Origin of the sequence: Sphingopyxis sp. H053 (genome assembly GCF_001468225.1) — a bacterium.
Classification (GTDB): domain Bacteria; phylum Pseudomonadota; class Alphaproteobacteria; order Sphingomonadales; family Sphingomonadaceae; genus Sphingopyxis.
The window spans coordinates 1-109,008 of sequence record NZ_LNRU01000014.1 but is presented as its reverse complement, the minus strand read 5'-3'; the positions used below and the strand labels follow the sequence as shown (position 1 = coordinate 109,008).

The following is a 109,008-nucleotide window of genomic DNA, read 5'->3' as shown; positions in this document are numbered from 1 at the left end:
CTTCGCGAACATCGACAAGGCGCCCGAAGAGCGCGAGCGCGGCATCACCATTTCGACCGCACACGTCGAATATGAAACTGCTGACCGCCACTATGCGCACGTCGATTGCCCGGGCCACGCCGACTATGTGAAGAACATGATCACCGGTGCCGCCCAGATGGACGGCGCGATCCTCGTTGTGTCGGCCGCTGACGGCCCGATGCCGCAGACGAAGGAGCACATCCTGCTCGCGAAGCAGGTTGGCGTTCCGACCATGGTCGTCTTCCTCAACAAGGTCGACCAGCTGGACGATCCCGAGCTGCTCGAACTCGTTGAGCTCGAAATCCGCGAAGAACTGTCGAAGCGCGACTTCGACGGCGACAATATCCCGATCATCCCGGGTTCGGCTCTCGCCGCCCTCGAAGGTCGCGACGACGCCATCGGCAAGGACGCGATCCTGAAGCTGATGGCTGCCGTCGACGCGTGGATCCCGCAGCCGGAACGTCCGCTCGACAAGCCCTTCCTGATGCCGATCGAAGACGTGTTCTCGATCTCGGGTCGCGGTACCGTCGTTACCGGCCGTATCGAAACGGGCATCGTCAAGGTTGGTGAAGAAGTCGAAATCGTCGGCATCAAGGACACCAAGAAGACCGTCGTGACCGGCGTCGAAATGTTCCGCAAGCTGCTCGATCAGGGCCAGGCTGGCGATAACGTCGGTGCGCTGATCCGCGGCGTCGGCCGTGAAGAAGTCGAGCGCGGCCAGGTTCTGGCGAAGCCCGGCTCGATCACGCCGCACACCGAGTTCACCTCGGAAGTGTACGTCCTGTCGAAGGACGAAGGCGGCCGTCACACGCCGTTCTTTGCGAACTATCGTCCGCAGTTCTACTTCCGCACCACCGACGTCACCGGCGAAGTCATTCTGCCCGCCGGCACCGAAATGGTCATGCCGGGCGACAACGTCCAGCTGTCGGTCAAGCTGATCGCTCCGATCGCCATGGACCCGGGTCTGCGCTTCGCAATTCGCGAAGGTGGCCGCACGGTCGGCGCAGGGGTTGTGGCAACCGTCACAAAGTAATATAGGGCCGCGAGCCGCGCGATTCGGAAGCGATTCGCGCGGCTCGTAGCTTAAAGAATTTTGATGGCCGATCCGGTTTCCCTGCGGGAATCGGAGCAGGCCATTTCGGCTCTTTCGCATCGTTAGACGGGATTCGACTGGAACAGTCATGGAAACGCAGAATATTCGCATTCGCCTGAAGGCCTTTGATCACCGCGTGCTCGATCAGGCCACCACCGACATTGCCGATACGGCACGTCGTACCGGAGCGCTTATTCGCGGCCCGATCCCGCTTCCGACGCGTATTGAAAAATTCACCGTGAACCGCGGCCCGCATGTCGACAAGAAGTCGCGCGAGCAGTTCGAGGTGCGCACCCACAAGCGGCTGCTCGACATCGTGCAGCCCACCCCGCAGACGGTCGACGCGCTGATGAAGCTCGACCTCGCCGCGGGCGTGAACGTAGAAATCAAGCTGGCCTGAGGCCAGCGCAGCCCCGGTGAAAACCGGGGTCTCTATCGGCAGGACACTTCGGTGACTGCATTGTCCGGCGCGATCCGGACCGACGATAGGGTGGATACCGCCGGATCTCTTCCTTGCGAAGAAATATGGTCCGGGCTGCGTCCCCCGTCTCGCCGCTTCTCCTTCGGGATGGCGGCATCTCAGCCCGGACGGGGCGATGCATCGAAATTTTGGGCTGGGAGGGTTCTCGTCGGGGTTCGCCTTGATGAGGTCCCACACGCCGTGCGGAATGGTCCGCCCGGCCTCTGTTGAGGAGTATGATCATGCGGACTGGCGTGATCGCGAAGAAAATGGGGATGACCCGCCTGTTTCAGGACGACGGCCGCCATGTGCCCGTCACCGTCCTGAGCCTCGAAGGCTGTCAGGTCATTTCTGTGCGCGAACAAGAACGTGACGGCTATGTGGCCGTTCAGCTCGGTGCCGGCTCGGCGAAGGCGAAGAATGTTGCGAAGCCGCAGCGTGGCGCTTTCGGCAAGGCCGAAGTCGAACCCAAGGCGAAGATTGTCGAATTCCGCGTCGCCGACGACGCGACGCTCGACGTCGGCGCCGAACTGTCGGCCGACCATTTCGTCGCCGGCCAGATTGTCGACATCCAGGGCGTGACCCAGGGTAAGGGCTTTGCCGGTGCGATGAAGCGCTGGGGTTTCGGCGGTATGCGCGCGTCCCACGGTGTTTCGATCAGCCACCGTGCGCATGGTTCGACCGGTAACCGCCAGGATCCGGGCCGCGTCTTCAAGAACAAGAAGATGGCCGGCCACATGGGCGCCCGCAACCGCACCCAGCAGAATCTCGAAATCGTCCGCACCGACGTCGAGCGCGGCCTTCTCTTCGTCAAGGGTTCGGTCCCTGGCTCGAAGGGCGGCTGGCTGATGGTCCGCGATGCGGTCAAGCTGCCGCGCCACCCCGAGGCCCCCTATCCGGCGGGCATCAAGAGCGCAGCGAACGCCAATCAAGAAGCCCCGGCTGATGCGCCTGTGGAAACCCCGGTTGAAGAAACCGTGGTCGACACTGCCACCACCGACGGCGCACAGGAGTCCTGATCATGAAGGTCAAGGTTCACACCATCGACGGCAAGGCCGGCGCAGACATCGATCTTAACGACGATGTTTTCGGCGTCGACCCGCGTGCCGACATCCTCCACCGTGTCGTCAGCTGGCAGCTCGAAAAGCGCCGTGGTCCGGCTCGCGCCGCCCGCGAACGTAGCGACGTTTCGCGCACCGGCAAGAAGTTCGGTCGCCAGAAGGGCGGCGGTACGGCTCGTCACGGCGATCGCGCAGCTCCGATCTTCATCGGCGGCGGCAAGGCGCATGGCCCGCGTGCCCGCACCTTCGGCCACTCGCTGAACAAGAAGATCCGCACGCTCGGCCTGAAAATGGCGCTGAGCGACAAGGCGAAGGGCGGCAAGATCCTCGTTCTCGACACGCTCGAGCTCAAGGACGCCAAGACCAAGGCGCTCGCCGGCCAGCTCGGCAAGCTCGAACTCGGCAATCGCGCACTCTTCATCGACGGTGATGCAGTGCACGAAAGCTTCGCCATGGCGTCGGCCAACCTGATCGGCATCAACGCGATGCCGGCCGCGGGTGCCAACGTCTATGACATTTTGCGCGCCGATACGCTGGTCCTGACCCGCGCCGGCCTCGAAAAGCTGGAGGCACGCTTCAATGGCTAAGGCAAAAACAGTCGACGCGCGTCACTATGACGTGATCCTCGCTCCGGTGATCACCGAAAAGTCGACGCTGCTCAGCGAAAATGACGCAGTGGTGTTCAAGGTTGCGAACGACGCAACCAAGCCCGCGATCAAGGCCGCCGTCGAGGCGCTGTTCGATGTCAAGGTTCTCAGCGTCAACACGCTGATCACCAAGGGCAAGACCAAGCGCTGGAAGGGCAAGCCCTACACCCGCAGCGACGTGAAGAAGGCGATCGTTCGCCTGGCCGAAGGCCAGACGATCGACGTCACGACCGGCGTCTGATTGTAGGAAGAGGCAGAGAAAATGGCACTTAAATCCTATAATCCGACCAGCCCCGCGCAACGCGGCCTGATCCTCGTCGACAAGTCGTCGCTGTGGAAGGGCAAGCCCGTCAAGGCGCTGACCGAAGGCAAGAACAAGACCGGCGGCCGCAACAACAAGGGTCATGTGACCTCGCGCGGTATCGCCGGTGGCCACAAGCAGAAGTACCGCTTCATCGACTTCAAGCGTCGCAAGTGGGACATGCCGGCTACCGTCGAGCGTCTGGAATATGACCCCAACCGCACGGCGTTCATCGCACTCGTCAAGTATGAAGACGGTGAGCAGACCTATATCCTGGCGCCGCAGCGTCTGGCCGTTGGCGACACCGTCGTTGCCGGCAAGAAGACCGACGTGAAGCCGGGCAATGCGATGGAATTGTCGCAGATGCCTGTCGGCACGATCGTCCACAATATCGAGATGAAGCCGGGCAAGGGTGGCCAGATCGCCCGTTCGGCTGGCACTTATGCACAGGTCGTCGGTCGTGACCGCGGTCTCGTCATCGTGCGTCTCGGTTCGGGCGAGCAGCGTTACATTCGCGGCGAGTGCATGGGCACGGTCGGTGCGGTGTCGAACCCCGACAACCAGAACACCAACCTGGGCAAGGCCGGCCGCAATCGCTGGCTCGGCAAGCGCCCGCTGACGCGCGGTGTTGCAAAGAACCCGGTCGATCACCCGCATGGCGGCGGCGAAGGCCGTACCTCGGGCGGCCGTCACCCGGTTACCCCGTGGGGCAAGCCGACGAAGGGTGCGCGTACGCGCCACAACAAGTCGACCGACAAGATGATCATCCGGTCGCGTCACGCGAAGAAGAAGAGGTAAGCCATGGCTCGCTCGGTCTGGAAGGGTCCTTTCGTGGACCTCCATCTGCTCAAGAAAGCCGAAACGGCCCAGGACGGCGGCAGCAATGCCCCGATCAAGACCTGGTCGCGTCGGTCCACCATCCTGCCGCAGTTCGTGGGGCTGACCTTCAACGTCTACAACGGCCGCAAGTTCGTGCCGGTGTCGGTGAACGAAGACATGGTCGGCATGAAGCTGGGTGAATTTGCGCCGACGCGCTTCTTCCCCGGTCACGCTGCCGACAAGAAGGGCAAACGCTAATGGGCAAGGAAAAGTCCCCCCGCCGCGTTGCGGATAACGAGGCTCTCTCGGTCGGCACGCAGATTCGCGGTTCGGCGCAGAAGCTGAACCTCGTTGCCGCGCTGATCCGCGGCCGCAAGGTCGAAGACGCGATGAACATCCTCACCTTCTCGAAGAAGGCGATGGCTGTCGACGTGCGCAAGGTTCTCGCCAGCGCCGTCGCCAACGCGGAAAACAACCATAACCTCGACGTTGATGCGCTCGTCATCAAGGAAGCGAGCGTTGGCAAGTCGATCTCGATGAAGCGCTGGCACGCACGTGGCCGCGGCAAGTCGACCCGGATCGTCAAGCCGTTCAGCCGCATCCGCATTGTCGTGCGCGAACAGGAAGAAGAGGCGTAAGATGGGCCAGAAGAGCAATCCGATCGGCCTGCGCCTGCAGGTCAACCGCACCTGGGACAGCCGCTGGTTCGCCGAAGGCCAGGACTATGGCCGCATGCTGGTCGAGGATCTGAAGATCCGTCAGTATGTGTTCAAGAACCTGCCGCAGGCCGCGATCTCGAAGGTCGTGATCGAACGTCCGGCGAAGCTGTGCCGCGTCTCGATCTATGCCGCCCGTCCGGGCGTCATCATCGGCAAGAAGGGCGCGGACATCGAAAAGCTGCGCAAGAAGCTCGGTGAACTGACGGGCAGCGACGTGTCGCTGAACATCGTCGAAATCCGCAAGCCCGAAGTCGACGCCAAGCTCGTCGGCCAGGGCATTGCCGATCAGCTCGAACGCCGCGTCGCGTTCCGTCGCGCCATGAAGCGTGCGGTTCAGTCGGCGATGCGTCTGGGCGCCGAAGGCATCCGCATCAACTGCGCCGGCCGTCTCGGCGGCGCGGAAATCGCACGTACCGAATGGTACCGCGAAGGCCGGGTGCCGCTTCACACGCTGCGCGCCAACGTCGACTATGCCGAATCGACCGCTCACACCGCCTATGGCGTGTGCGGGATCAAGGTGTGGATCTTCAAGGGCGAGATTCTCGGCCACGACCCGATGGCGACCGACCGTCTGATGCTCGACGCACAGACGACCGGCGTCCGTCCGGCTCGTGAAGATCGCCGCTAAGGACTGCTGACATGCTGCAACCGAAAAAAACCAAGTTCCGCAAGGCTTTCAAGGGCCGCATCCATGGCAATGCCAAGGGTGGGACCAGCCTGAACTTCGGCTCCTACGGGCTGAAGGCGATGGAACCCGAGCGGATTACCGCGCGTCAGATCGAAGCGGCTCGCCGTGCGATCAGCCGCGCGATCAAGCGTCAGGGCCGTTTGTGGATCCGCATCTTCCCCGACGTCCCCGTGTCGTCGAAGCCTGCCGAAGTCCGTATGGGTAAGGGCAAGGGTTCGCCGGAATTCTGGGCCGCTCGCGTGAAGCCGGGTCGCATCCTGTTCGAACTCGACGGCGTCCCCGGCCCCGTGGCCGCGCTGGCGTTCGAACGCGCCGCGATGAAGCTGCCGATCAAGACGAAGGTGATTGCCCGTCTCGGCGACACCTCGCATCTGGAGGGTTAAGGGCCATGTCCAAGACCGAAGATTTCAAGGCCAAGACCGACGACCAGCTCGCCGAACAGCTTGGCGAACTGAAGCGCGAGGCGTTCAACCTCCGCTTCCAGGCGGCCACCGGCCAGCTTGAAAAAGCATCGCGCGTCAAGGAAGTGCGGCGCTCGATCGCCCGCATCAAGACGCAGCAGACCGAGCGCACGCGCTCGGCCGCGAAGTAAGGAGACTATCGATGCCGAAGCGCATTCTGACCGGTACGGTGGTGTCCGACAAGGGCGACAAGACCGTCGTGGTGAAGGTCGAACGGAAGGTGAAGCACCCTCTGTACGGCAAGATCATCCGCCGCTCGAAAAAGTATCACGCCCACGATGAGGACAACGCCATCAAGGCCGGCGAAACCGTCCGCATCGAGGAAACGAAGCCGATTTCGAAGCTGAAGACGTGGAAGGTGCTCGACAAGGTCGACACCCACAGCAAGCCCAAGACGGCTGCTGACGCCTGAAGCTGAGTTTCACGGAACCGCCGGGGCATCCCGGTAGGCCAAAAAAGAAGGAAATGCATCGATGATCCAGATGCAGTCACAATTGGAAGTCGCTGACAACAGCGGTGCCAAGCGCGTCCAGTGCATCAAGGTGCTGGGCGGGTCGAAGCGTCGTACCGCCGGCGTGGGCGACGTGATCGTCGTGTCGATCAAGGAAGCGCAGCCCCGCGGCAAGGTGAAGAAGGGTGACGTGCATCGCGCCGTTATCGTTCGCACCGCCAAGGACGTGCGCCGCGCCGATGGCTCGGTCATCCGTTTCGACAGCAACGCCGCGGTGCTCGTCAACAAGAATGAGGAGCCGATCGGCACCCGTATCTTCGGCCCCGTCGTCCGCGAACTGCGCGGCCGCGGCTATATGAAGATCATCAGCCTGGCACCGGAGGTTCTCTGACCATGAGCATGGCAAAGATCAAGAAGGGCGACACGGTTGTCATCCTGTCCGGCAAGGACAAGGGCAAGACCGGCGAAGTGACGCAGAGCCTGCCGAAAGACGGCAAGGTCGTCGTCGCTGGCGTCAATGTCATCACGCGCCACCGCAAGCCGAGCCAGACCAACCCGCAGGGTGGCCTGGAGCGCAAGGAAGCGCCGCTGTACGCGAGCAAGGTCGCGATTGCCGATCCCAAGACCGGCAAGCCGACCCGCGTTCGTTTTGAAACCAAGGACGGCAAGAAGGTCCGCGTGGCCGTGAAGTCCGGGGAGACGCTCAATGGCTGACAACTACACCCCGCGCATGCGCACTCGCTATGACGATGTGATCGTCAAGGCGATGACCGAGAAGTTCGGTTACAAGAATGCGATGGAAGTGCCGAAGATCGAAAAGATCACGCTCAACATGGGCGTCGGCGAAGCCACGCAGGACAAGAAGAAGGTCGAATCGGCGGCTGCCGAGATGGAACTCATCGCCGGCCAGAAGCCTGTCGTGACCAAGGCGAAGAAGTCGATCGCACAGTTCAAGCTGCGCGAAGGCATGCCGATCGGCTGCAAGGTGACCCTGCGCCGCGAACGCATGTACGAATTCCTCGATCGCCTGATCACGATCGCAATGCCGCGCATCCGCGACTTCCGCGGCGTGTCGGCGACGAGCTTCGACGGCCGTGGCAACTATGCCATGGGCCTGAAAGAGCAGATCATCTTCCCCGAGATCAACTATGACCGCATCGACCAGGTGCGCGGCATGGACGTGATCGTCACCACCACCGCCCGTACGGACGATGAAGCCCGCGAACTGCTCAAGCTGTTCGGCTTCCCCTTCCCGATCGAAGCGCAGGAAAAGGAAGCCGCCTGATCCCCGCGGGATCTGGCAGGCTCTTTCAAGAAGGAAAGAGAACTTAAGTCATGGCGAAACTGAGTTCGGTAAACAAGAACGAGCGTCGCAAGCAGCTGGTGAAGAAATACGCCGGCCGTTACGCGAAGCTGAAGGCGATTGCAGCGGACAACTCGCTCGACGATGGCGAGCGTCTGATCGCGCGCCTCAAGATGGCGGAAATCCCGCGCAATGGTAACCCGACCCGCATCCGTAACCGGTGCGAGCTGACGGGGCGCCCGCGCGCTTATTATCGCAAATTCCGGCTGTGCCGTATCCAGCTCCGCGATCTGGCCAACAAGGGCCTGATCCCCGGTGTTGTGAAGTCGAGCTGGTAAGGGACTGACAAGATGGCAATGACCGATCCCCTGGGTGATATGCTCACCCGCATCCGCAACGGCCAGACGGCGAAGAAGGACAGCGTCCTGACGCCGGCTTCGACCCTGCGTGTCCGCGTTCTCGATGTTCTCCAGCGCGAAGGCTATATCCGCGGCTACAGCGAAGAAGCGCTGGGTGCCAAGGGTCAGCACAAGGGCATCCGCATCGAACTGAAATATTTCGAAGGGCAGCCGGCGATCCGCCATGTGGCGCGCGTTTCGAAGCCGGGCCGCCGCGTCTATTCGGGTTCGAAAGAACTTCCGATCATTCGCAACGGCCTTGGTATCACCATCGTGTCGACCCCGCGCGGCGTTCTCTCGGACGCCGAAGCACGCGAACATAATGTCGGCGGCGAAGTGCTGGCGGAGGTGTTCTGATGTCGCGCATTGGTAAAAAGGCAGTGGCAATCCCCGGCGGCGTTACCGCCGCGATCGACGGCGGCCAGCTTTCGGTCAAGGGCCCGAAGGGCACGCTCGCGATGCCGCTTTCCGACCTCATCAACTATGAAGTCGCCGAAGGCAGCATCTCGGTCCAGCCCGCGAACGGTACCCGCGAAGCTCGCGCGTTCTGGGGCATGCAGCGCACGCTGGTGCAGAACCTGATCACGGGTGTGACCGAAGGCTTCACCAAGGTCCTCGAAATCACCGGTGTCGGCTATCGCGCCAACTCGCAGGGCAAGAATCTGAAGCTGCAGCTCGGCTACAGCCACGATGTCGATTTCGCGGTGCCCGAAGGTATCGAGATCAAGACGCCGGACAACACGACGATCGAGATCAGCGGCATCGACAAGCAGCAGGTCGGCCAGGTCGCGGCGGAAATCCGCCGTTGGCGTAAGCCCGAACCCTATAAGGGCAAGGGCATCAAATATCGCGGCGAGTACATCTTCCGCAAAGAAGGCAAGAAGAAGTAAGCCATGGCACATCTTACCCCTTTCCAAAAACGCCGTCAGCGCGTCCGTACCGCCCTCCGTCAGCGCGCGGGTGGCCGCGCTCGCCTGTCGGTGCACCGTTCGGGCCGCCACATCTACGCTCAGCTCATCGATGACGCTGCCGGGCAGACGCTCGCTGCGGCCTCGACGCTGGACAAGGATGTCCGCGGCAAGACCGGCGCGACCACTGCGGCGGCTGCCGACGTTGGCAAGCGCCTCGCCGCTGCTGCGAAAAAGGCGGGCGTGACGCAGGTCGTGTTCGACCGCGGCGGTTTCCTGTTCCACGGGCGCATCAAGGCGCTGGCCGACGCGGCTCGCGAAGGCGGATTGGAGTTCTAATCATGGCAGACGAAGTACAGAACGTCGAAGGCGCTCCCGAAGCAGCCCCCACCGATGGCCAGGCTCCGCGCCGCGGCCGTGGCGGCGGCCGCGACGGTGGTCGTGGCGGTCGTGACGGTGGCCGTGGCCGCCGCGACGATCGTCGCCCGCGCGACGAAGACGGTGGCGAAGAGCTGATTGAAAAGCTCGTTCACATCAACCGCGTCTCGAAGACCGTGAAGGGCGGCAAGCGCTTCGGTTTCGCCGCGCTCGTCGTCGTCGGCGACGGCAAGGGCCGCGCCGGTTTCGGTCATGGCAAGGCGCGCGAAGTGCCCGAAGCCATTTCGAAGGCAACCGCTGCCGCGAAGAAGGCGATGATTCGCGTTCCGCTGCGCGATGGCCGCACGCTGCACCATGATGGCCGCGGTCATTTCGGTGCCGGCAATGTGACGCTGCGTTCGGCACCCGCCGGTACCGGCATCATCGCCGGTGGCCCGATGCGCGCCGTGTTCGAGTCGCTGGGCGTCGCCGATGTGGTGACCAAGTCGGTCGGCACCTCGAACCCCTACAACATGATCCGTGCGACCTTCGAAGCGCTCGGCGAGCAGACCAGCCCGAAGTCGGTCGCGCAGCGCCGCGGCAAGAAGGTTTCGGACCTGATCAAGCGTGGCGGTGCATCCGACCGCGCAGCCGAGGCGGAAGCCGCGGCGGTGACGGAGTAAGACGATGGCTGACAAGAAGATCAAGATCCGCCAGATCGGTTCGCCGATCCGTCGTCCCAAGAGCCAGCGTGCGATCCTGACCGGCCTCGGCCTGGGCAAGATGCACCGCGAGGTCGAACTGGTCGACACCCCGGAAGTGCGCGGCATGATCCGCAAGCTGCCGCACATGGTCGAAGTCGTCGAGGGCTGAACCCCTCGCGACCCGACCCCTATCTATCAGCGCGATAAAAGCGAAAGCGAGTGCAATGACGATCAAGCTTAATGAACTTCGTGACAATGATGGCGCCCGCAAGGGCCGTATGCGCGTGGGACGCGGCATCGGCTCGGGCAAGGGCAAGACCGCCGGCCGCGGCCAGAAGGGCCAGAAGGCCCGCAGCGGCGTCGCGATCAACGGCTTCGAAGGCGGCCAGATGCCGCTCCACATGCGTATCCCGAAGCGCGGCTTCAACAATATCTTTGGCAAGGATTTCGCGATCGTGAATCTGGGCATGATCCAGAAGCTGGTCGACGAGAAGAAGCTCGACGCCAAGGCTGTCATCGATCACGCCGCGCTCAAGGCCGCTGGCGTTGCCCGCGGCGGCAAGGACGGCGTCCGCCTCCTCGCCAAGGGTGAAATCACCGCGAAGCTGAACTTCGCCGTTGCCGGCGCGTCGAAGGGCGCGATCGAAGCGGTCGAAAAGGCTGGCGGCAAGGTCGAACTGCCCGAGCCGAAGGCCGAAGGCGAAGGCAAGAAAGCCAAGCGCAAGGCCGAAGCGGCCGCCAAGAACTAATTATGGCGCGGGGCGGTTCGAAATACGAACCGCCCCGCTCTGCATGAAGACTGTTGTTTCCCGTTCGTGTCGAGCGAAGTCGAGACGCCCATCGGAGTAGCACTAGGTCGAGGGGCATCTCGACTTCGCTCGATGCGAACGGATTATGAGCTGACCGCTGTTCGGACGCAGCTGAATTCGGGCCTTTGCCCTTGCGCTTCGTGACTGGCGAACGCACATAGGCGCCGGGTCGCGGGGGCGCGGTCCGCCACTCGAGGAAAGATCACCATGGCCTCTCGCGCCGACCAGCTTGCTTCCAACCTGAACTTTTCGAAGTTCGGTCAGGCGACCGAACTCAAGAACCGTATCTGGTTCACGATCGGCGCGCTGATCGTCTTCCGTTTCCTGTCGTTCGTGCCGCTGCCGGGGGTCGACCCCGTTGCGCTGGCGTCGCTCTACAGCCAGGCGGCGTCGGGCGGCGTGCTCGACATCTTCAACACCTTCTCGGGCGGCAGCCTGGAGCGCATGAGCATCATCGCGCTCGGCGTCATGCCCTATATCACGGCGTCGATCGTCGTGCAGCTGGCGGCGGCTTTGTCGCCCAGCCTCGCCGCGCTCAAGAAAGAGGGCGAAAGCGGGCGCAAGAAGCTCAACCAATATACGCGCTACGGCACGGTTTTCCTGACCGCGATCCAGGGCTATTTCATCGCCGTCGGGCTTGAATCGCTCGGCGCGACGCAGGGCATCGCCGCGGTCGTCGATCCCGGCATGATGTTCCGCATCGGCGCGGTCATCAGCATCGTCGGCGGTACGCTCTTCCTGATGTGGCTCGGCGAACAGATCACCAGCCGCGGTATCGGCAACGGCGTGTCGCTGATCATCATGGCGGGCATTCTCGCGCAGCTGCCGCGCAGCTTTGCTCAGATGTTCACGCAGGTGCGCGAAGGCTCGATGGGCGGCGGCACGATCCTCGCGGTCGTCGGCGGCGCGATCGTCATCATCGCGTTCATCAGCTTCATGGAACGCGCGCAGCGCCGCGTCCTCGTTCAGTACCCGAAGCGCGCGACGCAGCGCGGCGGGATGCAGGCCGACCGCAGCCATCTGCCGCTCAAGGTCAACACCGCCGGCGTGATCCCGCCGATCTTCGCCTCGTCGCTGCTGCTGATGCCGCTGACGGTCACGCAGATGATGGGCCAGAACGTTCAGGGCGACACCGCGACCGGCGATTTCCTGATCACGCTCAACCAGTATCTCGCGCACGGGCAGCCGCTGTATATGGCGCTCTATGCCGCGGGCATCATCTTCTTCTGCTTCTTCTACGTCGCGGTCGTCTTCAATCCTGAAGAAACCGCCGACAATCTGAAGCGCCAGAACGGGTTCATCCCCGGCATCCGCCCGGGCAAGAACACCGCCGCCTATCTCGACCATGTGCTGACGCGCATCACCGTGCTCGGTGCGGCCTATCTGGCGGCGATCTGTCTGATCCCCGAATATTTCATCGCCGGATCGGGTCTGCCGTTCCAGCTCGGCGGTACCAGCCTGCTGATCATCGTGAACGTCACGATCGATACGATCAGCCAGATCCAGAGCCACATGCTCGCGCATCAATATGGCGACCTCATCAAGAAGGCCAAATTGAAGGGGGGCGTTGCGCGGCGCTAAAGCGCCCGCTACGCCAACCGCGACACGGTAGGGCAAACAGGGGTCCCCATGACGCTGAATATCATTTTGCTGGGTCCGCCGGGTGCGGGCAAGGGAACGCAGGCGGTGCGCCTGGAAGACGAGCATGGCATGGTCCAGCTCTCGACCGGCGACATGCTCCGCGCCGCGGTCAAGGCGGGAACGCCGATCGGCGTGCAGGCGAAAGCCGTGATGGATGCGGGCGAACTCGTCTCGGACGAAATCGTCTCGGGCCTGATCGGCGAGCGGCTCGACCAGCTCGGCAGCGACGTTTCGGTGATCTTCGACGGCTATCCGCGCACCGCGGCACAGGCCGAAGCGCTCGACACCATCCTGTCGGCGCGCGGCCGCAAGCTCGACCATGTGATCGAGCTGCAGGTCGAGGAAGACGCGCTCGTCGATCGCATCACCGGCCGCTTCAGCTGCGCCAAGTGCGGCGCGGGCTATCATGATCGCTACAAACTGCCGAAGGTCGAAGACACGTGCGACGTTTGCGGCAGCCATGAATTCAAGCGCCGTCCCGACGATAACGAGGAAACGGTGCGCACGCGCATGGCCGAATATCGCGCCAAGACCGCGCCGATCCTGCCGATCTATGAAGCGCGCGGGATCGTCACCCATGTCGACGGGATGGCGCCGATCGACGAGGTCAACGACGCGATCGAAACCATCCTGGCGACTGCTGGCTAGCCAGTCCCCCCGGCGCCGGTTATTGAGGCGCCAAGGGGGACAGGCTGATGGCAATTTCCAGATATTTCGCAGGTGCGGCGCTGATCGCGGCGCTTGCCTTTGCGCCGGCTGCAAACGCCAAGGTTGTCGACCAGAGCGAGATCGGTTTCGCCGTGGCGCATACGGCGCAGGTCGCCGCGACCCCCGCCGACGTGTGGAAAATGCTCCGCATGCCGCAAAGCTGGTGGTCGAAGGATCATAGCTGGTCGGGCGACGCCGCGAACTTCTGGCTCGATCAGCAGGCGGGCGGCTGTTTCTGCGAGAAATTGCCCGACACCGGGGCGGGCGTCGGCAGCGTGCAGCACGCGCGCATCCTCTTTTCGAAACCGAACCAGATGCTGCGCCTCTCGGGTGCGTTCGGGCCGCTTCAGGGTGAGGCGCTCACCGCCACGCTGACGATCCAGATCAAGGAAACCCCGACGGGCAGCGCGCTGCGCTTCGACTATGTCGTCGGCGGCTATATGCGCTTCAAGATCGCAGACATCGCGCCCGCGGTCGACAAGGTGATCGGCGAGCAGTTGCTCGGCCTCGCCAACGCGCTCGGCGGCGCGCTGCCGCCGACCCGCGACGAAAAGGCCGCGGGCGAGGCGGCGGAAAAGCCGAAGGCCGAAACGCCGCCCGCGAAGGAAGAGCCGGGGCTGGGCGCCGCGGTCGCCGATCTGGTCGAGGAAGAGGCAAAGCCCGCCCCCGACGAAGGCCGCTAGGCGTCGGGCTTTCCGCGCAGCTTCGCGAGCGCGGCAAATGGCCCCGCGGCCTCTTCGCTGAGCACGCCCTTTTCGGCGAGGATGCGGTCGGCGTCGGGATGGCGCGGGAAGGGGTTGAGCGCGAGCGAGAGCGTTTGTACCGCCGCTTCGCCGAGGTCGGCGCGGTCGCCTTCGAGCGGCAACAGATCGAGATCGTCGCTGCCGATCTCGATCTCTTCGTCCTCGCCAACGGGCGCATCGACATCGCGCAGGAACCGCAGGTCGAACGGCTCGACGATCGTCGCCGGAACGGGCAGGTCGGTCGCGGCGCACGCCTGTACCACCTTGGCCTGCACCTCGCCCTTCGCGCCGATGCCGCCGGCGATCGCGCGGACTTCGCCAGTGACGACGAAGCGGTCGAGCGCGACGAGCGCCAGCCGCTTGGCGATCCGCGCGCGCGCCTCCGCATCGACCTCGACCGAAAGCGTGCGGCCATGCGCGGCGTCGGCCAGCGTCACGATCAGAGAGAATTCGGGCGGGGTGCTCAACGTGCCGCTCCGCCCAGATGATCCGCGATAATAAGATCGACGACCGGGGTGGCCGCGAGTGCGGCCCGTAGAACAGCGACTTCCGCCATCACATGCGCGAGCCCCGCTGCGGCGGGTTCGTTGCCGCGCCACAGGTTACGGACCAGCGCGCCGCGCAATTCGTCCGATCCATCGGCGGCGCGATAGGCGCCGAGCCGCCCGCCGAGCGCGCTCATCATCCGCCCGACCTGCTTGCCGACGACCATGTCGCCAAAGCCGATCTGGCGCATCTGCCCATCCATGTCGTTCACGAACAATTCGGTGAGCTGGACGCCCGCGAGCCCGTGTGCCGGTTCGTCGTCGATCCGGTGCAGCACGAGCGCCATCACCAGGCTGATCATATCGAAGCGGCCGTCGAGCGTGTCGGGAACGCTGCCTTGCGCGTACCAGTGCGGCGCGCGCGCGGCGGCGACGACGGCGTTCCATAGCGGGCGGCGGGCCTCGCGCGGGTCGGGATCGGATTTGAAGAGTTTGCGAAGTGAGAACATGGCAGCTGCTTAGGCGCATTCGGGCCGCCCGAAAAGAGCCGCCGGTCAGCTTGTGGCAAGCTTTGCCGCGGCACAAGCGGCTTGTGCGCGCTGTCCGCTTGCGGTTAAGAGGCGCGAGAGCCAGCGCCGACCGCCCGGACAAGCGGCGGACAGGCGCAACGGAGATATTTATGCCGAATTCGATCCTTTCGCTTCCTGCCCCGCGCGCGCGCCTCGTCGTGCTCGGCCTCGCCGTCGCGCTCGCCACCAGCGGTTGCGCGCAGCTCAAGGGACGGCAGGGCTATGTCGTCGATCCTTTGCTGACCGAGGCGATCACGCCGGGCGTCGATAACCGCGAATCGGTCGAAAAGACGCTCGGCCGTCCAACCTTCGTCGGCCAGTTCAGCAACAATGAATATTATTATGTGTCGCGCGAAACGCGTCAGCTCGCCTTCGCTAAGCCGCGCCCGGTCGATCAGCAGGTGCTGCGCGTCCGTTTCGACGCCGCGGGCAATGTCGCCGCGGTTGATCGCACCGGTCTCGAACTGGTGAGCAAGATCAGCCCCGAAGGCGACAAGACGCCGACGCTCGGTCGTCATCGCAGCTTCTTCGAAGATATCTTCGGTAACATCGGCGCCGTCGGTGCGCCGGGTGCGGGTGCGCCGGGGCAATAAGCCCGCAGATACCGGCAACGGACAGAAAAGCGGCGGTGCCCCGGGCACCGCCGCTTTTTCTTATTGCGCTATCCCGCCGGCCGCGAGCACCGCCAGCGTGACGAGGTCCGACGCGGTCGACGCCATCGTCGCGACCTGCACCGGCTTTTCCATGCCGACGAGCATCGGGCCGATGACGGCGCCGCCGCCGAGTTCGCGGAGCAGCTTCGCCGAGAGATTGGCCGATTGCAGCCCCGGCATGATCAGGACATTCGCGGGTCCCGACAGGCGGCAGAAGGGATAATTCTTCATCACCTTCTCATTGAGCGCGACGTCGGGTGCCATTTCGCCTTCATATTCGAAGGCGGGCCCCCGCTGGTCGAGGATCGATACCGCCTCGCGGATGCTTTCGAGCCAGCTTCCCTCGGGATTGCCGAAGGTCGAGTAGGACAGGAAAGCGACGCGCGGTTCGTGACCCATGCGCCGCGCGACCTGCGCGGTACGCTCGGCGATATCGGCGAGCATCTCGGCGGTCGGCCGCTCGTTCACCGTCGTATCGGACATGAAGATGGTGTGGTGCTGATCGACCAGAATGTGGATGCCGAACGGCGTCTTGCCCTCGGCATGGTCGATCACGCGCCGGATTTCGCGCATCGACTGCGAGTAGGTGCGCGTCGTGCCCGTGATCATCGCATCGCCGAGCCCCATTTTGAGCAAGAGCGAACCGAAGATGTTGCGGTCGCGATTGACCATGCGCTCGACGTCGCGGCGGAGGTATCCGCGGCGCTGCAGCCGTTCGTAAAGCATGTCGACCATCTGCGGGACGTGCGGCGAATTGACGCTGTTATGGACCTCGAAGCTTTCGGCGTCGGCGACACCCATCGCGCGGAGCTTGTCGTGCAGCCCCTCGCGCCCGACGAGCACGGGGATTCCGTACCCGCCATCGCGGAACTGGATCGCGGCGCGAAGCACGACTTCCTCTTCGCCCTCGGCAAAGACGACGCGCTTCGGATTGTTGCGCGCGGCTTCATAGGCGAGCGTCAGCACCGAGGTGGTCGGATTGAGCCGCGCGCGGAGCTGGGTGCGATATTCGTCGAGATTCGCGATCGGCCGCTGCGCGACGCCGCTCTTCATCGCCGCTTCGGCGACCGCCGCCGGCACGATTTCCATCAGCCGCGGATCGAAGGGCGAGGGGATGATATATTCGGGGCCGAAGCTCGATGCGCGCCCGCCATAGGCCGCGGCGACCTCCTCGGGCACCTGCTGGCGCGCAAGGTCGGCAATCGCATACGCAGCCGCGATCTTCATCTCCTCGTTGATCGCGGTCGCATGGACGTCGAGCGCGCCGCGGAAGATGAAGGGGAAGCAGAGCACATTGTTGACCTGGTTCGGATAGTCCGACCGTCCCGTCGCGATGATCGCGTCAGGTCTTGCTGCACGGGCGTCCGGCGGCGAGATTTCGGGATCGGGGTTCGCCATCGCAAAGATGATCGGCGCGGGCGCCATATCCTTCACCATCTCGGGCTTCAGCGCCCCCGCGGCCGACAGGCCGAGGAACACGTCGGCGCCGACGAGCGCTTCGGTCAGGTTCCGCGCTTCGGTCGGCACCGCATGCGCCGACTTCCACTGGTCCATGCTTTCGGTGCGGCCCTGATAGATCGTGCCCTTGCGGTCGCACATGATGACATTTTCGTGCCGCACGCCCATCGCCTTGATCAGCGCGGTGCACGCGATCGCCGCCGCGCCGGCGCCGTTGACGACGACCTTCACCGTCGCGAGATCGCGTCCTGTCAGGTAACAGGCGTTGATCAGGCCCGCCGCGGTGATGATCGCGGTGCCGTGCTGGTCGTCATGGAACACCGGGATGTTCATGCGTTCTTTCAGCGCCGCCTCGATGATGAAGCAGTTGGGCGCCGCAATATCCTCGAGGTTGATGCCGCCAAAGCTCGGCGCGAGCAGTTCGACCGCCTCGATAAAGCGCTGCGGATCTTCGGTGTCGACCTCGAGGTCGATCGAATCGACGTCGGCGAAGCGCTTGAACAGCACCGCCTTGCCTTCCATCACGGGTTTCGATGCGAGCGCGCCGAGGTTGCCGAGCCCCAGGATCGCGGTACCGTTCGAGATCACCGCGACCAGATTGCCCTTGATCGTATAATCATAGGCCTTGGCCGGATCCTCGGCGATCGCGAGCACCGGAACCGCCACACCGGGCGAATAGGCAAGGCTGAGGTCGCGCTGCGTCGCCATCGGTTTCGACGCGACGATCTCGATTTTCCCGGGCCGGCCATAGGCGTGGTACAGCAGCGCCTCGCGGTCCGAAAATTGCACCTTGCTGCCACTATCCATCGTTTATCCTCTCAAATGAATTCACAAGATGCGCGCCCGAGCCCATTCCCTAGCGTCGCCAAGCGGAAATGGAACCCGCGAATCGCGCGCGCGTCTTGCCACGGCCCCATATCCGTCCCTAAGCATGTCGCATGCCTGTCACCGCCCGCTCCGCTGCCAATATGAACAATCCCGCGCCCGCCGCGACGCCGATGATGGCGCAATATTGGGCGTTGAAGGACAAGGCGGGCGATTGCTTGCTCTTCTATCGCATGGGCGATTTCTTCGAGCTGTTCTTCGACGACGCGAAGGCGGCGGCGTCGACGCTCGACATCGCGCTCACCTCGCGCGGCGAACATGATGGGCAGCCGGTGGCGATGTGTGGCGTTCCCGTCCACGCCGCCGAATCCTATCTCGCGCGGCTGATCCGCGCCGGGCACCGCGTCGCGATCGCCGAACAGATCGAGACGCCCGCCGAGGCGAAGGCGCGCGGCGGATCGAAGGCACTCGTCGCGCGCGACATCGTGCGCTTCGTCACCGCGGGGACGCTGACCGAGGAAAGCCTGCTCGAAGGGCGCAGCGCGAACCGGCTCGCCGCGCTTGCGCAGATCGGCAGCGACGGCGAGGTGGCGATTGCCGCCGCCGATATTTCGACGGGGCGCTTCGAAGTCGTCGCGGTTCCTGCGCAAGCGGTCGACGCCGAACTCGCGCGGCTCGCGCCTTCGGAGCTTCTGATCAGCGAGAGCGCCGAAGACCTGCCGATCTCGTCGGCGCGGCAGATCGTGCGGCGGCCGCCCGCGGACTTTTCGAGCACGAGCGCGCAGAAGCGGCTCGAAAGCTTCTTCGGCGTCCAGACGCTCGACGGCTTCGGCCAGTTCGGGCGCGGCGAAATCGCCGCGATGGGCGCGCTCGTCGCCTATCTCGACCATGTCGGTACCGGCGGGCCGACCTTCCTCCAGCCGCCGCTGCGCCATCTCGCGTCGGGGCGGATGGCGATCGACGCCGCGACGCGCGAGAGCCTCGAACTCGTCCGCACGATGGCGGGTGCGCGCGACGGCAGCCTGCTCGGCACGATCGACCGCACCGTCACCGCGGCGGGCGCACGCCTGCTCGCCGACGATCTCGCGAGCCCGCTCACCGACAAGGATGCGATCCTCGACCGGCTCGACCTTGTAGACGGTCTCGCGCGCGACGCCTTGTGGCGCGGCGAACTGCGCGCGGCGCTCCGCGCTTTGCCCGACGCCGGGCGCGCGCTCGGCCGCCTCGTCGCGGGGCGCGGCGGGCCGCGCGACCTGGCGCAGCTCCGCGATGCGCTCGGCGGCGCACGGCTCTTGCGCGAACGGCTTGCCCGCCGGCCCGACCTGCCGCCGCTGCTCACGCGGCTGCTTCCGGGGCTCGACGGCCATGGCACGCTCGTCGACGAACTCAGCCGCGCGCTGATCGAAACCCCGCCGGTCGACGCCGCGCAGGGCGGTTATGTCGCCGAGGGTTACGACCATGCGCTCGACGCGCTGCGCGAAACCGCGCGCGATGGGCGCAAGGCGATCGCCGCGCTCGAAGCCGACTATCGCGACCGCACCGGCATCGCCTCGCTCAAGATCCGTCACAATGGCGTGCTCGGCTATCATGTCGAGGTGCCCGCAAAGCACGCCGACGCACTGATGGCCCCCGAATCGGGCTTCACCCACCGCCAGACGCTCGCGGGGGTCGTACGCTTCAATTCGTCCGACCTGCACGAAGCCGCGAGCCGCGTGACGCAGGCGGGTGTCCACGCGATCGCCGCCGAAATGGCGCACCTCGAATCGCTGACCGACGCCGCGATCGCGCGGCGCGAGGCGATTGCCGCGAGCTGCGACGTGCTCGCGCGCATCGACGTCGCAGCGGCGCTCGCCGATCATGCGATGAGCCACAATTGGTGCCGCCCCGATCTTTCCGACGATCCGTGCCTCGACGTCAGCGGTGGCCGCCATCCGGTGGTCGAGGCGGCGCTCGCGAAGTCGGGCGAACGGTTCGTTCCCAACGACGTCTCACTGTCGCAGCGCGACCGGCTGTGGCTCGTCACTGGCCCGAATATGGGTGGTAAATCGACCTTCCTCCGCCAGAATGCGCTGATCGTTGTGCTCGCACAGGCGGGCGGGTTCGTCCCTGCTGCTGCCGCAAAGCTCGGGCTCGTCGACCGGCTGTTCAGCCGCGTCGGTGCGAGCGACAACCTCGCGCGCGGGCGCTCGACCTTCATGGTCGAAATGGTCGAGACCGCGGCGATCCTCGCGCAGGCGACCCCGCAAAGCTTCGTCATCCTCGACGAGGTCGGGCGCGGCACCTCGACCTACGACGGGCTCGCGCTCGCCTGGTCGGTGGTCGAGGCGGTGCATGAGGTCAACAAGTGCCGCTGCCTGTTCGCGACGCATTATCACGAGCTGACGCGGCTCGCCGAAACGCTGAACGCGCTGTCGCTCCACCATGTTCGCGCGCGCGAATGGCAAGGCGATCTGGTGCTGCTCCACGAACTCGCCGAGGGTCCCGCCGACCGCAGCTACGGCCTCGCGGTCGCACGCCTCGCGGGCGTGCCCGCGGGGGTGGTGAAGCGCGCCGAAGCGGTGCTCGCCAAGCTCGAGGCGGGGCGCGAGAAGACCGGCGGGCTCGCCGCGGGGCTCGACGACCTGCCGCTGTTCGCCGCGACGCTCGCCGAGGCGCCCGCGGCGGTGAAGGATGCGTTGCGCGAGGCGCTGGCAGGTATCGATCCCGATGCGCTCGCCCCGCGCGAGGCGCTCGACGCGCTCTATGCGCTCAAGCGGCTGATGGCGGACGAGCGATGAGCGACCTGTTCGACAATCTCGACCAGCGCCGCGCGATCATCGATCGCCGCGCGCTGGCGGGACGGCTCGACGAGATCGCCGGTGAAACGAGCGACACCGGAAAACGCCGCCGCGCGCTGGTCGACCTGCTCAAGGGCGCGCTCGAGGATGGCCGCGCCGAGATCGAGCGCCGGCTGCTCGAACGCCCCTCGTCGGGGCGCGTCGTCGCCAATGCGACGGCGTTCCTGATCGACCAGATCATCCGCCTCAGCCATGATTTCACCACCGGCCATCTCTATCCGTCGGCCAACCGCTCGGCGGGCGAGCGCATCACTTTGATCGCGGTCGGCGGCTACGGGCGCGGCGAAATGGCGCCGCACAGCGATATCGACATCGGCTTCTTGACGCCGTTCAAGCAGACGAGCTGGACCGAACAGGTGATCGAGGCGCAGCTCTATACCTTGTGGGATCTCGGGCTGAAGGTCGGCCATTCGAGCCGCTCGCTCGACGAGATGGTGCGCGCGGCGAAGGAGGATCTCACCATCCGCACCGCGCTGCTCGAAGGGCGCTTCATCTGGGGCGACCGCGCGCTTTACGATCAGGCGTCGGCGCGCTTCGATGCCGAAGTTGTCGCGGGCAATGCGCGCGCATTCGTCGCCGAAAAGCTCGCCGAGCGCGACGAGCGGCACAAGCGGATGGGCGATTCGCGCTATGTCGTCGAACCCAATGTGAAGGAGGGGAAGGGCGGTCTGCGCGACCTCCATACGCTCTTCTGGATCGGCAAGTTCATCCACCGCGTGCGCACCGTGCCCGAGCTGGTCGATGCGGGGCTGATGTCGGGGCGCGAGCTTCGCCAGTTCGCGCGCGCCGAAAATTTCCTGCTCGCGGTGCGCTGTCACCTCCATATTCTCGCCGGCCGCGCCGAGGACCGGCTGACCTTCGATTTCCAGCCCGAAATCGCGCGCCGGATGCATTTTGCCGACCGGCCGGGCAAGAGCGCGGTCGAGCGCTTCATGCAGCTCTATTTCCTCCACGCCAAAAGCGTCGGCGACGTCACCGGCACCTTCCTCGCGCATCTCGACGACCAGATGGCGGCGCGCGGGCGGCGTTTCCTGCCGACGATCCGGCGCCGCCCGGGCAAGCTTCACGGCTTCGTGCTCGACCGCGGCCGGCTCGCGTTGCCGAGCGACGACTTTTTCCAGCAGGAGCCGGTGCGGCTGGTCGAGATTTTTGCGCTCGCCGACAAGCATGGCCTCGAAATCCATCCGCAGGCGATGCGGCAAGCGCGCCACGATGCGAAGCTGATCGACGCGCGCGGGGTGCGCCGCATCGCACGCGCCAACGAGCTGTTCCTCGACGTGCTGACGAGCCCGCGCGACCCTGAAACGGTGCTGCGCTGGATGAACGAGGCGGGGGTGTTCGGCCGCTTCGTTCCCGATTTCGGCCGCGTTGTCGCGCAGATGCAGTTCGACATGTACCATCATTATACGGTCGACGAGCATACGATCCGCGCGATCGGGCTGCTCGCTGACATCGAGCAGAACCGGCTCAAGGACGATCATCCGCTGTCGACCGCGATCATGGACCAAATCCATTCGCGGCGCGTGATCTATGTCGCGGTGCTGCTCCACGACATCGCCAAGGGGCGCGGCGGCGACCATAGCGTGCTCGGCGCCGAACTGGCGCTGCGCGTCTGCCCGCGGCTCGGGTTGAACGAGGCGGAGACCGAGACCGTCTCGTGGCTCGTGCGCTATCACCTCCTGATGTCGGCGACCGCGTTCAAGCGCGACCTTGCCGATTTCAAGACGATCCTCGATTTCGCGCAGGTGGTGCAAAGCCCCGAGCGCCTCCGCCTGCTGCTCGTGCTCACCGTCGTCGACATCCGCGCGGTCGGTCCCGGGGTGTGGAACGGCTGGAAACGCCAGCTGCTCACCGAGCTTTATGACGCGGCCGAGGAAGTGCTGCGCCTCGGCCACAAGCAGCGCGGCCGTGAAGCGCGGATCGAAAGCAAGAAGGAAGCGGTCGCGGCGCAGTTCGGCTTCGACCAAAAAACCTTCGACAAGGTCGCGAAACGCCTTCCCGAAAGCTATTGGATCGCCGAACCCGTCGAGGTCATCGCCGCCAATCTGGTCCATATCCGGCAGGCGGGCGATGCGCCGCTGCATATCGCCGCGGTCCCCGACGACGATCGCGGCGCGACCTTGGTGATGGTGCTCGCCGCCGACCATCCAGGGCTATTCTATCGCATGGCGGGGGGCATCCACCTTGCCGGCGGCAACATCATCGATGCGCGCATTCACACGACGCGCGACGGGCTCGCGCTCGACAATTTTCTCGTCCAGGATCCGCTCGGACGGCCGTTCGCCGAAGCGGGGCAGATCGGCCGGCTGACCCGCGCGATCGAGGATGCGCTCGCCAACCGCCACAAATTGCTGCCCAAACTCGAAGCGCGGGCATTGCCGCGCACGCGCGCCGAGGCATTCCGCGTCGCGCCGAACGTCTTTGTCGACAATAAGGCTTCCAATCGGTTTACGGTGATCGAGGTCAATGCGCAGGACCGCCCCGCGCTGCTCAATCAGCTCGCCTATGCGCTGTTCCAGTCGAAGGTGACGGTGCACAGCGCGCATGTCGCGACCTACGGTGAGCGCGCGGTCGACACCTTCTATGTGACCGACCTGATCGGCGACAAGATCGACAGCCCGGCGCGCGTGAAGAGCCTCGAGAAACGCCTGCTCGAAGCGGCGACGAGCCATAGCGAGGATGCCGTCGCGGCCTAGAAGTCGAACCCTTGCTGCACCGGGGGAAGGGGCACGCCTTCGAGTTCGAGCATCCGCGCCTTGGATTGCGAGCCGCCCGGCGCGGAGAACCCGCCGATTCCGCCACCCGCAGCCATGACGCGGTGACAGGGGATGATCAGCGGCACGGGATTCGTCGCCATCGCCTGCCCGACGGCGCGGGCATGTTCTGGCCCCACGTCCAGCGCCCGTGCGACGGCACCATAGGTGGTTGTTTCGCCCCAGCCGAGCTTGCGTACCAAAGCATAGACTTGTGCGAAGAAGGGCGGCTGTTCGCCCAGATCGATCGGTATGTCGAAAAACTCGATCCGTTCGCCTTCAAAATAACGGATCGCCGCGTCGATGACAGCCCCAATTTCGGCCGGGGGCTCGCTACGCACCGCGTCGGGCAGGCGGCGTAAAATGGCGCGCTCGGCTTCGGCCGCGGTCGACGCAGGCAGGCGAAAACTCATAATGCCGGTGCGCGTCCAGCCGATGGCCGCAACGCCGGCCGCGGTTTCGAAAAGCTGATAATGGCTATGGCCGGGCATATCCGTCCCTCATCTTGGGTTCGATATAGGGCGTTGTTTCGCCAAAACCATATCGCAAGATGCTTGCCCTTCAGCCGCCTGAGGGTCCCGCCATGATCGCCGCCGCCGCGAGCAGCCCGCCGTTGAAGCGCTGCGACAGTGCGGCGTCGGGGATCGCATTGAAGGCGTGAATCGCACCGGCATAGCTGTGCAGGTCGACGGGCACCCCCGCCGCGACGAGCCGGCGCGCATAGTCGAGATTTTCGTCGAAGAAGAGGTCGAGGCTTCCGGTCGCGATATAGGCGGGCGGCAGGTTCGACAGATCGTCGGCAAGGCTCGGCGAAAACCAGCCGCGCCGGGTGTCGTCGATCTTATAGTCGCCCTGCAGCGCGCGCCAGCCGAAGCGATTGCTTGCGCGCGTCCAGATGAACTCGCCCGTCGTCGGATTGTTGTACGGACAGGCATCGCCGCCGGTGCGGTGATCGAGCATCGGATAGGTCAGGAGCTGACCCGCGATCGCGGGCCCGCCGAGATCGCGCGCCATGATCGCGAGTGCGGCGGCCAGTCCGCCGCCCGCGCTCTCGCCCGCGACGACGATCCGGCCCGCGTCGAAGCCGAGCGCATCGGCTTCCCCCGCGAGCCACGCCAGCGCCGAATGGCAATCTTCCTGCGGCGCGGGGAAGGGGTGCTCGGGGGCGAGCCGATATTCGACCGACGCGACGGGAACGCCCGCGGCCGCCGCCAGCGCGGCGGGTCCGGCCTGCATCTGTTCGACCGATCCCATCACCATGCCACCGCCATGGATGTGGAGGATCGCGCCGCCGCCCGGGCGTGTTTCCGCCGGGCGGTAGAGAAAGACCATTATGTCGGGCCCGCCATGGATCGATGGCACGAGCAGCTTCTCGGGCGCGATGACCGGTGGCGGCAGGATCGAATAGGTCTCCGCCGCCTTGGCCCGAATCTGGGCGATCGGCGCCGCGTCGAGATCGACGCGGGGAAACAGGTCGATGATCGGCGCGATCTCGCGGTCGACGAGGTGGCGGGTGTCCATATCAAACTCTCCCTTTCATCCCTCGCCGACGCGAAGCTCAGCCGCGCAGCGCCGCCCCGACCTTCGCCGCCGCGGCGACCACCTTGTCGGCGATCGCCTTCAGTTCGGCGTCGGTGAAGCTCTTCTCCAGCGGCTGCAGCTCGACCTCGACCGCGAGGCTGACCTGACCCTCGGGCACGCCTTGCCCCGCGAAGCGGTCGAAGAGGCGCGCATCGACGATCGCCGCCTTGTCGGCGCCGCGGACAGCGCGCACCAGATCGGCGGCGGTCAGGCTGGTCGGCGCGAGGAAGGCGAAGTCGCGGCGCACCGATTGCAACGCGGGCGGGGTGAACGCCGCGCGCGCGGGCCCGCTCGCGCGCTTCGCTGGGATCGCGTCGAGGAAGATCTGTACCGCCATCACCGGGCCGTCGACGTCGAAGGCGCGCGTCAGCAGCGGGTGGAGCGCGCCGAACTCGGCGAGCACCGCCTTGGGACCGAGCCGTAGCGTCGCCGACTGGCCGGGGTGCCAGATGCTGCCGGTCGTGACCGCCTCCATCACCTGCAACCGGTCGGCGGGCGCGCCCGCGGCCTCGAGCAGCGACAGCGCCGCCGCCTTGGCGTCGAACGCATCGAACGGCGCGGCCTTGCCCGCCTGCCAGCCGCGCGCTTTTTTGTCGCCCGCCATCAGCACGGCGAGCGTCGGATGCTCGGCGTCGGACAGATAGCGCCGCCCGATCTCGAACAGGCGGATGCTGTTCGCGCCGCGATTCTGGTTGCGCTGCGCCGCGGCGAGCAGGCCGGGGAGAAGCGACGGGCGCATGACCTTCAGGTCTTCGCTGATCGGATTCGCGAGGCTCCACGTGCCACCGCCGAACGGCGCGGCATCGGCTTCGCTGATGAACGACCAGGTGACCGCTTCGTCGAACCCGGCGGCGGCCGCGGCGCGGCGCACGCGGCGTTCGGTGAGTTGTTCGGCGGTCGCGGTCGGCTTCGCGACGCCGTCGGTGCGCGGCAGCGGCACCGATGCCACGGCGTCGAAGCCGGTGATGCGCGTGACTTCCTCGACGATATCGGGGGCGCCGTCGACGTCGCGGCGCCAGCTCGGCACCGCGACCTGCCAGCGGCCGCCCTGTTCGATCACCGAAAAACCGAGCGCGGCAAGAATTTCCTTCTGCCGCTCGGGAGCGATCGCGATGCCGCCGAGCGTCGCCGACAGCGCCGGGTCGTAATCGACCGTCTTCACCTCGGCGGGCGGGGCGCCCGCGCGCGTGACAGTCGACGGCGTGCCGCCGCAGATCGCGAGCACATGCGCGGTCACGATCGCGGTCGCGTCGTCGAGGAACGCCGGATCGACCCCGCGCTCGAAGCGGCTGCGCGCATCGCTGGTCAGCGCGAGCGCCTGGCCGGTCAGCGCGATGCGTTCGGGGGTGAAATAAGCGACCTCGATCAGCACGTCGGTCGTCGTCTCGCTGCACCCGCTATGCTCGCCGCCCATGATGCCGGCGATATCGTGGACGCCTCTGTCGTCGGCGATCACCGTCATCGTGCCGGTGAGGATATAGTCCTTGCCGTTCAATGCGGTGACCGTCTCGCCGTCTTTCGCGCGGCGCGCGGCGAGTGCGCCGGTCAGCTGGGCGCGGTCATAAATGTGGCTCGGGCGGCCGAGGTCGAACATCACATAATTGCTGATGTCGACGAGCGCCGAGATCGAGCGCTGCCCGACGGCTTCGAGGCGGCGGCGCATCCATTCGGGGGCGGTGCCGTTGGTGACGCCGCTGATCGTGCGGCCGAAGAAAGCGGGACAGCCCTCGGGATCGAGGGTAGCGATTTCGGTCGCGGGCGCGCCTTCCCCGACGATCGTTGGGATATCGAGCGGCTTCAGCGTGCCGAGTCCCGCGGCGGCGAGGTCGCGCGCGATGCCGCGCACGCCCATGCAGTCCTGCCGGTTCGGGGTGATCGAAATGTCGATCACCGGATCGCCCGCGCCGCTGTAGTCGGCGAAGGGGGTGCCGATCGGGGCGTCGGCGGGAAGCTCGATGATCCCGTCATGATCGTCACCAAGCTCGAGCTCGCGCGTCGAACACATCATGCCGTTCGATTCGACACCGCGCACCGCGGCGACCTTCAGCTCCATGCCGTTCGCGGGCACGACCGCGCCCGGCAGGCCAAGCACGCCGATCAGGCCGGCGCGCGCGTTGGGGGCGCCGCAGACGACGGTCAGCGGAGCGCCGCCATCGCCGGTGTCGACGGTCAGCACTTGCAGCTTGTCGGCTTGCGGATGACGTTCGGCGGTCAGCACCTTAGCGACGCGGAAGCCCGCGAGCTTTTCGGCGGGGTTCTCGACGCCTTCGACCTCGTGGCCGATACGGTTTAGCGTCGCGACGACGTCATCGACGGTCGCGATAGTGTCGAGATGCTCTTTCAGCCAGTCGAGGGTGATCTTCATGCTGAAATCCCCGCGCTGAGCGTAGGGACCGACAGCGCGCCGAACCCGTAATGCGACAGCCAGCGCAGGTCGCCGTCGAAGAAGGCGCGCAGATCATCCATGCCATATTTCAGCATCGCGAGCCGGTCGACGCCGACCCCGAAGGCGAAACCCTGCCACTCATCGGGGTCGAGCCCGCAGTTCGCGATCACGCGGCGGTTGACCATGCCGCTGCCGAGCAGCTCCATCCACGCATGGCCATCGTCGTCGCCATTGCCGCCGACGATACGGCGGCCCTTTTCCTGTCTATAGCCGACATCGACCTCGGCCGAGGGTTCGGTGAAGGGGAAATAGGAGGGGCGCAGGCGCAGCACGATGTCGTCGCGTTCGAAATAGGCCTTGAGGAAGGTTTCGAGCGTCCATTTCAGATGCCCCATATGGATGCCGCGGTCGATGACGAGGCCCTCGACCTGATGGAACATCGGCGTGTGCGTCGCGTCGCTGTCGCTGCGATAGACGCGGCCAGGCGCGATGATGCGGATCGGCGGCTCCTGCGACATCATCGTGCGGATCTGCACCGGCGAGGTGTGCGTGCGCAGCAGCATGCGGCCGCCTTCACCCGGACCGGCGTCGGCGCCCCCGCGCATCTGGTCGGGGAAATAGAAGGTGTCGTGCATCGCGCGCGCCGGATGCGTTTCGGGAATGTTGAGCGCGGTGAAGTTGCGCCAGTCGTCCTCGATCTCGGGGCCCGTCGCGACGGCAAAGCCCATGTCGGCGAAGATTTCGGCGAGCTCGTCCATCACCTGGCTGACCGGATGCACGCTGCCGCGTGGGCCTGCGTCGGCGGGCAGCGACATGTCGATCGCTTCGGCGGCAAGCTTGATGTCGAGCGCCGCGGCATCGAGCGCCGCCTTGCGCGCGCCGAGCGCCGCGGTGACCGTTTCGCGCAGCGCGTGGATTTCGGGGCCTTTCGCCTGCCGCTCATCGGGGGTCATCCCGCCCAGCGTCTTGAGCAGCGCGGTGATCGCCCCCGCCTTGCCGAGCGCCGACACGCGCAGTGCCTCGATCGTATCGAGGTCGGCCGCCGCCGCTATCTCGTCCACCAGCCGGGTCTGAATGGCCTGAATGTCGCTCATTGTCGTTCGTCCTGTTCCGGCGGCGCTGGCGCTGCCGGCCTGCATTTCTCTGGTTCTATGGATAGGGCGGCTAGCCGCGCGTCCGTCGCCTGCCGCTTGCACCGAACGCGCCGCGCGGGTCAAGTCACTTGGCGGAAAACGGGGCTATCCGGCCGGCTTGTGCAGACCCTGCACCGCGGCGCCGGCAGCGGCAGCCCGCGCAAACGCCGCAGCGCCCAAGATCGGCTTGGCGCGCGCGGCATAGTCGCGCGGGCTCATGCCCATAAAGCGCTGGAAGTCGCGCGTGAACTGCGCCTGGTCGTAATAATGGTGATCCATCGTATCGATCCACGCCATCGACGGGTCGAGCATGAAGCGACCGAGCGAGCGCAGGAAGCGCTGGCGCCGCAACAGCAATTTGGGCGAAAAGCCGAAGGCACGGTGGCACAGCCGCTCGATCGAACGTTCGGAGAGCGACAATTTGGCCGACAGATCGGCGACACTCGTCACCTCGTCGTCGACCAGCGCCCGATGCGCGGCAAGGATCGCCGGGTCGTCGGGCGGCGCATCGGCGAGGAGGGCGCAGGCATGGCCGTCGATTAGCGCCGCCGCGGCGTCGACATCCTTCACTTGCCGCAAGGCGCCCAGCAACGGCGCAAAGGGAGCAAAGGCCGGATGGGTGCCGCCGTCGGTCATGCGGTCGGCCAGGTCTTCGGCGGACAAGGGAATGAATTTGGCCCAGCCCATCGGCAGGATGCCGATACCCCAGGCACGCATGTTGCCCGCCGCGAAATAGGTCGCGGTGCTTGTCGGACCCGTGGCGACGAAGCGGGGCGCCTTGATCACCGGGCTGTCACCGATCGCCGCGAGCGGCCGGTCGCCCTCGATGAATCGCAGGTTCGCCCATTCGGGGTGCAGATAATCCTCGACCCGGCTGCCGTCGGTTCCGGCGACTTCGCTCAGATAGATGGTGCTGACATAGGGGCGTAAGGCGGGCGACAGCGGAAAAAAGCGCGTGGCGACGCGCGCGCCGGCCGGAAGAAGAGGAGATGCGTCGCTGTGCGGCATGCTGTCCCATTCCTAGAGGGCGAAGTGCATGAAAAACAATGCCCCCGCGCCAATATTTGTCGGGTTCTTACAATTTTATACGCGGCTGCTGCTGCATAGTTGCGCGGTCCGCTCCGAAGGGGGCGTGTGAGGAGAATCGCCGCGTGACGCCAAGGGATGGGGCTTGGCGGGGACCTGAAATAAACGACTGATTTTCCGAGCTTCGTTCCGGCCGTCAGCTTTCTGCGACCCACGGCTATTCGGATCGGGCGGGGGGGCGATGGTTTCCACTGGAACCATTGTCGAGGCGGCGCGGGGCGAGAGCCCGGCGCCGCCTCTTCGTTTGGGCGGGTGACGGTAGATTTCCGCTTCGGGTGGGAAGCGGACGGCGCTTCATTTTCCTTCGTCATCCCGGACTTGATCCGGGATCCCGCTTTTTGACGCACAGGCTGGCTTCGACCTCAAGCGGGACCCCGGATCAAGTCCGGGGTGACGATGATGGATAGGACATCGTTAGCCGCCATTGCGATCCCAAAGAAAAAGGGCGGCCCCACCGGGACCGCCCTTGTTTCGTTTGCCTTGGCTGAAAAGCGTCAGGCTGCCTTGGGCAGCGCCGCTTTCGCCTGGGCGATGATCGCCCCGAAGACATTGCCTTCGTTCATCGCGAGGTCGGCCATGACCTTGCGGTCGAGTTCGATCCCGGCCAGCTTCACGCCGTGCATGAACTGCGAATAGGTCAGGCCTTCGGCGCGGACCGCGGCATTGATGCGCTGGATCCACAGACCGCGGAAATTCCGCTTCTTAACCTTGCGGTCGCGATAAGCGTACTGGCCGGCCTTTTCGACCGCCTGCTTGGCGACGCGGATGGTGTTCTTGCGACGGCCGTAATAGCCCTTCGCCTGTTCCAATACGCGTTTATGCTTGGCGCGCGTGGTGACGCCGCGTTTGATGCGTGACATGCCTTAGCGCTCCTTACTTCAGGCCGTAGGGCGCCCAGAGGCGCACATGGGCCACATCCGAATCGCTCAGCACGCTGGTGCCGCGGTTGGTGCGGATATATTTTGCATTGTGGCTGCTCAGGCGGTGACGCTTGCCGACGACGCCGTGCTTCACCTTGCCCGAAGCGGTGAATTTGAAGCGTTTCTTCACACCGCTCTTGGTCTTCATTTTGGGCATTTTGGTCTCCTTTGGAAGTCCGTTTGCGTATCGGCCTGGCAGCCCTTTCAGCCAGCCGACACAATCGGAAGCGGGGCGCTTAGGGGGATTCGCCCGGAAATGCAAGCGATTCGGGGATCAAAAACTCGCGCCGTCGACCTTCTGGATATTGAGCGCACCAAGGTCGGCGTCGGGGACGCAGCGTAGGTTGACCGCGGCCATCTTTGAGCCGTCTGGACCGGTGCCGACAGAGAAACCCTGGCACCCGCAATCGGTGCAGAATTGATGGTCGATATTATGCTTGTTGAACGTGTAGCTCCCGAGCTTGTCGGCGCCGCTCTCCAGCCGGAACTGGTCGATGGGCACGAAGGCGAGCAGGAAGCCTTTGCGCCGACAGTGCGAGCAATTGCAGCTCATCGCCGTGCCGGGAATGTCGCCCTCGACCGTATAGGTCACCGCGCCGCAATGGCAGCTTCCTTGAAAAGCCATGTCCGTTCCTCTCCTTGTCAGTGGTGACAGGCGAGTCCCTCTATCACATCCTCGAGCCGTGCGGGGTCGCCGATTGCGATGACATGCCCCGAACTGTCGGCGCTCAGCGGATCGCCGTTCCAGTCGCACATCGTCCCCCCCGCGCCTTCGACGATCGGCGCGAGCGCGGCGAAATCATGGAGCTTCAACCCCGCCTCGACGACGAGGTCGATATGCCCGCTCGCGAGCAGGCCATAATTATAGCAGTCGCCGCCGAAGACCATGCGCTTGTGCGACGTCTTCGCCGCGAGCGCCATGAAATGCTCGGCGTCATGGTCGGCGAAATATTGCGGGCCGGTCGTCGCGAGCACCGCATCGGCAAGGGTGCGGCAGGGGCGCGTGCGCGCCGGCGCACCATTGAACAAGGTCGGCTGTCCGAGTGCGCCGACCCAGCGTTCGCCATTGATCGGCTGGTCGATGATGCCGAGGATCGGCCAGCCATCCTGGAGCAGCGCGATCAGCGTGCCGAAGATCGGGCGACCCGCCATGAAGCTGACGGTGCCGTCGATCGGGTCGAGCACCCATTGGCGCGACGCGTCGGGGCGCTCGGCGCCATATTCCTCGCCGATGATCCCGTCGCGCGGCGCCTCGGCATCGAGCAGGCGGCGCATCGCGGCCTCGGCGGCGCGGTCGGCTTCGGTCACGGGCGAGGCATCGGCCTTGGCCTCGTGCGTCCAGTTGGAGCGGAAGAGCGGACGGATCGCTTCGCCGGCGGCGTCGGCAAGGCGATTGGCGAGGGTAAGGTCTGATGTGATCGACATGGCCCTGCGCTAGCTCAGCCGGCCTCCGGCCGCCAGTCCATGCAAACCTATTGCACCGATCGAAGCCTGATTTTATCAATTTTACAATATTGGTATAAGTTGTAAAATCACTCATATGCCGGGTGACTTTCCCCTCGATCCGATTGTCGCGACCTTCGCGCGCTATGGCCTGCGCAAGACGTCGATGGAGGATGTCGCGCGCGCACTCGGTGTGTCGCGACAGGCGCTCTATAACCGGCACGGATCGAAGGGGGCACTGGTCGATTGGGCGACCAAATGCCTGATCGACAGCTCGCTGGCCGCCGCGCTCGCCAGCATCGACCAGCCCGCAAAGACGCTCGTCGAACGTCTGACCGACGCGCTCGACGCATGGGCAGGCCGGCACATGGACGCCCTTCACGCCTCGCCACAAGGCACCGAGATCGTGGCGACGCTCCGGCGCGATCCGCCCGAGGCGGTCCGCGTGGCCGAGCGCAGGCTGGTCGCCGCGATGGCCGAAGCGATCCGGTTCAGCGGGCCGGGCTCGGCGGTGTCGCGCGCGGGCAGTATGGCGCAGGCTCTATGCTGGACCGCGCGCGGGCTGGTGCATGCCGTGCCCGATCATACGACCTTCCGGCGGCAGCTCGAACATATCATTGGCGCGCTCGTCGCGCGCTGATGCGATCAGTCGAACAGCGAGGAGACGCTCGATTCGTCGGCGATGCGCTTGATCGCTTCGCCGAGCAAAGGCGCGACGGTGAGCGCGCGAACCTTGCTGCTGTCGTTCACCGCGTCGGTCGGCTGGATCGAATCGGTGATGACGAGTTCGGTAAGCTCGCTCGCATCGACGCGCGCGACTGCGCCGCCCGACAAAACGCCGTGCGTACAATAGGCGACGACGCCCTCGGCGCCCGCGGCCTTCAGCGCGGCGGCGGCGTTGCAGAGCGTGCCCGCCGAATCGACGATATCGTCGATCAGGATGCAGAAGCGGCCCTTCACGTCGCCGATGATGTTCATCACTTCCGATTCGCCGGCGCGCTCGCGGCGCTTGTCGACGATCGCCAGCGGCGCGTTGTCGAGCCGCTTAGCGAGCGCGCGCGCACGGACCACGCCGCCGACGTCGGGCGACACGACCATCAGATTCTTGCCCGCAAAGCGCGCCTGGATGTCGGCGCTCATCACCGGCGCGGCATAGAGGTTGTCGGTCGGGATATCGAAGAAGCCCTGGATCTGCCCGGCGTGCAGGTCGATCGCGAGGACGCGGTCGGCGCCCGAAGTGGTGATGAGGTTCGCGACGAGCTTTGCCGAGATGGGGGTGCGCGGGCCGGGCTTCCGGTCCTGGCGGGCATAGCCGAAATAGGGGACGACCGCGGTGATGCGTTTCGCCGAGGCGCGGCGCAGCGCGTCGTTGATGATGAGCAGCTCCATCAGATTGTCGTTCGCGGGGAAATTCGTCGGCTGAACGACGAAGACATCCTGACCGCGGACATTCTCATGGATTTCGACGAAGACCTCTTCGTCGGCGAAGCGGCGTACGCTGGTGTCGGTCAGCGGCAGTTCCAGATAGTCCGCGATCGCGCGGGCGAGGGGGAGGTTGCTGTTGCCGGAGATGAGTTTCATGCGCTGCGAAGCCCTTTCGCGCGGAGTGGGATTGCGCGCCCCCTTAGCCAGCGCGGGCCGATAGGGGAAGGGGTTAAAGCCCGATCCGCTGCGCGCGCCGCAGTTGAAATCGGCGCGCGTCGGCCTAAACCACGGGCATGACACAAAAGCTCACCATCGTTCTTTCGCAAATGACGCAGGTCGTGGGCGACCTCGCCGCCAACGCCGCCGCGATGCGCAACGTCCGCGCGCGGCACAGCGGGGCCGACCTGATCCTTTATCCCGAACTCCAGTTGATCGGTTATCCGCCCGAGGATCTGGTGTTGAAGCCCGCGCTCGCGGAGCGCGCCGCGACGATGCTCGCCGAACTCGCCGCCGATACCGCCGACGGCGGCCCGGCGATTCTCGTCGGCTCGGTCGAGTGGGAGGAGGGCAGCCTCTATAATATCGTCGCGTTGCTCGACGGCGGCCGGATCGTCGCGACGCGGCGCAAGCACGAGCTCCCCAATTATGGCACCTTCGACGAAAAGCGCGTGTTCGTTCCCGGGCCGCTCCCCGATATCGTCGAATGGCGCGGCGTGAAGCTGGGCCTGCCGATCTGCGAGGATGGCTGGTTGCCCAAGGTTTGCCAGCACCTGGTGGGGCAGGGCGCCGAGCTGCTGATCTCGGTCAACGGCAGCCCCTATGAGATCGACAAGGACGAGCGGCGTCTGACGCAGGTGTTCGCCAGCCGGGTCGCCGAAACCTCGCTGCCGGTTATTTTCCTCAACCGCGTCGGCGGGCAGGACGAGATCGTGTTCGACGGCTGCTCGTTCGTGCTGAACCGCGACGGGACGACCGCGCACCGGCTGACCGACTGGGAGCCCGAGGAGCGCGTGACGCAGTGGACGAAGGGCGCGAACGGCTGGACGTGCGAAGCCGGTGCGATCGCCGAGTGGGAGGCGCATCCCGCCGACATCTATAGCGCGATGATCATATCCTTACGCGATTATGTCGAACGCAACCGCTTCCCAGGCGTCGTGCTCGGCCTGTCGGGCGGGATCGATTCGGCGATCTGCGCGGCGATCGCCGCCGATGCGCTCGGTCCCGACAAGGTGTGGTGCGTGATGATGCCCAGCCGCTTCACGAGCCAGACCAGCCTCGACGATGCCGCGGGCTGCGCGGCGATGATCGGGTGCAAGCTCGACACCATCTCGATCGTGCCCGCGGTCGAGGCGTTCGACGCGATGCTCGCGGGCAGCTTCGCCGACAAGGACGTCGACATCACCGAGGAAAATGTCCAGTCGCGCATCCGCGGCGTGACGCTGATGGCGCTCAGCAACAAATTTGGCCCGATGCTGCTCACGACGGGCAACAAGAGCGAGATGAGCGTCGGCTATGCGACGATCTATGGCGACATGGCGGGCGGCTATAATCCGCTGAAGGACGCGTATAAAATGACGGTGTTCGCGGTGGCGAAATGGCGCAACGAAAATGTCCCGCGCCTGTCGCGCAACCCGGTGACCCCGGTGATGCCCGATACCATCATCACCAAGCCGCCGAGCGCCGAGCTGCGTCCCGACCAGAAGGACGAGGACAGCCTGCCGCCGTACGTCGATCTCGACCGCATGCTCCATATGCTCGTCGAGGAGGAGGCGAGCGTCGACGATGTCGTGGCGAAATATGGCTTTGATCGCGACGCGGTGGCGCGGATCGAACGGCTGCTGATGCTCGCCGAGTATAAGCGCCGCCAGGCGCCGCCGGGGGTGAAGCTGTCGACGCGCAATTTCGGGCGCGACCGGCGCTATCCGATTACGCACGGCTTCCGGACGGCGTAGCGCAGCGTGGCGAACTGGCTCACCGGGATTGGGTATGCGCTGTCGATCGTCAGTGTGGCGCTGCTCGCGTGGGCCGCATGGCCCGCGCCCGATGAGGATCGCGCGTTGGTCGGCGCCGTGATCGCCGGCGCCGCGCTGTCGGTCGTCGGCATGGCGCTGCGTTGGGCCGCGCACATCGTCCAGAATCGCAAGATCGCGGAAGACGACTGACGGCGGCCCGATATGCGGTTATAGGCGCGCGCTATGACTGTCGTGACCCGTTTCGCCCCTTCGCCGACCGGCACCCTGCATGTCGGCAATGTCCGCACCGCGCTGCACAATTGGCTGTGGGCGCGCAAGCATGGCGGGCGTTTCCTGCTGCGGATCGACGACACCGACCTTGAGCGCTCGAAAGAAGAGTATGTCGACGCGATTCGCGCCGACCTCGCGTGGCTCGGCTTCGATATCGACGGCGAGGAACGGCAGTCGGCGCGCTTTGCGCTTTATGAGGCCGAGTTCGAAAAGCTGAAGGCGGCCGGGCGCGTCTATGCCTGTTACGAGACGCCCGAAGAGCTCGATATCCGCCGCAAGATATTGCTCTCGCGCGGGCTGCCGCCGGTTTACGAGCGCAAGCCCGCCGATGCGCCGGTCCCCGAGGGCATCGCGCCGCACTGGCGTTTCCGGCTCGACCAGGACGCGGCGATCGAGTGGACCGACATGGTCCGCGGACCGCAGCATTTCGAACCCAAGACAATGTCCGACCCGGTGGTGCGCCGCGCCGACGGCAGCTGGCTCTACCTGTTGCCGAGCGTGATCGACGATATCGCGATGGGGATCACGCATGTCGTGCGCGGCGAGGACCATGTGTCGAACACCGCTTCGCAGGTCCAGATGTTCGCCGCGCTCGGCGCGACGCCGCCCGCCTTTGCGCACGAGGCTTTGCTCGTCGGGACCGAGGGCAAATTGTCGAAGCGGCTGGGCTCGCTCGGCATGGAAAGCCTGCGCGAGGCCGGGATCGAGCCGATCGCGCTCGTCGCCCTGCTCGCCCGTTTGGGGACGAGCGATCCGGTCGAGCCGGTGACGGATGTTGCGCCGCTGGTCGAAAGCATCGATTTCGCACGCTTCGGCCGCGCCCCCGCGCGCTTCGACGAGGCCGAGCTGGCGCTGCTCAACCAGAAGATATTGCACCACACCGATCATGCGGCGGTTGCGAACCGCCTGCCCGCCGCGATCACCGCGGCGCGCTGGAATGCGATTCGCCCGAACCTGACGACGGTGGCCGAGGCCGCCGAGTGGGTGCCCGTGTTCGATGGCCCTTTCGCGCCGCCACCCGTCGAAGCGGCCGACCGGGCGGTGCTGGGCGCCGCGGCGCAGGCCGCACCCGCGATCGATTGGGGCGCCGACCCCTGGCATGCGCTGACCGCCGCGGTGAAGGAGGCGACGGGGGCAAAGGGCCGCGCGCTCTTCCTGCCGCTCCGCCGCGCGCTCACCGGGCGCGACCATGGCCCCGACATGGCCGAACTGCTCCCGCTGATCGACAAGGATCAGGCGGTGGCGCGGCTTTCCGCCGCCTAGGTCTCCCACAGCATCGCGTGAAAGCTTGTTTACCGATCCACTTGACATGTGACGTGATGTTATAATATCACGTCATTCTGACCTGGCCGACAGCAACGGTCGGAACGCGGCGGGGCCGGGTCATACAGGCAAGGAGAGAGGCCATGACCCTGATACCCCTGATTTCGGCGATTATGACGGCGCCCGAGGCGACCACCGCGCCCGCCGGCGCGGCGGTGCCGCTGCCCCGCAACAGCTATGGCAGCGACGCCCGCCACCACCCCGTCGCGGCGCTGTTCGCCGTCGGGCTGCCCGCCGCGCTGGTCCTCGCGGTCGCGCTGTCGCCGATGATCGTCGAAATGGTGCCAAAGAGCGAGCCGATGACCGGGACGCTGATCGAACTCGAAAAGCCGCTCGATCCGCCGCCGCCCAAACAGGCCGACGATGTCGAGCCGATGCCGAGAGCCGCATCGACGCCCGACGTTATCGATCCGGTCGTTCCGACAACGTCGCTGACGGAACCTTGGGCCGATACGGGACCCTCAATACCCGACGTCGGCCCCGTCGATCCAGGCCCGCCAGCACGCGCAGCCGATCCGCCGACGATACCCAAGCTGGTGCTTGCACAGCTCGACCAGCGTTATGCGGATCTTTTCCAGCCCGATTATCCCGCGCGCGCGCAGCGCGAGGGGATCGAGGGCGTCGCGGTCGTCCGCGTGCTGATCGGCACCGACGGACGGGTGAAGGCGGTCGAGCTGGTCAGCGCCGACGATGCGGCGTTTTTCGAGGCGACGAAACGGCGTGCGCTGGCCAAGTGGCGCTTCAAGCCCGCGACGCGCGGCGGGGTGGCCGAGGAAAGCTGGAAGGAAATGCGCGTCCGTTTCGAGATCAAGAACGCCTAAGGCCATAAACCTGACCCCTCCGGACGGGCGGCCGATGTGCCGCCCGTCCTTCCTTTCGCTTGACAGAAAGGCCGAATCCCGCCAAAGGCGCCCGGATATTGAGGGGCGGCGCGGCGTCGCGCGGCCCTTTCATGTTTTTCACACCAACGTCGGGGCCCTAGTCCCGCCGCATCCCTCGGACCTCCGGTGGATGTGCAGTTAATTCGAGGAACAGGGCCATGGCCAAGCCGACGACCGTCAAGATCAAGCTGGTGAGCACCGCCGACACGGGCTTTTTCTATGTCACGAAAAAGAACCCGCGCACGATGACCGAAAAAATGTCGGTGCGTAAGTACGACCCGCGTGTCCGCAAGCACGTCGAGTTCAAGGAAGCCAAGATCAAGTGATGCATTTCCTCGTGCGCTGAAGCGCGCGGGGTAGAAATGCGTCATCCCGGCGAAAGCCGGGATCCCGAAGGGCGGCCGCGTGCCGCCCTTTTTCGTGCGCGGAGAATCGCGGCTTTGGGTGGGAAGCGGCCACCCCAACATTCGTCATTCCCGCGAAAGCGGGAACCCAGTAGCAACGGCAGCTCGCGGGGTCCCCGCTTTCGCGGGGATGACGAAGTAGAGGTGGAGCGGCAACTAACGGTCGCTAACGGCCGTTCGCCCGGCGCCGCCACGCCCCCGCCCGCCCGCGGTCGGCGTCAGAAATCGCGCAGCGGCCGGCGCGCGACGTCATTCTCGATGATGTGCCGGATCGTGATCAGCGTCTTGAACGAATGCACGCCCTTGTCCTCGCCCAGCGCGCGGCGCGTGAAGGCGTCATATTCCTCCATCGAGCCGATCTGCACCTTCAGCAGGAAATCATCGTCGCCGGTCACGTCCCACGCCCCCGTGATTTCGGGGTGGCGGGCGATCTCGCGCGCGAATGCGTCCATAGTCTGCGGCCCGGCCTGTTGCATCCGGACGAGGATATGCATGGTGAGCGCCGATCCGGTCAGCGCCGGATCGACCACCGCGATATCGGCGACGATCACTTTTTCCTCGCGCATCCGGCGCAGGCGGCGGAGCACCGCCGACAGCGACAGCCCGACCTTGTCGGCGAGGATTCGCGCGGGCTGGAGATTGTCGTGCCGCACCAGCGCGAGCAGCCGGCGGTCGAAATCGTCGAGGTCGATCATTTTTCGCATGAACTAAACAATAGCGCGAAAATTGGTCGCCCGCACGATCAATTTCGGCGCCGATCGCCGCATTTGCCGGGGTAGATGGGATTCATCCGGGCCGCCCCCTCCCCATCTTCCGCGGACCCGGATGAAGGAGACATAAGATGACCCATAACACCCCCGAAACGCGCTGGATCACCCGCATCTGGACCGCTGCCGTCACGGCCTCGGAGGCCGCCGTCGCCATCCACTATTCGGCGCCGTGGCTGCGCACCGCCGCACCGCGGCGTTCGGAACGGACCGCCCGCGACGCTTGCGCCGCCTGACGGTCCTTTCCTTCCCCCGCGGCGGTCAGCAGCGACGCTTGCGGTCGATCTCGCGGCCGAGCAGCGCGCCGCCGGCGGCACCGAGGATCGTGCCCGTCGCGCGATCGCCCCGGCTATCGATTTCGCGGCCCAGCAAGGCGCCGGCCGCGCCGCCGACGATCAGCCCCGTCGTGCCGCTGGTGCGGCAGTTCCGATAATATCGGCCTTCGCGGTGACGCCGATATTCGCGGCGATCCTGCCAGCGATCATGGTCGCGGTCGTAATGCCCGTGCCGATGGTGGCGGCTGCGCGCCTCGGCTTCGGTCGGCATGGCGGCCAGCGTCGTCGCGCCGATCAACGCCGTCAAGGCCAGCCTTTTCATCAAAAACATCTTATGTCCTTCCATCCTGAACCCCCGCGATCAGGATTAGGAAAAGAAAGCTGGCCGGTGGCTGAACCGGCCGTGCGCTCACCGCCCGCGCCAGCGACTCGCCGATGATTTTGGGCGGCCCGTCGCAATCGACGTCGGGCGATCGAAAAAAGGCTAGGCGAAGGCCCCGACGCTTTCGATGAATTTGATCACCGAAATCGGTTTGGACACATAGGCTTCGGCGCCCGCCGCCTTGATCTGTTCCTCGTCGCCCTTCCCCGCATAGGCGGTGACCGCCATGATCGGCACCGCACGCAAGGTCAGGTCGGCCTTCATCTGGCCGATCAGGTCGAGCCCGCTGACATGCGGCAACTGGATGTCCATGATGATCAGGTCGGGCGACACTTCGCGCGCCTTGGCCAGCGCGTCGCGTCCGTCGCGCACCGGATGCGCGCTATAGCCATGGGCGTTGAGCAGGTCGCAGAAGAGGCGAAGGTTGAGCTCATTATCTTCGACGACCAGGATGGTCTTGCCCATGTTACTTATGTTCCCCACCTTGCGTACGCGGCCCGTTTAGGCGAATCGGCGGCATGACACAATTAGGGACACACGACTTGCACGATGGCGATGCCGCGCTGGCGCTTCAGGCGCTCGGCTGGATTTTGAACGACGAACCGCGCGCCGAACGGCTGCTTGGCCTGACCGGGCTCGCCCCCGACGAACTGCGCGCCTCGCTCGGTGAGCAGGCGACGCTCGCGGCGATCCTGTCGTTCCTCACGGGCCACGAAAACGACCTTGTCGCCTGCGCCGATGCATTGCAGGTGCCGCCTGCCAGCATCGCTGCCGCCGCCCAGAGACTCGAAGGAACCACCGCATGAACCGCCCGCTCGTCATCACCGATTGCGACGAGGTGCTGATGCACATGGTCGTCCCCTTCGCCGAATGGGTCGACGCCGAACATGGCGTGATCTTCCGCATCGAGGACGCGAGCTTCGCGAACGCGCTGAAACGCAAGGAATGCGGCACGCCGCTCGAGGCCGCCGAAGTGTGGCCCTTGCTCGACGGCTTTTTCCGCCGGGAAATGACGCGGCAATATCCGATCGCCGGTGCGCTCGCGGCGATGGCGGCGATCGGCGCCGAGGCCGATATCGTTGTGCTCACCAACGTCGGCCCCGAACATCAGCAGGCGCGCATCGAACAGCTCGCGCTCCACGATTTCCACGCGCCGGTGATCGGCAGCCGCGGCGGCAAGGGCGAACCGGTGCGCCGCCTGATCGAGCAATATCAGCCTTCGGTCGCTGTCTTCATCGATGACCTTGCGGGCCACCATATGTCAGTCGCGCACGAGGCGCCCGACGTGTGGCGGCTCCATCTCGTCGGCGAGCCCGCGATCGCGGGTAAGATCGCGCCCGCGAAGCACGCGCATGCGCGCATCGACGACTGGACGGCGGCGCGCGACTGGATCTTGGCGCGCCTCGCCGAAAACATCCCCGCCCCGGCTGTCGAACCGGTCTAACAAGGAAGTTCTCTCATGGATATCGCCGCCAAAATCGCCGAACTCGGCCTCGAACTCCCCAAGCCCGCCGCGCCGGTCGCCGCCTATGTGCCCGTCGTCGAGCATAATGGCCTGCTCTATGTCAGCGGCCAGCTGCCGTTCCGCGACGGGCAGGTCGTGACCGGCCGCCTTGGCGAAGATGTCGACGTCGCGGGCGGGCAGGATGCCGCGCAGCGCGTCGCGCTGATGCTCGTCGCCCAGATCGGGCAAGCGCTCGGCGGTGACTGGTCGCGTGTCGAGCGCGTCGTCAAGCTCGGCGTGTTCGTCAACAGCACCCCCGGCTTCACCGATCAGGCAAAGGTCGCCAATGGCGCGTCGGAGCTGTTCGAAACCCTCTTCGGCGAAGCGGGCCGTCATGCGCGCGCCGCGGTCGGCGTCGCCGTGCTGCCGCTCGGTGCCGCCGTCGAGGCCGACGCGATCGTCGCGGTGAAGCCCGCCTAGGAATTCCGGTGGCAGAGGCCGACCCACCCGCGCGCACGATATCGCTCGGAACCGGCGTCGCCGCCATCGACGCCGCCGCATGGGACGCGTTGCACGATGGCGGCAATCCGTTCGTCGGCCATGCGTTCCTGTCGCTGCTCGAGCAATCGGGCAGCGTCGGGGCGGGTACCGGCTGGCAAGCGGCACCCTTGCTCGTCGAGGATGCCGGCGGGACGCTCGTCGCCGCCGCGCCCGCGTACCTCAAGTCGCACAGCCAGGGCGAATATGTGTTCGACCATGCCTGGGCCGACGCCTGGGCGCGCGCGGGCGGCGATTATTATCCGAAACTGCAGATCGCGGCGCCCTTCACCCCCGTGCCGGGACCGCGCCTGCTGGCAACGGATCGGGGCGACGCCTTGCTGCTGCTCCGCGCCGCCGAGGCGGTGGTGCGGCAGAACCAGCTATCGTCGGCGCACGCGACCTTTGTGGCGCCCGACCAGATGGCCCTGTTCGAGGAGGCGGGCTGGCTCGTCCGCCGTGATATCCAGTTTCATTTCGCGAACGCGGGTTATCGCAGCTTCGACGATTTCCTTGGCACGCTGAATTCGGCGAAGCGCAAGCAGCTCCGCAAGGAACGGCTGCGCGCGGTCGACGGTCTGCGGATCGAGGAGCTGACGGGCGACGCGATCGGTCCCGAACATTGGGACGCGATGTGGCTTTTCTATCAGGACACCGGTGCGCGCAAATGGGGGCATCCGTATCTGACGCGCGAAGCGTTCGACCTGATGGGCGAGCGGATGGCGGAGCAGATCATCCTGCTGATCGCCTATGACGGCGAGCAAAGACCGGTCGCGGGCGCGCTGCACTTCGTCGGCGCCGATACGCTCTACGGCCGCTATTGGGGCTGTCTCACCGAGATCCCATATCTGCATTTCGAACTATGCTATTATCGCGCGATCGACATTGCGATCGCGCGCGGCCTGCGGCGCGTCGAGGCGGGCGCGCAGGGCGGGCACAAGCTCGCGCGCGGCTATGGCCCCGTCGCGACATGGTCGGCGCATTTCATCGCCGATCCGGGATTTCGCCGCGCGGTCGCCGATTATCTCGAACAGGAACGCCGCGCCGAAGAAAGTGAAATGGAGTGGCTGGAAGGGCAGACGCCCTTCAAGCGAAAGGATTAGGCCGCGAAACGGCGCGCGGCAGGACGGCGGGCGGTCTCGTCGAGCCAGGCGCGCGCCTGGCGCTGCGCCTCGGCGATTTCGCCCGGCGACATCTCGTCCGACAAGTCGGCGCGGCACTGCTGGCCTTCGATATTGCCGCCGAGCGCGGCGAGGTTGAACCATTTATGCGCCTGGATCAGGTCGACATCGACCCCGCCGGTGCCGGTCGAAAAAGCGATGCCGAGATCGAAATAGGCATTGGCGTCGCCGCGCGCGGCGTCGAGCAGACGGCTCTCGATCAGATATTGGGCAGACTTCAGACTATTCGCCATGATAACCCCCTTTGCCTCCACCCCACATGGAGACCTCGGGGTCCAAAGTTGCGGTTTATGGTCAACAAAGCGTTAACGGCGATCCGATTTTTTTGTGGATATCGTCCGAAGCTCCCGGAACTCCGTGAGTTTTGGCGTTAATCGCCGACCGGAAGATTGTCGATCAGCCGCGTTTTTCCGATCCGTGCCGCCGCCAGAAGCCGCGCGGGCTTCCGAAAAGCGTCCAGTCTCTCGAGGCTGTCGGCATCGGCGAGCGCGACATAGTCGACGCTGTCGAAGCCCCCCCCGACGATCACCGTCTCGGCCCTGGCGAGCGCTTCGTCGACATCGGCGCCGCCCGCGATCGCTTGCGCCGCGGTGTTCAGCGCACGCGGAAAGATGGTTGCCGCCGTGCGCTGTTCGGGGGAGAGATAGGCGTTGCGCGATGACAGCGCGAGGCCGTCGGTGTCGCGCGCGATCGGCGCCCCCAAAATGTCGATGCCGAAGTCGAGGTCGCGCGCCATGCGGCGGATGATCGCGAGCTGCTGCCAGTCCTTTTCGCCGAAGATCGCCACGTCGGGCCGCACCTGGTTGAACAATTTGGCAACGACGGTCGCGACGCCGTCGAAATGGCCGGGGCGCGCCGCGCCGCAATAATCGGCGCCGAGTTCGGCGACCTCGATATGCGTGCTGTGTCCGCCGGGATACATGACGCTGACATCGGGCGCCCAAAGCAGGCTGGTGCCTTCCTCGACCAGCATCGCCGCATCGCGCGCCTCGTCGCGCGGATAAGCGGCGAAATCCTCGTTGGGGCCGAATTGCGTCGGATTGACGAAAATCGAGACGACCGCGTGGTCGGCGACGCGCTTTGCCATGCGCACGAGCGAGAGGTGGCCATCGTGCAGCGACCCCATCGTCGGGACCAGAGCGACGCTCTTTCCTCCCTGCTTCAGTGCCGTAACGGCACGGTGCAGCATCGCGATGTCACGGATGATTTGCACGGCTGGTCGCCCTCCGATATTGGCGCGACTATATCACTTCGCGCGCCGGCCGCCATGCCGCGCAAACAGGAAAATCGCAACGCCCCATGACGACCTCAGCGACGAAGCCCGCACCGCACCGCATCATCTTTGCCAATGAAAAGGGCGGGACGGGGAAATCGACTTGCGCCGTGCATTTCGCGGTCGCGCTGGCGAGCCAGGGCTGGCGCGTCGCAGGCATCGATCTCGACCCGCGCCAGCGCACCTTCCACCGCTATCTCGAAAATCGCGAGAATACCGCGAAGCGCCGCGAGATCGCGCTGCCGACCCCGCGCTTCGAGGTGTTCACCGGCTCGACCATCGAAGAACTCGACGACCAGGTCACGGCGCTGAGCGAAGACGTCGATTATCTGATCGCCGACACCCCGGGCCGCGACGACGTTTTTGCGCGCCACCTCGCGACGAGCGCCGACACGCTCGTCACCCCGATCAACGACAGCTTCATCGATTTCGACCTGATCGGACAGGTCGATCCCGAAACCTTTCAGGTTACCCGCCCCAGCTTCTATTCCGAACTGATCTGGGACGCGCGCAAGACGCGCGCGAAGACCGACGGGCGGACGATGGACTGGATCATCCTGCGCAACCGTCTCCAGCATGTCGACGCGCACAATATGCGCCGCGTCGGCGAGGCATTGACCCAGTTGTCGCGGCGCGTCGGGTTCCGCGTCATCCCCGGGCTCGGCGAGCGCGTCATCTATCGCGAGCTTTTCCCGGCTGGCCTCACCCTGCTCGACAAGGCGCACCTTGGCGGCATGGGGATTGGCCACGTCGTCGCGCGGCAGGAACTCCGTGAGGCGATGGGCGGACTGAACCTCCCGGTGCGCGAAAGATTGCATCCGGACGGGGATTTGTTCGCCGCCGCCTAGGGTCCGTACTCCACTACAGCGCCGTCGAGGTTTGAAGCAAAATGGCTCAGTGCGAGGAGAGAAGGCGGAGGAATATGTCGATATTTCCAGACTTCTCGACGAAGCAATGGGCCATTTTGATCAAATCCCTTCGGGACGCCCAAATGGCTTCCATCTCGATCCGAGAGCCGCTTGGAAAGGCAACCAGCCTTCCCGGCGCGTCTCTCGGCCCGATCTGTTCGCCATTTGGGCGCCTCGACGGCGCTGTAGTGGAGTACGGACCCTTACCTTCTCTCCCCCAAGAGGATCAAAGATGACGCACAATTTCCACCCGACGATGCTGCGCGAATATGACATCCGCGGGGTCGTTGGCGACACGCTGTCCGACAAGGACGCCTATGCCATCGGCCGCAGCTTCGCGACGCTGGTCCGCCGCGCGGGCGGCAAGCGCATTGCCGTCGGCTATGACGGCCGCCTCTCGTCGCCGATGCTCGCCGACGCGCTGATTGCCGGGATCAACGACGCGGGCGCCGACGCGCTCAATGTCGGGCTCGGGCCGACGCCGATGCTCTATTATGCCGCGTCAACCGAGGATGTGGAGGGCGGCATACAGATAACCGGCAGCCACAATCCCCCCGACTATAATGGCTTCAAATTTGTGATGCAGGGGCGTCCCTTCTACGGCGCCGATATCCTGGGCATCGGTGAAATGGCCGCCGCGGGCGACTGGGAGTCCGTCGATGTTGGGGGCGAAGGCACGTCGCAGAGCATCGATATCGTCGACGCCTATGTCGACCGGCTGGTCGAGGGCTTCGCCGGCGGCGCCTTCCGCATCGGCTGGGACGCCGGAAACGGCGCCGCGGGCACCGTCATCGAGAAACTCACCGCGCGCCTTCCGGGCGAGCATCATCTGCTGTTTACCGACATCGACGGCCATTTTCCGAACCACCATCCCGATCCCACCGAAGAGAAGAATCTCGCCGATCTGCGCAAGCTCGTCGCGGAGAAGAGCCTCGATTTCGGCGTCGCTTTCGATGGAGACGGCGACCGCATCGGTGCGATCGACGGTGAGGGCCGGGTGATCTGGGGCGATCAGCTGCTGCAAATCTATGCCGCGGCGGTGCTGAAGGACCTGCCCGGCGCGACGGTCATCGCCGACGTGAAGGCGAGCCAGGCGCTGTTCGACCGCGTCGCCGAGCTCGGCGGCAAGCCGCTGATGTGGAAGACCGGCCACAGCCTGATCAAGGCGAAGATGAAGGAAACCGGCAGTCCGCTCGCGGGCGAGATGAGCGGGCATATCTTCTTCGCCGACCGCTATTATGGTTATGACGATGCACCCTATGCCGCGGTGCGGTTGATCGAGGCGGCGACGAAGCTCGGGCAGAGCGTCACCGAATTGCGCGGCAATATGGCGCCGATGGTCAACACCCCCGAAATGCGCTTCCAGGTCGACGAGAGCCGCAAATTCGCCATTGTGGATGAAGTCCTCGACCGGCTCACGGCATCGGGCGCGCAGGTCGACCGCACCGACGGCGCGCGCGTGCTCACCGACGACGGCTGGTGGCTGCTCCGCGCCTCGAACACGCAGGATGTGCTCGTCGCGCGCGCCGAGGCAAAGGACGAGGCGGCACTGGCGCGGCTGCTCGCGGCGATCGACGAACAGCTTGCGCTGTCGGGGATCGTGCGCGGGCCGCAGGCGGCGCACTAGGCTCCTGCTCCCCTCCCTTTCAGGGAGGGGTCGGGGGTGGGTATGCGGATGGAAAGAACGCCTGCGGCGACCCACCCCTAACCCCTCCCTGAAAGGGAGGGGAACGGCCCTGCAAAAATCTTGCCAGATTGACGTTCGCTGCGTCGCTGGGGTAACGCCGCCCGGGGGCTAGAAACGGAACCGACCGACCTATGACCGACGACGAATCCAATGCGGGCACACTGACCGAGAGTGATCATGGCGTCACCGAGCACAAGGCGCATGTCCGCGAGGATGCCGCTGCGGGCAACGGTCTGGCGGTCATTTCGATCGCCAAAAGCTATGACAAGCGCACCGTCCTCTCCGACGTGTCGCTGTCGGTCGGCAAGGGCGAGGTCGTCGGCCTGCTCGGCCCGAACGGCGCGGGCAAGACGACCTGCTTCTATTCGATCATGGGGCTGGTGAAGCCCGACGCCGGGCGCATCATGCTCGACGGCGCCGACATCACCGCGCTGCCGATGTATCGCCGCGCGATCCTCGGCCTCGGCTATCTGCCGCAGGAAACCTCGATCTTTCGCGGCATGACGGTCGAGCAGAATATCGGCGCGGTGCTCGAACTCAGCGAGCCCGACAAGATCGCGCGCGAACGGCGCATGGAAGAATTGCTCGACGAATTCGGCCTCACGCGCCTCCGCGATTCGGCGGCGATGGCGCTGTCGGGCGGCGAACGGCGCCGCGCCGAAATCGCCCGCGCGCTCGCGGCCAACCCGTCGATCATGCTGCTCGACGAACCTTTTGCTGGCATCGACCCCTTGTCGATCAGCGACATTCGCGATCTGGTCGTGGACCTCAAGACGCGCGGCATCGGCGTGCTGATCACTGACCATAATGTGCGCGAGACGCTCGACCTCGTCGACCGCGCCTGCATCATCTACGACGGCAAGGTGCTGCTTGCCGGCTCCCCGGAAGAGCTCGTCGCCGACCCCGAGGTGCGTCGCCTCTATCTCGGCGAGGGCTTCTCTTTGTAATGTTATGACACGCTGATGGCGTTGGGACCGCGCCTCGATCTCCGCCAGTCGCAATCGCTGGTGATGACGCCGCAGCTGCAGCAAGCGATCAAGCTGCTGGCACTGTCGAATCTCGAACTCGAAGCCTATCTGGCCGAGGCGCTCGAAGGCAATCCGCTGCTCGATACGGCGTCGGCCGACAGCGACGGCAGCGCGGGCGATCCCGATGGCGTGCCTGGCGGCGACGCACCGGCGGCCGAGGCCGCGACGCTCGACGCCGATCAGGCGCTGTCTGCCGACGGCGGCACCGCGAACGACCTCGACGTCGATCTTGCCGCCGAAAGCTTCCACCACGACAGCGCCAGCGACAATGTCGGCCTGTCGGGGAGCGGCGAGGATATCGATTTCGACAGCTTCGCCGAGCATGAGGGCACGCTGCACGACCATCTGCTCGCGCAGGTCGGCGAGCGCTTCAGCGGGATCGAGGCGATCGTCGCGGGCCAGCTCGTCGCGCTGATCGACGAGGCGGGCTATCTGCGCGCCGACCTTGCCGAACTCGCCGCGCAGCTCGGCGTCCCGCTCGCCTTGCTCGAAGAGATACTCGCGGGCATCCAATGCTTCGACCCGTCGGGCGTCGGCGGGCGCGACCTCGCCGAATGCATCGCGATCCAGGCGCGCGAGGCCGACCGCTACGACCCGGCGATGGCAACGATGATCGCGCACCTCGATCTCGTCGCGAAGGGCGCCTTTCCGCAACTGAAGCGCATCTGCGGGGTCGACGACGAGGATCTTACCGACATGATTCACGAACTGCGCGGCTACGATCCCAAGCCCGGGCTCAAATTCGGCGGCGATGGCGCCCCGGCGGTCGTCCCCGACCTCTATATCCGCCAGACCGCGAAGGGCTGGGCGGTCGAGATCAACAGCGGCACGCTGCCGCGCCTTCTCGTCAACCGCCGCTATTATACCGAACTCGCGCAGGGCGCGGCGGCGAAGAACAAGGCGTGGCTCTCCGAACAGCTCGCGGGCGCCAACTGGCTCGTCCGCGCGCTCGACCAGCGCCAGCGCACGATCGTCAGGGTCGCGAGCGCGATCGTGAAGCAGCAGGAAGGCTTTTTCCTCCACGGCGTCGCACACATGCGCCCGCTGACCTTGCGGCAGGTCGCCGAGGAGATCGGCATGCACGAATCGACCGTCAGCCGCGTCACGAGCAACAAATATCTGAGCTGCGCGCGCGGGCTGTTCGAGCTCAAATATTTCTTCTCGAGCGGCATTTCCGATACGCAAGGCGACGGCGCGGTGTCGGCCGAGGCGGTGAAGAGCCGGATCAAGGCGATGATCGAGGCCGAGGATGGCAAGGCGATTCTCTCCGACGAGACGATCGCGCAGAAACTCTCGGCCGAGGGCCACGACATCGCACGGCGCACCGTCGTCAAATATCGTGAGGCGATGGGTTATGGCTCGTCGGTGCAGCGGCGGCGGCAAAAGGCGCTGGCGGGGTAGCATATCGTCGCCCCCGCGAAGGCGGGGGCCGCAGGCGGTGTAGCGCGAGGCCGATGGCGGTCCCCGCCTTCGCGGGGACGACGTTTTCTCCTCGCAGCCGGTTGACTTTTTACCCGCTTCCCCATAGTTGCGCCGCTTCGCGTCAATACGCCAAGATTTACGGACAGAGATCATGAAGATTCGCAACAGCCTGAAGTCGCTGAAGGACCGCCACCGGGATAACCGCGTTATCCGCCGTCGTGGCCGCACCTATGTGATCAACAAGACCAACCGCCGCTTCAAGGCGCGCCAGGGCTAATGCCCCTGCGCGGGGTGATTTCGCCCCGTTTGTTTTTGATGAACAGCGTTACGCCGTCGGAGGCTTCCGGCGGCGCTTTCGCGTGTCTGGAGGCCGCATGATTCGGCAGAGTGTGATCTTCGACGTCGGCCGCGTCCTGTTCGACTGGGACCTGCGCTATCTCTTCGCCAAGCTGATCGCCGACAAGGACCAGCTCGAATGGTTCGTGACGAATGTCGTCACGCCGCAGTGGCATTTCCAGCACGACGCCGGCCGCCCTCTCGCCGAGATGGTGCCCGAACGGAAAGCCGAATTTCCCGATCATGCGCTGCTGATCGATGCCTATGCGACGCGCTTCAACGAGACGATCCCTGCGCCGATGCCCGGCAGCCTCGAGCTCGTCGAACGCCTCGACGCCGCGGGCGTGCCGCTGTTTGCGATCACCAACTTCGGCCATGAATTCTGGGAAGCTTTCCGCCCGACCCAGCCGGTCTTCGATCGCTTCGGCGATATCATCGTGTCGGGGACCGAGAAATTGATGAAGCCTGACCCGGCGATCTACCGCCTCGCGATCGAGCGATTCGGTATCGACCCCGCGGGTGCGCTGTTCATCGACGACAATGCGGCAAATGTCGCGGGTGCCGAATCGGTTGGCATTGCCGCCCATCGCTTTGAGGATGCGGTGACGCTGGAGGCCGAATTGATAGCGCGCGGATATTTGCCGGTCTGATGAGCAGGGCGGACCGCCTCGAGCGCCTCGACACCCGTCGTCTCGAGCTGGAGGCCGAATATGAGGCCGTCCTGCTAGACGCGTTGCGCCGGGTTGCTGCCGGCTCATGGGGCTTGTTTGGCCACACCAAGGATCGCGCGGCGCACGCCAAATGGGAACCCGTCGTTATGGACCTGTGCGACCGGGGCGAAGAAATCGATCAAGTGCGCGATCAACTGGGCTTGCAGCCCTTCGCGCTGCACGAAGAATTCGAGGCGTCTCGCGGACCCGTCGCATCGAACGCGCCGGGGGAACCCAAGCAGGCGAAGGCATGGCTCGAGCGACTGGGCAAGGACGCCTAGGCGCTTACGCATCATCCAAAAACATCGTCATTCCCGCGAAAGCGGGAACCCAGCGAGCAACCGTCTGAGCTGGGTTCCCGCTTTCACGGAATGACGACGTTTGTGATTATTTCTCCACCCCCAGCTGCGTCAGCACGAACGCAAACTCCTCGGCATCCTCGCGCAGCGCGCCCCAGCGGCCCGACTTGCCGGCATGGCCGGCGCCCATGTTGGTGCGCAGAAGCAGCGTCGCGTCGTTGGTCCGCGTCGCGCGCAGCTTCGCGACCCATTTGGCGGGTTCCCAATAGGTCACGCGCGGATCATTTAGCCCCGCCGACACGAGCATCGGCGGATAGGCCTTTGCGGTCACATTGTCGTAAGGGCTGTAGCTCAGCATATAGTCGAACGCCGCCTTGTCGGTGATCGGGTTGCCCCATTCGGGCCATTCCCCCGGCGTCAGCGGCAGCGTTTCGTCGACCATCGTGTTGATCACATCGACGAAGGGCACGCCCGCGAGCACCGCGCCCCACAATTCGGGCGCCTGATTATAGACCGCGCCCATCACCTGCCCGCCCGCCGAGCGGCCTTCGATCGAAATCTTGCCCGCGCTCGTATATTTCGCCGCGATCAGGCCCTTGGCGACGTCGATAAAGTCGTTGAACGTATTCTTGCGCTCGGTCGTCTTGCCCGCGAGATACCAGGCGCGGCCGAGGTCGTCGCCGCCGCGGACATGCGCGATCGCATAGATCATCCCGCGATCGACAAGGCTCAAACGCGTCGTCGAAAAGCCCGGCGGGACGCGGTAGCCGTACGAGCCATAGACATAGAGGTGCATCGGCGCGCTGCCGTCGCGCGGCGTGCCCTTCTTGTAGACGAGCGAGACCGGCACCGGCGTGCCGTCGCGCGAAGGCATGTTCACCAATTCGGTTACATAGTCATCATGATTATAACCGGATGGAATTTCCTGCACCTTCAGCGTCTCGAGCTTGCCGCTCGCCAGATCATAGTCGAACACCGTGTCGGGGGTGACCATCGATTCATAATCGAGGCGCAGCTTGTCCTGATGATATTCGGGATTGTCACCGAGCCCCGCCACATAGGTCGACTCGGGGAACTGGATCCGGCCGGGGGTCAGCGGCGCGTCATATTGGCGGATATCGACCTGATCGACGCCCTTCTCGCGCGTTTCGAGTACGAAATAGTCGCGGAAGACCGAAAGCCCGGTGATGTAGCTCGCATCCGATCCGGGGATCAGCGTCTTCCACGTTCCCGGCGCCTTGATGTCGGCGGTCGCGACGCGGAAATTGGGATGCTCGTCGTTGGTGTAGACATAGAGCGTGCCGTTCCGCTCATCGACGCTATATTCGCGGCCCTTCTTGCGCGCCGACACGAGCTGCATCTTCGCTTCGGGATTGTCGGCGGGGAGCAGGTAAACCTCGCTCGTCTCGTTATCGCCCGTCGCGATCACGATATAATTGTCGGCGGCGGTCTTGCCGATGCCGACGCCGAAACCGATGTCGGCTTCCTTATAGAGCAATTTGTCCGCGCTCACCGGGGTACCCAGCTTGTGCAGCCGGACATTGTCGGTGCGCCAATTCTCGTTCGCGAGCCCATAGAGCAAAGCGTCATTCTTTGCGGTCCAAACCAGCGACGACAGGGTGCCGGGGATCACGTCGGGCAGCATTTCGCCGGTATCGAGATTGCGGATACGCACCTCGAACCGTTCGGAGCCATTGTCGTCGAACGAATAGGCCATCAGCTTGCCGTTCGGGCTGACCGACACCTCGGCAAGGCGGAAATATTCCTTGCCCGCGGCCATCGCTACTTCGTCGAGGATCAGGATCGCGTCCCCGCCCGCGGCGGGTTTACGATACCATTTCTTATATTCGGCGCCCTCTTCAAATTCGACCCAATAGACCCAGTCGCCGTCCTTCTGCGGCACGCTCGAATCGGCTTCCTTGATCCGACCCTTCATCTCCTGGAAGATCGTTTCGACGAGCGCCGCATGCGGCTTCATCGCGGCGTCGAAATAGGCATTCTCGGCCTTCACATAGTCGAGCACATCCTTGTCATCGATCACCGGATAGCTCTCGTCCTTCAGCCAGTGATACGGGTCGGAGAGTTTTTTGCCGTGCAGCGTCACTTCGTGCGGGCGCTTTTCCGCGACCGGGGCGGCGGGCAGGGCAGGGGTCGGGCTGGTCAATGCGGCATCTTTCTCTTTGGCGAACAGGGCAGGCGATGCGACAAGCGGGGTGGCAATTGCTGCCAGAAACATCCAAATAGCGCGCATCGAAAAATCCCCCGCGGTGTCGCCCGATTGGGCGGGATCGCCTACGATGTAGGAACAAGGAAGCGACCATGTCCAGCCCCGTCCCCCAATCGGTCTATGCAGAGCGCCTCGCCCGCGTCCGCGCCGAACTTGCCGCGCGCGGTCTCGACGGCTTCGTCGTGCCGATCAGCGACGAGCATATGAGCGAGTACGTCGGCGACTATGCGCAGCGCATGGCGTGGCTGACGGGCTTCGGCGGTTCGGCCGGCACCGCGGCGGTGCTGCCCGCAAAGGCCGCGGTGTTCGTCGACGGGCGCTATACGGTGCAGGTGCGCGATCAGGTCGATGGCGCGCTGTTCGACTATGTCGGCGTGCCGCAGTCGAGCGTCGCCGAATGGCTCGGCGCCAACGTCAGCGCCGGGCAGAAGATCGGTTTCGACCCCTGGCTCCACGGCATCGACTGGGCGCGCGGGCTGGGCAAGGCGCTCGCCGACAAGGGCGCGCAGCTCGTCGCGGTCGACGCCAACCCGCTCGACGCCGCGTGGGACGACCGGCCCGCGCCGAGCGCCGCCGCAGTGACGGTCTATGACACCAAACTCGCCGGGCAGGCGGCGACCGACAAGCGCGCCGTGATCGCCGACTGGCTGAAGGCCAGGGGGCTCGACACGACGGTGATGACCGCGCTCGATTCGGTCGCGTGGACTTTCAACATCCGCGGATCGGACGTCAGCCACACGCCCGTCGGGCTCGCCTTCGCATTGCTCCACGCCGACGCGACCGCCGACCTGTTCATCGCGCCCGAGAAGGTCACCGACGCGGTGCGCGCGCATCTGGGCAACAGCGTGCGCGTCCACGACCGCGACGCGTTCGAAGCCGCGCTCGCCGATCTCAAGGACAAGAAGGTCGCAGTCGATCCCGACCGCGCGGTCGCGGCGATCTTTGCTGCGCTCGAGGCGGCGGGCGCGAAGATCGAACGCCACCGCGATCCCGCGGTGCTGCCCAAGGCGATCAAGAACGACACCGAGCTGAACGGCACGCGCGCCGCGCACGTCCGCGACGGCGTCGCGGTGTCGCGCTTCCTGCAATGGATGGAGGATGTCGCGCCGCAGGGCGGGCTCGACGAACTCGGCGCCGCGGCGAAGCTGCGCGAATTTCGCGACCAGAATGGCGCGCTTGTCGATCTGAGCTTCGACACCATCTCGGCGGCGGGTCCGAACGGCGCGCTGCCGCATTACAAGGTCGACGCGACGACGAACCGCGCGATCGAGACGGGCACGCTCTATCTCGTCGATTCGGGCGGGCAGTACGCCGACGGCACGACCGACATCACGCGCACGATCGCGATCGGCGCGCCGACCGCCGAAATGCGCCGCCGCTTCACGCAGGTGCTGAAGGGGCATATCGCGCTCGCGACCGCGCGCTTCCCCAAGGGGACGCGCGGCAGCCAGCTCGACATTCTTGCGCGCCAATATCTGTGGGCCGACGGGGTCGATTATGCCCACGGCACCGGCCACGGCGTCGGCGCTTATCTGGCGGTCCACGAAGGCCCGCAGCGTATCGCCAAGCCGTCGGGCGGGCAGGCGGGGACCGAGGAGGCGCTCCACGCGGGCATGATCCTCTCGAACGAGCCCGGCTATTACAAGGCGGGCGCGTTCGGCATCCGCATCGAAAATCTGGTGATCGTGGTGCCGCAGAGCATCGACGGCGCCGAAGAGGATATGCTGGGGTTCGAGACGATCACCTTCGCCCCGATCGCGCAGAACCTCATCGACGCCGCGCTGCTGTCGGGCGCCGAGGCCGACTGGCTCGACGCCTATCACGCCGCGGTGTTCGAAAAACTCGCGCCCGGGATGGCCGGCGACGACCGGGGCTGGCTCGAAGCCGCGTGCGCGCCGCTCGACCGCGCCCCCGCCGCGCTCGCGGCTTGATCGCCACATGACCGACCTTCGCAGCGACGTGCCGCTCGCCGATTTCCGTGTGCAGGAGCGTGTCCGCGTCCGTTTCAACGAGATCGACGGCCAGAATATCGTCTTCAACGCCAATTATCTCGTCTACGCCGACATCGGCGTGACCGAATATTTCCGGGCGCTCGGCGAGGGGCAGCCCGGACCCTATTTTCACCAATATGGTACAGATATTCACGAGACGCATTGCGAGATCGACTATCATGCGCCCGCGCGGCTCGACGAACTGATCACGATCGCGGCGCGAATCAATCGCTTCGGGCGGACGAGCTTCACGGTTCATTGCGGGATTTTCCGCGAAAATGAGCGGCTCACCGATATCGAGATCAGCTACGCCCATCTCGACACCGACAGCGGGACGCCGACGCCGCTGCCGGGCAGCTTCATTGCCGAAGTCAGGCGATTCGAAGCAAGGACGCCCGTACAGGACTGATTCGCGATCGCCCGATTCGAACCGGATCGTATTTCTCGACTAAAAAAGTCAGGTTTTTAGCCCGAAAATGGGCAAAAAAAAGGGCCACCCGAAGGTGGCCCGTGAAAGTTTTGGGAGAGGATGCCTAAAAGGCATGCTCATATTGCACTGCACCAAAAATGTTGCAACTGCGAAATGGACATCTGCTATTGCATTTTTTGCAATCGAGAACGCTCCCATTCTTCATCTGACGCAATCCCTCGCGCGCGTCGCTTCCCCTCGCAAATTGCCGCGACATCGCCTAAATTGGGCCAATGGGAATGTTCAACAAAGTGGATGTCGGCGGCGGCCTGTCCGATTTCTGGGCCTATATCCGCGAACCGCGCCCGCATCGCTGGGCGATCTGGGGTGTCGCGCTGGCGCTGACCTGGCTGATTTTCACCGGGGTCGAGAAATATCTGATCCCTTATGAAAAGCCGAAAGAGCAGATCATCTATTTCGAAAACTGGACCGCGAACCGCAGCGCCGCCGAGATCCGCGCCGACTGGGTTGCGCGCGCCAAGGAAACGACGCTGCACAACGCCCAGAAGCGCGCCGAATATCAGCGTTTCGCCGACAGCCTCGGCATCGAATATGATTCGGCCGAGGCGGACAAGGTGACGCGCGAGACGCTGGGCGAAGAGGCGGCGGCCGCGGCGAAGAAAAAGCCCGAGCCGGTGGCGACGCGCTCGACGCTCGCCGAACGCGCGGCGCGCGGCGCGCAGCCCAAAGCCGCCGACTGACCATATGCAGCGCGGCCCCGCCGATGCCGACTGGATGGCGGTCGCCATCGCGCTCTCGCGGCGCGGCCGCCCGGCGTCGGCACCCAACCCCAATGTCGGCTGTCTGATCGTCCGGCAGGGCAAGGTTCTCGCGCGCGGCTGGACCCAGCCCGGCGGACGGCCGCATGCCGAGGCGGCAGCGCTCGCGGCGGCTGGCGACGCGGCGCGGGGCGCGACCGCTTATGTCACGCTCGAGCCGTGCGCCCACGCAAGTCCGCGCGGGCCGGCGTGCAGCGATTCGCTGATCGCCGCGGGCGTTGCGCGCGTCGTGATCGCGGCGCAGGACCCCGATCCGCGCACCAACGGCAAGGGCATCGCGCGGTTGCAGGCGGCGGGGATCGAGGTCGTCTTCAACGTCCTTCCCGCCGCAGCGCGCGCCGCGATGGCGCCCTGGTGGACGCGGCACACCGAAGGGCGCCCGTTCGTGACACTCAAGCTCGCGACCTCGCTCGACGGCTGTATCGCCCGCGCCGACGGGTCGAGTCGCTGGATCACCGGCGAACGTGCCCGCGCGCACGGCCATCTCGAACGCGCGCAGCATCAGGCGATCCTCGTCGGACGCGGGACGCTTGAAGCCGACGCACCGAAACTCGACGTGCGGCTGCCGGGGCTCGAAGGCCGCAGCCCCCGCAAATTCCTGCTCACCCGCGGCAAAGCGCCCGAAGGCTGGACCGCCGTCGCCTCGCCCGAAGCGGTGGGCGACGTCGATTCGTTGCTCGTCGAGGGCGGCGCCGGCGCGGCGTCGGCCTTCCTCGCCGCCGACCGCGTCGACCGGCTTCTGCTCTATCGCGCGCCGATCCTGATCGGCGGCGGCAAGCCCGCGCTCGGCGACATCGGGCTGACCGATCTTGCCGATGCGCACGGCCGCTGGCGCCTTACCGACAGCCGCCTGCTTGGCAGCGACCGGCTCGACGTCTACGAGCGCGTCAGAGAAGGATAACGCACCCCATGTTCACCGGCATCATCACCGACATCGGCACCATCCGCAGCCGTGAGGACCGCGGCGATACGCGGCTCGTAATCGACACCGCCTATGATGTCGGCAGCATCGATATCGGCGCGTCGATCGCCTGCTCGGGCGCGTGCCTCACCGTCGTCGAAAAGGGCGTTGACGACGGCAGCAACGGACCCGGCGGCTGGTTCGCGATCGACGCGAGCGGCGAAACCCTCGCGCGCACCGCGCCGGGGATGTGGGACCAGGGGCGCCGCCTCAACCTCGAACGCGCGCTCAAGATCGGCGACGAGCTTGGCGGGCATATCGTCACCGGGCATGTCGATGATATCGGGCGCATCGTGTCGGTCGAACCCGTCGGCGACAGCGTGACGGTCACCGTCGCCGCGCCCGCATCGCTCGCGCCGCATATCGCGCCCAAGGGTTCGATCACCGTCGACGGCGTGTCGCTGACCGTCAACGAAGTGACCGACCAGCCGGACGGCGAGGCGCATTTCACGCTCAACATCATCCCGCACACGCAGGAGATGACGACGCTGAACGAGGCCGCGGCGGGGCGCCCGGTCAATCTCGAGATCGATATTCTCGCGCGCTATCTCGCGCGGATGCAGGCGCGGGGATAAGGGGCGCCGCAAACGGGGAAGGAAGGTCCGCTATGGTAACGGCGATACGGGGTTCCTGTTTGTGCGGCGAAATCCGTTTCGAAATCGACGGAAAAATTGGCCCCGCCGGCCAATGTCACTGCTCCAAATGCCGCAAGGTATCGGGCACGGACGGCAATGCCGTCTTCTATGCGTCGGCCGCCGGTTTCCGCTGGCTGGCGGGCGAGGATTTGATCGAGCGTTTCGCCGTTCCCGATGGCGGCGGCTGGACGTCGCATTTCTGCCGGCGATGCGGCAGTCCGGCGCCGCTGAGTGACGCGAACGGCAAGTTTTTCTTCGTCCCGGCGGGCCTGCTCGACGACGATCCGGGCTTTCGCGGCTATGCGGCCCATATTTTCGTTGGATCGAAGGCGCCCTGGGTTTGTATCGCCGATTCCGCGCCGCAATATGAAGCGGGCTTTGATTCGGCACCGATCGACCGCAGCTAACCCTCGACCCAGCCCGCCGCCAGCTCGGGATCGGCGGCGATCATCGACCGCCGCATCGCGAGCCGCCCGATGCGCAGCAGCTCGGCCTTGCGCCGCGCGGGCGCAAGGTTGCAACTCGCCGCTTCGCGTACGACCGCCGCGCCATAACGGTCGGCGACGATCAGCCCCGATGTTTCGCGGCGATAGCCCTCGGTCTCGAGGATCGCGGGGTCGAGCCCCGACGCGAGCGCCCAGTAAAAACGGTCGCACCAGTCGCAATAGTCGGGCCATTTGCCGTCGCCGTGCAGGTCGGCGCGGCTTACCTTGATTTCGACGATGGTGATCTGGCCCTTGGCGTCGATCGCGGTGAGGTCGGTGCGCCGCCCGTTGGGCAGCGGCACCTCGGGGATCGCGACCAGCCCCGCCTGCGCGAACAGCCGGCATACGCCGCGCGCGACATCCGCGGCGGTGATCATATCCGTCATCGCTTAAAGTCCGTCCTCAGAACGGAACGTCGTCGTCCAGATCGTCGTCGAACGGCGGGCGTCCGCCGCCGCTCGAACCGCCGCCAAAGCCGCCGCCGGACGATCCGCCCGACGAACCGCCGCCGCCCTGGTTCCAGCCGCCGCCCGAGCCACCGCCCGACGATCCGCCGCTCCATTCGTCACCGCCGCCGCTGCCGCCACGCGAGCCACCGCCGCCCGGCGCACCGTCGAGCATGGTCAGCGTGCCGCCCATGCCGGCGATCACGATCTCGGTCGTATATTTGTCGTTGCCGTCGCGGTCCTGCCATTTGCGGGTGCGCAGCGAGCCTTCGATGTAAACCTTCGAGCCTTTTTTCAGATAACGCTCGACGACGCCGATCAGCCCTTCGCCGTTGATCACGACCTGGTGCCACTCGGTGCGCTCCTTGCGCTCGCCGGTCATCCGGTCCTTCCACTGCTCGGACGTCGCGATGCGGAGATTCGCGACCTTGCCGCCGTTCTGGAACGACTTGATTTCCGGGTCGGCACCGAGGTTGCCGATCAAAATTACCTTGTTGACGCTGCCAGCCATTGCCGCTCCGCTCCGCTAGAAAATGTGGAGGATCAGCCTAGTCCAAAGGCGACGGCTGTCCAGTAAGTGATTCCGGCAGCGGCATAGGCGAGCAGGAACAAATAGCCAACCATGAACATGGGCCATTTCCACCCATTGGTCTCGCGGCGGGTGATCGCGATCGTTGAAATGCACTGCGGCGCAAAGACGAACCAGGCGAGGAAGGCGAGTGCGGTCGCGAGGCTCCACTTGCCCTGCAATCGTTCGCCCAGCGACTGCGCCATCGCCTCTTCGTCGCCGCTGGCGTCGATCGCGTTGGCGGTCGCCATCGCCGACACCGCGACCTCGCGCGCCGCCATTGCGGGGATCAGCGCGAGCGCGATATCATGGTTGAAGCCGATCGGCTTGACGACGACCTCCAGCCCGCTCGCGATGCGCCCGGCGACACTATATTCGACCTGGCTTTCGCCCTCGGGTGCCTGCGGGAAGGTAAGCAACAGCCACAGTATGACGGTGGTCATCGCGATGATCGTGCCCGCGCGGCGGAGGAAGATCCACGCGCGCTGCCACAGGCCGATCGCGATGTCGCGCCAGCGCGGCATCTGGTATCGCGGCATTTCCATCATAAAGCCGGCGCCCGCACCCTTTGCCACCGTGCGGCGCAGGACATAGGCGACGACGAGCGCGCCGACGATCCCCGACAGATAGAGACCGAAGAGCACCAACCCCTGCAGCCCCACCGGCGATCCGCCGACATTGGTGTTGGGGATGAAGGCGGCGATGATCAGCGCATAGACGGGAAGCCGCGCCGAACAGGTCATCAGCGGCGCGATCAATATCGTCGTCAGCCGGTCCTTTTCGTCGGGGATCGCGCGCGTCGCCATGATGCCGGGGACCGCGCAGGCGAAACTCGACAGCAGCGGGATGAAACCGCGCCCCGACAATCCGACCTTGCCCATCAGCCCGTCCATCAGGAAGGCGGCGCGCGTCATATAGCCCGATGCTTCCAAAAGCAGGATGAAGAGGAAGAGGATCAGGATCTGCGGCAGGAAGACGACGACCGCGCCGACGCCGGCGAGCAGGCCTTCGACGACCAGCCCGCGCAGGAAATTGTCGGGGAAGGTCGCGACGACCCATTGCTGAACCACGCCGATCCCGCCTTCGAGGAAGTCCGCAGGGGCCTCGGCGGCGGCATAGACCGCCTGGAACATCACGAACATCAGCGCGAGCAGGATGATCATCCCGGCGACCGGATGCAGCACGACATTGTCGACGCGCTGTGTCCAGCGGCGCACCGGCGTTTCGCTGAGGATCGCGGCGCGCGCGAGCGTGCGGGCGCGCTGGTGGAGCGACGCGTCATTGGCTTTGGCGGGCACGGCGACTTCGCCCGCGCTGTGCGACCGGATCGCGCCATCGACGGCGGCGAGCAGTTCGGCCATCCCGCGCTTGCGCACCGCGACGGTGGGGACGACCGGGACGCCCAGCTCCTTCGACAGGCGTTCGGCGTCGAGCGTCAGCCCGTCGCGGGTCGCGAGGTCGACCATGTTGAGCGCGACGACGGTGGGCAGGTTCAGCGCGAGCAACTCGAGCGCGAAGCTGAGATGATTGTCGAGGTTCGCTGCGTCGAGCACGACGATCAGCGCGTCGGGGCGCTTCTCGCCGTCCTGCCTGCCGAGCACGACGTCGCGGGTGACGGCTTCGTCAAGGCTCGCGGGGGTCAGGCTGTACGTGCCGGGCAGGTCGATCAGCGAGATCGGGCGGCCGTCGGCAAAGCTCGCGTGCCCCGCCTTTCGCTCGACGGTGACGCCGGGGTAGTTGGCGATTTTTTGCCGCGCGCCGGTCAGCGCGTTGAACAGGCTCGACTTGCCGGCGTTGGGATTGCCGACGAGCGCGATCGAGGGAATCGCGCCGGTCATGCGACGGGCTCGATTTCGATCGCCGCAGCCTGCCGCGCGCGGATGATCACCTTCATGCGTCCGACGATGAGCGCGAGCGGATCGCGCGAGAAGATGCTGCCGCGGTGGAGCGGGGTGACTTCGCATCCTTCCATCAGGCCGAATTCGCGCAGGCGGCGCCCCTCGTCCTCGGACATCGCAGTCCAATCGATGCGGGCGATCCGCACCGCAACACCCAGCGGCGCACGATCCAGCACATTTTCGAGCAAAGCAGTCATTTGCGAGCGATTATCAATAACAATCGCCGAGCGCCAGTCCTTTATCGAAACGCGTCACCGCCCCGGGTAACGCAGCCGCCCGACGAAGCGCGCGAGGCTCGGCCGTTCGATGCTGCGCGCGGCGCGGCGGTGCTTCCAGCTTTCGAAACGCATCACCTGGTCGATACGGCGTGCGAGGAAGGCGCGCGTATCGGCCAGATCCTCGCTTTCGTCGCTCAGGAACACCGCCATCGTCGAACCATAGACGGCGCCAAGGATCGCGCGCTTGCTATAGTGATTATAGTCGGTCGCGGTGTCGCCCGCGAGCCGCCACATATGGTCGGCGGCGCGCCAGCCGAGCTTGGCGGCGTGCGGTGCATTGGTCGGCAGCGCGAGCAGCGCCAGTGCGCGGCGCAGCGATTCGCGATGCGGCGCGAGCAGATCGATACGCGTCTCGACGAGAGTGGTGATGCGCTCGCGAATCTTCAGCGTCGCGAGCTTCTCGGCGGGCCAGCGCGCTTCCATCGCCGCGTCGATATCGGCGAACCAGGCGTCGACCATGTCGCGGCCGCCGCCGGGAAAGGCGAGGCGTGCGACATCGGTGTCGATGCCGACGCGCGCCGCGGCATCGGCGAGCGCGGCGTCGCCAAAACCGTCGAACGCCGCCGATGCCGCAATCAGCGGCGCCAGCGCGGCGCGAATCTCGTCGAGGGTCGGGTCGGCGGGAAAGATCGAAGCCATAGCTTCAGATAGGCCGCGCCGCGCGGTTCGGCAACCGGATCAGCACCAGCGCCGCGCCGACCATCATCCCGCCGAAAATGTCGATCGCCGACAGCGTCTCGCCGAACCCGATCCAGCCGGTGAGCGCGGCGAAGGCGGGCTGGATCAGCAGCGTCAGCCCGATCACCAGCGGCGAGAAGCGCGGCAGCGACCAGATCATCAGCCCCTGCCCGATAACCTGGCTTACCAATGCGAGCAGGATCAGCGGGGTCCAGTTATGCGGCATCACCGTTTCGCCGAGCGCAAGCGCGGTGCCGAGCAGGATGGGAACGCAGACCGCCGAGGCGATGGCGAGCGCAGACCACGGTGCGAGCGTATCGCGCACCCGCTGCATCAGGATGACATAGACCGTATAGAGCACCCCCGCGAGCAGGCTGAGCAGGTCACCGACGAGATAGTCGGGTGACAGTTCGTAACTCTGCCCCATCAACAGCGCCGATCCGGCGAAGGCGAGCAGGATTGCCGCCGCCTGCCAGCCGCGCGGCATTTCGCGGGTCAGGAAGATCGTCCAGAGGACGAGCAGCAGGCTGGCGCAATTGCCGAACAGGGTCGCGTTGGCGACTTTCGTCTGCAGGATGCCGAGGTGCCAGGCGGCGAGGTCGAGCGCGAAGAAGATGCCCGCCGCCGCGGCGATCAGCAGCGCGGGGCGCGGCGGCATCCGTCCGCCCGTTTCGCGCCATGCGAAGATCAGCAGCAGCGGCAGCGCGAGCGTCATCCGCCAGAAGGCCGAGGCGGTGGGGCCCACGCCGTCGGCTTCGGCCATCCGCACGAGCATCGCGCCGAGCGACAGCGCGATATTGCCGCCGAGCAGCGCGGCAAAGGCCCAGCGTCCGGCTCCAACGCCGGCGACCGATTCGCTGTCGATGCTGTCCATCTTCGCTGTCATTTAGATTTTCTTTTGATACTTACCATTGTGCCGGCGCCGCGGCGTCCATAGCTTCGCGGGCCATAGCGGCGACCAGTGGGGTCGCCCATGAAAAAAGTGCGACGTGGAGGAAAGATGACTCTATCCCTGTTCGATCCGATCAAATTGGGCGCCATCGAAGCGCCGAACCGCATCATCATGGCGCCGCTGACGCGCGGCCGCGCCGGGCCGGGTTTCGTGCCGAACGAACTTGCGCGCGACTATTATCGCCAGCGCGCGTCGGCGGGGCTGATCATTTCCGAAGCCACCGGCATTTCGCAAGAGGGTCTCGGCTGGCCGAGCGCGCCGGGCCTGTGGACCGACGCGCAGGTCGAAGGCTGGAAGCCGGTGACCGACGCCGTGCATGAAGCGGGCGGGCGCATCGTCGCGCAGCTCTGGCACATGGGCCGCGTCGTCCATTCGGTGTTCAACGACGGCAAGCCGCCGGTTTCGGCGTCGGCGACGCAGGCGCCGGGCAAGGCGCACACCCCCGTCGGCCGGATGGAATATGAGGTTGCGCGCCCGCTCGAACTCGCCGAAATCCCGCGCGTGATCGCCGATTATGTCAAGGCCGCCGAAAATGCGAAGCGCGCCGGCTTCGACGGCGTCCAGCTCCACGGCGCGAACGGCTATCTGATCGACCAGTTCCTGCGCGACGGCAGCAACCTGCGCGACGATGATTATGGCGGCCCGATCGAGAATCGCATCCGTTTGCTCCGCGAAGTCACCGAGGCGCTGATCTCGGTCTGGGGTGCCGACCGCGTGGGCGTGCGCCTGTCGCCCAATGGCGACACACAAGGCGTCGACGACAGCGCCCCCGAACGGCTGTTCCCGATCGCAGCGGCGGCGCTCGACGCACTCGGCATTGCCTTCCTCGAACTGCGCGAACCCGGTCCCGACGGCACCTTCGGGCGCACCGACGTTCCGAAGCAGTCGCCGTCGATCCGCGCCGCGTTCAAGGGACCGCTGATCCTCAACAGCGACTATGACGTCGCGCTGGCCGAGGCCGCGCTGGCGAGCGGCACCGCCGACGCGGTCGCGTTCGGCCGCCCCTTTATCGGCAACCCCGATCTGGTCGAGCGCATCCGGAACGGCGCTGAATGGGCCGCCGACAATCCGCAGACCTGGTATTCGCCGGGGCCGGTCGGCTACACCGACTATCCTGCGCTGCAAACGGCGTAAGATGTCCATGGCCCGGGCGGCTCGGTGCCGTCCGGATCATCCCTTTTCGGCAATCGCCTTGTCGACGATCCCGGCGCCGATCGGCCCGAGAACATTGCCGCCGAAGCGGAACAGCACGAACGCGCCGGCGAAGAGTAGCAATGGCTCGATGAAGCCCACGACGATTGCCGCGATAACGAGCGCGACGAACAGCGTGGCGAAGCCGTTACTCAATGCCTGCTGACCCTTGGGCCCCAGTTCGATCGTGCGCGGTCCTTTGGCGTCCCACCATTTGCCCGTAACAATCGTCTTGCGGGTGCTTCCGGCTTGTGGCGCCGGACGGCTCGCGATCTGCGCGGGCTCGGGGTTGGATTTCAGCGCGGGCCGGTCATTCGGCTGCGGATTCTTCCATGGCCGCTTGTTGCGCTCGGCGACAGCCGCCGCCACGCGGTCCCTGCCGCTGTTCGCCCCTGGCATCGCCTTCTGCTGCGCCGGCGCGGGCCGCGCGCTCAGCCCCGATTCGGTGCGCGCCGCGGCGGACATATCGGGGACGGCGCTTGTCTTCGCCGGCCGAATCGGCTCGACCCCCATCTTGCGGTCGTGAAGATCCATGCGCTCGGCCGCGCTCAGCGGGGTCTGTCCGGTTTCCCTGTCGATCACCACCAGCCGACCGCCGCGCTCGACGACGGAAAAACGGCTGGGAGGCGGGCGATCAACCAATGCCGAATTGTTCCTTCAGCGCGAGCATGGCGAGCGCGGCCTTCGCCGCTTCGCCGCCCTTGTCCTTGCGCGTCTTGTCGGCGCGCGCAAGCGCCTGTTCCTCATTCTCGACGGTGAGGATGCCGTTGCCGATCGCGAGCCCGTCGAGCGTCAACGCCATGATGCCGCGCGCGCTTTCGTTCGACACGACCTCGAAATGATAGGTCTCGCCGCGGATCACGACGCCGAGCGCGACATAGGCGTCGTAGCGCCCGCTATCGGCGGCGAGCGAGATCGCCGCGGGCACTTCCAATGCCCCGGGGACGGTCACCGTGTCATGGCTGTGCCCCTCGGCGTCGAGCGCGCTGCGCACGCCGTCGAGCAGCATGTCGTTGAGGTGAGAATAAAAGCGGGCTTCGACGATCAGAACATGTGCCATGACGGCCTCCTTAGGTGGATGGGGGAAGATGCGAAAGCAGCAAAAGCAATGCCCCTGCGGCAATCAGGATGGCGGCCGTCAGACTGTGCGGCGTGATGCGCTCTTTCATGGCGATCCACGCTATCACTATGCTGACCAGGATACATGTTTCGCGCAGCGCGCTGACGACGGCAACGGGCGCGTATCGCAGAGCGACAAGCGTCGAGCCGAAGCTGACGATAGCGAGCGAGCCCGCCGCCAGGCCCAGCCGCAGATTGTTCCGCATGCGCTTGGCGGCGGCGGGTCCCGCCGACGCCCGGAACTGGATCACCAGCGCTATCCCGGTCGCGAAGAAGAACCAGCAGAGAAAGGGCAGAATACCCTCGCTCGCCCGCATTCCGCCCGCATCGACGATCGTATAGGCGGCGGTCAGGGTTCCTGCCGTCAGTGCGGCGACAAGCCCGGCGGTCCCGATACGACCGCCGGCTGATAGCGATAATATCCCGGCACAGATCGCAGCGACTCCGGCAATCTCCCCGAAACCGGGAATTTCGCTGAACAACAATGCGCCGCCGACCGTTGCGATGAGCGGCGCCGTTCCGCGCGCGATCGGAAAGGCTACCGAAAAATCGTTAAGCGTATAGGAGCGCGTCAACACCAGCGAATAGACGCTGTGCAGGGCGACCGCTCCGCCAAGCCACGGCAGCATAGCCGGAGTGGGCAAGCCGGTGAACATCAGCGGAATGGCGGCGGCGCCAGCCCATGTTGCGCCGCACAGCGCGCGAACCGCTGCTTGATCCTCGCCCGATTTTAACAGGGCGTGAGAGGAAGCGGTGGTCAGTGCGGCGACAAGCGCGAAGCCGATGCCCAGCGACTGGCTCAATGCCCGATCACGCCTCTCCGGGGATGGGGCGTTCGCCGACGACCGACAGGCCATAGCCTTCGAGTCCGACGATATTGCTGTGGGTGGGGGTGAGCAGTTCCATCGCATGGACGCCAAGGTCGGCGAGGATCTGCGCGCCGATCCCGTAAGTGCGCAGGTCCATGCCGCCGGTCGGCGCCGGGAGGGCATCGGCCTCGGCCGACCCGGGAAGCGGACGCATCAGCATCACGATCACACCCGCGCCGGCTTCGCCGATCGCATCCATCGAACGCTGCAGGCGGCGCTTCTTCGGTCCGGGGCGGCCCATGATATCGTCGAAGATCGACACCGGGTGCATACGCACCAGCGTCACCCCCTCGGGGTCGATCGCGCCCTTCTGGAGCACGAGATTGACCGTGCCGTCGATCTTGTTGCGATAGGATTTGAGGCGCCAGTCGCCACCATAGTCCGATTCGAACGGGTCGTCGGACACGCATTCGACCAGCCGGTCGTTGCGGTGGCGATAGGCGATCAGGTCGGCGATCGTCCCGATCTTGAGCCCGTGGCGGCGCGCAAAGGGGATGAGGTCGTCGAGCCGCGCCATCGTGCCGTCGTCGTTCATGATTTCGCAGATCACGCCCGAGGGGTTGAGCCCCGCCAGCCGGCTGATGTCGACCGCCGCCTCGGTGTGGCCGGCGCGCACGAGCACGCCGCCATCGCGTGCGATCAGCGGGAAGATATGGCCCGGGGTGACGATGTCGTCGCGGGTCTTGCCGGCGTCGATCGCGACCGAAACGGTGCGCGCACGGTCGCCCGCCGAAATGCCGGTGGTCACCCCCTCGCGCGCCTCGATCGAGGTGGTGAAGGCGGTTTCGTGCCGCGTGCCGTTGTTGCGGCTCATCAGTTCGAGCCCGAGCTGGTCGACACGCTCGCGGGTCAGCGTCAGGCAGACGAGACCGCGGCCGTGAGTGACCATGAAGTTGATCGCATCGGGGGTTGCCATCTGCGCCGGGATGACAAGGTCGCCTTCATTCTCGCGATCCTCGTCGTCGACGAGGATGAACATGCGGCCGTTGCGCGCCTCGGCGATGATTTCCTCTGGCGTAGCCATCGGCGACAGGTCGCTGCCGTTCGCGAGCCAGTTTTCGAGCTTGCGCAGCGTTTCGGCGGTGGGGTTCCAGCCGGGCGAATCGAGGTCGCGCAAACTGTTGGCGTGGAGGCCCGCGGCACGGGCGAGACCCGAACGGGACATGGTCCCGTCGTCGACGATGGCGCGGATGCGATCGATGAGCTGTGTAGACATGATCGCCATGTCTCACATCATAATGTGATTGTCAATCCAGATATCACATTACATTGATCAATTGGGCCCGAACTTCGGGCCGAGGTCGCGGATCGGGCCATCGGGCTTGGCGTCGAGCAGCGCGACAATCTGTCCCGTGCGGTCGTCGCGCTTGGCATAGGCGCGCGCCGACATGCCGGCGACATGGTCGGCCTTGTCGGGGTTGGCGCCGCGCTTGACGAGCAGGCGCACCATGCCGACATTCTTCGACTGCACCGCCAGGATCAGCGCGGTTTCGCCGCGCCGGTTGGCCTGGTCGACGGGCGCCTTTTCCTTGAGCAGCTCTTCGGCGCCGTCGGTGAAATTGATTAGTGCGGCGTGCATCAGCGGGGTTACGCCCTGGCGATCGCCGATCGAGGGATCGGCGTCCTTGGCGAGCAGGAAGCGCAGCCAGCTGATGTCGCGGCGTTTGGTGACGATGATCAGCGCGGTTTGGCCGGTGTCGGGATTGCGCGTGTTGATGAACGACGGATCGTCCTTCAGTGCCTCGGTCGCCTTGGTCCCGTCGCGGTTTTCGACCGCCTGCAAAAAGGCATAGCCGCCGCGGAACTGCGCCTGCGCGGGGCTGAGCAACAGACCCGTCGCGGCGACCAGCGCGGCGAGGAAAGCGGCGAAGCGGAATTCCGCACGGCGAAACATGATCGGCGACCCCTGGGGCAATTTGTCCGCCGCTGACGCGACGACAAAGGTTGATTTTCCGAGGCTAGCCGATCAAGGCTGGCCAGATGATGAATATCGCAAATATGGGACAAAGGTTCGTCCGCGCAAGCCTGATGATCGCTTTCGGTGCCGCGCTCGCGGGTTGTAGCGGCGGCGGCGATGCGCCGCCCGCGAAACCGCCGCTCGAAGGTGCGCGCATCGGCGGCGCCTTCACGCTCACCGACCAGGATGGCAAGACCGTCCGCGATAGTGATTTTGCGGGCAAATATCGCCTGATCTATTTCGGCTACAGCTTCTGCCCCGACATCTGCCCGGTCGACCTGCAAAAGCTGATGCGCGGCCTGTCGCAGTTCGAAAAGGCCGACGCCGCGCGCGGCGCGAAGGTCCAGCCGCTCTTCATCACCGTCGATCCGGCGCGCGATACGCCCGCGGCATTGAAGCCCTTCGTCGCGCGCTATCATCCGCGCCTGCTCGGCCTCACCGGCACCCCCGAACAGATTGCCGCGGTCGCAAAAGCCTATGTCGTGACGTACAACAAGGTCGAGGGTTCGGCGCCCGACCGCTATCTGATGGCGCACAGCCAGCTCGCCTTTCTGATGGATCCCGATGGCAAACCGGTTGCGCTGCTGCCGCTCGACGATCCATCGTCCGACGTCGACGAAGGCTCCCCCGACAAGGTCGCCGCCGAGCTGGCGAAGTGGGTCAAGTAATGGCCCGCGAGGCGCAACCCTTCTGGGAAGCGCCGCTTGCCACTCTCGACGCGGGGCAATGGGAAGCGCTGTGCGACGGCTGCGGCAAATGCTGCCTCCACAAGCTTGAGGATGAGGATACGGGCCGCATCTATCCGACCAATGTCGCGTGCCGCCTGCTCGACCTCAAAACCGCGCGCTGCGGCGATTACAAGCATCGCCGCCGCCACGTTCCCGATTGCCTGACGCTGACCAAGGGCAAGGTCGCCGACATCGAATGGCTGCCGCAGACCTGCGCCTATCGTCTGCGCGCCGAGGGCGAGCCGCTGCCCGACTGGCATTATCTCGTCTGCGGCGACCGCGATGCGGTGCACCGCGCCGGCGAGTCGATCGTCGGATGGACGGTCGGTGAGGATATGGCCGGGCCGCTCGAGAATCATCTTGTCGAACGCGTCGTTTGACCCCGCGGCCGAGGGGCCGCACATCTGGGTCGGCGACGAAGCCTGGCCGGTACGGGTCGTCCGGCACGCCCAGTCGCGCCGCTACCGGCTCGTTTTCGACGGCGCGCGCGGCGAGCTCAGGCTAACGGTTCCGCGCCGCACCAACGAACGCGCGGCATTGAAATGGGCCGGCGAACAGCAGGCGTGGCTCGTCGAACAGGTCGGCAAGGCGGCGCTGCCGGTGATCGTCGGTCCCGGCGCCTCGGTGCCCGTTTTTGGTGTCGAGCGTCATATCGACTGGACCGCGACCGCGCCGCGCGCGATCCGTCTCGACGGTGAAAATTTGCACGTCGGTGGTCCGGTGGAAACCGTCGGGCGGCGCATCGAACGCTGGCTGAAGGGACAGGCGCTGGGTCTAATGGAGCGCGAAAGCCGCGAAATCGCCGCGGCTGCGGGCCTGTCGGTCGGCCGCGTCGGGGTCGGCGATCCGCGCAGCCGCTGGGGCAGCTGCACGCATGATGGCGACCTCCGCTACAGCTGGCGGCTCGTCATGGCGCCCGATCATGTTCGCCGCGCCACGGTCGCGCACGAGGTCGCGCATCTTCGGCATATGGACCATGGCGCGGCCTTCCACGCGCTCGTCGACGAGCTGCACGATGGCGATGTCGCCGCGGCGCGCGGCTGGCTGCGCCGCGAAGGACGCGCGCTCCACCGCTACCGTTTCGCTGTCTGAGCGCTAGTCGAAATCGTCCGGTTGCGGCTGGGGTTGCGATCGCAGCGTGGGCGTCTTGACGACCGGCGGTGCGGTTTTCGGCACCGTCACGATCTTGGGCTGGCCGCCATTCTTGGGCGTCCCGCCATTTTCGGCCGGCGGCCGCCGCCCGGTCTGCTCCTCGATCCATTGCTGGTCGAGCACCGGTCCATCCTCGGTCGGCGGCGGTGCCGGGTCCGCGCCCTCGGGCGGGCGGCTGTCATAGGGCAGCTCGATCGGCATGCCATTCTCGTCGACGAAGCCCTCCTGACCCGGCTCGCCCATATAGGCTTCACCCTCGTCCTCGAGCTGCCATTCGGGAAGCACGACTTCGGTGTCGAACGCCTCGACCGGGCGCCGCGCGACCGCGACGCGCATATAATCGGCAAAAGCCTTCGCGGGTGCGCGGCCGCCCTGCAGTCCGCCGACGGCCTTCGCATCGTCGCGGCCCATCCACACGCCGGTCGTGATCCCGCTCGAAAAGCCGAGGAACCAGCCGTCCTTGTTGCTCGACGTCGTCCCGGTCTTGCCCGCGACGGGGCGGCCGATCTGCGCCGCCTTGCCGGTGCCGGTGTTGACCGCGGTCTGCAGCAGGTCGGTGATGCCCGCCGCGACCCAATGGTCGACCAGCGTCGTCCCGCGCTCGGCGGGGCGCTGATAGAGCAGCTCGCCGCCGGCGGTCGTCACCTTGGTGATGCCATAGGGCTGCACCGACACGCCGCCGCGCGACACCGCGGCAAAGGCCGCGGTCATGTCGATCACGCGCACCTCGGCGCTGCCGAGCACCATCGAGGGATGCGTATTGACCGGCGTCGTGATGCCAAAGCGGCGCGCCATATTGGCAACCGCCGAAAAGCCGACCTCATCGCCCAGCTTCGCCGCAACCGTATTGACCGAATAGGCAAAGGCGCTGCGCAGGTCCATCGTGCCCGAAAAACGCCCCGATGAGTTGCGTGGGCTCCAGCCGTTGATCGTCACCGGCTCGTCGACGACCGGGTCGTTGACCTTATAGCCCGCCTCGAGCGCCGCCATATAGACGAACAGCTTCCACGCCGACCCGGGCTGGCGCAGCGCCTGCGTCGCGCGGTTATAGTTCGACGACACATAATCCCTGCCGCCGACCATCGCGCGCACCGCGCCGTCGCGGTCGAGCGATACCAGCGCGCCCTGCACATTCTTCGGCGTGTTCGCCTGGATCGACGCGGTCGCCGCGCGCTGCATGCCCAGATCGATGGTGGTATAGACGTCGAGCGCTTCGCTGCCCTCGTCGATCAGCATGTCGAGCTGCGGCAGCGCCCAGTCGCTAAAATAGCGCGCGCTATTCTGTCCGGTTTCCTTGGCGAGCTGCACATTGGCGGGCTCGGCGCTGTCGGCCTGCGCGCGCGTGATGACGCCCGCGTCGACCATGACGTCGAGCACGACCCCGGCGCGGCCCAATGCCGCCTGCGCATCGGCGGTCGGCGAATAGCGCGATGGCGCTTTGACGAGGCCCGCGACGACGGCGGCCTCGGACAGCGACATTTCGGTCGCGCTATGCCCGAAAAAGCTGTTCGACGCGGCGTCGATGCCATAGCTGCCGCCGCCGAAATAGACCTTGTTGAGATAGAGTTCGAGCAGCTCGTCCTTCGAGAATTTCCATTCGAGCGCCAGCGCGAGGATCATTTCGCGCATCTTGCGCGTCCAGGTGTAGCTGTTCGACAGGAAGATATTGCGCGCAAGCTGCTGGGTGATCGTCGAAGCGCCCTGCATGCGGCGGCCGGTGCCGTAATTCTGTACCGCGAACGCGGCGGCGCGCGCCATGCCGACCGGATCGACGCCGGGGTGATAGCGAAAGCGCCGGTCCTCGACCGCGACCATCGCGTCCTGCATCACCTGCGGCGTTTCCCTGAGGGTCAGCCAGCGGCCATAATTGGGGCCGAGCGACAGGAAGACGGTGCCGTCGGCGGCGCGGACGCGGATCGTCTGCCCCGCCGGCGATTTCTTGAGCTCCTCAAAGCTCGGCATGCGCTGCACCGCGATGCCGACCGCAACGCCCAGCGCGACGAGGACCACGACCGCGAGGCCGAGGCCCCAGCGAAAGGCGCGGCGCAGCCACACGCGCCAGCCTGACGGCTCGCCGCCGGGCGTGCCGCTGCGCTTGCTGGACGATGACGATTTATTCGACGAAGCCTGCTGTCTTTCACGGCGCAAAGCCGGTGTTCCTTCCCTCACTGCGCCCCTGATGCGTCAGTCCGGGAAGGAGGTTTCAGCCTTCGCCGGTCTGCGCCTCATCCGGCGAGCGGTCCGCGAAGTCAAGCGCCGCGCTGTTGATGCAATAGCGCAGCCCGGTCGGCCCGGGGCCGTCGGGGAAGACATGGCCGAGATGGCCTTCGCATTTGGCGCAGCGCACTTCGGTGCGGACCATGCCATGGCTGGTGTCGGTCAGCTCCTTGACCGCGCCACCCTCGGCGGGCGCGGTATAGCTGGGCCAGCCCGACCCGCTGTCGAATTTGGTGCGGCTGTCGAACAGGGGTTCGCCGCAACCGGCGCAGCGGTACATGCCGTCGCCCTTGTGGTCGGTATATTTGCCGGTGAACGCCCGCTCGGTGCCGCCTTCGCGCAGCACATGGTGCGCCATCGGGTCGAGCGTCTTTTCGGTTTTCGGGTCGGTCATGGAGGATCTCCTTCGGACGGGCTGTTTGGGGCACCATCGCTGTTGGCTTCAATATCGGCGCGGCGCCTCGCTATCGCAAGGGGGGAGCGGGTGAGCTGTTAGCGGGGCTCGATCCGCGTCGCCTCTGACATCATTCGTACCAACGCCGGAAAAAGTGACGCCATGCTCGTCATGGCTCCCGCTGTGTGCCGATTTTCGCCCATTCGCCAGACGAGATTGGCGAGCGCGAAGGGGCGCGTCATCCTCATCGCGAGGCGCTTCTGATATGCGGGCGCCGCATCGCCGCCGCCGTGACGCCACGCCGCCACCGCCGCCTCGGCGCTCGCGAGCGCGAGTCCCATGCCCTCGCCCGCAAGGCTCGGGATCACCCCGGCCTGGTCGCCGAGCCGGAACAGGCCCGGCGCCGTATCGCGTGCGCGCCAGCCATAAGGGACGTGCCCGATCGCATCGACGGCGCGCGACCAGTCGGCATGCGCCAACCGTTCGCCGAGATGCGGAAGCGTGTCGCCCAGCATGCGCAGCAGTGCCGCCGGATCGCCCCCCGCGTCATCGAGCCGCGACTTGTGCACCGCAAGGCACAGGTTGCCGCTGCCATCCTCCTGCCGCACCAGCCCGGCATAGCCGCGATCGAACAGGTGGAGTTCGACGGCATCGCCAATCAGCCGGTCGAGCGAAGGATGCGCCGGAAGACGCAACCGCATCCCCATTACGGGGTCGGCGCGTTGCCATGCGGCGGGCTCGCGCGGAAAACCGCGAAACCCGTGCTTGCCCGCGGCGAGGAAGATCGACGATGCGGCCAGCATCGCACCGTCGCGCGTCTGCACCGTGCCGCCTTCGAGCGCCGTCGCATGGATGCCGCGTTCGAGGCCGGCGCCCGCCGCCACTGCTGCCGCTTGCAAAGCGCAGTCGAGCCGGCGGCGCGACACCCCCATCGCCTCGCCGGGCAGCGCGGTCTCACTCTGCCGCTGGCCCGCGAACAGGCGCACGCAGCGAACCGCCTGCCCGCCGAGCGCCGCGCGCTCGATCCCGAGCGCATCGAGCCGCTGCAACGTCTGCCAGCTCAGGAAACCGCCGCACAGCGCGTCGCCCGTTTCGCGCGTGCGTTCGAGTAGCAGCGTCCGCGCACCGCTGCGCGCCAGCCCGATCGCCGCGGCCGACCCGGCGGGGCCGGCGCCGACGACGATCGCATCGCTCACCGGATATGCTCGACGCAAAGCCGGTACGGAAAGCTGCGAAAGATCCGGCATTCGCTTGCCGCCTCGGGCAAGGCTTCGGCCAGCATCGCCCGCCATTCGGCGCGGCGAAAGCTGCGCCCGACCGATAGCTGTCCGTCGCGCCGCACGATCGGATCAACGAGAGCGAGAGTCGCGAGCAGTGGAAAGCCCGCAAAGGGCAGGCGCCGGCGATGGAGGTCGTTGACCAGCCAACCGCGCGCCGCCTCGCCTTCCATGAAGCGGAGGAATTCGGTGCGCTGCGCGGGCGTCATATGGTGGGTGACGAGGCTGGAGAGGATGATGTCCCACCCCTGCCCCGCGAGCGCGCGATAATCGCCGGTGATCAACCGCGCCCGCGTACCGAGCCGCATCGCCGCCACCGCCTCGCTCTTGCGATTGAGGTCGACGCCCACCAGGTCGAGCGCAACCCCGCGCCTGTCGCCCCAGCGCGCGATCCGCGCGAGCATGTCGCCCGCGCCGAACCCGACGTCGAGAATGCGCCACGGCCGGTCGCCAACGCCGAGCGCACGCACCCGATCGAGAAAGTTCAGCGTCGGGCGCGGCGCCATCGTCAGACCGTTGATCCGCGACAGGTCGGCAAGCACGCGCGCATAACGTTCGGGCGGCAGCTCGGCGGCGTCCATCTCCTCCTCGCGGACGATCGGGACACGAAGGCTGGCGAAGAGGTTCATGGCGCGGTGAAGCCGATCGCTTCGGCGGCGAGCCCGGGGCCGAATGCGATCGCGACCCCCTCGCCCGCCGCGCCGCGCGCCATCATGTCGGCGAGCACGAACAGGATCGTCGCCGACGACATATTGCCGAAACGCGCGAGCACCGCGCGGCTGTCGGCGAGGGTGTCCGGATCGACGCCGAGCGCATGCTCGACCGCGTCGAGTACCGAGCGCCCCCCGGCATGGACCGCGAGCAGGGGCGGCGGACCGGCCGCGCCGAACAGTGTGCGCTGCACATCGGGTCTCGCCAATGTTTCGCGCAGCCGCCCGGGCACTTCGCCCGATAGCTGCATCTCGAACCCCTTGTCGCCGATGTCCCAGCGGATCAGGTCCGCGCTGTCCGCGAGCGCAAGGCTGCGCCCTTCGCCGAGCTCAAGCCCGTGCGGCGCGGCCGACACGATCCCTGCCGCCGCGCCGTCGCTGAACTGCAGCATCATCAGCAGGGGTTCGGCCTCGTCGGCGGCCGAGAGGTGCAGGCTCGACAGCTCGACGCTGACCACCAGCACGACGGCGCCGGGTTCGGACCGCACGATATGCCGCGCGGTGCGCAGCGCGGTGACCCCGGCGTAGCAGCCCATGAAGCCGATCAGCACGCGCTCGACCGTCGCGGGCAGGCCCAGCCGCTGCGCGATGATCTGATCGATCCCCGGCGCGACGAAGCCGGTGCAACTCGCGACGACGATATGCGTGACGCGCGCCGGGTCGAGCGCGTCGCCGAGCGCCGCGATCGCCTGCATCGCGAGGTCGGGGGCATATTCTGCATAGGCCGCCATCCGCGCCGAAGTCGGCGGCAGGCCGGGGACGTCGTAAAATCCGCCCGCGCCGACGGGCGATCCGCCGTCGGCAGTCGGCGGCAGCACCGACCAGCGGTGGTCGATCCCCGATCGCGCCGCCATCCGCGCAAAGAGCGCCCGCATGCGCGGGTCGGCGAGGCGCGGCGTCGCCCAGTCGATGAACGACTGATGGATGTCGTGCCCCGGCACCGCGGTGGCGAGGGCGTTGAGCCGGACGGGCGGAGGGCTGCTCATGGCGCGGGTTTGACCCAAAAGCGCGGCGCTGGCCAGCGGATAAGGTGCTGCGCCATTTTACCCGGGATTAACCATGCTGTGGCAAGGGGAAGATGTGAAACTGCGTCTTTTCCTTGGCTTGGGCCTGTTGTTCGGCGCTGCACCTGCCGCAGCGGCGCAATGCATGCTCTGCGCGCAGGACAAGGCGGCGGGAATCGCGGCGCGCAAGGCCGAGGTGCCGCTGCGCGTCGATGTCGAAACCCGGCTCGACATGGGCCGCGTCGCGGTCGGCGCGATGGGCGGCGAGGTCGAAATCGATCCCGCCTCGGGCGCCCGCCGCGTGCGCGGCGATGTCGTCGATCTCGGCGGCTTCGCGCTGACCGGCACCGTCACCGTGCGCGGCGAACCGGGGGCCGAGGTGCGCGTCATCCTTCCCGCAAGCGTCGATCTTGAAAGCGGTCATGGCCGCACCGCGCGCGTCACCGGCCTCGTCACCGATCTGTCGGCCGCGCCGCGCCTCGGCGCCGACGGCCGGCTTCAGTTCCGCTTCGGCGGCCGGCTCCAGATCGCCGGGCTCGACGATGGGGACTATCGCGGGCGGATTCCGGTGACTGTCGAATATCAATAGGGCGAGGTGGAAAGCGAACCGTCGCTTCCCACCCCCGGATCAACGCGATTGCCAGCCGCTCCACAACTCGCGCAGGCCGGCGATATCGCTGCTGCATAAGTGCGGCATCGCCTCGCGCAGTCGTTCATCGGGCCAATGCCACCATTGCATGTCCAGCAACGCCGCGATGTCGCCATCGGCGAAGCGCTTGCGAATCGGGGCTGCCGGATTCCCGCCGACGATCGTGTAGGGGGCAACGTCGCGGGTCACGACCGCCCGTGTGCCAATGACGGCGCCGTCGCCGATCCGGATGCCCGGCATGACGATCGCTTCCGAACCGATCCAGACATCGTGACCGATCACGGTATCGCCTGCCGGGAGAAAGCCGTTCCGGGCGCCGCCGAACGCCGGAACCTCGGGCATCCAGAAAAAGGGAAAGGTGCTGATCCAGTCGTTCCGGTGCCCCTGATTGCCCGCCATGATGAAGGCGGCGCCCGACCCGATCGAGCAGAAGCTGCCGATGATCAGCTTGTCCGCATCCTTGTCGGGAAGGATGAAGCGGGCGCAGTCGTCGAAGCTGTGTCCGTGATAATAGCCCGAATAATAGCTGAAGCGGCCGACCCGAATATTCGGCTGCGTAACTTGTTTGTCGAGCGTTATCCCCTTGAAGGGGCTTTCGAAAAAATTGTCCATTGTGAACACCTGCGGTGTCGATGGCCTGTCGGCCAACGAAGGATGAAGATGATATTCATCAACAGGCGCGACCGGGCGGTGCGCCTTCGTCGTTCCTCGCGTCAGTGGCGCGGGAACCCCATGCAGGTGGTACACGGTGCGGACTTCATGGAAGACAAGCTAAAACGTCAGGAGCGCCGTGGCAACATCGCGGCACCGAAATCGGCATTCACTGGTTCAGCTTCGCGACCCGAACAGCGCCGTCCCGACGCGCACATGCGTCGCGCCCAGCATCACCGCGGTTTCGTAATCGCCGCTCATCCCCATCGAACGCCCCGTCAGCCCATTTCGTTCGGCGAGTTCGTCGAGCAGCGCGAAAAAGGGCGCGGGTTCGATATCGGCGGGGGGGATCGCCATCAGGCCGTCGATCGTCAGCCCGGCGTGCTGCGCTTCGGCCAGCAGCGCCGGCACGTCGGCGACCGCGCAGCCGCCCTTCTGCTCCTCGTCGCCGATATTGACCTGGACGAACAGCTCGGGCTGTTTTCCGGCCTTGGTGCATGCCTTCGCGATGGCCTGTACCAGCGAGCTGCGGTCGAGCGAGTGGATCGCATCGAACAGCGCCACCGCTTCCTCGGCCTTGTTCGACTGCAACTGGCCGATCAGGTGGAGCACGACATCGGGGGTTTCGGCGCGCAGTTCGGGCCATTTCGCCGCGGCTTCCTGCACGCGATTCTCGCCGAAGTGGCGCTGGCCCGCGGCGATCAGCGGGCGGATGGCGTCGGCGTCGTGGGTCTTCGACACGGCGATCAGGCAGATATCATCGGTCCGCCGCTGCGCGCGCTTTGCCGCGCCCGTGATATTGGCATTTACCTCGGCCAGCCGGTCTGCTGCTTCGCTCATCGTCTCGCTTCCATCCCGCGCGTTGCGCGCGCTCGCGACGCGCCTATAGAAAGGGCGATGCGCCCGCGCCACCCCCTGTCCCCCAAATCGCCAAACGCATTGCCGAACGCATGGCTGTTCAGCGACGAGCGGACCGCGGTCGGCATCGCCGAACTCGCGGCGCTGCTTCCGCCGGGCAGCGGTATCGTCCTCCGCCACGACAGCCTGGCGCCCGGCGCGCGCTGGCGCCTGCTGCGGCGGTTGATGTGCACCGCGCGTGCGCGGGGATTGACCGTGCTGCTCGCGGGAGACCCCGCGACGGCGCGCCGCTGGGGCGCCGACGGCGTCCACCTTCGCCAGCGCGATGTAAAGCGGGCGGGGCAGGCGCATCGGCTCGGCCTGTTGCTGACGATGCCCGTCCACGATGCGCGCGAGGCGCGCCGCGCGCGCAAGGCCGGCGCCGGCGCCGTCTTCATCTCGCCGCTCCATCCGACGCGGTCGCATCCCGGCGCACCGGTGCTCGGGCGCGCGATGTGGCTGCGGCTCGCGCGGTTATCGGACGCCCATCCGATCGCGCTCGGCGGGATGACGGTGGCGCGCGCGCGCGCGCTAAGCCGCGCAAGCGGAATCAGGCCCGGCTGGGCGGCGATCGATGCGTGGGAAGAAAAGGCGGCGAAGCGCCGGGGACAAGCTGCGTCGATATTTGCGTCAGGGTGAGTCGAAAATGACGGCGTTCCGTGACCCGGAGCGCAGGGCACTTAATGTGCGTGAGCACCGGAAGCGCGGAAGGTCGCCATTTGCAGGCCGCCCTGATCCAAATAGCGATACAGATTTAGAAGCGGAACGCGGTTCCGACATAGACCGCCTGGCTGTCGCGGCGCGTATCGGTCAGCGGTTCGATACGGTCGTCGCTCTTGTACCGAACGCCCGCGGTGACGTCGATGTTCTTGGTCAGGCGATAGCTGCTGACGACATCGACGGCCGACGCTTCGCCAGGAGCGGTGACGCGATCGGTTGCCCCGCTTGGGTCGCTTGGGCGGTTGACCATACGCGTGGCGAAGCGCGACTTTTTCTCGTCCTGTTCCGGAGCCTTCGCGACCGGCAGGTTACGAAGGTCGGTGCCGCGCGGCAGCGCCGGCGTGACGAATTTCTCGAATCCGACCGAGGCGCCGAGATTATAGGCGACCGGAGTAATCGCGATCGGCGCAGTCCGGCCCGCAGCCAGCGCAGAGGTGCGCGCGGCGCTCGACGCGTCGTCGCGGGCGCGAATCACGACGGTGATCGCGCGATTCTTGCGCCCGTCGTCGGGAAGCGCGGGGGTGAAGCTGAAGCTGCCGCGCTGTTCGGCCGACATTTTGTTATAGCGTGCGATCAGCCGCTCATCGCCCGATGCCGGGGTGAACTGGCCAAGCAGGGTTTCCGAAAGATTGGTGTCGCGGATGCGGTCGCTGCTCGACATCGCGGCGAGCGCTGGCGGAAGCGCAAGCGAAACCACCGCCAAAGCGGTGAGGCTTCCTTTCCAAAAATGTCGCGATGTCCGCGCCATTGCCCTGCGACTCCAACCCCAATTGATTCTTCAGATAGGACTCCCGGGGCAACATTGCCAGTGAATCCCGTCAAATTGTTGCAACGATTCCGATTTTTGCCAAAATTGTTGCGGGATCGTCACAGTGCATTTCGAATCTGACCAGAATCTGAACCGCGGCAAAGCCGAAATTGCCGCGCTTGCGGGGCGGCGACAAGGGCGATAGAGACGCTGGCAATATCGTTCCGCGCGGCCGATTTTCCACGTCGGACGGGCTCAAGAGATAAGGTGTACCCGCATGTCCCAGCTTTCCGTCCTTGCCACGCTCGGTCGCCGTCCGGCCGCGCTCGCGCTGCTTGGGCTCGCGGCGCTTGGTCTTTCGGCCTGCGCGAACAAGGAACGGCCGCGCGCCGATCTCGCCGCCAGCCAGGTGACGACGATTGGCGTCAACAGCTATTTGTGGCGCGCCTCGCTCGACGCGCTGTCGTTCATGCCGCTGCTCCAGGCCGATTCGGCCGGCGGCGTCGTGATCACCGACTGGTATGCGAACCCGGCGAACCCGGGCGAGCGGATGAAGGTTACCGTCTCGATCCTCGACCAGGATCTGCGCGCCGACGCGCTGCGCATCGCGGCTTCGCGCCAGGTCGCGCAGGGCGGCAGCTGGGTCGACGCGCCGGTACAGGCGGCGACGGTGCAGAAGCTCGAGGAAATCATCCTCACCCGCGCCCGCGACCTGCGTCGCTCGGCCATCAGGGACTAATCCGGCGGCGCGCTTTCCGCGCCTGCCCACACAGACTAACGGGGTAACCGACGAATGACCCGCGAACCGCGCTTTGGCGCCCTCGCCGCCGACGCCCGCTGGCAAAAGGCGTGGGAGGCGGCGAACAGCTTTGCCACGACCGATAGCGAAGATCGGCCCAAGGCCTATATCCTCGAGATGTTCCCCTATCCGTCGGGGCGCATCCATATGGGTCACGTCCGCAACTATGCGATGGGCGACGTGCTCGCGCGCTTCAAGCGGATGACGGGGCACGACGTGCTCCACCCGATGGGCTGGGACGCGTTCGGCATGCCCGCCGAGAACGCCGCGATGGAAAAGGGCGTCCACCCCGGCGGCTGGACGCGCGACAATATCGCGTCGATGCGCGCGCAGCTGAAGCGCCTTGGCCTCGCGATTGACTGGAGCCGCGAGCTCGCGACGTGCGAGCCCGATTATTACGGCCAGGAACAGGCGCTCTTCCTCGACCTGTTCGCCGCGGGGCTCGTCACGCGCAAGCACAGCTATGTGAACTGGGACCCCGTCGACATGACCGTGCTCGCGAACGAGCAGGTGATCGACGGCCGCGGCTGGCGCTCGGGCGCGCTCGTCGAAAAGAAAAAGCTGTCGCAGTGGTTTTTGAAGATCACCGACTTCGCCGACGAACTGCTCGAAGGGCTGGGCGCACTCGACAGCTGGCCCGACAAGGTGCGGCTGATGCAGGAAAACTGGATCGGCAAGTCGCAGGGGCTGGAGTTCAGCTTCAAGCTCGCTGGCGGCGCGGCCGGCTTCGACGTCTTCACGACGCGCCCCGACACGCTTTACGGCGCAAGCTTCGCGGCGATCTCGCCCGACCATCCGCTCGCCGAGCGGCTCGCGAAGGATTCGCCCGAGCTCGCGGCGTTCATCGAGGACTGCCGCCGCCAGGGCACCGCCGCCGAACAGATCGACACCGCCGAGAAGATGGGATTCGACACCGGCATCGCGGTCGAGCACCCGCTCGATCCCAACTGGCACCTGCCCGTCTGGGTCGTGAACTATGTGCTGATGGACTATGGCACCGGCGCGATCTTCGGTTGCCCGGCGCACGACCAGCGCGACCTCGACTTCGCGCATAAATATGGGCTGCAGGTCCACCGCGTCATCGCCGACGGCGACGCGACCGCGCAGCATTTCACGGGGACCGAGGCCTACACCGGCCCCGGCAAGCTCGTGAACAGCCACTTCCTCGACGGCATGACGATCGACGAGGCGAAGGCCGCCGTCATCACGCGCGCCGAGCATGAGGGCTGGGGCAAGGGCACTACCGTGTGGCGCCTCCGCGACTGGGGCGTCTCGCGCCAGCGCTACTGGGGGACGCCGATCCCCTTCATCCACTGCCATGCGTGCGGCACCGTGCCGGTGCCCAAGGACCAGCTTCCCGTCGTCCTGCCCGAGGATGTCGATTTCTCGGTCCCGGGCAATCCATTGGATCGCCATCCGACGTGGAAACATGTCCATTGCCCCGGCTGCGGCGGTGACGCGGTGCGCGAAACCGACACGCTCGACACCTTCGTCGATTCGTCCTGGTATTTCCTGCGCTTCGCGAGTTCGCCGTCGGACAAGCCGTTCGATCCCGAGGTGATCCGCCGCTGGCTGCCCGTCGACCAATATATCGGCGGCATCGAGCATGCGATCCTTCACCTGCTTTATGCGCGCTTCTGGACGCGCGCGCTCAAGCATATGGGCATGATCGACATCGCCGAGCCCTTCGCGAGTCTTTTCACGCAGGGCATGGTGACGCACGAAACCTACAGCCGCGTGCAGGGCGAAGGTCTGCCGCCGCTCTACTTCACCCCCGAGGAGATCGAGCGTCGTCCCGACGGCGCGACGCTCACCGCCGACGGCTATTCGGTCGACGTCGGCCGCGTGATCAAGATGTCGAAATCGAAAAAGAATGTCGTCGATCCCGACGCCATCCTCGACCAGTACGGCGCCGACGCCGCGCGCTGGTTCATGCTGTCGGACAGCCCGCCCGAACGCGACCTGCCGTGGAGCGAGGCGGGCATCGAGGGCGCATGGCGCTTCGTCCAGCGCTTGTGGCGGATCTTCGGCGACACCGAAAATGTCGGTGACGGTGCCGAAGACCTGGGCCTTGCGCGCAAGCTGCATCAGGCGATCGCCGGCGTTGCCGCCGACATCGAATCGCTTGGCTTCAACAAGGCCGTCGCCAAGGTCCACGCGCTCGCGAACGAAATCGAGAAGGCCAAGCCCTCGGCGACCCGCGCCGAGGCGTGCCGCACCCTCATCCTGCTCGTCGCACCGATGCTGCCGCACCTCGCCGAAGAGGCATGGTCCGCGCTTCCCGCCGGCCAGCGCACGACCGCGATGATCGCCGATGCCGCATGGCCCGCCGCCAATCCGGCACTGCTCGTCGATGACGAGGTGACAATCGCCATCCAGATGGCGGGTAAGCTGCGCGATACGATGACGCTCGCCAAAGGTCTCGACAAGGATGCAGTGGAAGCCGCGGCGCTCGCGCGCCCGCGCATCGTCGAGCTGCTCGCCGGCGCCGCGCCGAAGAAGGTCATTGTGGTCCCCGACCGTTTGGTGAATATCGTTCCCTGATGCGTAATCTCCTGACCTCTTGCCTCGTCGCTGCTTCGCTGCTTGTCGGCGGCTGCGGGCTCCGCCCGCTCTACGCGAACGGCAGCAAGGGGGCGGTGGCGCAGGTGCTCGCCGACGTCGACGTCGCGGCGATCGAGGGACATAACGGCTGGCTCGTCCGCAACGCGCTCCGCGACCGGCTGCAGGCGACGCAGGGCGGCGAGGGTGCGGGCAAGCGCCTCCGCCTCGACGTTCGACTCGAGGATTCGATCACCGGCTTCGGCGTCCGCGCCGACGATACGGTAACGCGCGAGCGGCGGACACTGCGCGCACGCTACCAGCTCGTCGACGCGGCGACCGGCGAAGTGTTGCTCGACGCGACGGCGTTCTCCGACGCGGGGATCGACGTCGTCGGCAGCGAATATGCGACGATCGCCGCCGAATCCTCGGCGCTCGAACGGCTGTCCTCGGCGGTCGCCGACCAGATCGTCGCGCGCCTCGCCGTCTTTGCGAACCGCGGCGGCGGACAACCGGCTGCTGTGCCCGCCGGGCAATGAAGACGGTCAAACCGAACGAACTCGAACGCCTCTCGCGCCTCGACCCCGCGGTTCGTTTCACCCTCCTCACCGGCCCCGACGAAGCGACAATGGAAGCCGTCGCGAGCCATTTGATCGGGCTGGCGGGCAAGGATGCCGAACGGCTCGACCTTTCGGGATCGCAACTCTCGCAGGATCCGTCGCTGCTCGCCGCCGAAGCCGCGTCGATGTCGCTTTTTTCGTCCGCGCGCGTGATCAGGGTCGAATTGTCGGGCAGCGGCGACGACGGCCTTGCGGCGGTCGAGGCGCTGCTCGCCGCCGAAACCGCGATCAACCCGGTAATCGCGACCGGCGCGTCGGTCACCGCCAAGTCGAAACTCGTCAAGCTCGTCGAAGGCTCGGATCATGCCGTTGCGGCGATCTGCTACCAGCCCGACCGCCGCGCGCTCGTCGGCATCGCGATGACGGCGGGGCAGGAACAGGGGCTGCGGCTCGCCAATGCCGAGGCACAACTGCTCGTCGACCTTGTCTCGGGCGACCAGGCGCTGATGCGGCGCGAGATCGAGAAGATCGCGCTCTACCTCGACGCGGGTCCCGATCGGCAGCGGCAGGTGACCGCGGCCGACATCGCCGCGCTCGGCGCCGCGACGCACGAGGAGGATGTCAGCGAGTGCATCAATGTCGCGCTCGGCGGCAAGGTACGCGAAATGCCCGAGATGCTGGCCAAGGCGACGGCGGTCGGCGTCGCCGAAATCCGCATCATCCGCGCGCTCGCGATCCGCGCGATGGCGCTCGCGCGCCTGCGCGCCGAGGTCGACGGCGGCGCGCACCCGGCCACCGTGGTATCGGCGCGCACCAGCGGGATTTTCTGGAAAGAGCGCGACGCGGTGACCGCGCAGCTCCATATCTGGGATTCGGTCCGCATCGCGCGGTTGATGAGCCGCTTGCTCGACTGCGAACGCGCGCTCAAGGCGTCGGGCACCGCGGGCGCCGTACTGTTCCGCAAGCTGATGACCGACATCGCGCACCAGGCCGCGCGGGCGCGGTAGGTTCGGGGCGCTTTCGACCGGAGCCGCCCTTCCTTTCATCGTCATCCCGGACTTGATCCGGAATCCATAGCTGCGCCGTCGTCGTGGATCCCGGATCAAGTCCGGGATGACGACGCGGGGGTAGTTTGCCGTCTGCTCCCACCGTTGGGACATCACCCAAAAGGAAAGGGCCTGACGCGACAGTGCCCGGCCGCGGCAGGCCCTCCCTACGCCCTCCCCAAAGCGGGGAGGGGGAGAGACGGTCAGAACTGGCCGCGCAATGTCACCCCGTAAGTGCGCGGTTCGCCGGGGAAGCCGACGAACAGCTGATTCGCGGTGCCCGCCAGCCCGGAGGAAGCGGGCGCCGCGACGGCGCGGAAGGTGCCGCCGCCTTGCAGCGGCATGTCGGCGCCGATCTGGTAATATGTCTTGTTGAGCAGATTCTGGCCCCACAGCTCGATGCCCCAGCGCCGCTCGGGTCCATAGAGGCCGATGCGGCCGTTGAAGATCGCGAAACCGTCCTGGATCTTTTCGACGTCGAGGTCGGACCCGGTGTTGGTGTCGCTTTGCAGGCGCGTGTCGAGATAGACGAGCGCGCTCATCCCCGAACTGCCGATCGGCGGGGTCCAGCTGATCCCTGCAGTCGCGACATAGCGCGGCGCATTCGACACGCCGCGGCCGGGAAGCTGGAACAGCACCGGCGACAGCGGCCGCCCGCCCGTCCCCACCAGATTGCGGCGATAGAGCGTGTCGACCCAGGTCAGCCCCATATTGACCGACACATAGCGCGCGGGGCGCAGGAAGGCTTCGATTTCGACCCCCTTCGAGCGCACGCCGGGTTTCAGCCGGTCGGACGGGCAGGCGCCGGTCGCCGCGAACCCGTCGGAATCGGCGCGGTTCAGATCGTCCTTGCACGCCTGAATGTTGGTGACCTCGAAATTGACGCCGTTGAAGGTGTTGAGCTGATAATTGCTATATTCCTGATAGAAAGCCGCGACATTGACGTCGATCCCGGGGCCGTCCCATTTGATGCCGAGTTCATAGGCATCGACCTTTTCGCTCGCGAACTGCAGGTCGCTCGCCTCGGGCCGGCCGTTGCCGCTCGTGTTCGCGGGCAGCGCCAGCCGCGCCGCGCAGGCCGGGTCGAAGGCCGTGTTGCATGTCCGGTCGAGCGCCGAGAAATCGAGGTTGAAGCCGCCCGCTTTATATCCCTTCGACGCCGATCCATAGACGAGCCATTCGGGGGCGGGTTTCCAGCTCAGCACCGCGGTTCCGGTCCATTCATTGTCCTTGAACTTCGTCCCCGCGCTGCCGCGCGGCAGGTCGGGCGCGGTGCTGTTGATGACGCAGGGCAAGGTCGCGAGCGACTGGAAGGGCGAATTGACGATCAGCGGGCAGATCGCATTGTTGAAATTCGCGTCGGCATCGAGGGTCTTGCGTTCGCTCGTATAGCGCGCGCCGATCGTGAAGGTCAGCACGTCGGGGACGATGTCGAAGCTGTTGTGGGTAAAGACCGCGAAGTTGCGGCTGCGCTGCGCAAAGGTCGATCCCTGATTGCCAGTGCCGTTGATCGCGAGCGCCGGCTGGCCGAGCGCTGCGGCGAGCGAGCCGAAGCCCGGGCGCGCGGGATTGGCGATCAGCGCCTGCAGCAGCGAGCGCGTCGCACCCGGGGGCAGCACGGCGATCGTCCCCTGCACCACCGGCACGTTCACGCACGAGGGGTTCGAGGGCAGCACCGCACTTGGCAGCGCGCTCGCGAAGAGCAGGCAATTGGCGAATTGCTCGTAATTATTGCCGTAAACAATGTCGTCGTCGACATCGAGTTTCTCGTTCGCATAATAGCCGCCAACCAGCCAGTCGAGCCGCCCGTCGAACGCCTCGCCCTGCAACCGGACCTCCTGCGTGAACAGGCGGAACCGGCGGTCGAGGTCGGTGCGGCGGAGCACGTCGAGCGCGCTGAAATCGGCATCCTGGCCCTGCGCATTCTTGTAATCGCGATAGGCGGTGATCGAGGTCAATGTCGCCGCGCCAAGCTCCCAGTTCAGCTCGCCCGACACACCCCAGTCCTTGGTGTCCGACCGATAGGTGACTCCGGGCGTCGTCGACTGCCGCCGGACAAAGGGCGTTCCCGCCGGCGGGACCTGATGGTTCGCGCCCAGGCCCTGCAGGATCGGCAGCAATGTGTTCGCCGACGCCACCGGGAAACCGTCGGGTCCTCGCGCCAGGTTGCGCACGGGGTTCAGCAGGACACCGCCGCAGCAATTTTCGTTGCGCTTGCTGTAATCGGCGATCAGGCGGAATTTCAGCGTCTCGCTCGGTTCGAACAGCAATTGCCCGCGCGCCAGCCAGCGGTCGCGGTCGTTGATGTCGGGTTCGCCCGCCGTCGCATTGTCGATGAAGCCGTCGCGTTTCTGCCAGACGCCGTCGAGGCGAGCCGCCACCTTGTCGCCCAGCGGCGCATTGATCATCCCGTCGACGCGCCAATAATCGTAATTGCCATAGGATATCGAACCCTTGGCGCCGAAGCGGCCGAGCTCGGGACCTTTGGTGACGATGTTGATCAGCCCCGCGGTCGAGTTGCGCCCGAACAAGGTGCCCTGCGGCCCGCGCAGCACCTCGACGCGTTCGATGTCGCCGAGTTCGGACAGGCCGACCCCGGTGCGGCTGCGATAGACGCCGTCGATGAACAGGCCGACCGACGATTCGAGGCCGGGATTCTCGCCGACCGTACCGATGCCGCGAATACGCGCCGAGAAATTGACCTCGCTCGTCGCGCCCGACACGAGCAGCGACGGGGCGACCTGTCCCAGCGCACGCACGTCGGTCGCGCCGGTCTTTTCCAGCGTCTCGCCGGTGACCGCCGAAACCGCGATCGGGACATCGGACAGCGCCTCGCTGCGCCGCGTCGCGGTGACGATGATCGTTTCGTCATTCGCCTCGGCGCCGGCTTCCTGCGCCGCGGCGGGCGCGGCCCACAGGGCGAGGACAAGCGGCAGGCCCGCGGCGTTGCTACGCAGCAGCCGGGTACGGCGGGAACAGTTTTTCATGGGTCAGGCCCTCCTCCACAGGTGTTTTTTCGCGGGAGAGCGTCATGATATTCTATTTGTGCAGCAGCCTATCATGACCGGGCCGCGCCAAGCCAGCGCAACCCCGTCCGGCAACCTCATTGTCCGGCGTGCCGCGGCATTTATGTCACAGCTGTCAGATGTGACGGGTTGACTTGTCCGGCCAAAAGAAAGGGGGCGGAACAGCATGTGTCCCGCCCCCGATAGTCTGTCATTCGCTGGTGTTTAGAACTTACCGCGCAACGTCACGCCATAGGTCCTCGGTTCGGCAAGGAACTGCGAGAAGATCTGGCGGCCGCCCGGATATTGCGGGTCGGCAAAGGCGGCGGTCGCCGAGGTCGCACCTTCCTGGAAGGGCGAGTTGAACGCGACCTGGGCATATTGCTTGTTGAAGATATTCTGGCCCCAGAATTCGATTCCCCATTTCTCGTCGGGGCCGCGAATGCCGATGCGCGCGTTGAACAGCGCATAGCCATTCTGTTCCTTCTGCGGGAACAGGTCCGAACCGGTGTTGTAATCGCCGGTCATGCGGCCGTCGACATAGACGAGGCCGGTCAGCCCGCTGCTGCCGATGTCGGGCGTCCAGGCGATGCTGCCGGTCGCGACCAGTTCGGGCGCGTTCGACAGATTGTTGCCCGGCAGCAGGCGCAGCGCCTGGTCGAGCGGGGCGCCCGAATTATTGCCGACCAGCTGACCGCGATATTTGGTCTTCGCATAGGTCAGGCCGGCGGTCATGCGGAAGCTGCGCGCCGGAACGAGCGAGGCTTCGAGTTCGAAGCCTTCCGACCGGACGCCATGGCTGACGTCGTCGCTGGGACAGGCGCCGGTGGTCGCCGCCGCGGCGTTGAAGTTCGGCGCACCGGTGAACTTGCTCTGGTCGCGGTCGCCGCCGTTCAGGTCGCTGTCGCAGCCATTGACGTTCTGGACGAGGAAGACGGTGCCGTTGAACGTGTTGAGCTGGAAGCTCGAGAAGTCCGACCGGAAGAAGGTCAGGCCGAGGCCGAACGGACCGGTCGCATATTTGGCGCCGAGTTCATAGCTGTCGACCTTTTCGGGATCGAACTGCAGGTTGCCGACCAGCCCCTGCGCGCCGCCGGGGGTCGCCGCGAACGGCAGGATCGGCGATTTCAGCGCCGAGCGGTCGAGGTTGAAGCCGCCCGCCTTGTAGCCGCGCGAATAGCTCGCATAGACCATCAGGTCGTCGACCGGCTTGTACGACAGGATCGCAGTGCCGGTCCATTCGTCCTCGCTCCGTTTGTCGTTGATCGACACATTGTTGAGCTCGGCGGTCGAATTGCCCTGGCAGCCGAGGCCGATCAGGCCGCCTGCGACGGCGCGGATGGTGGCGTTCGGGCTCGACAGATCGTCGAGCAACCGGCCCTGGATCACCTGACAGGCGGTGTTGTCGTTGGTGAAGGTCGCCGAGAACTTCTTCTTGTCGTTGGTGTAACGGACGCCGAAGGTGAAATCGAGCTTGTCGGTGATGTGGAAGATATTGTGCGTGAACAGCGCCCAGTTCTTGCCATTCTGGCGATAGACGTCGTTGATGCTGCCCTTGTCGCTGATCCCATCGAGCGCCGCGAGGCTCGCGACGATATCGGGGCCGGCGGCGGGACCGAAGGCGCCCAGCAGCGTCGCCTGGCCGACGCCCGGGATGATGCACGACGGGCTGGCCGGCGAATAGAGGCCCGAGAGCGCCGTGCCCGTGATCAGGCGGCACGCCGCGAACCGGCCATAGTCTTCGCCGAAGCGCAGATTGTCGCGCACCCGCAGCTTTTCATCGGCATAGAAGCCGCCGACGAGCCAGTCGAGCTTGCCGTCGAACGCTTCGCCCTGCAGGCGCAGTTCCTGCGTGAAGGTGTGGAACTGGCGATAGGCATCCTTGTCGGGCGCGCGATAGAGGATGTCGACCGTGCCGTAATCGACGTCGCCGGCCTGGCTCGATCGGTACTCGCGGTACGCGGTGATCGAGGTCAGCGTCGCGCCGCCGAAATCATAGTCGATCTGGCCCGAGAAGCCGTAATCCTTCGTCTTGCCGGCGAAGCTGCGGCCCGGGGTGACCGAAATGTCGCGGCTGTAACCCTGGTTGAACGCGCCGACCGACTGGCCGAGGTCGCGCAGCACGTTGATGATATTGTTCGACGTCGGGGTCGCACCCGCGCCGACGGTGCTGGGGGTGTTGAGATTGCCGATATATTGGTTGACGCTCGGCCCGACATAGGTCGCCGCGCAGCATTCCTCGTCGCGCGAGGTATAGTCGGCGATCAGGCGGACCGACAGCGCATCGGTCGGTTCGAACAGCAATTGCCCGCGCAGGAAATAGCGGTCGCGGTTGTTGACGTCGCGATTGTTCGCGGTGTCCTTGTAGAAACCGTCGCGCTTGACCCACACGCCGTCGAGGCGCGCCGCGAGCGTTTCGCCGAGCGGGCCGGTGACGCTGCCGCCGAGACGCCAATAATCATAATTGCCATAGGTGACCTCACCCGTGGCGCCGAAGTTGAAATCGGGCTTTTTCGAATAGATGCTGATCAGGCCCGCCGACGAGTTGCGTCCGCCGAGCGTGCCCTGCGGGCCGCGCTGGACTTCGATTCGGTCGAGTTCGCCGAGCTCGTTGAGCCCGATGCCCGAACGCGAACGGTAGACGCCGTCGATGAAGACGGGGACCGAGCTTTCGAGGCCGGGGTTGTCGCCGACGGTGCCGATGCCGCGGATACGCGCCGAGCCGTTGGCTTCCGAGCCGGTCGACGACACGAGCAGCGACGGCGCGAGCTGGTTCAGCTGGCGAATGTCGTTCGCGCCGCTGTTCTGCAGCGTTTCGGCGCTGACCGCCGAGATTGCGACCGGCACGTCGGAGAGCAGCTGCGAGCGGCCCTGCGCGGTGACGATGATCGGGGTGTTGTCGCTGTCGTCGGTCGCGGTGTCGGCCGGCGCGTCTTGCGCAAAGGCGGGAACCGAGAACGCCGCCATGGCAAGCGATACGCCGAGCGCGCTGGTGCGCATAAATCGGGCAGCACGAAGGGAAGATGATTTCATATCGGGCACTCCTCTCAACATTTATTTATTTTTGTTGCGGTCGGAGCATAACTCAATTGCGCGGCCGATCCAGCGGGGGGCACGTATTTGCGTCGTTTTTGACGGGGTGATGCTTTTTGGCCACAGGCGGAAAAGCGCCTGTTCGGCGGGGCTTAGGGTCTAGCGAGTGGCAAGCGCACGGCTTGCCGTAGCGTCATCGGCCGCCCGGCCGGGGCAAGGAAAGCAGAGCCGGCGGCCGCGAGCGACCAGCATCGCCTCATACGCACCGGAAAAATTCGCGGCGATGACCGCGTCGTCGACCGCGAGCCCGCCCGTCAGCGCACCGAAAGCGGGAAGGATCAGGCGCTGTCCATCGCCCGCGAAACAGGGGCGGGACACCGAACGGCCGCGGATGTTGAGCCGCAATTTGGGATGGAAATGCCCCGAAATTTCCGGCCGCGTTTCGCGGCCTATGCTTTGGTGGCGAAAAACGATGCCGTCGATCACCAGCTCGTCGGCGACCTCGCCTCCCCACGCGCCGCCGGTCAGCCCGTCGTGATTGCCCGCGATCCACAGCAGCTTCGCCGACGCGGCCTGCCCGAACAGGCGATCGGCGACCGCGGGGACGATGCGCTCCGCCGCGCCCTGGTCGTGAAAACTGTCGCCGAGGCACCAGATCGCGCGCGCACCGGTTTCGGCCGCGAGCGCGGCGAGCCGGTCGAGCGTGTCATGGCTGTCATAAGGCGGCAGCGGCTGGCCGAGCGCGGCGTACCAGCTTGCTTTCTCCAGATGCAGGTCGGCGACGATCAGCGCGCCGTGGCGCGGCCAGAACAGCGCCCGGTCGGGCAGCATCTGAAACTGCTGGCCTGCAAAATCGAAGGTCGCGGCGGCGGACATACATCCGCTATGGCTGCGGCGGCACCCCGCCGCAAGCGCCCTAGCCTCCTGCGGCGATCCCATTTGCGGCGAAGCGTTGGCCGGACTCGCGATGCGCCCCGTCGGGCAGGTCGAACACGACGCGCTTGTTCGGGAAATCGATTTCGACCCGGTCGAACATCGACAGGCTGTCCATCCCCAACAGCAGGGCGGGCCGTTCGTGCAGGCCCAGCGCGCGGAACGCCTGGCCGTCGGCGAAACTCACCGGCAGGTCGTTGACGTCCATGCCGTTGATCACGATGCGTTTGATCGCGGTGCGCGTTGCGGGCACCGCCTCGCCCGTGACCGCGTCGAGGATCGTCGCCTCAAAGGGAAAACGGTTGGCGCGCTTGCTCGCGACCAGCCTTTGCAACGCCATATTGCCGACGCTCGTCTGCGCTCCGGTGTCGACGATCACGTCGATGCGTTTGCCGTTCAACCGCGCGTCGGACAGGATCAGGCGCCCCGCCGAATTGCGCGCGGTGACGACGATCGCGTCATCGTCCTTGATGAGCGACGGCGCGCGGCGGCGCGTTTCCAATATCTGCATGCTTTCCTTGCGGAAATCGATCAGCACGCGCCGTTCTTCGAGCATGTCGACCCCGATCAGCCCCGCGGCGCCGATATGCCTCCCGAAAAAGGCGGGCGCTTCGACTGAGGCGAGGTGCAGGTTCGACATCTGCAGCGCGGCGACGCGGTAGCTGGGCACCGTCGCCGCGCCGCCGATCGTGGCGAGCCGTAACTTCGCTCCCTCGGCCAGTCCCAGCCTTTGGGCAAGTTCGCGGGCGATCACCGTTCGCTCGGCGCCGGTGTCGACGAGGAAGGAGAAGGGCCCCTTGCCCCCAACCATGACCTTTACCGACATGCGCCGCGATGCATCAAGGTCGAACGGCTGGATAAAGGGCACCACCGTCACCGGCGGCGCGACGATGTCGCCGGCCGGTGCCGGAACGGGGGGCGGATCGGCGGGAGCCGGGGTCGCGCCAATCAGCGCGGGGGCGGCGAGCAGCAGCGCGAACAGGACGGACCGCTGGATAGCTTGGGTCATCGCTGGCATCCTCATTATGTTTAGGCGTAATCTACGCCTCATCGCGCGTCGCAGCAAGCGAAACGCCGGATGCGCCGCGCCGCCTTATCCGGGGCGCATGGCTTCTTCCGCCAAGCTGTCTGCCAATTCGCCCAGCAGCGCGTCGTCGATATCGGCGGCCGCGACATTTTCGCGCCCGATCAGCACGAGCACCGGGATCGCGAGCGGACTGATCCGGTCGAGCGTCCGGTGCAGCATCGTTCCCGCCGCGCGGTCGAGCAGGTCGCCGAGCCGCGCCACGTCGGTCAGCCGTTCGCGTGCGTCGGCCCACGCGGCCTCCAACAACAGGTGGTCGGGTTCATATTTGCGCAGCACGTCGAAGATCAGGTCGGTCGAAAAGGTCACCTGCTTGCCCGTCTTGCGCTTGCCCGGATGCTGGCGCTCGATCAGCCCGCCGATCACCGCGACCTCGCGGAAGGCGCGCTTCAGGAGGTGCGACCGCTCGACCCATTCGACGAACTCTTCGGACAGGATCTCGGCATCGAACAGATTCTGCGGATACGCGACGGGCCGCAGCGACCAGATCGCGATCGCATAATCCGACGCGACGAAGCCCAGCGGCTGCAACCCCGCGCGCTCCATGCGCTTGGTGATCAGCATGCCCAGCGACTGGTGCGCGTTCCACCCCTCGAACGGATAGCAGACGAGATAATGATTGCCCTCGTGCGGGAAGGTCTCGACGAGCAGCTCGCCGGGGCGCGGCAGCGCCGATCGCAGCGCCTGCATCTCCAGCCAGAAGCGGACATCCTCGGGAAAGCGCTGCCAGCTCGCCGGGTCGGCGAGGAACAGCCGCACCCGGTCGGCGAGGCGCGTCGAGATCGCGAGGCGCGCACCCATATAGCTCGGGATGCGCGCCGGACGCGTTGTCGCGCGTACGATCAGGTCGGTGTCGCGGATCGCCTCGACCTCGAGGCTGAGGCCGGCGAAGGCGAAGGTGTCGCCGGGTGACAGCGTGCTCGCGAAATATTCCTCGACCTTGCCGAGCCGCCGGCCGTTTTTGAACCGCACATCGGCCATCGGCGCCTCGACGATGATCCCGGCGTTGAGCCGGTGCTGCACCGCCAGCCGCGGATGCGCGATGCGCCAGCCGCCCTGCCCGTCGGGCGCGAGGCGGCGGAAGCGATCATAGCTTTTGAGCGCATAGCCCCCATCGCGCACGAAGCCGAGCAACCGCGTGAAGGTCGGCGCATCGATCCATCGATAGGACGCCGCCGAGCGGATTTCGGCGAGCAGCGCATCCTCCTTGAACGGCGCCGCGCACGCGAGCGCCATCACATGCTGCGCGAGCACGTCGAGCGCGCCGGGGCGAAAGCGGTCGGCGTCGCGCTCTCCCGCCTCGACGGCATCCAAGGCCGCGCGCGCCTCGAGATATTCGAAGCGGTTGCCCGGCACGATCAGCGCCTTGCTCGGCTCGTCGAGCCGGTGGTTCGCGCGCCCGATGCGCTGGAGCAGCCGCGACGAGCCCTTCGGCGCCCCCATCTGGATCACGCAATCGACGTCGCCCCAGTCGAGCCCGAGGTCGAGGCTCGACGTCGCGACGAGCGCGCGCAGCCGTCCTTCGGCCATCGCCGCCTCGGCGCGCAGCCGCGCCTCGCGGTCGAGGCTGCCGTGGTGGATCGCGATCGGAAGCGACAGGTCGTTGACCTTCCACAGCTCCTGAAAAATCAGCTCGGCGAGCCCGCGCGTGTTGCAGAAGATGATCGTCGTGCGGTTCTTCGCGACCTCATCCATCACCTGATGCACCGCCCAGCGCCCCGAATGCCCGGCCCAAGGCACCGCACCCTCGGGCAGCAATATGCCGATCTCGGGATCGGCGCCGGCCTCGCCCTCGACGAGCGTCACCGCCTCCGCATCGCCGTTCGGCGCGAGCCAGCTGCGATAGGCGGTGGTGTCGGCGATCGTCGCCGACAGGCCGACGCGGCGCAGCCCCGGCGCGATCGCCTGGAGCCGCGACAGCGCGAGGCTGAGCAGGTCGCCGCGCTTGCCGGGCGCAAAAGCGTGGATTTCGTCGATCACCACGGTCTTCAAATCGGCGAACATCGTGAAACTGTCGGGATAGGACAGCAGCAGCGACAGCGATTCGGGGGTCGTCAGCAGGATGTTCGGTGGCCGGCTGCGCTGGCGCGCCTTCTTGTCCGACGATGTGTCGCCGCTGCGGCTCTCGACGCTGATGTCGAGTTCCATCTCGGCGATCGGGCCGAGGAGGTTGCGCTCGACGTCGGCCGCAAGGGCTTTGAGCGGCGATACGTACAGCGTGTGCAGCCGATCGGTCGGATGCCGCGCCAGATCGACGAGCGTCGGCAGAAACCCCGACAGCGTCTTGCCCGCCCCCGTCGCGGCGACGAGCAACGCGCTTTCGCCGCGTTCGCCTGCGGCGAGCATGTCGGCCTGATGCCGCCTGAGCCGCCACCCGCGCGCGGCGAACCAGTCGATGAAAGGGGCCGGGAGGGGCATATGTGGAACGTGGGGCGCGCGAGAGGCGCGCGCAATCTTTCTCTCGCCGTCAGCTAACGACCGGTTGCGGACGCTTCTTCTCCCCTTCCGCTTGCGGGAGGGGTCGGGGGAGGGCCTGTTTCGGCCGCGACCGCTATTTGACATGCCCTCCCCTAGCCCCTCCCGCAAAGCGGGAGGGGGACTAAAGCCCCGCTTCCATCCCCTTGAGCAACCCTCGCCAAAACTCGCCCAACCTTCGCTGGAACAGCATCAGCTCGAAACCGTGCCGCGCGACATGTTTCTGCGGGATGCTGTCCCAGCCGCGATGCTCGACTGTTACGCGCGTCTCGTCGCCGACCGCCTCGAAGCGCACATCGACCTCGGTCGCCTGATCGGCCTTGAAACTCGGTAGCCGCCAGCCGAACGCCAGCCGCTCGCCCGGCAGCCAGTGATGTACCGCGCCAATCTCCCACTCTTTGCCGTCGTCGAAGCGCGTCACGAGCCGCCCGTCCGGCCCCGCGGGGTCGAAGCGCAAAGCGCCGTCGCCGCGCCGCGACAGCTGGAACAGGGGATGGCTCTTCCACCATAGCCCGATATCGCGCGTGAAGGCGGTAAAGGCGACGTCGGGCGTCACACCGATACGCAAGGCGACGATCACCGCAGCGGTCATGCGTCACTCTCGACGTGGGCCTTGAATGCCGCGAGCTGGTGGGACCACAGCGCCTCGGTCTCGACCAGCCATTGTTTGAGCTCGGCGGTCGCACCGTCCTTGAGCGAATAGATGCGCACGCGCGCGTCGAAGGCCGGATGGCCGTCCTCGACGAGCCCGCCTTCCTTCAGCGCGCGCAAATGGCGGCTCATCGCGGGCGGCGCGAGGCCGAGTTCGCCCGCGAGTTCGCCCGCGCTGCGCGGGCGCTCGCCCAGCAGCTCGATCGCGCGCCGCCGTTTCGGATCGGCGAGCGCGCCCAGCATCCGGTCGAGCGCGGCGCTCAATCGTCGAGCCGCGTCTTCGTAGTGAATCCGCCCTCGGCGTCCCACTGCTCGGCGGTCTTCGCCTCGACCGTCACGCCAAAGGTCCAGATATGGCCCTCGGGATCCTTGGCACGGTAGCTGCGGTCGCCGTAAAATTGCGTTTCGGGCTCGGCGATGATGTCGGCCCCCGCCGCGCGCGCCTTTTCGCAATGCGCGTCGATATCCTCGCCCACTGCCAACTGGATATGCACCGACTGCGTGTTCTTGCCGCCAATCGATTTGGGGCTCTTGTGATCGTCGGACCATTCGCTGCCGACCATCAACGTCGATGTGCCAAAGCCCATTTCCGAATGGGCGAGATTGCCGTCGGCGTCGAGCAGCACGAAAAGCGGTTCGAAACCGAACGCTTCCTCCAGCCAGCGAAACGCCGCCTTGCTGTCTTGGTAACTGACGGCGCTCGAAAGCCCCTTGCCGCGCGGATGATCGACCATGTCTCTTCTCCCGAGTCGCTAGTTAATTGCCATTTCATAGAATATTTCTAGAAAAATGAAAATACATCCTTCGCGCATTGATTATGCTAGGCGAAGCGCCATGACCGACGATCTGCGCAACCATATCGACGAGGCGATGAAGCTCGCTGCGGCGCATCTCGGCCAAGGCTGCGTCGCCGACTATATTCCGGCACTCGCCAAGGTCGATCCGAACAAGCTCGGCTTCGCGCTCGCGCTCCCCGACGGCACCGTCCACACCTCGGGCGACGCCGACGAGCCCTTCTCGATCCAGTCGGTGTCAAAGGTCTTTACGCTCGCGCTCGCGCTGCGCCGTGTCGGCAGTTCGCTGTGGGACAGCGTCGGGCGCGAGCCTTCGGGATCGGCGTTCAACTCGATCGTCCAGCTCGAAAGTGAGCATGGTATCCCGCGCAACCCGCTGATCAACGCGGGCGCGCTCGCGACCACCGACCGGCTGATCGACGGGCGCAGCGGCGACGCGGTCGCCGACGAGATCGTCGATTTCATGCGCGCGCGGGCAAACGACGAAGACGTCGGGATCGATTTCGACGTCGCTTTCTCCGAATCCGAAACCGGCGCGCGCAACCGCAGCCTGTCGCATTTCATGGACGCGTTCGGAAACCTGAAGCACCCCGTGGAAACGGTGGTCGGCGTCTATTTTCGCCAGTGTGCGATCGCCATGTCGTGCCGCCAGCTCGCGCGCGCCGGACTCTTCCTCGCAATGGAGGGCCGCGATCCGCGCACCGGAGATCAGCTGATCGAGCCGCACCGCGCGCGGCGCATCAACGCGATCATGATGCTCTGCGGCCATTACGACAATAGCGGCGAATTCGCCTTTCGCGTCGGCCTGCCGGGCAAGAGCGGCGTCGGCGGCGGCATATTGTGCATCGCGCCGGGGCAGGGATCGATCGCGGTCTGGTCGCCCGCGCTTAACGAGGCGGGCACGTCATTGGCGGGTGCGGTCGCGCTCGAGCATTTCGCCTATGCGGCGGGGTGGTCGGTGTTCGATTAGCGGGGAGCGGGAGCTGGGGGGTGGTGAGCGGACGTTTGCTATCCCAACTTCGTCATCCCGGACTTGATCCGGGATCCACGACGACGGCGCGGCTATGGATCCCGGATCAAGTCCGGGATGACGATGAGAAGAAGGTCCACAATCGGTCGGTAGGAGCCGGTTGCCAGCATGGCTTAATCGTCGTTGAGAAGCGCCAGCTTCACGCGCGCGGTGCCGCTGCGTTGCATGCCGATTTCGCGTGCCGCGGCGTGGCTGACGTCGATCACGCGGCCGCGCGAAAAGGGGCCGCGGTCGTTGATGCGTACCACGACGCTGTCGCCGTTCGAGGTGTTGGTGACGCGCACCATGCTGCCGAAGGGAAGCGAGCGATGCGCTGCGGTGAGCTGGCCGGGGTCGAAGCGTTCACCGCTCGCGGTGCGGTTTCCGGCAAGTTCGTTGCCGTAATAGCTCGCCACGCCGCCGCCGATTTCGGTTTCTGTTTCGTCGACAATGTCGGCGATCGGATTGTCGGTGACTTCGACTTCTTGCGCCGCGGCCGAGACCGTGAGCAGAAGCGGCATCATCATGGCAGAAAAGACCCGCATGACATCATCCCCTTGTCAGAGGAGGCGCCAAAAGCAGCGGCGGCCTGCCAAGGCAAGCCGCCGCGCGTTGGATTGAAGTGATTTTGCGTCCGGATGTGCGATTTGTTCGGTTTTAACCGAATAATAACTGAACTTAGACGTCCAGATTCGCCACCGACAGTGCGTTCGTCTGAATGAAATCGCGCCGCGGTTCGACCTCGTCGCCCATCAATCGTTCGAAGATTTCGTGCGCGACATCGGCTTGTTCGGCCTCGACGCGGAGCAGCGAACGGTTCGACGGGTCGAGCGTCGTTTCCCAGAGCTGCTCGGCATTCATCTCGCCCAACCCCTTGTAGCGGCTGATCGCCAGACCCTTGCGGCTGTGCGCGAAAATCGCCTCGAGCAGTTCGGACGGCCGCGTGATCGGCGTGACCTTGCCGGCGGTCGCGGCGGGCAGGTCGCTGTCGCTCGCTTCGGCGGCGTCTTCGGCCGCCTCGGCGGCCGCCAGCGCGGCGGCGTCGGCGACCATTGCCGCGGCGCTGCTGCCCTTCACCAGACGGCCCGGATGCGCGTAGGTGTCGGCCTGTTCGCCCGCGAGCTTGTGCAGGCGGCGCGCCTCTTGGCTCGCGAGGAAAGCGGCGTCGACCGCATGATGGTCGCTGACCCCGCGCCAGCGCTTTTCGAGCGTATAACCGCCGCCCGCCGCGACGATCGTCCATTTCGCTTCGGCGCCCCCGGTCAGCGCGCGTTCGGCGGCATTGAGCCATTCGGCCGCGCGCACGCCCGCCGCGGTGCGGCCAGCGCTGTCGAGCTCGGGATCGAGCGCGCCGTTCAGCGCCAGGGCTTCGATGAGTTCATAATTATGGCCGCGCGGGACATAACGCATCAGCGCGCGCAGACGCCGGCCATGCTCGATCAGGTCGCGGAGGTCCGCGCCCGACCGCGCACCGCCCGTGGTCTCTAACATCAGTGCATCGATACCGCCGTCGACAAGGTAGTTTTCGAGCGCGGTATCATCCTTCAGATACACTTCGCTGCGCCCCTTCGCGACTTTATAGAGCGGCGGCTGGGCGATGTAGAGGTGGCCGCCCTCGATGATCTCGGGCATCTGGCGATAGAAGAAGGTGAGCAAGAGCGTGCGGATATGCGCGCCGTCGACGTCGGCGTCGGTCATGATGACGATCTTGTGATAGCGCAGTTTCTCGAGGTTGAACTCGTCGCGGATGCCCGTCCCGAGCGCCTGGATCAACGTCCCGACTTCCTTCGACGAGATGATGCGGTCGAAACGCGCGCGCTCGACGTTCAGGATCTTGCCCTTGAGCGGCAGGATTGCCTGAACCTTGCGGTCACGACCCTGCTTCGCCGATCCGCCTGCCGAATCGCCCTCGACGAGGAAGAGTTCGCATTTGGTGGGGTCGCGTTCCTGGCAGTCGGCGAGCTTGCCGGGGAGCGAGGCGATGTCCATCGCGCCCTTGCGCCGCGTCAGTTCGCGCGCCTTTTTCGCGGCTTCGCGCGCCGCGGCGGCGTCGATGACCTTCTGGATTACCGCCTTGGCATAGGCGGGATTTTCCTCGAGCCATTCGGTCATCCGGTCGGCCATCAGGCTTTCGAGCGGCTGGCGCACTTCGCTGCTGACCAGCTTGTCCTTGGTCTGCGACGAGAATTTGGGATCGGGCAGCTTGACCGACACGATCGCGGTGAGCCCTTCGCGCATATCCTCGCCGGTCAGCGAGACCTTCTCTTTCTTGAGGATGCCCGACTTGTCGCCATAGCCGTTGAGCGTGCGCGTCAGCGCGGCGCGGAACGCGGCGAGGTGCGTGCCGCCGTCGCGCTGCGGGATGTTGTTCGTGAAGCAGAGGACATTTTCGTAATAGCTGTCGTTCCACTCGAGCGCGACGTCGATACCGATGCCGTCGCGCTCGCTGCTGATCGCGATCGGGTCGGGGAGCAGCGCGGTCTTGTTGCGGTCGAGATAGCGCACGAACGCGCCGATGCCGCCTTCGTAGAACAGATCATGGCTGACATGCTCGGCATGGCGTGCGTCGACGAGCTTGATGCGGACGCCCGAGTTGAGGAAGGCGAGTTCGCGATAGCGATGCTCAAGCTTCTCGAAATCGAATTCGAGAACATTCTTGAACGTCTCGGTCGACGCCTGAAAGGTGACGCGCGTGCCCTTCTTGCCCGCGGGGGCAGGGCCGTTGACCTTGAGCGGGCCGACCGAATCGCCATGTTCGAAGCGCATCCAATGCTCTTCGCCGTCGCGCCAGATCGTGAGTTCGAGCCATTCGCTGAGCGCGTTGACGACGCTGACGCCGACGCCATGCAGTCCGCCCGACACCTTGTACGCATTGTCGTCGCTGGTGTTCTCGAACTTCCCGCCGGCGTGGAGCTGGGTCATGATGACCTCGGCCGCCGAAATGCCTTCCTCGGCGTGGATACCCGTCGGGATGCCGCGGCCATTATCCTCGACGCTGACCGATCCGTCGCTGTTGAGCGTGATCAGCACAAGGTCGCAATGCCCCGCAAGCGCCTCGTCGATCGCATTGTCCGAAACCTCGAACACCATGTGGTGCAGGCCCGACCCGTCGTCGGTGTCGCCGATATACATGCCCGGGCGTTTGCGCACCGCGTCGAGGCCCTTCAGAACCTTGATCGAATCGGCGCCATAGGCGTTTGTGTTGGGCTGGTTGGCGGGCGCGACCGGCGCCGTATTTTCTGGGGTGTCCGTCATAGCGATTATATAGGGTCGAAGGCAGCAAAACCCAAGCGAAAATGCGGCTCTCGGTCGTGTCGCGACGAGCGTTGCGCGGGGGCGTCGCGGCGGCTAGTTTCAGAGGCATGAAACATCGTCTCGTCTTCCCCGCCGCCGCCCTTCTGACCGCCGCGCTCGCCGCGTGCAGCCAGCCCGCGCCACCCACCGAAAACGCCCCCGCGGTTGCCGGCGAACCCATTGCTACGCGCGCGGTGATGATCGGCACCGAAGGGCCGAGCCTGCCCGCCTGTTCGAGCATCAGCCGCGTCAAGACGGGCGGCACCGACGTCTATTGGGCGCCGGCCGAAACGCGTGCGGTCAAGGCGAAGCTCGCCGGCGGCGCGAATGTGTCGCTGTGCGAAGCGGCCGAGAATGACGCCTGGTTCGGCGTCGTCTTCGCCGCCCCCGGCACCGATCCCGATATGTGCGGCGTCGGCAAGTCGGTGCCCAATGCGCGCGAATATCAGGGGCCGTGCCGCTGGGGCTGGATCAAGGGCGGAACGGTGCAGCTGGGCGGTTAAAGCCACAAAAGCCCCGCATGCGCGGGTTCGATTTGTGCCTTTTGTGGCTTTAAGGCGACAAAGGATACCCATGAACGCGCCGAAACTGTCTCCTTTGTCGTGTTAAGGTCTGTGCGGGATATTGCCCGTGCGCAGGTGATGATCGACGATTCAAAGAGCCAGCGGTCAGGCTGGCACAGCCGGATAATGTAGGAAAGCGTCGTTCTCGAATAGTCCTCCCTGTGGCGCAGCCATGGGGAGGTGGCAGCGCGAAGCGCTGACGGAGGGGCTTTGGCGCTACCGTCGCGGCCCCTCCACCACTTGCTTCGCAAGCGGTCCCCCTCCCCATCGCTGCACGACAGGGAGGATTTTTTTACCGGCAATCCTCGATCACGCGGCCGATTTCGGACTGCACGGGCAGCGTCATCGCGCCGCCGCCGGGCGTTTCGAGCGCGAAGCGGCCGCGGCTGAAGGCGATGCGGTCGAGCCGCGGGTCGCGGTTTGCGAGATTGGCGCTGCCGCCGTCGAAGCGGATCCGGTCGGTCCCCGCGCTGGTGCGCAGGCTGACATCGCCCGCGAGCGCCGATGTCATCCGGATGCCGCCGCCGCTGCACGTCAGGCTGAGCAGCGGGTTCGCGCTGCCCGTCGGGACGAACGCGGCGGTACGGCTGCCCGCATCATAGCGCCACGCGCCGGCGTTGACCGCGCGGTCTTCCCAGCCCGATGTCGGGGTCGGCAGCGGAGCCGGAGTTGGCGCGGGTGCGACGGGTTGCGGGGGCGGCGGTGCGACGGGTTTCGGGATCGCGGTGCAACCCGCGATAACGAGCATCAGCGCGCCCAGGGCGCCATAGCGAAAACCCGGTTGCTTGCTGATCATCTTTAAAATCCTTGCCAATCAATCACTTCGTCGATCGATGCGCGCGGCACCGGCCACTGATTCACCGCCGCTTCGGTATCGGCATAGCCGATCGCGAGCCCGGTGAACAAAATCTGCCCGTCGTCCAGCGCCAGCGTGCGGCGGATCGTTGCGCCGTACATTGCCCAGCATTCCTGCGGGCAACTGGCGAGGCCATGTTCGACGAGCAGCAGCATCACCGATTGCAGCCACATGCCCATGTCCGACCATTGCGGCGGGCCCATGATGCGCGAACAGTGGAGGAAAAGCATCACCGGTGCGCCGAAACCCCGGTAATTGTCCATGAACTGAGCGATCCGCCCGCGCTTGTCCTCGCGCGGGATGCCGAGCGACGCGTAGAGCGCTTCACCGACGCCGAAGCGGCGCGCTTCCCACGGTTCGGTCAGCCCCTTCGGATAGATATCATATTCGGGCTCATAGCCCTCGCGCCCCATCGCGGTTCGCGCGGCGACCGCATCCTTCACCGCCTGCCACGGCGCGCCGGTCACCAATGTTGCCTGCCACGGCTGGAGGTTGCCGCCCGAGGGCGCACGCTGCGCGGCGGCGAAGATGTCCTTGAGCAAAGCCTGATCGACCGCCCGATCGGTAAAGGCGCGCACCGAACGGCGCGCGTGGAGCGCATGGGTCACGCCATTCTCAGTTGCGGGGGTGTCAGTCGCTGGCATATTTATCCTCTCGCCGCTTGCCGAACAGCAATTTGCGTTCGAGCCGGGCTTTCAGCTGGCGGTAGTAGGAAAGCAGGAAGACGTCATCCTCTTCGGCGATCGCGCGCCCGATCTTGGCGCGGATCGCGTCGGCGACCTCGCGCATCGCGCGCGGATCGCGGCCGCGCAGCACGCGCTCGAGTTCCTGCAGCTCGAAAATCCCATAGACGGCGAGTTCGGCCTCGCTGAAGACCATCGCATCGCCCGCGGCCTCGACCCCGATATCGGCGTCGAGCTTCACGCGCTGCGCCATCACGACCCAGGTTCCCGCGATCAGGTCGCCCATCCGCATCCGGTCGCGGTTGAACAGCAGGAACAGGCTGAGCGTCAGCGACCAGAGCACGCCGGCCAGCATGAGCCAGCCCGACACCGCATCCTCGGCGACGCCCACCCCCAGCATCATCAGCGGCAGAAAGATTTCGAGCTCGCGGATCAAATTGCGTGCGACGACCGCATCGGCGGTAAGGCGCCCGCCATCGCGCGCGACGACGCGGATGCCCATCAGCCTTTTGCCCGGGGTCGCCGCGCGCGAACCGAGCTCGAACCCGATGAACCAGAAGGTGCGCAGCAGAAAGGCGCCGAGCATCCAGATGACCTCGGTGACATCCGACTGCGAGGCGACGCCGATCCACAGCACGGCCAGCCAGAAGAGCAGGAGCGCGAGCTGGATCAGGATGAGGTCGACCAGCAGCGCGCCGAAGCGCAGCCCCGAGCCCGCGATCTTCAATTCGAGGTCGACGCCTTCGGGCGTGATGAACTGACGGATTTTTTTGGCGCGCGCGGCGCGCTGCCTGGCATTGGTCTCTGCGGCGGCGCTCATGTCACATCCTCGCGCCGCGGGATGTAATAATAAGCGAGCCAGAACAACAGCATCAGCGCGCCGATCGCATAGCGCAGCAAGGTATCGGTGATCAGCTGGCGGCCGAAGCCTTCGAGCAGGCCCGCGGTGAACAGCATCAGGATGACCCCGACCATCACCTTGCCCGCGGTGCGCCCAGCGTCGGCCGCCGCCTGGAGCCGTCCGCGCGCGCCGGGAAAGACGACCGCGGTGCCGATCCTGAGGCCCGCGGCGCCCGACAGCGCGGCGGCGAACAGCTCGGTGGTGCCGTGGATGAACAGCCAGCCGCCGAAATCATAGCCCAGCCCCTTCGCCGAAAAGACCGCCATCATCGCGCCGAGCCCGATGCCCTGATAATATTCGAGCATCATTGTCGGCACGCCGAATGCGAAGCCCAGCGCGAAGGACAGGATCGACACCTGGCTGTTGTGCGTGAACAAATAGGTCGCGAAGACGTGCAGCCCGCTCTCGCCCTTGCTCGCCGCCGCCTTGCCATGGCCCAGCGTCGATTGCAGGAACTCGGCCGTCGCGCGCGGGTCGCGGCCGCCCGACATCTCTTCGGGGACGAAGTTGAAATACCATTCGGGGTTGCTCGCGACGAGCGAATAGCTGGTCAGCGCGCCGAGAAGGATGATCAGCGAAATGATCAATGTCTCCTTCCACACCGATCGCACCGCGGCAGGCCAGTCGTAGAGGAAGAAACGGCGGAGGCGGTTCCAGCGGCTTTCGCGCACGCCATAGACGAGGAAATAGCCGCGGATCGACAGCGCCTCGAGATGATCGAGCAGCGCCTTGTCGAGACTCGTCGCGCGCGCGATCGACAGCGACGACAGCGTGGCGCGATAGAGCAGGGGCAATTGCAACAGCTCGTCGCTGGTCAGCGCGGCGGCGCCTTTCTTCTCGAGCTTGGTGAGCAGCAGGTCGAAGGCGATCCAGTCGGCCTCGCGCTCGGCGCGAAAGCGGCTGGTCGAAAAGCTCGGCGCGTCGATGAGCCGTGCGGGCGCGGCGGGCGGGATCACAGGCTGCCCGCCCTTTTGATGCCGAGATAGGCTTCGACCGCGCTCGCACCCATCGCGTCGGCGGGCACCTCGATGACGTCGGCGCCGAGCCGCTGGAGCCGTGCGATCACCAGCTGCCGGTCGCGCAGCATCGCCGCGGCGACGTTCGCGCGCGTGACGTCGGCGCCGCTTTCGGGACGGCGGCGCTCCTCGGCCTCGACCTCTTCGTCCTTGATCACGACGAACAGCAGGCGGTGCTTCTTCACCAGCCGGCCGGCGGCGCGGATCATCAGGTCGGCGCTCGTCGCGTCGGTGAATTCGGTGAACAATATGATCAGCGAGCGGCGGTTGAGCTGCGCCGACAAGGTCGTCAGCGCGAGGGTGAAATTGCTTTCGACATGCGCATAGTCGATCAGGCTCGCGGCGCGCTGCAACGCCGGGAAATCCTGCGTGTGCATATAGGCGGGGGTCAGCGTCTGCGGCTTTGCGGCAAAGGAAAAGAAGCTGATCCGGTCGTTGAGTTTCAGCCCGACATAGGCGAGCAGCAGCGCCGCCGACACCGCGCGGTCGACGCGCGGCATGCCGCCGACGGGCTCGGCCATCGTCCGCCCGCTGTCGATCGCGAGCACGACGCGGTTGTCGCGCTCGACGCGATATTCCTTGGCGAGCAGTTTGACGTGGCGTGCCGACGCATTCCAGTCGATCGCGCGCCGGTCCATTCCCGGCTGATATTCGGCGAGCGCCTCATATTCGGTGCCTTCGCCGCGAAAGCGTTGCTGGCGGAGGCCGAACCAGCTGTTGCGCTGGAACAGCCGGCTGCCCTCGTCGGTCACCGCGCGCAGGCTGGGGACGATTTGGATCGCGCCGTCGATCGCGAATTTGCGCTGTTTCCAGACGAGCCCGAGCGGCCCCGCCCAGCGGAGCCATAGCGCCTCGACCCGCGCCTGCCCGCGCCGCGATGCGGTGAGCGTCAAGGTGCGGGCGAGCGCGTCGCCCACGGCCGTACGGCGCATATCGTTCGCGAGCCGCCCGCCCTCGGCAAGCCGTTCGTCGAGTGCGAGCGCGAGTTCGGCGCGCGGCGGCACCGCTCTCCCGGTCGCGGTGAGCGACAGGTCGAACGGGTCGCCAACCCCAACCTGATGCGGAAAACGCGCATCAAGGCTCAGGTGACGCGGGTTGGCGCCCGCGATCGTGTCAAGGATCAGGCAGGCGAGGATCACCCCGATCCAGCCGGGCGCGACAAGCCACAGCTCGGGCCGGATCAGCCCGAGCGCGAGCGCCATCGGGGCGCCCGCTAGCAGCAGATAGATCGCACGCCGGGTGGGGTAGATCATTGCAAAAAATCCTCCCTGCGGCGCAGCCGTGGGGAGGGGGACCGCGCGCTAAGCGCGTGGTGGAGGGGCGGCGACGGCAGCGCCAAAGCCCCTCCGTCAGCGCTTCGCGCTGCCACCTCCCCATGGCTTCGCCACAGGGAGGATCGTGTGTCGTTCCCAATCACCGCGGGGCGTCCTCGCGTTCGAGCAGCGCCGCGACGACCTGCTCGACGTTGCGCCCTTCGATTTCGGCGGCGGCCGACAGGATGACGCGGTGGCGCAGGACGCCGGCGGCGAGGCGCTGGACGTCGTCGGGGATCACATAATCGCGCCCGTCGAGCGCCGCTGCGGCGCAGGCGGCGCGCGCGAGCAAGGTCGCGGCGCGCGGGCTGGCGCCGCATTCAAGGTCGGCGCTCTCGCGCGTCGCGCGGACGATGCGGACGATATAATCGACGATCTCGTCGGCCAGCCGCACCGTGGCGATCGTGTCGATCGCGGCTTCGATCGTCTTCGCGTTCGCCACCTCGGTGACGCCGAAATCGGCGACCGCGGGGCTTTTGAAGCGCCCGCCATGGTCGGCGACGATGCGTCGTTCCTCGTCGGCGGCGGGATAATCGACCACGAGCTTGAACAGGAAGCGGTCGAGCTGCGCCTCGGGCAGCGGATAGACGCCCTGCTGTTCGATCGGGTTCTGCGTCGCGAGCACGGTAAAGCGCGGGCTCATCACATGCGCCTCGCCATTGATCGTCACGCGCCGCTCCTGCATCGCCTCGAGCAGTGCGGCCTGCGTCTTCGGCGGGGTGCGGTTGATTTCGTCGGCGAGCAACAGCTCGGTAAAGATCGGACCTTTGGTGAGGGTGAAGCTCGACGTCTGGAAGTTGAACAGGTTCGACCCGAGGATATCGCCCGGCATCAGGTCGGGGGTGAACTGGATGCGCCCGAAACCGAGCCCCGTCGCGCGCGCGAACGCCTGCGCGAGCAGCGTCTTCGCGGTTCCCGGCGGGCCTTCGAGCAGGACATGCCCGCCCGCGAGCAGCGCGATTGTCACCATGCGGGTGAGCGGTCCCTGGCCGAACACGACTTTGGCGACCTCGCCCTCGATCGCTGCGCCGAGGGCCTGAACGCTCTCGATATTAGCTGTCACGGAGTAGATCCTTCCTGATGTCGTGCAGCGCTTGCGCGCCCTCTAGAAACTCATGCGTATTGCGCGCGAGCGGCAGGCGCCGCGCGAGGCTGGAGAAAGATTCTTTTCCCGTCTCGAGATGCTTGTCGATCCAGCGGTCGGTCGCTTCGGCGTCGAGCCCGCCGGGGGCATGCAGCCGCCGCGCGATCGCGATGCGCTGGCTCTTCACAAAGGCATCGGCGCCGTCGAGTTCGCGCCGCGCCTGCCGGATCAGGTCGGCGCTGTTCGCGATCAATGCCGCCTTCGACACCGGGATCGCGCGGCGGGGATTGAGCGCCGGGCCGAACCGCATCCACGCCTGCCACAGCGCGAGCAGCCCCGCGGCGATCAGGCAGAGGGTGATACCGATGAAGGGCGGGACGAAGGCGAAACGCAGCAGCGAACGCTGCCCGCCGAATCCGTTCAGCGTCAGGTCGAACGCCAGCGCGTCGGTGTCGGCATCCTCGGCAACGGCGTCGATCAGCATGGCGGCGCCAAGCGCGCCGTCGCGCGATGCAAAGGCGAAATTGTCGACAAGGTCGGGGTCGGCGAGGATATAGAGATCGCCCTCGCTGACCCGGGCAAGCACCGCGCCGCCGCTCGGCCCCGCGATCAGCGTTTCTAGAACCTGGCCTTCGACCGTTTGTACATTGGCCGGCAGGTGCGCGGTGAAACTGCGCCCGGCAATATGGGCCGGCACCGCCTGCGCCTTGCTCGGCCGCGCCTCGATACGCACGCTGCCGAAACGACCGGCGGGAAACATCTTGGCCGGCGGTTTGACAGGAAAACCCAGGCTGACCCAGCCCGGTTTCGGCGTATGGCCCGGGATCGCGGCGGTCTGCCATTTGGGCAGCACGACGATCGCGCGGGCGCCCCCCTGCATGTCGAGCAATTCGGCCAGTTCCTCGACACGGGTGCGGTGCGTCGGGGTCAGGATCAGCAGCGGCTGGTTCTCGCCATAGCGCGAGGCGGCGACGCGGCGGCGAAGCTCGACATCGGCACCGGCGCGTTCGAGCAGGTCGACGATGCCGGCATAGCCGGGCGCCGCCTTGGACAAGGCGTGGCCGCCGCCGTCCTTGCCGCTGCTGATTTGCGGACCGAGCGCTATCAACGCCCAAAGTGCGATGAAGGCGACGATGCCGATCGCCACCACCCCCGCGATCAGGCGCGGATTAAAGCCATGATCGCCCGCGGCGTCGTCGGTCATGCCCGCGCCCAATTCTTTGGCACCGTCAGTTCGGCATAAGCATTGCGGCACCGCTCCCACGCCGTCGCGTCGATGGCGCGTCCCCCGAACAGGCTGATCTCGACCGCGCGCGCGATGCGGCTGAACGCGCCCCGTGCGACCGCGGGCAGGTCGTGCGCTTCGGCGAGGTCGCGCGAAGTCATCGCGGGTTTGACGAGCCCGGGGCGGCGGCCCTCGATATCCTCGACGCTGCGATAGAGCAGAAGATGCACCGCTTCGGCAAAGCGTCCCTCGGCAGCGAGCGCATCGGCCTCGGCGAGGAGCGCGCGCGCCGCGCCGGCTTCGGCCAGCCCGGCGGCGTCCTCGGCGTCGTCACCGCCGGCCTTGCGGCGGAACGGCAGATTGTCGACCCAGCGCGCGAAGGCGGGGACGAAATGATAGAGGAGGAAGAGCAGTACCAGCGCCACCGCGATCCACATCAGCGGCTTGGCGGCGGGGGCGCTCCAGTTAAAAAAGCTGCCGATCGCGTCGAGCAACGACTTCAGCCACTCGGGCGTCGGTGGCGCTGGTACTGCTCTTCCTCCTCTAT

General features: G+C 66.0%; 120 protein-coding genes (1 of these 120 only partly in view). 64 read left to right on the top strand and 56 right to left on the bottom strand.

The annotated features are described in order from the left end of the window. From tuf to ATE70_RS21385, 25 genes are all read left to right on the top strand, one after another. Nucleotides 1-1,054, top strand: partial view of an elongation factor Tu gene (tuf, locus tag ATE70_RS21505; RefSeq protein WP_058539580.1) — the 3' portion only. 137 nt of this gene lie to the left of the window's left edge; 1,054 of the gene's 1,191 nt are visible here — the last part of the coding sequence; its start codon lies off the left edge, out of view; it ends in the stop codon at nt 1,052-1,054. A 148-nt stretch (nt 1,055-1,202) separates the two neighbouring features. Next, nucleotides 1,203-1,514 (top strand): 30S ribosomal protein S10, encoded by a 312-nt coding sequence (gene rpsJ, locus ATE70_RS21500; RefSeq protein ID WP_003042199.1) that lies wholly within the window; start codon nt 1,203-1,205, stop codon nt 1,512-1,514. Between the two features lie 302 nt (nt 1,515-1,816). Then, complete coding sequence (gene rplC / locus ATE70_RS21495; RefSeq protein ID WP_058539599.1) at nt 1,817-2,593, top strand: 50S ribosomal protein L3; 777 nt, start codon at nt 1,817-1,819, stop codon at nt 2,591-2,593. 2 nt (nt 2,594-2,595) lie between these two features. Continuing rightward, nucleotides 2,596-3,222: a 50S ribosomal protein L4 gene (gene rplD / locus ATE70_RS21490; protein ID WP_056373120.1), complete on the top strand. Its 627-nt coding sequence runs from the start codon at nt 2,596-2,598 to the stop codon at nt 3,220-3,222. Further along, nucleotides 3,215-3,523: a 50S ribosomal protein L23 gene (locus ATE70_RS21485; RefSeq protein ID WP_037515644.1), complete on the top strand. Its 309-nt coding sequence runs from the start codon at nt 3,215-3,217 to the stop codon at nt 3,521-3,523. The genes rplD and ATE70_RS21485 overlap by 8 nt, the downstream gene beginning before the upstream one ends. Nucleotides 3,524-3,544: 21 nt before the next feature. Beyond that, nucleotides 3,545-4,381, top strand: coding sequence for a 50S ribosomal protein L2 (gene rplB, locus ATE70_RS21480; RefSeq protein WP_039578277.1), 837 nt, complete (start codon nt 3,545-3,547; stop codon nt 4,379-4,381). A gap of 3 nt (nt 4,382-4,384) precedes the next feature. After that, nucleotides 4,385-4,660, top strand: coding sequence for a 30S ribosomal protein S19 (gene rpsS / locus ATE70_RS21475; protein WP_037515648.1), 276 nt, complete (start codon nt 4,385-4,387; stop codon nt 4,658-4,660). Then, the gene (gene rplV / locus ATE70_RS21470) at nt 4,660-5,040 is read left to right on the top strand and encodes a 50S ribosomal protein L22 (RefSeq protein ID WP_037515650.1); all 381 of its coding nucleotides are present in this window, start codon (nt 4,660-4,662) and stop codon (nt 5,038-5,040) included. Before rpsS ends, rplV begins: the two co-directional genes overlap by 1 nt. A gap of 1 nt (nt 5,041) precedes the next feature. After that, nucleotides 5,042-5,749, top strand: a complete 708-nt coding sequence (gene rpsC, locus ATE70_RS21465; protein ID WP_037515652.1) for a 30S ribosomal protein S3 — start codon at nt 5,042-5,044, stop codon at nt 5,747-5,749. Nucleotides 5,750-5,760: 11 nt separating this feature from the next. Then, the gene (rplP, locus tag ATE70_RS21460) at nt 5,761-6,192 is read left to right on the top strand and encodes a 50S ribosomal protein L16 (RefSeq protein WP_037515653.1); all 432 of its coding nucleotides are present in this window, start codon (nt 5,761-5,763) and stop codon (nt 6,190-6,192) included. 5 nt (nt 6,193-6,197) lie between these two features. Then, nucleotides 6,198-6,401: a 50S ribosomal protein L29 gene (rpmC, locus tag ATE70_RS21455; RefSeq protein WP_039578281.1), complete on the top strand. Its 204-nt coding sequence runs from the start codon at nt 6,198-6,200 to the stop codon at nt 6,399-6,401. An 11-nt stretch (nt 6,402-6,412) separates the two neighbouring features. Further along, nucleotides 6,413-6,682 carry a 30S ribosomal protein S17 gene (rpsQ, locus tag ATE70_RS21450; protein ID WP_039578283.1) on the top strand — a complete coding sequence of 90 codons (270 nt, stop codon included), beginning with the start codon at nt 6,413-6,415 and terminating at the stop codon, nt 6,680-6,682. A gap of 61 nt (nt 6,683-6,743) precedes the next feature. Next, nucleotides 6,744-7,112: a 50S ribosomal protein L14 gene (gene rplN / locus ATE70_RS21445; RefSeq protein ID WP_011543078.1), complete on the top strand. Its 369-nt coding sequence runs from the start codon at nt 6,744-6,746 to the stop codon at nt 7,110-7,112. Between the two features lie 2 nt (nt 7,113-7,114). Further along, entirely contained in the window at nt 7,115-7,435 is a 321-nt protein-coding gene (gene rplX, locus ATE70_RS21440; protein ID WP_056373119.1) for a 50S ribosomal protein L24, read from the top strand. Further along, the gene (gene rplE / locus ATE70_RS21435; RefSeq protein ID WP_058539579.1) at nt 7,428-8,006 is read left to right on the top strand and encodes a 50S ribosomal protein L5; all 579 of its coding nucleotides are present in this window, start codon (nt 7,428-7,430) and stop codon (nt 8,004-8,006) included. The genes rplX and rplE overlap by 8 nt, the downstream gene beginning before the upstream one ends. 50 nt (nt 8,007-8,056) lie before the next feature. Then, a complete protein-coding gene (rpsN, locus tag ATE70_RS21430) occupies nt 8,057-8,362 on the top strand; it encodes a 30S ribosomal protein S14 (protein ID WP_058539578.1) in 306 nt (101 codons plus the stop codon). A gap of 12 nt (nt 8,363-8,374) precedes the next feature. Next, complete coding sequence (rpsH, locus tag ATE70_RS21425; protein WP_037515661.1) at nt 8,375-8,779, top strand: 30S ribosomal protein S8; 405 nt, start codon at nt 8,375-8,377, stop codon at nt 8,777-8,779. Then, a complete protein-coding gene (gene rplF, locus ATE70_RS21420) occupies nt 8,779-9,312 on the top strand; it encodes a 50S ribosomal protein L6 (RefSeq protein ID WP_056373116.1) in 534 nt (177 codons plus the stop codon). Before rpsH ends, rplF begins: the two co-directional genes overlap by 1 nt. Nucleotides 9,313-9,315: 3 nt before the next feature. Further along, entirely contained in the window at nt 9,316-9,669 is a 354-nt protein-coding gene (rplR, locus tag ATE70_RS21415) for a 50S ribosomal protein L18 (protein ID WP_058539577.1), read from the top strand. 2 nt (nt 9,670-9,671) lie between these two features. Next, nucleotides 9,672-10,370 carry a 30S ribosomal protein S5 gene (gene rpsE / locus ATE70_RS21410; protein ID WP_082521561.1) on the top strand — a complete coding sequence of 233 codons (699 nt, stop codon included), beginning with the start codon at nt 9,672-9,674 and terminating at the stop codon, nt 10,368-10,370. 4 nt (nt 10,371-10,374) lie between these two features. Further along, nucleotides 10,375-10,560, top strand: coding sequence for a 50S ribosomal protein L30 (gene rpmD / locus ATE70_RS21405; RefSeq protein ID WP_037515666.1), 186 nt, complete (start codon nt 10,375-10,377; stop codon nt 10,558-10,560). A gap of 55 nt (nt 10,561-10,615) precedes the next feature. Beyond that, a complete protein-coding gene (rplO, locus tag ATE70_RS21400) occupies nt 10,616-11,140 on the top strand; it encodes a 50S ribosomal protein L15 (protein ID WP_082521560.1) in 525 nt (174 codons plus the stop codon). A 267-nt stretch (nt 11,141-11,407) separates the two neighbouring features. Beyond that, nucleotides 11,408-12,781, top strand: coding sequence for a preprotein translocase subunit SecY (gene secY / locus ATE70_RS21395; RefSeq protein ID WP_058539576.1), 1,374 nt, complete (start codon nt 11,408-11,410; stop codon nt 12,779-12,781). A 48-nt stretch (nt 12,782-12,829) separates the two neighbouring features. Next, nucleotides 12,830-13,489 (top strand): adenylate kinase, encoded by a 660-nt coding sequence (locus tag ATE70_RS21390; RefSeq protein ID WP_197411535.1) that lies wholly within the window; start codon nt 12,830-12,832, stop codon nt 13,487-13,489. Nucleotides 13,490-13,536: 47 nt separating this feature from the next. Then, complete coding sequence (locus tag ATE70_RS21385) at nt 13,537-14,232, top strand: hypothetical protein (protein WP_058539575.1); 696 nt, start codon at nt 13,537-13,539, stop codon at nt 14,230-14,232. On the opposite strand, the gene ATE70_RS21380 is transcribed toward ATE70_RS21385, so the two are convergent. Next, the gene (locus ATE70_RS21380) at nt 14,229-14,759 is read right to left on the bottom strand and encodes a YceD family protein (protein WP_058539574.1); all 531 of its coding nucleotides are present in this window, start codon (nt 14,757-14,759) and stop codon (nt 14,229-14,231) included. The two genes, ATE70_RS21385 and ATE70_RS21380, sit on opposite strands and share 4 nt — an antisense overlap. After that, a complete protein-coding gene (locus ATE70_RS21375; protein WP_058539573.1) occupies nt 14,756-15,286 on the bottom strand; it encodes a ubiquinol-cytochrome C chaperone family protein in 531 nt (176 codons plus the stop codon). Before ATE70_RS21375 ends, ATE70_RS21380 begins: the two co-directional genes overlap by 4 nt. 170 nt (nt 15,287-15,456) lie before the next feature. Here ATE70_RS21375 and ATE70_RS21370 point away from each other — a divergent pair, with 170 nt between their 5' ends. Then, nucleotides 15,457-15,939: an outer membrane protein assembly factor BamE gene (locus tag ATE70_RS21370; protein ID WP_058539572.1), complete on the top strand. Its 483-nt coding sequence runs from the start codon at nt 15,457-15,459 to the stop codon at nt 15,937-15,939. A 60-nt stretch (nt 15,940-15,999) separates the two neighbouring features. Here ATE70_RS21370 and ATE70_RS21365 read toward each other — a convergent pair whose 3' ends face one another. Beyond that, on the bottom strand, nt 16,000-18,264 hold the full coding sequence (locus ATE70_RS21365) for an NADP-dependent malic enzyme (RefSeq protein WP_058539571.1): 2,265 nt from the start codon (nt 18,262-18,264) through the stop codon (nt 16,000-16,002). Between the two features lie 131 nt (nt 18,265-18,395). Between ATE70_RS21365 and mutS the strand changes: the two genes are divergently transcribed. After that, nucleotides 18,396-21,059, top strand: coding sequence for a DNA mismatch repair protein MutS (mutS, locus tag ATE70_RS21360; RefSeq protein WP_058539570.1), 2,664 nt, complete (start codon nt 18,396-18,398; stop codon nt 21,057-21,059). Next, complete coding sequence (locus ATE70_RS21355) at nt 21,056-23,815, top strand: [protein-PII] uridylyltransferase (RefSeq protein WP_058539569.1); 2,760 nt, start codon at nt 21,056-21,058, stop codon at nt 23,813-23,815. The genes mutS and ATE70_RS21355 overlap by 4 nt, the downstream gene beginning before the upstream one ends. On the opposite strand, the gene ATE70_RS21350 is transcribed toward ATE70_RS21355, so the two are convergent. The 9 genes from ATE70_RS21350 to hisN all read right to left on the bottom strand — a co-directional run bounded on the left by ATE70_RS21350 (nt 23,812) and on the right by hisN (nt 32,403). Next, entirely contained in the window at nt 23,812-24,363 is a 552-nt protein-coding gene (locus tag ATE70_RS21350) for a methylated-DNA--[protein]-cysteine S-methyltransferase (protein ID WP_058539568.1), read from the bottom strand. The genes ATE70_RS21355 and ATE70_RS21350 overlap by 4 nt on opposite strands. A gap of 70 nt (nt 24,364-24,433) precedes the next feature. Further along, on the bottom strand, nt 24,434-25,393 hold the full coding sequence (locus ATE70_RS21345) for an alpha/beta hydrolase (RefSeq protein ID WP_058539567.1): 960 nt from the start codon (nt 25,391-25,393) through the stop codon (nt 24,434-24,436). 37 nt (nt 25,394-25,430) lie between these two features. After that, entirely contained in the window at nt 25,431-27,818 is a 2,388-nt protein-coding gene (pheT, locus tag ATE70_RS21340) for a phenylalanine--tRNA ligase subunit beta (RefSeq protein ID WP_058539566.1), read from the bottom strand. After that, nucleotides 27,815-28,933, bottom strand: coding sequence for a phenylalanine--tRNA ligase subunit alpha (gene pheS, locus ATE70_RS21335; RefSeq protein WP_058539565.1), 1,119 nt, complete (start codon nt 28,931-28,933; stop codon nt 27,815-27,817). The genes pheT and pheS overlap by 4 nt, the downstream gene beginning before the upstream one ends. A gap of 144 nt (nt 28,934-29,077) precedes the next feature. Further along, a complete protein-coding gene (locus tag ATE70_RS21330) occupies nt 29,078-29,980 on the bottom strand; it encodes a helix-turn-helix domain-containing protein (RefSeq protein ID WP_082639963.1) in 903 nt (300 codons plus the stop codon). A 572-nt stretch (nt 29,981-30,552) separates the two neighbouring features. Next, nucleotides 30,553-30,918, bottom strand: coding sequence for a 50S ribosomal protein L20 (gene rplT, locus ATE70_RS21325; RefSeq protein ID WP_037515683.1), 366 nt, complete (start codon nt 30,916-30,918; stop codon nt 30,553-30,555). 13 nt (nt 30,919-30,931) lie between these two features. Beyond that, a complete protein-coding gene (rpmI, locus tag ATE70_RS21320; RefSeq protein ID WP_037515684.1) occupies nt 30,932-31,135 on the bottom strand; it encodes a 50S ribosomal protein L35 in 204 nt (67 codons plus the stop codon). Nucleotides 31,136-31,252: 117 nt separating this feature from the next. Continuing rightward, nucleotides 31,253-31,603 (bottom strand): GFA family protein, encoded by a 351-nt coding sequence (locus ATE70_RS21315; RefSeq protein WP_058539564.1) that lies wholly within the window; start codon nt 31,601-31,603, stop codon nt 31,253-31,255. Nucleotides 31,604-31,620: 17 nt separating this feature from the next. Beyond that, the gene (gene hisN, locus ATE70_RS21310; RefSeq protein ID WP_058539563.1) at nt 31,621-32,403 is read right to left on the bottom strand and encodes a histidinol-phosphatase; all 783 of its coding nucleotides are present in this window, start codon (nt 32,401-32,403) and stop codon (nt 31,621-31,623) included. A gap of 115 nt (nt 32,404-32,518) precedes the next feature. Between hisN and ATE70_RS21305 the strand changes: the two genes are divergently transcribed. Then, nucleotides 32,519-33,061 carry a TetR/AcrR family transcriptional regulator gene (locus ATE70_RS21305; RefSeq protein WP_058539562.1) on the top strand — a complete coding sequence of 181 codons (543 nt, stop codon included), beginning with the start codon at nt 32,519-32,521 and terminating at the stop codon, nt 33,059-33,061. Nucleotides 33,062-33,066: 5 nt separating this feature from the next. On the opposite strand, the gene ATE70_RS21300 is transcribed toward ATE70_RS21305, so the two are convergent. Next, nucleotides 33,067-34,002 (bottom strand): ribose-phosphate pyrophosphokinase, encoded by a 936-nt coding sequence (locus ATE70_RS21300; protein WP_037515690.1) that lies wholly within the window; start codon nt 34,000-34,002, stop codon nt 33,067-33,069. 137 nt (nt 34,003-34,139) lie between these two features. On the opposite strand from ATE70_RS21300, the gene ATE70_RS21295 reads away from it, so the two are divergent. The 5 genes from ATE70_RS21295 to rpmG all read left to right on the top strand — a co-directional run bounded on the left by ATE70_RS21295 (nt 34,140) and on the right by rpmG (nt 38,619). Then, on the top strand, nt 34,140-35,798 hold the full coding sequence (locus tag ATE70_RS21295) for an NAD+ synthase (protein ID WP_058539561.1): 1,659 nt from the start codon (nt 34,140-34,142) through the stop codon (nt 35,796-35,798). 6 nt (nt 35,799-35,804) lie between these two features. After that, entirely contained in the window at nt 35,805-36,008 is a 204-nt protein-coding gene (locus ATE70_RS21290; RefSeq protein WP_058539560.1) for a hypothetical protein, read from the top strand. Nucleotides 36,009-36,041: 33 nt separating this feature from the next. Beyond that, on the top strand, nt 36,042-37,352 hold the full coding sequence (gltX, locus tag ATE70_RS21285) for a glutamate--tRNA ligase (RefSeq protein ID WP_058539559.1): 1,311 nt from the start codon (nt 36,042-36,044) through the stop codon (nt 37,350-37,352). 143 nt (nt 37,353-37,495) lie between these two features. Then, nucleotides 37,496-38,233: an energy transducer TonB gene (locus tag ATE70_RS21280; protein WP_058539558.1), complete on the top strand. Its 738-nt coding sequence runs from the start codon at nt 37,496-37,498 to the stop codon at nt 38,231-38,233. Between the two features lie 218 nt (nt 38,234-38,451). Beyond that, complete coding sequence (rpmG, locus tag ATE70_RS21275; protein ID WP_037515700.1) at nt 38,452-38,619, top strand: 50S ribosomal protein L33; 168 nt, start codon at nt 38,452-38,454, stop codon at nt 38,617-38,619. A 296-nt stretch (nt 38,620-38,915) separates the two neighbouring features. Here rpmG and ATE70_RS21270 read toward each other — a convergent pair whose 3' ends face one another. After that, the gene (locus tag ATE70_RS21270; protein ID WP_058539557.1) at nt 38,916-39,401 is read right to left on the bottom strand and encodes an Lrp/AsnC family transcriptional regulator; all 486 of its coding nucleotides are present in this window, start codon (nt 39,399-39,401) and stop codon (nt 38,916-38,918) included. A gap of 137 nt (nt 39,402-39,538) precedes the next feature. Between ATE70_RS21270 and ATE70_RS24985 the strand changes: the two genes are divergently transcribed. Further along, nucleotides 39,539-39,700: a hypothetical protein gene (locus tag ATE70_RS24985; protein ID WP_156419787.1), complete on the top strand. Its 162-nt coding sequence runs from the start codon at nt 39,539-39,541 to the stop codon at nt 39,698-39,700. Between the two features lie 25 nt (nt 39,701-39,725). Here ATE70_RS24985 and ATE70_RS21265 read toward each other — a convergent pair whose 3' ends face one another. Together ATE70_RS21265 and ATE70_RS21260 are read right to left on the bottom strand one after the other, a co-directional pair. Continuing rightward, a complete protein-coding gene (locus ATE70_RS21265) occupies nt 39,726-40,070 on the bottom strand; it encodes a glycine zipper 2TM domain-containing protein (RefSeq protein ID WP_081940592.1) in 345 nt (114 codons plus the stop codon). Between the two features lie 153 nt (nt 40,071-40,223). Beyond that, on the bottom strand, nt 40,224-40,586 hold the full coding sequence (locus tag ATE70_RS21260) for a response regulator (RefSeq protein WP_037515703.1): 363 nt from the start codon (nt 40,584-40,586) through the stop codon (nt 40,224-40,226). A 77-nt stretch (nt 40,587-40,663) separates the two neighbouring features. On the opposite strand from ATE70_RS21260, the gene ATE70_RS21255 reads away from it, so the two are divergent. Genes ATE70_RS21255 through ATE70_RS21240 form a run of 4 tightly spaced genes read left to right on the top strand, consistent with a single transcriptional unit; the run spans nt 40,664 to nt 43,205 of the window. Further along, nucleotides 40,664-40,927, top strand: coding sequence for a DUF3572 domain-containing protein (locus ATE70_RS21255; RefSeq protein ID WP_231732722.1), 264 nt, complete (start codon nt 40,664-40,666; stop codon nt 40,925-40,927). Then, on the top strand, nt 40,924-41,565 hold the full coding sequence (locus tag ATE70_RS21250) for an HAD family hydrolase (RefSeq protein ID WP_058539555.1): 642 nt from the start codon (nt 40,924-40,926) through the stop codon (nt 41,563-41,565). The genes ATE70_RS21255 and ATE70_RS21250 overlap by 4 nt, the downstream gene beginning before the upstream one ends. 15 nt (nt 41,566-41,580) lie before the next feature. Further along, a complete protein-coding gene (locus ATE70_RS21245; RefSeq protein WP_058539554.1) occupies nt 41,581-42,045 on the top strand; it encodes a RidA family protein in 465 nt (154 codons plus the stop codon). Nucleotides 42,046-42,053: 8 nt separating this feature from the next. Next, entirely contained in the window at nt 42,054-43,205 is a 1,152-nt protein-coding gene (locus ATE70_RS21240; RefSeq protein WP_058539553.1) for a GNAT family N-acetyltransferase, read from the top strand. Here ATE70_RS21240 and ATE70_RS21235 read toward each other — a convergent pair. Both ATE70_RS21235 and panC read right to left on the bottom strand, forming a co-directional pair. Continuing rightward, a complete protein-coding gene (locus tag ATE70_RS21235) occupies nt 43,202-43,516 on the bottom strand; it encodes a sel1 repeat family protein (RefSeq protein ID WP_056373095.1) in 315 nt (104 codons plus the stop codon). The two genes, ATE70_RS21240 and ATE70_RS21235, sit on opposite strands and share 4 nt — an antisense overlap. A 137-nt stretch (nt 43,517-43,653) precedes the next feature. Further along, nucleotides 43,654-44,496, bottom strand: coding sequence for a pantoate--beta-alanine ligase (panC, locus tag ATE70_RS21230; protein ID WP_058539552.1), 843 nt, complete (start codon nt 44,494-44,496; stop codon nt 43,654-43,656). A gap of 86 nt (nt 44,497-44,582) precedes the next feature. Between panC and ATE70_RS21225 the strand changes: the two genes are divergently transcribed. The 7 genes from ATE70_RS21225 to ATE70_RS21195 all read left to right on the top strand — a co-directional run bounded on the left by ATE70_RS21225 (nt 44,583) and on the right by ATE70_RS21195 (nt 50,928). Then, a complete protein-coding gene (locus ATE70_RS21225) occupies nt 44,583-45,404 on the top strand; it encodes a division plane positioning ATPase MipZ (protein WP_058539551.1) in 822 nt (273 codons plus the stop codon). A gap of 292 nt (nt 45,405-45,696) precedes the next feature. Then, entirely contained in the window at nt 45,697-47,091 is a 1,395-nt protein-coding gene (gene pgmG, locus ATE70_RS21220; protein ID WP_058539550.1) for a phosphoglucomutase/phosphomannomutase PgmG, read from the top strand. Nucleotides 47,092-47,282: 191 nt separating this feature from the next. After that, a complete protein-coding gene (gene lptB / locus ATE70_RS21215; protein WP_058539549.1) occupies nt 47,283-48,098 on the top strand; it encodes an LPS export ABC transporter ATP-binding protein in 816 nt (271 codons plus the stop codon). A gap of 15 nt (nt 48,099-48,113) precedes the next feature. Further along, nucleotides 48,114-49,580 carry an RNA polymerase factor sigma-54 gene (gene rpoN / locus ATE70_RS21210; protein WP_058539548.1) on the top strand — a complete coding sequence of 489 codons (1,467 nt, stop codon included), beginning with the start codon at nt 48,114-48,116 and terminating at the stop codon, nt 49,578-49,580. A gap of 172 nt (nt 49,581-49,752) precedes the next feature. Beyond that, nucleotides 49,753-49,878 carry a type B 50S ribosomal protein L36 gene (gene ykgO / locus ATE70_RS21205; RefSeq protein ID WP_003046794.1) on the top strand — a complete coding sequence of 42 codons (126 nt, stop codon included), beginning with the start codon at nt 49,753-49,755 and terminating at the stop codon, nt 49,876-49,878. Nucleotides 49,879-49,975: 97 nt separating this feature from the next. Further along, nucleotides 49,976-50,587 carry an HAD family hydrolase gene (locus tag ATE70_RS21200; protein WP_058539547.1) on the top strand — a complete coding sequence of 204 codons (612 nt, stop codon included), beginning with the start codon at nt 49,976-49,978 and terminating at the stop codon, nt 50,585-50,587. After that, a complete protein-coding gene (locus ATE70_RS21195) occupies nt 50,587-50,928 on the top strand; it encodes a hypothetical protein (RefSeq protein ID WP_058539546.1) in 342 nt (113 codons plus the stop codon). The genes ATE70_RS21200 and ATE70_RS21195 overlap by 1 nt, the downstream gene beginning before the upstream one ends. A 106-nt stretch (nt 50,929-51,034) precedes the next feature. On the opposite strand, the gene ATE70_RS21190 is transcribed toward ATE70_RS21195, so the two are convergent. Beyond that, a complete protein-coding gene (locus ATE70_RS21190; RefSeq protein WP_231732721.1) occupies nt 51,035-53,197 on the bottom strand; it encodes a S9 family peptidase in 2,163 nt (720 codons plus the stop codon). 68 nt (nt 53,198-53,265) lie between these two features. Here ATE70_RS21190 and ATE70_RS21185 point away from each other — a divergent pair, with 68 nt between their 5' ends. The 6 genes from ATE70_RS21185 (at nt 53,266) to ATE70_RS21160 (ending at nt 58,415) form a co-directional block, all read left to right on the top strand. Further along, on the top strand, nt 53,266-55,104 hold the full coding sequence (locus ATE70_RS21185) for an aminopeptidase P family protein (protein WP_058539545.1): 1,839 nt from the start codon (nt 53,266-53,268) through the stop codon (nt 55,102-55,104). A gap of 7 nt (nt 55,105-55,111) precedes the next feature. Further along, nucleotides 55,112-55,573, top strand: a complete 462-nt coding sequence (locus tag ATE70_RS21180) for an acyl-CoA thioesterase (protein ID WP_058539544.1) — start codon at nt 55,112-55,114, stop codon at nt 55,571-55,573. A gap of 299 nt (nt 55,574-55,872) precedes the next feature. Then, complete coding sequence (locus ATE70_RS21175; protein WP_231732720.1) at nt 55,873-56,334, top strand: hypothetical protein; 462 nt, start codon at nt 55,873-55,875, stop codon at nt 56,332-56,334. A 34-nt stretch (nt 56,335-56,368) separates the two neighbouring features. Beyond that, a complete protein-coding gene (gene ribD, locus ATE70_RS21170; protein WP_058539595.1) occupies nt 56,369-57,313 on the top strand; it encodes a bifunctional diaminohydroxyphosphoribosylaminopyrimidine deaminase/5-amino-6-(5-phosphoribosylamino)uracil reductase RibD in 945 nt (314 codons plus the stop codon). A gap of 8 nt (nt 57,314-57,321) precedes the next feature. Next, on the top strand, nt 57,322-57,948 hold the full coding sequence (locus ATE70_RS21165) for a riboflavin synthase (protein WP_058539542.1): 627 nt from the start codon (nt 57,322-57,324) through the stop codon (nt 57,946-57,948). Nucleotides 57,949-57,980: 32 nt separating this feature from the next. Continuing rightward, the gene (locus ATE70_RS21160) at nt 57,981-58,415 is read left to right on the top strand and encodes a GFA family protein (RefSeq protein WP_082639966.1); all 435 of its coding nucleotides are present in this window, start codon (nt 57,981-57,983) and stop codon (nt 58,413-58,415) included. Here the strand turns inward: ATE70_RS21160 and ATE70_RS21155 are convergent. From ATE70_RS21155 to ATE70_RS21130, 6 genes are read right to left on the bottom strand one after another with little or no spacing between them, the layout of a single operon-like run. Further along, a complete protein-coding gene (locus tag ATE70_RS21155) occupies nt 58,412-58,879 on the bottom strand; it encodes an MmcB family DNA repair protein (protein WP_058539540.1) in 468 nt (155 codons plus the stop codon). The two genes, ATE70_RS21160 and ATE70_RS21155, sit on opposite strands and share 4 nt — an antisense overlap. Nucleotides 58,880-58,895: 16 nt before the next feature. After that, on the bottom strand, nt 58,896-59,450 hold the full coding sequence (gene ssb, locus ATE70_RS21150; RefSeq protein WP_058539539.1) for a single-stranded DNA-binding protein: 555 nt from the start codon (nt 59,448-59,450) through the stop codon (nt 58,896-58,898). A 32-nt stretch (nt 59,451-59,482) separates the two neighbouring features. Next, nucleotides 59,483-61,345 carry a ferrous iron transporter B gene (gene feoB / locus ATE70_RS21145; RefSeq protein WP_058539538.1) on the bottom strand — a complete coding sequence of 621 codons (1,863 nt, stop codon included), beginning with the start codon at nt 61,343-61,345 and terminating at the stop codon, nt 59,483-59,485. Continuing rightward, nucleotides 61,342-61,602 (bottom strand): FeoA family protein, encoded by a 261-nt coding sequence (locus ATE70_RS21140; RefSeq protein WP_058539537.1) that lies wholly within the window; start codon nt 61,600-61,602, stop codon nt 61,342-61,344. Before ATE70_RS21140 ends, feoB begins: the two co-directional genes overlap by 4 nt. A 54-nt stretch (nt 61,603-61,656) precedes the next feature. Next, nucleotides 61,657-62,322, bottom strand: coding sequence for a COQ9 family protein (locus ATE70_RS21135; RefSeq protein ID WP_058539536.1), 666 nt, complete (start codon nt 62,320-62,322; stop codon nt 61,657-61,659). A gap of 4 nt (nt 62,323-62,326) precedes the next feature. Beyond that, nucleotides 62,327-63,247 carry a DMT family transporter gene (locus ATE70_RS21130; RefSeq protein WP_231732719.1) on the bottom strand — a complete coding sequence of 307 codons (921 nt, stop codon included), beginning with the start codon at nt 63,245-63,247 and terminating at the stop codon, nt 62,327-62,329. Between the two features lie 114 nt (nt 63,248-63,361). Here ATE70_RS21130 and ATE70_RS21125 point away from each other — a divergent pair, with 114 nt between their 5' ends. Beyond that, complete coding sequence (locus ATE70_RS21125) at nt 63,362-64,447, top strand: alkene reductase (protein ID WP_058539535.1); 1,086 nt, start codon at nt 63,362-63,364, stop codon at nt 64,445-64,447. 36 nt (nt 64,448-64,483) lie between these two features. On the opposite strand, the gene ATE70_RS21120 is transcribed toward ATE70_RS21125, so the two are convergent. From ATE70_RS21120 to ATE70_RS21100, 5 genes are read right to left on the bottom strand one after another with little or no spacing between them, the layout of a single operon-like run. Continuing rightward, nucleotides 64,484-65,146, bottom strand: a complete 663-nt coding sequence (locus tag ATE70_RS21120; RefSeq protein ID WP_058539534.1) for a hypothetical protein — start codon at nt 65,144-65,146, stop codon at nt 64,484-64,486. Then, nucleotides 65,139-65,564, bottom strand: coding sequence for a 6,7-dimethyl-8-ribityllumazine synthase (gene ribH / locus ATE70_RS21115; RefSeq protein ID WP_058539533.1), 426 nt, complete (start codon nt 65,562-65,564; stop codon nt 65,139-65,141). Before ribH ends, ATE70_RS21120 begins: the two co-directional genes overlap by 8 nt. Before the next feature lie 10 nt (nt 65,565-65,574). Further along, a complete protein-coding gene (locus ATE70_RS21110; protein ID WP_058539532.1) occupies nt 65,575-66,426 on the bottom strand; it encodes an EamA family transporter in 852 nt (283 codons plus the stop codon). 7 nt (nt 66,427-66,433) lie between these two features. Next, nucleotides 66,434-67,708 carry a 3,4-dihydroxy-2-butanone-4-phosphate synthase gene (gene ribB / locus ATE70_RS21105; protein ID WP_058539593.1) on the bottom strand — a complete coding sequence of 425 codons (1,275 nt, stop codon included), beginning with the start codon at nt 67,706-67,708 and terminating at the stop codon, nt 66,434-66,436. A gap of 57 nt (nt 67,709-67,765) precedes the next feature. Next, nucleotides 67,766-68,386 carry an ankyrin repeat domain-containing protein gene (locus tag ATE70_RS21100; RefSeq protein ID WP_058539592.1) on the bottom strand — a complete coding sequence of 207 codons (621 nt, stop codon included), beginning with the start codon at nt 68,384-68,386 and terminating at the stop codon, nt 67,766-67,768. 86 nt (nt 68,387-68,472) lie between these two features. Between ATE70_RS21100 and ATE70_RS21095 the strand changes: the two genes are divergently transcribed. From ATE70_RS21095 to ATE70_RS21085, 3 genes are read left to right on the top strand one after another with little or no spacing between them, the layout of a single operon-like run. After that, entirely contained in the window at nt 68,473-69,117 is a 645-nt protein-coding gene (locus tag ATE70_RS21095; protein ID WP_156419788.1) for an SCO family protein, read from the top strand. Further along, nucleotides 69,117-69,557, top strand: coding sequence for a YcgN family cysteine cluster protein (locus ATE70_RS21090; RefSeq protein ID WP_037515752.1), 441 nt, complete (start codon nt 69,117-69,119; stop codon nt 69,555-69,557). The genes ATE70_RS21095 and ATE70_RS21090 overlap by 1 nt, the downstream gene beginning before the upstream one ends. Continuing rightward, complete coding sequence (locus ATE70_RS21085) at nt 69,538-70,269, top strand: M48 family metallopeptidase (protein ID WP_231732718.1); 732 nt, start codon at nt 69,538-69,540, stop codon at nt 70,267-70,269. The genes ATE70_RS21090 and ATE70_RS21085 overlap by 20 nt, the downstream gene beginning before the upstream one ends. 3 nt (nt 70,270-70,272) lie before the next feature. Here the strand turns inward: ATE70_RS21085 and ATE70_RS21080 are convergent, their stop codons facing one another. The 5 genes from ATE70_RS21080 to ATE70_RS21060 all read right to left on the bottom strand — a co-directional run bounded on the left by ATE70_RS21080 (nt 70,273) and on the right by ATE70_RS21060 (nt 75,913). Beyond that, nucleotides 70,273-72,477, bottom strand: coding sequence for a transglycosylase domain-containing protein (locus ATE70_RS21080; protein ID WP_058539531.1), 2,205 nt, complete (start codon nt 72,475-72,477; stop codon nt 70,273-70,275). Between the two features lie 55 nt (nt 72,478-72,532). Continuing rightward, entirely contained in the window at nt 72,533-72,940 is a 408-nt protein-coding gene (gene msrB / locus ATE70_RS21075) for a peptide-methionine (R)-S-oxide reductase MsrB (protein ID WP_058539530.1), read from the bottom strand. 98 nt (nt 72,941-73,038) lie between these two features. Continuing rightward, on the bottom strand, nt 73,039-74,136 hold the full coding sequence (locus ATE70_RS21070; protein WP_231732717.1) for an NAD(P)/FAD-dependent oxidoreductase: 1,098 nt from the start codon (nt 74,134-74,136) through the stop codon (nt 73,039-73,041). Next, nucleotides 74,133-74,846, bottom strand: coding sequence for a methyltransferase domain-containing protein (locus ATE70_RS21065; protein WP_058539528.1), 714 nt, complete (start codon nt 74,844-74,846; stop codon nt 74,133-74,135). The genes ATE70_RS21070 and ATE70_RS21065 overlap by 4 nt, the downstream gene beginning before the upstream one ends. Beyond that, on the bottom strand, nt 74,843-75,913 hold the full coding sequence (locus ATE70_RS21060; RefSeq protein ID WP_058539527.1) for a type III polyketide synthase: 1,071 nt from the start codon (nt 75,911-75,913) through the stop codon (nt 74,843-74,845). The genes ATE70_RS21065 and ATE70_RS21060 overlap by 4 nt, the downstream gene beginning before the upstream one ends. Before the next feature lie 94 nt (nt 75,914-76,007). Between ATE70_RS21060 and ATE70_RS21055 the strand changes: the two genes are divergently transcribed. Beyond that, complete coding sequence (locus tag ATE70_RS21055; protein WP_058539589.1) at nt 76,008-76,520, top strand: DUF4402 domain-containing protein; 513 nt, start codon at nt 76,008-76,010, stop codon at nt 76,518-76,520. A gap of 39 nt (nt 76,521-76,559) precedes the next feature. Here the strand turns inward: ATE70_RS21055 and catB are convergent, their stop codons facing one another. Both catB and ATE70_RS21045 read right to left on the bottom strand, forming a co-directional pair. Beyond that, a complete protein-coding gene (gene catB, locus ATE70_RS21050) occupies nt 76,560-77,192 on the bottom strand; it encodes a type B chloramphenicol O-acetyltransferase (RefSeq protein WP_058539526.1) in 633 nt (210 codons plus the stop codon). A 216-nt stretch (nt 77,193-77,408) separates the two neighbouring features. Next, complete coding sequence (locus ATE70_RS21045) at nt 77,409-78,071, bottom strand: YggS family pyridoxal phosphate-dependent enzyme (RefSeq protein WP_058539525.1); 663 nt, start codon at nt 78,069-78,071, stop codon at nt 77,409-77,411. A gap of 99 nt (nt 78,072-78,170) precedes the next feature. Here ATE70_RS21045 and ATE70_RS21040 point away from each other — a divergent pair, with 99 nt between their 5' ends. Beyond that, a complete protein-coding gene (locus ATE70_RS21040; protein WP_231732925.1) occupies nt 78,171-78,767 on the top strand; it encodes a thiamine phosphate synthase in 597 nt (198 codons plus the stop codon). A gap of 115 nt (nt 78,768-78,882) precedes the next feature. Here the strand turns inward: ATE70_RS21040 and ATE70_RS21035 are convergent, their stop codons facing one another. Beyond that, entirely contained in the window at nt 78,883-79,545 is a 663-nt protein-coding gene (locus ATE70_RS21035; RefSeq protein ID WP_231732727.1) for a hypothetical protein, read from the bottom strand. A 328-nt stretch (nt 79,546-79,873) separates the two neighbouring features. On the opposite strand from ATE70_RS21035, the gene ATE70_RS21030 reads away from it, so the two are divergent. Genes ATE70_RS21030 through holA form a run of 4 tightly spaced genes read left to right on the top strand, consistent with a single transcriptional unit; the run spans nt 79,874 to nt 84,503 of the window. After that, complete coding sequence (locus tag ATE70_RS21030; RefSeq protein WP_056373063.1) at nt 79,874-80,335, top strand: DUF3576 domain-containing protein; 462 nt, start codon at nt 79,874-79,876, stop codon at nt 80,333-80,335. A gap of 54 nt (nt 80,336-80,389) precedes the next feature. Next, nucleotides 80,390-82,939, top strand: a complete 2,550-nt coding sequence (leuS, locus tag ATE70_RS21025; RefSeq protein ID WP_058539522.1) for a leucine--tRNA ligase — start codon at nt 80,390-80,392, stop codon at nt 82,937-82,939. Beyond that, nucleotides 82,939-83,475: an LPS assembly lipoprotein LptE gene (gene lptE, locus ATE70_RS21020; protein WP_058539521.1), complete on the top strand. Its 537-nt coding sequence runs from the start codon at nt 82,939-82,941 to the stop codon at nt 83,473-83,475. Before leuS ends, lptE begins: the two co-directional genes overlap by 1 nt. Beyond that, nucleotides 83,472-84,503 carry a DNA polymerase III subunit delta gene (gene holA, locus ATE70_RS21015; RefSeq protein ID WP_058539520.1) on the top strand — a complete coding sequence of 344 codons (1,032 nt, stop codon included), beginning with the start codon at nt 83,472-83,474 and terminating at the stop codon, nt 84,501-84,503. Before lptE ends, holA begins: the two co-directional genes overlap by 4 nt. Before the next feature lie 242 nt (nt 84,504-84,745). Here the strand turns inward: holA and ATE70_RS21010 are convergent, their stop codons facing one another. The 8 genes from ATE70_RS21010 to ATE70_RS20975 form a co-directional block, all read right to left on the bottom strand. Next, on the bottom strand, nt 84,746-87,529 hold the full coding sequence (locus ATE70_RS21010) for a TonB-dependent receptor (RefSeq protein ID WP_082639969.1): 2,784 nt from the start codon (nt 87,527-87,529) through the stop codon (nt 84,746-84,748). 243 nt (nt 87,530-87,772) lie between these two features. Next, the gene (locus ATE70_RS21005; protein ID WP_197411534.1) at nt 87,773-90,580 is read right to left on the bottom strand and encodes a TonB-dependent receptor; all 2,808 of its coding nucleotides are present in this window, start codon (nt 90,578-90,580) and stop codon (nt 87,773-87,775) included. 159 nt (nt 90,581-90,739) lie between these two features. After that, nucleotides 90,740-91,456, bottom strand: a complete 717-nt coding sequence (gene pdeM / locus ATE70_RS21000) for a ligase-associated DNA damage response endonuclease PdeM (protein WP_058539518.1) — start codon at nt 91,454-91,456, stop codon at nt 90,740-90,742. Between the two features lie 40 nt (nt 91,457-91,496). Continuing rightward, on the bottom strand, nt 91,497-92,522 hold the full coding sequence (locus ATE70_RS20995) for a retroviral-like aspartic protease family protein (RefSeq protein ID WP_058539517.1): 1,026 nt from the start codon (nt 92,520-92,522) through the stop codon (nt 91,497-91,499). A gap of 84 nt (nt 92,523-92,606) precedes the next feature. Then, a complete protein-coding gene (locus ATE70_RS20990; protein WP_058539516.1) occupies nt 92,607-95,015 on the bottom strand; it encodes a ligase-associated DNA damage response DEXH box helicase in 2,409 nt (802 codons plus the stop codon). 181 nt (nt 95,016-95,196) lie between these two features. After that, the gene (locus ATE70_RS20985; RefSeq protein ID WP_058539515.1) at nt 95,197-95,664 is read right to left on the bottom strand and encodes an SRPBCC domain-containing protein; all 468 of its coding nucleotides are present in this window, start codon (nt 95,662-95,664) and stop codon (nt 95,197-95,199) included. Then, the gene (locus ATE70_RS20980; RefSeq protein ID WP_058539514.1) at nt 95,661-95,987 is read right to left on the bottom strand and encodes an ArsR/SmtB family transcription factor; all 327 of its coding nucleotides are present in this window, start codon (nt 95,985-95,987) and stop codon (nt 95,661-95,663) included. The genes ATE70_RS20985 and ATE70_RS20980 overlap by 4 nt, the downstream gene beginning before the upstream one ends. Continuing rightward, a complete protein-coding gene (locus tag ATE70_RS20975; RefSeq protein ID WP_058539513.1) occupies nt 95,984-96,457 on the bottom strand; it encodes a VOC family protein in 474 nt (157 codons plus the stop codon). Before ATE70_RS20975 ends, ATE70_RS20980 begins: the two co-directional genes overlap by 4 nt. 100 nt (nt 96,458-96,557) lie before the next feature. On the opposite strand from ATE70_RS20975, the gene ATE70_RS20970 reads away from it, so the two are divergent. Next, entirely contained in the window at nt 96,558-97,487 is a 930-nt protein-coding gene (locus tag ATE70_RS20970; protein WP_058539512.1) for a glutaminase, read from the top strand. Nucleotides 97,488-97,660: 173 nt separating this feature from the next. On the opposite strand, the gene ATE70_RS20965 is transcribed toward ATE70_RS20970, so the two are convergent. Both ATE70_RS20965 and gyrB read right to left on the bottom strand, forming a co-directional pair. Beyond that, on the bottom strand, nt 97,661-98,053 hold the full coding sequence (locus tag ATE70_RS20965) for a septal ring lytic transglycosylase RlpA family protein (protein WP_331458866.1): 393 nt from the start codon (nt 98,051-98,053) through the stop codon (nt 97,661-97,663). Between the two features lie 151 nt (nt 98,054-98,204). Beyond that, a complete protein-coding gene (gyrB, locus tag ATE70_RS20960; protein WP_058539510.1) occupies nt 98,205-100,781 on the bottom strand; it encodes a DNA topoisomerase (ATP-hydrolyzing) subunit B in 2,577 nt (858 codons plus the stop codon). 107 nt (nt 100,782-100,888) lie between these two features. On the opposite strand from gyrB, the gene ATE70_RS20955 reads away from it, so the two are divergent. Next, on the top strand, nt 100,889-101,323 hold the full coding sequence (locus ATE70_RS20955) for a hypothetical protein (RefSeq protein WP_058539509.1): 435 nt from the start codon (nt 100,889-100,891) through the stop codon (nt 101,321-101,323). A gap of 352 nt (nt 101,324-101,675) precedes the next feature. Here the strand turns inward: ATE70_RS20955 and ATE70_RS20950 are convergent, their stop codons facing one another. The 8 genes from ATE70_RS20950 to ATE70_RS20915 form a co-directional block, all read right to left on the bottom strand. After that, nucleotides 101,676-102,179 carry a hypothetical protein gene (locus ATE70_RS20950; protein WP_058539508.1) on the bottom strand — a complete coding sequence of 168 codons (504 nt, stop codon included), beginning with the start codon at nt 102,177-102,179 and terminating at the stop codon, nt 101,676-101,678. Between the two features lie 2 nt (nt 102,180-102,181). Further along, complete coding sequence (locus ATE70_RS20945) at nt 102,182-102,883, bottom strand: nitroreductase (RefSeq protein ID WP_058539507.1); 702 nt, start codon at nt 102,881-102,883, stop codon at nt 102,182-102,184. Next, nucleotides 102,870-103,742: an RDD family protein gene (locus ATE70_RS20940; RefSeq protein WP_058539506.1), complete on the bottom strand. Its 873-nt coding sequence runs from the start codon at nt 103,740-103,742 to the stop codon at nt 102,870-102,872. Before ATE70_RS20940 ends, ATE70_RS20945 begins: the two co-directional genes overlap by 14 nt. After that, nucleotides 103,739-104,779, bottom strand: coding sequence for a stage II sporulation protein M (locus ATE70_RS20935; RefSeq protein ID WP_082639970.1), 1,041 nt, complete (start codon nt 104,777-104,779; stop codon nt 103,739-103,741). The genes ATE70_RS20940 and ATE70_RS20935 overlap by 4 nt, the downstream gene beginning before the upstream one ends. Then, nucleotides 104,776-106,092, bottom strand: a complete 1,317-nt coding sequence (locus ATE70_RS20930; RefSeq protein WP_058539505.1) for a DUF58 domain-containing protein — start codon at nt 106,090-106,092, stop codon at nt 104,776-104,778. The genes ATE70_RS20935 and ATE70_RS20930 overlap by 4 nt, the downstream gene beginning before the upstream one ends. 160 nt (nt 106,093-106,252) lie before the next feature. Further along, nucleotides 106,253-107,215 carry an AAA family ATPase gene (locus ATE70_RS20925; RefSeq protein WP_082639972.1) on the bottom strand — a complete coding sequence of 321 codons (963 nt, stop codon included), beginning with the start codon at nt 107,213-107,215 and terminating at the stop codon, nt 106,253-106,255. Then, nucleotides 107,205-108,440, bottom strand: a complete 1,236-nt coding sequence (locus tag ATE70_RS20920) for a DUF4350 domain-containing protein (protein WP_058539586.1) — start codon at nt 108,438-108,440, stop codon at nt 107,205-107,207. Before ATE70_RS20920 ends, ATE70_RS20925 begins: the two co-directional genes overlap by 11 nt. After that, a partial coding sequence (locus ATE70_RS20915) for a DUF4129 domain-containing protein (protein WP_058539585.1) occupies nt 108,437-109,008 on the bottom strand: 572 nt, incomplete at its 5' end. The genes ATE70_RS20920 and ATE70_RS20915, both read right to left, overlap by 4 nt.

Excerpts from the sequence above, each read along its gene's own strand:
- lptE (WP_058539521.1), top strand. The coding sequence starts at position 82,939 with ATGCGTAATCTCCTGACCTCTTGCCTCGTCGCTGCTTCGCTGCTTGTC.
- rpmG (WP_037515700.1), top strand. The coding sequence starts at position 38,452 with ATGGCCAAGCCGACGACCGTCAAGATCAAGCTGGTGAGCACCGCCGAC.
- ATE70_RS20990 (WP_058539516.1), bottom strand. The coding sequence starts at position 95,015 with ATGCCCCTCCCGGCCCCTTTCATCGACTGGTTCGCCGCGCGCGGGTGG.
- ATE70_RS21350 (WP_058539568.1), bottom strand. The coding sequence starts at position 24,363 with ATGCCCGGCCATAGCCATTATCAGCTTTTCGAAACCGCGGCCGGCGTT.
- ATE70_RS21200 (WP_058539547.1), top strand. The coding sequence starts at position 49,976 with ATGATTCGGCAGAGTGTGATCTTCGACGTCGGCCGCGTCCTGTTCGAC.
- ATE70_RS21300 (WP_037515690.1), bottom strand. The coding sequence starts at position 34,002 with ATGAAACTCATCTCCGGCAACAGCAACCTCCCCCTCGCCCGCGCGATC.
- ATE70_RS21160 (WP_082639966.1), top strand. The coding sequence starts at position 57,981 with ATGGTAACGGCGATACGGGGTTCCTGTTTGTGCGGCGAAATCCGTTTC.
- pdeM (WP_058539518.1), bottom strand. The coding sequence starts at position 91,456 with ATGTCCGCCGCCGCGACCTTCGATTTTGCAGGCCAGCAGTTTCAGATG.
- ATE70_RS21175 (WP_231732720.1), top strand. The coding sequence starts at position 55,873 with ATGTTCAACAAAGTGGATGTCGGCGGCGGCCTGTCCGATTTCTGGGCC.
- ATE70_RS21330 (WP_082639963.1), bottom strand. The coding sequence starts at position 29,980 with ATGCCGCACAGCGACGCATCTCCTCTTCTTCCGGCCGGCGCGCGCGTC.
- ATE70_RS21140 (WP_058539537.1), bottom strand. The coding sequence starts at position 61,602 with ATGACTGCTTTGCTCGAAAATGTGCTGGATCGTGCGCCGCTGGGTGTT.
- ribH (WP_058539533.1), bottom strand. The coding sequence starts at position 65,564 with ATGGCACATGTTCTGATCGTCGAAGCCCGCTTTTATTCTCACCTCAAC.
- rplD (WP_056373120.1), top strand. The coding sequence starts at position 2,596 with ATGAAGGTCAAGGTTCACACCATCGACGGCAAGGCCGGCGCAGACATC.
- ATE70_RS20995 (WP_058539517.1), bottom strand. The coding sequence starts at position 92,522 with ATGACCCAAGCTATCCAGCGGTCCGTCCTGTTCGCGCTGCTGCTCGCC.
- ATE70_RS21365 (WP_058539571.1), bottom strand. The coding sequence starts at position 18,264 with ATGGATAGTGGCAGCAAGGTGCAATTTTCGGACCGCGAGGCGCTGCTG.
- gyrB (WP_058539510.1), bottom strand. The coding sequence starts at position 100,781 with ATGACGGACACCCCAGAAAATACGGCGCCGGTCGCGCCCGCCAACCAG.
- ATE70_RS21045 (WP_058539525.1), bottom strand. The coding sequence starts at position 78,071 with ATGAGCGAAGCAGCAGACCGGCTGGCCGAGGTAAATGCCAATATCACG.
- ATE70_RS20975 (WP_058539513.1), bottom strand. The coding sequence starts at position 96,457 with ATGGTCGATCATCCGCGCGGCAAGGGGCTTTCGAGCGCCGTCAGTTAC.
- gltX (WP_058539559.1), top strand. The coding sequence starts at position 36,042 with ATGACTGTCGTGACCCGTTTCGCCCCTTCGCCGACCGGCACCCTGCAT.
- ATE70_RS21245 (WP_058539554.1), top strand. The coding sequence starts at position 41,581 with ATGGATATCGCCGCCAAAATCGCCGAACTCGGCCTCGAACTCCCCAAG.
- rpsE (WP_082521561.1), top strand. The coding sequence starts at position 9,672 with ATGGCAGACGAAGTACAGAACGTCGAAGGCGCTCCCGAAGCAGCCCCC.
- ATE70_RS21125 (WP_058539535.1), top strand. The coding sequence starts at position 63,362 with ATGACTCTATCCCTGTTCGATCCGATCAAATTGGGCGCCATCGAAGCG.
- rplB (WP_039578277.1), top strand. The coding sequence starts at position 3,545 with ATGGCACTTAAATCCTATAATCCGACCAGCCCCGCGCAACGCGGCCTG.
- rpsQ (WP_039578283.1), top strand. The coding sequence starts at position 6,413 with ATGCCGAAGCGCATTCTGACCGGTACGGTGGTGTCCGACAAGGGCGAC.
- ATE70_RS21095 (WP_156419788.1), top strand. The coding sequence starts at position 68,473 with ATGATGAATATCGCAAATATGGGACAAAGGTTCGTCCGCGCAAGCCTG.
- leuS (WP_058539522.1), top strand. The coding sequence starts at position 80,390 with ATGACCCGCGAACCGCGCTTTGGCGCCCTCGCCGCCGACGCCCGCTGG.
- rplV (WP_037515650.1), top strand. The coding sequence starts at position 4,660 with ATGGGCAAGGAAAAGTCCCCCCGCCGCGTTGCGGATAACGAGGCTCTC.
- ATE70_RS21090 (WP_037515752.1), top strand. The coding sequence starts at position 69,117 with ATGGCCCGCGAGGCGCAACCCTTCTGGGAAGCGCCGCTTGCCACTCTC.
- rpoN (WP_058539548.1), top strand. The coding sequence starts at position 48,114 with ATGGCGTTGGGACCGCGCCTCGATCTCCGCCAGTCGCAATCGCTGGTG.
- ATE70_RS21135 (WP_058539536.1), bottom strand. The coding sequence starts at position 62,322 with ATGGCTTCGATCTTTCCCGCCGACCCGACCCTCGACGAGATTCGCGCC.
- pheS (WP_058539565.1), bottom strand. The coding sequence starts at position 28,933 with ATGAGCGACATTCAGGCCATTCAGACCCGGCTGGTGGACGAGATAGCG.
- ATE70_RS21225 (WP_058539551.1), top strand. The coding sequence starts at position 44,583 with ATGACGACCTCAGCGACGAAGCCCGCACCGCACCGCATCATCTTTGCC.
- ATE70_RS21375 (WP_058539573.1), bottom strand. The coding sequence starts at position 15,286 with ATGTTCTCACTTCGCAAACTCTTCAAATCCGATCCCGACCCGCGCGAG.
- ATE70_RS21385 (WP_058539575.1), top strand. The coding sequence starts at position 13,537 with ATGGCAATTTCCAGATATTTCGCAGGTGCGGCGCTGATCGCGGCGCTT.
- rplE (WP_058539579.1), top strand. The coding sequence starts at position 7,428 with ATGGCTGACAACTACACCCCGCGCATGCGCACTCGCTATGACGATGTG.
- pgmG (WP_058539550.1), top strand. The coding sequence starts at position 45,697 with ATGACGCACAATTTCCACCCGACGATGCTGCGCGAATATGACATCCGC.
- ATE70_RS21355 (WP_058539569.1), top strand. The coding sequence starts at position 21,056 with ATGAGCGACCTGTTCGACAATCTCGACCAGCGCCGCGCGATCATCGAT.
- ATE70_RS20940 (WP_058539506.1), bottom strand. The coding sequence starts at position 103,742 with ATGAGCGCCGCCGCAGAGACCAATGCCAGGCAGCGCGCCGCGCGCGCC.
- ykgO (WP_003046794.1), top strand. The coding sequence starts at position 49,753 with ATGAAGATTCGCAACAGCCTGAAGTCGCTGAAGGACCGCCACCGGGAT.
- ATE70_RS21250 (WP_058539555.1), top strand. The coding sequence starts at position 40,924 with ATGAACCGCCCGCTCGTCATCACCGATTGCGACGAGGTGCTGATGCAC.
- ATE70_RS21235 (WP_056373095.1), bottom strand. The coding sequence starts at position 43,516 with ATGGCGAATAGTCTGAAGTCTGCCCAATATCTGATCGAGAGCCGTCTG.
- ATE70_RS21005 (WP_197411534.1), bottom strand. The coding sequence starts at position 90,580 with ATGAAATCATCTTCCCTTCGTGCTGCCCGATTTATGCGCACCAGCGCG.
- ribD (WP_058539595.1), top strand. The coding sequence starts at position 56,369 with ATGGCGGTCGCCATCGCGCTCTCGCGGCGCGGCCGCCCGGCGTCGGCA.
- ATE70_RS20945 (WP_058539507.1), bottom strand. The coding sequence starts at position 102,883 with ATGCCAGCGACTGACACCCCCGCAACTGAGAATGGCGTGACCCATGCG.
- rpmD (WP_037515666.1), top strand. The coding sequence starts at position 10,375 with ATGGCTGACAAGAAGATCAAGATCCGCCAGATCGGTTCGCCGATCCGT.
- rplC (WP_058539599.1), top strand. The coding sequence starts at position 1,817 with ATGCGGACTGGCGTGATCGCGAAGAAAATGGGGATGACCCGCCTGTTT.
- ATE70_RS21305 (WP_058539562.1), top strand. The coding sequence starts at position 32,519 with ATGCCGGGTGACTTTCCCCTCGATCCGATTGTCGCGACCTTCGCGCGC.
- ATE70_RS21065 (WP_058539528.1), bottom strand. The coding sequence starts at position 74,846 with ATGAACCTCTTCGCCAGCCTTCGTGTCCCGATCGTCCGCGAGGAGGAG.
- ATE70_RS21165 (WP_058539542.1), top strand. The coding sequence starts at position 57,322 with ATGTTCACCGGCATCATCACCGACATCGGCACCATCCGCAGCCGTGAG.
- rpmC (WP_039578281.1), top strand. The coding sequence starts at position 6,198 with ATGTCCAAGACCGAAGATTTCAAGGCCAAGACCGACGACCAGCTCGCC.
- ATE70_RS21180 (WP_058539544.1), top strand. The coding sequence starts at position 55,112 with ATGACCGACCTTCGCAGCGACGTGCCGCTCGCCGATTTCCGTGTGCAG.
- ATE70_RS21190 (WP_231732721.1), bottom strand. The coding sequence starts at position 53,197 with ATGCGCGCTATTTGGATGTTTCTGGCAGCAATTGCCACCCCGCTTGTC.
- ribB (WP_058539593.1), bottom strand. The coding sequence starts at position 67,708 with ATGTCTACACAGCTCATCGATCGCATCCGCGCCATCGTCGACGACGGG.
- ATE70_RS21270 (WP_058539557.1), bottom strand. The coding sequence starts at position 39,401 with ATGCGAAAAATGATCGACCTCGACGATTTCGACCGCCGGCTGCTCGCG.
- rplN (WP_011543078.1), top strand. The coding sequence starts at position 6,744 with ATGATCCAGATGCAGTCACAATTGGAAGTCGCTGACAACAGCGGTGCC.
- ATE70_RS20920 (WP_058539586.1), bottom strand. The coding sequence starts at position 108,440 with ATGACCGACGACGCCGCGGGCGATCATGGCTTTAATCCGCGCCTGATC.
- msrB (WP_058539530.1), bottom strand. The coding sequence starts at position 72,940 with ATGACCGACCCGAAAACCGAAAAGACGCTCGACCCGATGGCGCACCAT.
- ATE70_RS21195 (WP_058539546.1), top strand. The coding sequence starts at position 50,587 with ATGAGCAGGGCGGACCGCCTCGAGCGCCTCGACACCCGTCGTCTCGAG.
- ATE70_RS21315 (WP_058539564.1), bottom strand. The coding sequence starts at position 31,603 with ATGGCTTTTCAAGGAAGCTGCCATTGCGGCGCGGTGACCTATACGGTC.
- hisN (WP_058539563.1), bottom strand. The coding sequence starts at position 32,403 with ATGTCGATCACATCAGACCTTACCCTCGCCAATCGCCTTGCCGACGCC.
- rplT (WP_037515683.1), bottom strand. The coding sequence starts at position 30,918 with ATGTCACGCATCAAACGCGGCGTCACCACGCGCGCCAAGCATAAACGC.
- ATE70_RS21155 (WP_058539540.1), bottom strand. The coding sequence starts at position 58,879 with ATGACGGATATGATCACCGCCGCGGATGTCGCGCGCGGCGTATGCCGG.
- rplO (WP_082521560.1), top strand. The coding sequence starts at position 10,616 with ATGACGATCAAGCTTAATGAACTTCGTGACAATGATGGCGCCCGCAAG.
- rpsC (WP_037515652.1), top strand. The coding sequence starts at position 5,042 with ATGGGCCAGAAGAGCAATCCGATCGGCCTGCGCCTGCAGGTCAACCGC.
- ATE70_RS20930 (WP_058539505.1), bottom strand. The coding sequence starts at position 106,092 with ATGATCTACCCCACCCGGCGTGCGATCTATCTGCTGCTAGCGGGCGCC.
- secY (WP_058539576.1), top strand. The coding sequence starts at position 11,408 with ATGGCCTCTCGCGCCGACCAGCTTGCTTCCAACCTGAACTTTTCGAAG.
- ATE70_RS20950 (WP_058539508.1), bottom strand. The coding sequence starts at position 102,179 with ATGATCAGCAAGCAACCGGGTTTTCGCTATGGCGCCCTGGGCGCGCTG.
- mutS (WP_058539570.1), top strand. The coding sequence starts at position 18,396 with ATGCCTGTCACCGCCCGCTCCGCTGCCAATATGAACAATCCCGCGCCC.
- feoB (WP_058539538.1), bottom strand. The coding sequence starts at position 61,345 with ATGACCGGCGCGATTCCCTCGATCGCGCTCGTCGGCAATCCCAACGCC.
- ATE70_RS21185 (WP_058539545.1), top strand. The coding sequence starts at position 53,266 with ATGTCCAGCCCCGTCCCCCAATCGGTCTATGCAGAGCGCCTCGCCCGC.
- rplP (WP_037515653.1), top strand. The coding sequence starts at position 5,761 with ATGCTGCAACCGAAAAAAACCAAGTTCCGCAAGGCTTTCAAGGGCCGC.
- rpsJ (WP_003042199.1), top strand. The coding sequence starts at position 1,203 with ATGGAAACGCAGAATATTCGCATTCGCCTGAAGGCCTTTGATCACCGC.
- ATE70_RS21345 (WP_058539567.1), bottom strand. The coding sequence starts at position 25,393 with ATGGACACCCGCCACCTCGTCGACCGCGAGATCGCGCCGATCATCGAC.
- rpmI (WP_037515684.1), bottom strand. The coding sequence starts at position 31,135 with ATGCCCAAAATGAAGACCAAGAGCGGTGTGAAGAAACGCTTCAAATTC.
- rpsS (WP_037515648.1), top strand. The coding sequence starts at position 4,385 with ATGGCTCGCTCGGTCTGGAAGGGTCCTTTCGTGGACCTCCATCTGCTC.
- ATE70_RS20985 (WP_058539515.1), bottom strand. The coding sequence starts at position 95,664 with ATGACCGCTGCGGTGATCGTCGCCTTGCGTATCGGTGTGACGCCCGAC.
- ATE70_RS21030 (WP_056373063.1), top strand. The coding sequence starts at position 79,874 with ATGTCCCAGCTTTCCGTCCTTGCCACGCTCGGTCGCCGTCCGGCCGCG.
- ATE70_RS21060 (WP_058539527.1), bottom strand. The coding sequence starts at position 75,913 with ATGAGCAGCCCTCCGCCCGTCCGGCTCAACGCCCTCGCCACCGCGGTG.
- ATE70_RS21265 (WP_081940592.1), bottom strand. The coding sequence starts at position 40,070 with ATGTTTTTGATGAAAAGGCTGGCCTTGACGGCGTTGATCGGCGCGACG.
- ATE70_RS21100 (WP_058539592.1), bottom strand. The coding sequence starts at position 68,386 with ATGTTTCGCCGTGCGGAATTCCGCTTCGCCGCTTTCCTCGCCGCGCTG.
- rplX (WP_056373119.1), top strand. The coding sequence starts at position 7,115 with ATGAGCATGGCAAAGATCAAGAAGGGCGACACGGTTGTCATCCTGTCC.
- lptB (WP_058539549.1), top strand. The coding sequence starts at position 47,283 with ATGACCGACGACGAATCCAATGCGGGCACACTGACCGAGAGTGATCAT.
- rpsH (WP_037515661.1), top strand. The coding sequence starts at position 8,375 with ATGGCAATGACCGATCCCCTGGGTGATATGCTCACCCGCATCCGCAAC.
- ATE70_RS21485 (WP_037515644.1), top strand. The coding sequence starts at position 3,215 with ATGGCTAAGGCAAAAACAGTCGACGCGCGTCACTATGACGTGATCCTC.
- rplF (WP_056373116.1), top strand. The coding sequence starts at position 8,779 with ATGTCGCGCATTGGTAAAAAGGCAGTGGCAATCCCCGGCGGCGTTACC.
- rpsN (WP_058539578.1), top strand. The coding sequence starts at position 8,057 with ATGGCGAAACTGAGTTCGGTAAACAAGAACGAGCGTCGCAAGCAGCTG.
- ATE70_RS20955 (WP_058539509.1), top strand. The coding sequence starts at position 100,889 with ATGAAACATCGTCTCGTCTTCCCCGCCGCCGCCCTTCTGACCGCCGCG.
- ATE70_RS20970 (WP_058539512.1), top strand. The coding sequence starts at position 96,558 with ATGACCGACGATCTGCGCAACCATATCGACGAGGCGATGAAGCTCGCT.
- rplR (WP_058539577.1), top strand. The coding sequence starts at position 9,316 with ATGGCACATCTTACCCCTTTCCAAAAACGCCGTCAGCGCGTCCGTACC.
- ATE70_RS20965 (WP_331458866.1), bottom strand. The coding sequence starts at position 98,053 with ATGATGATGCCGCTTCTGCTCACGGTCTCGGCCGCGGCGCAAGAAGTC.
- ATE70_RS21295 (WP_058539561.1), top strand. The coding sequence starts at position 34,140 with ATGACACAAAAGCTCACCATCGTTCTTTCGCAAATGACGCAGGTCGTG.
- ATE70_RS21370 (WP_058539572.1), top strand. The coding sequence starts at position 15,457 with ATGCCGAATTCGATCCTTTCGCTTCCTGCCCCGCGCGCGCGCCTCGTC.
- ATE70_RS21010 (WP_082639969.1), bottom strand. The coding sequence starts at position 87,529 with ATGAAAAACTGTTCCCGCCGTACCCGGCTGCTGCGTAGCAACGCCGCG.
- ATE70_RS21390 (WP_197411535.1), top strand. The coding sequence starts at position 12,830 with ATGACGCTGAATATCATTTTGCTGGGTCCGCCGGGTGCGGGCAAGGGA.
- ATE70_RS24985 (WP_156419787.1), top strand. The coding sequence starts at position 39,539 with ATGACCCATAACACCCCCGAAACGCGCTGGATCACCCGCATCTGGACC.
- ATE70_RS21130 (WP_231732719.1), bottom strand. The coding sequence starts at position 63,247 with ATGACAGCGAAGATGGACAGCATCGACAGCGAATCGGTCGCCGGCGTT.
- ATE70_RS21260 (WP_037515703.1), bottom strand. The coding sequence starts at position 40,586 with ATGGGCAAGACCATCCTGGTCGTCGAAGATAATGAGCTCAACCTTCGC.
- ssb (WP_058539539.1), bottom strand. The coding sequence starts at position 59,450 with ATGGCTGGCAGCGTCAACAAGGTAATTTTGATCGGCAACCTCGGTGCC.
- pheT (WP_058539566.1), bottom strand. The coding sequence starts at position 27,818 with ATGAAGATCACCCTCGACTGGCTGAAAGAGCATCTCGACACTATCGCG.
- holA (WP_058539520.1), top strand. The coding sequence starts at position 83,472 with ATGAAGACGGTCAAACCGAACGAACTCGAACGCCTCTCGCGCCTCGAC.
- catB (WP_058539526.1), bottom strand. The coding sequence starts at position 77,192 with ATGGACAATTTTTTCGAAAGCCCCTTCAAGGGGATAACGCTCGACAAA.
- ATE70_RS21280 (WP_058539558.1), top strand. The coding sequence starts at position 37,496 with ATGACCCTGATACCCCTGATTTCGGCGATTATGACGGCGCCCGAGGCG.